Below are 112514 nucleotides of genomic sequence, written 5' to 3'. Positions count from 1 at the left end.
CTTCATGGTGCTCGGCGGGGTGGGCTGCGCGGCGGCCCTCAACGTCATCTGACCGGGGCCGGGGTACGGCGGGCTGCCTACCGGTCCGCCTCCCGGCCGCCCTGCTGCTCCGCGCCGCCGTACCGACGCTCGAACCGGGCGACGCGGCCCTCCGTGTCCACGGTCCGCGCCTTGCCCGTGTAGAAGGGATGGCTCTCGGACGAGATCTCGACGTCCACGACCGGGTACGTCTCTCCGTCGTCCCACTCGATGGTCTCGTCGCTGCTCGCGGTGGATCGCGTGAGAAAGGCGTATCCGGCGGCGCGGTCGCGGAAGACGACGGGGTGGTAGTCGGGGTGCTTGTCCTGCTGCATGGGCTGCTCCCTGGGTGGCGGGGGACCGGCGGTGTCAGCTGAACGAGGTGTCCTCGTCGACGATGTGCACGGCAGCCTCCTCGGCCGACGCCGCCGCACCGTCGATGCCGACGTCGCTCGCGATCAGACCGCTCTCCTCGTCCTCGTGCGCCCCCTCACCGGGAGCGACGAGGCGGCCCGAGCGAACGTCGCCGACCTCGCTGTCCAGAGGTTCCCCGTCGCCGTCCATCCAGTCCCCGATACCGTCGCCGTCGGGGATCGCGATGTCCGGGAGTTCCTCGGAGAGCCGTTCGTCCAGGGTTTCCCCACGGTGCCCCTCGGACGCGGTCACTCCCACGTGATCCACGGCCCAGGGCCGCTCCGGTGGCGACCAGCCCCGGTCGAGAGGGTCGCCGACCCCGTCGGCGAGCAGGGTGTCCTCGGAGTCGAGCAGCCCCGCGTCGTCCTGCACCTCGGATCCGTCGGGCTGGTAGACGTCGTCTCCCCAACCGTCGGTGCTGTCCACGGGTACCTCCAGATATGGGACGGAACCGGGCACCGCCGCGTGCGTCACGGCGGACACGGGTAGCGCCGTGCACGGGCCGTGCCCTTCCGAAGCGGGTGGCCGCGGCACGTCCCCCGCGCCGTTGCCACCTCCAGCCTTCCACTCCGCAACGTCACTGCGCAACGGCAACCGTGGTCGCAGGACGGCACAGGTACGCGGGGGCGGTGGGACACGATCCGGGACGGGCCGCCGGCTCGGAACCGGCGGCCCGACTGTCAGCCGTGCCAGGACCGCCACAGCGCCGCGTACGCGCCGTCCGCGGCGACCAGCTCGTCGTGGCTGCCGAGCTCGCTGATCCGTCCGTTCTCGACCACGGCGATCACATCGGCGTCGTGCGCCGTGTGCAGTCGGTGCGCGATGGCGACGACCGTGCGCCCGTCCAGGACGCGTGCCAGTGAGCGCTCCAGATGGCGGGCCGCGCGGGGATCGAGCAAGGAGGTCGCCTCGTCGAGCACGAGCGTGTGCGGGTCGGCGAGCACCAGCCGGGCCAGTGCGATCTGCTGTGCCTGGGCCGGGGTGAGCGCCAGACCGCCGGAGCCCACCTCGGTGTCCAGACCGTCGTCCAGGGCGCGTGCCCAGCCGTCCGCGTCGACCGCCGCCAGCGCTGCCCACAGCTCGGCGTCGGCGGCGGCCGCGGTCGCCTCCTCGCTCGACTGGTGGCGGGCGTGGGGGAGGGCCAGCAGCAGGTTGTCGCGCAGTGAACCGACGAAGACGTGGTGCTCCTGGTTGACCAGGGCGATGTGCGAGCGCACGCGCTCGGCGGACATGCGGGACAGTTCCGCACCCCCGAGGGTGATCCGGCCGTCCCGGGGCGCGTAGATCCCGGCGAGCAGCCGGCCCAGCGTGGACTTGCCCGCACCGGACGGCCCGACCAGGGCGAGCCGCGTACCGGGCGCCACCTCGAGGGAGACCCGATGCAGCACGTCGACTCCGGCGCGGTAGCCGAAGCGCACCTCGTCGGCCTCGACGTCGCGTCCGTCGGGTGTGAGTGAGGTGTCGCCGGCCTCCGGCTCGATGTCGCGGACCCCGACCAGCCGGGCCAGCGACACCTGGGCGACCTGCAGCTCGTCGTACCAGCGAAGGATCAGGCCCACCGGGTCGACGAGCATCTGCGCGATCAGCGCGCCCGTCGTCAGCTGGCCCACGCCGATCCAGCCGTGCAGGACGAACACCCCGCCGATGAGCAGCACGGAGGCGAGGATCGTGACATGCGTGATGCTCACAACGGGGAAGAGCACCGAGCGCAGCCACAGTGTGTAGCGCTCCCAGGCGGTCCATTCCTTGATCCGCCGGTCGGAGAGAGCGATACGGCGCTCGCCGAGGCGGTGAGCCTCGACGGTGCGTCCCGCATCCACCGTCTCGGCGAGGACGGCGGCCACTGCCGCGTAACCGGCGGCCTCGGAGCGATAGGCCGACGGGGCACGTCGGAAGTACCAGCGGCAGCCGATCACCAGCAGCGGCAGCGCGAGCAGTACGGTCGCGGCGAGCGGCGGAGCGGTGACGGTCAGGCCGCCGAGCAGCAGCAGCGCCCACACCAGGCCGATCGCCAGCTGCGGTACGGCCTCGCGCATCGCGTTGGCGAGCCGGTCGACGTCGGTGGTGATCCGGGAGAGCAGGTCTCCCGTCCCGGCCCGTTCCAGTACGCCCGGGGGCAGCCCCACCGAGCGCACGAGGAAGTCCTCCCGCAGATCCGCGAGCATGCGTTCGCCGAGCACGGCGCCGTTCAGGCGGACCAGCCGCACGAACACGGCCTGGACGACCAGGGCGAGGACGAAGAGTGCGGCGGTGCGCTCCAGGTGGAGCTCCCGGGCGTCGTCCGACACGCGCTCCACAAGGCCGCCCAGCAGGTACGGACCCGCCATGGAGGCGACGACGGAGACCGTGTTCACCGCGACGAGCAGCAGGAAGGCCCGGCGGTGCCGGCGGAACAGTTCGGCCACGTAGGTGCGGACGGTCGTGGGGGCGCCCACGGGCAGCGTGTTCGCCACCGTCGGGGCCGCCGGGTCGTACACCGGTGGCGCCACGCCGATCATGCGGTCTCCTCGATCTCTTCCAGTTCGGCCAGTACACGCTCGGTGAGCCCGTCGTCGGTCGGTGCGCCGTCCCGGGCGGCGGACTCCTCGTCGGTCTCGCGGGTCACGACGGCGCGGTACCGGGGGTCGTCCCGCACCAGCTCCCGGTGCGGGCCCACCGCCGCGACCCGTCCCTCGTGCACCAGCACGACACGATCCGCGCGGTCCAGGACCAGCGGCGACGAGGTGAACACAACCGTCGTCCGGTCCGCCCGCAGCGTCCTGAGGCCTTCGGCGATCCGGGCCTCGGTGTGTGAGTCGACGGCGGAGGTGGGCTCGTCCAGGACGAGGACCTGCGGGTCGGTGATCAGTGACCGGGCCAGGGCGAGCCGCTGGCGCTGGCCGCCCGACAGGGACCGGCCGCGCTCGGTGATCCGGGCGTCCATCGGGTCGTCGGCCGCTGGCGACCCCTGCGTGAGCGCGTCGAGTACGTCGCCGCACTGGGCGGCGGCGAGCGCCGCCTCGGCGCCGACCGCCCCGGAGGCGGGCACGTCGAGGAGCTCACGCAGCGAACCGGACAGCAGCACCGGGTCCTTGTCCTGGACGAGGACGGCCGTCCGTGCCGAGTGGAGCGGGAGCTCGTCCAGCGGGATGCCGCCGAGGAGCACCGAGGTCCCCTCTTCGGCCGGATGTCCGCCCAGCCGCTCGGCGAGCATGCCTGCCGCGTCCGGGTCGCCGCACACCACCGCGGTGAACAGCCCCGCGGGTACCAGGAGCCCGGTCGTCGGGTCGTAGAGGTCTCCGGTCGGCACAGTGGCCTCGCGGGACCCCCGGGAGTCCGTCGCGCGCTCCAGTGACAGCACCCGGGCCGCGCGCCGGGCGGAGGGCCGCGAGAAGGAGTACGCCATGGCGATCTCCTGGAAGTGCTGCAGCGGATAGGTGAGCAGCATGACGGCGCTGTAGACGGTGACCAGCTCGCCGACGGCGATCCGGCCCTCGTGGGCCAGCTGCACACCACGCCAGACCACGGCGATCATCAGCAATCCTGGCATCAGTACCTGGAGTGCCGAGATCACCGACCACATCCGGGCACTGCGCACCGCCGCGGTGCGGACTTCCTGAGAGGCCCTGCGATAGCGGTCGAGGAACAACTCCTCGCCACCGATGCCACGCAGCACCCTGAGGCCCGCGACGGTGTCCGATGCCAGTTCGGTGGCGCGGCCCGCCTTCTCGCGCTGGGTGTCGGCCCGCCGGGTCGCCCGCGGCAGCAGCGGCAGCACCGCGAGGGCCAGCACGGGCACGCCCACCGCGACGATCACACCGAGGGCGGGCTGGTACACGAGCAGGCCCACACAGACCGCCACCACGGTGAGTGCGGCCGCGCTGAAGCGCGAGACGGCCTCCACGAACCAGCCGATCTTCTCCACGTCGCCGGTGGACACCGCGACCACCTCGCCGGCCGCGACCCGGCGCGTCAGGGCCGAGCCGAGCAGCGCCGTACGGCGAGCCAGGAGCTGCTGGACCCGGGCGGCCGCGGTGATCCAGTTGGTGACGGCGGTGCGGTGCAGCATGGCGTCGCCCAGCGCGATGCCGAGCCCGCACAACAGGAGCAGTCCGCCCGTCTGGGCGAGACGAGCCCCCGAGCGCTCGACGACCGCCTGGACCGCGAAACCGACGCAGAAGGGCAGCCCGCAGACGGACAGGAAGTGCAGCAGCCCCCAGGCGAGGGACTTGAGTTGACCGCCGAGCTGATTGCGGCCGAGCCACCACAGGAACCGGGGCCCGGAGCGCGCGTCCGGCACCCCCGGATCGGGGTACGGAAGGTCTTGGATCTGCATGACGTCCCAGTGGCTCGTGTCAGTGATGGACGGGGCCGTGGCGCGTAGCCGCCCCCCAGGGGGAGCGCCTACGGGCGTCCGCGATTGCCCGTAACAAACCGTGAAAGGGTCGCCTCGCGACGTGGTCGGAGGCAAACGGTTTTCCGGCCGGATGGGGCGCGGGGGCTCATCTTCGCGACACGTAGGCGGATTACGCCATATATACCTGATTGCCGGAAAGATAATGTGACGATATGACACATGCGAACAGGTGATGTGAACGGCACGGCGCGCTCACGAGCCCTGGGTGCGGCCTGTGGTGTGCTTCTGATGTTCCTGTCGGCGTGCGGTGGTTCCGGTGCGGAGCCCGGCCGGTCGCCCGGTGCCCGTGCGCCCACCAGGGCGGCGGGTCCCCCTGCCGCCATGTCCGAACCACGCATCGGCAGGCCGGATACGGAAGGTCGCCTTCCAGGGGTCGGTGAACGGCTGTCGCCGGCATCCCCGCGTACACCGGTCAGGCCGTGGTGGTCTACGGCGACGCCGAGGACTCACCGGACTCGGAGGTCGTGTTCTACGAGAGGGAGGGCTCCGTCTGGTACGAGGCCGGACGCTGGTGGGGTCACAACGGGCGAGCGGGCTGGACGACGGACCATCACGAGGGCGATCTGCGCACTCCGGTGGGCGTGTTCACGCTCACCGACGCGGGTGGTGTCCTCGACTACCCGCGCTCCGGGCTCCCGTACGACCACAACACGCTGTCGTACCGGGTGCCGAAGGGCTGGGGCGAGAAGCACCGCAACGACTTCGACCATGTCATCGCGATCGACTACAACCGGATCCCGGGTACGCCGCCGAGCGACCCGACGCGTCCCGAGGGTCAGAAGAAGGGGGGCGGCATCTGGATGCACGTGGACCACGGTGACGGAACGTCGGGCTGTGTCACCCTGCCGGAGGACGGTCTGGACTACCTGTTGCACGCGCTCGACCCGGAACGGCGTCCGGTGGTGGTGATGGGGGACAGGGAGAACCTGGAGTCCTAGCCGTTTCGCGGAACTCCGGGTACGGCGAACGGACGTCTTCGGCCGCTCGTCGCCGGCCGGTGCGGCCCGGGTGGCCGCCGCGCCCGGCAGTCGGCGGTCGATCGGGATCGTGCGGGCGAAATGCCGATCCTGCTGTCGCTCCGGTGGTGATCCGCCGTCAGCAGCGCCGGTCCCGCCCGGACATGGCGGGGGTGTCCCCGCCGTCCATCAAGGTGTCGAGCAGGGTGCCGAGCATCTCGCGTTGCCCGTCCGTCAGCGGAGCCAGGATCTCCCGGGCGGCGGCCCTGCGTGCGCCGTGCAGCTCCCGAAGCGCGGTGTGGCCCTCGTCCGTGATCTCGATCCGGATCACCCGGCGGTTGGTGGGATCGGGTGCCCGGCGCACCCTCCCGCTCGCCTCGAGGCCGTCGACCAGCGTCGTCACCGCTCGCGGCACCACTTCGAGGCGCTCGGCGAGATCCGCCATCCGGGGCGGTGAGCCGAAGTGCGCGAGGGTGCGCAGCAGCCGGGACTGGGCCGGGGTGATGCCCAGTCCGCACTGCTCCAGATGGCGCTTCTGGATGCGGTGCACCCGGCGGGTGAACCGCAGGAGCTGCTCGGCGAGCAGGTCGTCGGGATCTGGGGCGCTCATGCGGGAACAATATCAGGATGCTGTTCATTGTGAGTATAGGTAACAATGAGCGGGGGTCCGTTGGCCCTCACCATGACACCGCTGCGGGTTGCCCGCGGCAGCCAGAGCCCTGTATGTCCCTCTCACCGCCCGTAGGAGCCCATGCATCCCGAGCACACCACCCCGGCCCCCTTGTCCGGCGACGCGCCGGAGCGACCGCGGCAGGTTCGCCGCATCCTGAAGCTGTTCAAGCCGTACCGCGGCCGTCTCGCGATCGTCGGCCTGCTGGTCGGCGCCGCGTCCCTCGTGTCCGTCGCCACGCCGTTCCTGCTCAAGGAGACCCTGGACGTTGCGATCCCGCAGGGTCGCACCGGACTGCTGAGCCTGCTCGCGCTCGGCATGATCCTGAGTGCCGTCGTCAACAGCGTCTTCGGTGTGCTGCAGACCCTGATCTCCACCACGGTCGGCCAGCGTGTCATGCACGACCTGCGCACCGCCGTCTACGGACGGCTGCAGCGCATGTCGCTCGCCTTCTTCACCCGCACCCGCACCGGCGAGGTCCAGTCCCGTATCGCCAATGACATCGGCGGCATGCAGGCGACCGTCACCTCCACCGCGACCTCCCTGGTCTCCAACCTCACGAGCGTGGTGGCCACGATCGTCGCGATGGTCGCCCTGGACTGGCGGCTCACCGTCGTCTCGCTGCTCCTGCTGCCGCTGTTCGTATGGATCAGCCGCCGGGTCGGCAACGAACGCAAGAAGATCGCCACCCGGCGTCAGAAGCAGATGGCCGCCATGGCCGCCACGGTCACCGAGTCGCTGTCCGTCAGCGGCATCCTGCTCGGCCGCACCATGGGGCGTGCCGACTCGCTCACCAAGTCCTTCGAAGACGAGTCCGAAGGGCTCGTCGACCTCGAGGTGAAGTCGAACATGGCGGGCCGCTGGCGCATGGCCGTCATCACGATCGTCATGGCCGCCATGCCGGCCGTCATCTACTGGACCGCCGGTGTCGCGCTTCAACTCGGCGGCCCCTCCATCTCCATCGGCACGCTCGTCGCGTTCGTCTCGCTGCAGCAGGGGCTGTTCCGGCCGACCGTGAGCCTGCTGGCCACCGGTGTCCAGATCCAGACCTCGCTCGCCCTCTTCCAGCGGATCTTCGAGTATCTCGACCTGCCCATCGACATCACCGAGCCCGCCGACCCTGTGCATCTCGACCGGGTCAAGGGCGAGATCCGTTTCGAGGGCGTCGAGTTCCACTACGACGACCAGAGCGGTCCGATCCTCGAGGACATCGACATCACGGTCCCGGCCGGCGGGAGTCTCGCCGTGGTCGGCGCGACCGGCTCCGGGAAGTCGACGCTCAGCTACCTGGTGCCGCGGCTGTACGACGTGACGGGCGGGCGGGTCATGCTCGACGGGGTCGACGTGCGCGACCTGGACTTCGACACGCTCGCCCGCGCGGTCGGCGTGGTGTCCCAGGAGACCTACCTCTTCCACGCCTCGGTCGCCGACAATCTGCGCTTCGCCAAGCCGGACGCCACCGACGAGGAGCTGCACGCGGCCGCGAAGGCGGCCCAGATCCACGACCACATCGCCGCACTGCCCGACGGGTACGACACGATCGTCGGCGAGCGCGGTCACCGCTTCTCGGGCGGTGAGAAGCAGCGGCTCGCCATCGCCCGCACCATCCTGCGCGACCCGCCGGTGCTCATCCTCGACGAGGCGACGAGTGCGCTCGACACGCGCACCGAGCATGCAGTCCAGGAGGCCATCGACGCCCTGTCGGCCAACCGCACCACGCTCACCATCGCCCACCGCCTGTCCACCGTCCGGGGGGCCGACCAGATCGTGGTCCTCGACTCCGGGCGCACGGTCGAACGGGGTACGCACGAGGAACTGTTGGATCTGGGCGGGAGGTACACGGCCCTCGTCCGGCGGGACGCCCGATTGGAGACGACAAGATGAAGATATGCCGGGTTTGTCGGGTTCGGCAGGTTACGGTGCCCGTATGGAGACGAACACCCCGTCAGGGAAGCGGACCCGACTGACCGGCCCCGCCCGGGTCGCCTTCGTCGTGGCCGGGGCGATCGTGGCGGGCGCCGTCGTGGCCGTGCCGCTGCTGATTCTGACGAGCGGTGATGAGCCCCGGCAGGTCAGACTCGTCATCCCGGAGGGCTGGCGTGCCGGCCAGATCTACCGGGCCGTCGACAAGGCACTCCGGCTGCCTCCGGGCTCTACGCGGAAATCCCTGGCCAAGGCCCAGCTGGGACTGCCGCAGGAAGCGCACGGCAACCCCGAGGGATACCTCTTCCCGGCCACGTATCCGCTCCGTGAGAACTCCACCCCCGAGTCCGTGCTGCAGTACATGGTCGACACCGCGAACAAGAGGTTCAAAGGCGGGACGACCACCGCCGGTTCCCCGCGCACCGCGATGGGCGTCTACCGGACCGTCACCATCGCGAGCATCGTGCAGTCCGAGGCGGCGACCAGCCAGGACATGCGCAAGGTGGCCCGGGTCATCTTCAACCGCCTCCAGCGCGGCATGCCGTTGCAGATGGACTCCACCCTGAACTACGCGAAGGACCGCTTCACGCTGGACACCAGCCTGGACGACACGAGGATGGACAGCCCCTACAACTCGTACCGGCACATGGGTCTGCCCCCGACGCCCATCGCGAACCCGGGCAGCGACGCAATGCGCGCGGTGCTGAACCCGACACCGGGCGACTGGCTGTTCTTCGTCACGGTCAAGTCGGGCGACACCCGGTTCACATCGAGCTACGAGGAGCATCTGCGCAACGTCCGGGAGTTCAACCGGCAGCGCGCCGGCGCTGCACCGTCGAAGTGAGGGCGTATCAGGCGCATACTGCCCCGAGCGGTGCGTCCGGCGGCGGCAGGGGTGCTATGCGGCGCTCTCCACCGCGAACCGCTCTCCCGCCAGCAGTCGTCTGATGTCCCGTACGGCGGCACGTCCCGCCCGGTTGGCGCCGATCGTGCTGGCCGACGGGCCGTACCCGACCAGATGGATCCGAGGGTCGGAGACCACCCGGGTGCCGTCGATCCGGATGCCGCCGCTCGCCGCGCGCAGGCGGAGCGGGGCGAGGTGGTCGATCGCGGCGCGGAAGCCGGTGGCCCACAGGATCACATCGGCGTCCACGTGCCTCCCGTCGTCCCATTCCACGCCGTCGGGCACGATGCGGGCGAACATCGGCTGCCGGTCCAGGACCCCGTCGGCGATGGCCCGACGGATCGCGTCGTTGAGCGGCAGGCCGGTCACCGAGACGACACTCCTCGGCGGCAGGCCCTGCCGCACCCGTTCCTCCACGAGCGCCACCGCCGCCCGTCCAACGTCCTCGGTGAACGGCCCCTCGCGGAACACCGGCGGGCGCCGGGTCACCCATGTGGTCGCCGCCGCGTAGGGGGCGATCTCCATCAGATGCTGGGTGCCGGATGCGCCGCCGCCCACGACCACCACCCGCAGGCCGGCGAACTCCCCGGGGCCGGCGTACTGGGCGGTGTGCAGTTGCCGCCCCCGGAACGACTCCTGTCCGGGGTAGCGCGGCCAGAAGGGCCGGTCCCAGGTGCCCGTGGCGTTGATCAGCGCCCGGGCCGACCACGTTCCCGCCGATGTTCTTACAAGCAGTCGGCCGCCCGCGCCCTCACGCACGGCCCGTACGTCCACCGGCCGCCGCACACGCAGATCGAAGGTGCGCTCATAGGCGGCGAAATATTCGCCGACGACCTCGGAGGACGGCCGCTCCGGATCCGCGTCGGTCAGTTCCATGCCCGGTAGCGCGTGCATCCCGTGCACCTTGCCGTACGTCAGCGAGGGCCAGCGGAACTGCCAGGCGCCGCCGGGGCCCGGGGCGTGGTCGAGGACGACGAAGTCGCGCTCCGGCTCGAACCCCGTGCGCCGCAGATGGTAGGCGCTGGACAGTCCTGCCTGACCAGCGCCTATGACCACCACGTCGACTTCGCGTACCCCTGTGTCGTTCACGCTTGCACCAACCGCGCCGGGGCCGGGGATCTTCCCGCGGGAGGGAGCGCACATCACAAGCGACGCGTCGTCCCCGTGGCCCGGGCCCGTCGATCGCCGGGGCCCGTTGTCGGCGCGCCGCTCGCCGCGACGGTGGCGGCGTCCCGCGGCCGGAGGATTCACCGGCCGGATCACGCCCCACCCCGGTGGGCGGCCGGTGAGGTGTGGGCGCCGCCCGATGGGTGAGGATGAAGACATGTCCGATGCCTTCAGCACCCGCGTCCTGAACGTCGCCTCCGGTTCCGGTGAGACGGTGGTCGATCTCACCCGGGAGTGTGAGGCCTTCCTCCGTGACACGGCGGGAGGACGGGACGGTCTTCTGAACGTTTTTGTGCCGCACGCGACAGCCGGCGTGGCCGTCATCGAGACGGGTGCCGGCAGCGACGACGACCTCCTGGCGGTTCTCCACACGCTGCTCCCGGCCGACGACCGCTGGCAGCATCGCCACGGAAGCCCCGGCCACGGGCGCGACCACGTCCTGCCGGCCCTTGTCCCGCCGCACGCGACCCTGCCCGTGATCGGCGGCCGACTGGAGCTCGGAACCTGGCAGTCGGTGTGCCTGGTGGACACGAACAGGGACAATCCCAAGCGGCAGGTCCGTCTGTCGTTCCTCGGGTAGCCCCGGGCGCGGCCGCAGGACGGAATGCACCCGCAGCTGAGGGGCTCCTCAGGAGGGCTTGCGCCACACCGAGATGTGCTTGCCGGACTCCTGGGTGAACGGTGCCCCGTCCCAGTCCCCGACGCGCCGTTCCAGTTCGAGCCCCGCGATACGTGCCATCAGGTCGAGTTCCGCCGGCCAGGCGTAACGGTGGCGCGAGGTGTCGCGGCGATAGCGGCCGTCGCCGTCGCGGGTGAGGTGGTGCGAGACCAGCGTCTGCTCGACCAGGTCGAAGGTGTCGAATCCGAGATGCCTCTCGGAGACGTCGAAGGGCACCGCGACCTGACCGGGCGGCAGGAAGCGCAGTGCCGGAACGCCCAGTTCGATGACGAATCGTCCGCCGGGCGCCAGATGACGTGCCGCATTGAGGAAGCACTCGACCTGCTCCTCCTGCGTCAGCAGGTTGGAGATCGTGTTGTAGACGAGATAGACCAGGGTGAACTCGCCGGAAACGACGGTCGTGGCCATGTCCCCGATGGTGACCGGGAGAGCGTCCTCGCCGATCTTGCTCCGCAGGACCGCCGCCATGTGCTCGGACAGTTCGATGCCCGTCACGGGCACACCGCGCTCGCGCAGCGGGACGCCCACTCGTCCGGTTCCGATGGCGAATTCCAGAGCCCGGCCGTCTCCGGCCAGTTCGGCGAGGAAGGCGAGCGTCGGGCCGAGGACGGTGTCCGAGGACATCTCGGTCTCTTCGGCGTCGTAGCGGTCGGCGGTCGCTCGGGTCCACAGCTCACTACTCGTCATGGGCGGCCACTCTGCCGGGCACGGCGAGGCGCTGTCGACGCATTTTCTCCATCGTTCCGTGGGGTCGGCCCCGGCCTCCGAACGGGTGCCCGGTCCGGTGCACGCGAGTGTTTCACGATGACGCGGTACTCATCCGGCGGCCCCGCGGCAACGCATGCAGGGGAGCGATCGGCGGGAGGGGCGGAGGAGGTGTTCGGTGGACCGGGACCGGTGTGAGGCGCCCGCCGACGACGGCCGAGCGCGATGAGGGCGAGGCGCCGACCGTCCGCCGTGCGGCGGACGACGGGAGAGCATCGACCTGGGGAGAGGCTCGTCGGGGCGCTGGGCGGACGGTTGCCCATGGCGGGCGGCGGTCGGCTGCTGCGCAAGGCCTTCCCCGAGCACTGGTCGTTCCTGCTGGGGGAGATCGCGCTCTACAGCCTGGTCCTGCTGATCCTGACCGGTGTGTGGCTGACGTTCTTCTTCGCACCGGAGATGAGCGAGGTCGTCTATCAGGGGCGGTACGCACCGCTGCGCGGCATCCGCATGTCGCGGGCCTTCGACTCGACCCTGCACATCAGCTTCGACGTGCGCGGTGGCCTCCTCGTCCGCCAGATGCACCACTGGGCCGCACTGGTGTTCGTCGCCGCGATCGGTGTGCACATGCTGCGGATCTTCTTCACCGGTGCCTTCCGCCGTCCCCGGGAGCTGAACTGGGTCATCGGCGTCACGCTCCTCGTGATCGCCATGAGCGAGGGTTTCGCCGGCTATTCGCTCCCCGACGACCTGCTCTCCGGAACGGGGCTGCGCATCGCACAGGGCATCATGCTGTCCCTGCCGGTGGTGGGCACCTACGTCAGCATGTTCGTGTTCGGGGCCCAGTTCCCGGGCGAGGACATCGTGCCCCGGCTGTACGCCATGCACATCCTATTGCTGCCCGGCCTGTTGATCGCCCTGGTCACGGTCCACCTGATGCTGGTGTTCCAGCTGAAACACACCCAGTGGCGCGGGCCCGGCAGATCCAACCGGAACGTCGTCGGCAAGCCGCTCTTCCCGCAGTTCATGGCGTCCTCGACGGGGCTGTCGTTCACGGTGTTCGGGGTGACCGCGCTACTCGGCGGTCTCGCCCAGATCAACCCCGTCTGGGTGTACGGGCCCTATCGGCCGGACCAGGTGTCGACCGGTTCCCAGCCGGACTGGTACGTCGGCTTCCTGGAGGGCGCGCTGCGTCTCGTACCGCCCTGGGAGACGAACGTCGCCGGCCACACCCTGATGTGGAACGTGCTGCTGCCCGCGGTCGTGCTGCCCGGGCTGCTCTTCTCGGTCCTGTACGCCTACCCGTTCGCCGAGCAGAGGCTCACCGGTGAGTGGAGCGGGGAGCGGCACCTGTGCGACCGGCCGCGGGACCGTCCTGTGCGGACCGGACTCGGCGTCGCCGGGACCGTCTTCTACGCCGTCCTGCTCCTGGCCGGCGGCAACGACATCATGGCGTACAGCTTCCGGATCTCACTGAACGCCCTGACCTGGATCTTCCGGATCGCTCTGGTGGTGGCGCCGGTCGTCGCCCTCCTGATCACACGGTGGCTGTGCCGCGCCCTGGCGGAGGCGGAGCAGAAGCGGTTGACGCGGGGACAGGAGAGCGGAGAGGTGCGGCAGACCGTGGAGGGCGGCTACGCGAGTGATCACCGTCCTGTGACGAGTTTCCGGCCGGGTGCGCCGAGGCGACCGATCGGCCCTGGCGAGTCGCACACCGGAACCGCGTCCCAGGAGCCCCCCGCGCCGACCCCACGACGCCGATGAGGAACGGCCGCAGCCGATGGACCACGCCTGGCCCGGCGTTGTGCACAGGGCCCATGACTGCGACCGGGTTCACCGGACCGCGACAGTCGGTGGCCGAACGTCGCTACGGTCGCGCGGGACCCGGAAGGCAGGGCCGGGAGGAACTACCGTCCCGGCTCGTCGGACGAGGCCGCGCGTTCGGCGTCCCGCTTCTTGATCCGTGCCGTCTCCTTGCGGACCTCGGCCTGGGTGGCGCGCTCCTTCTCCAGCCATTCGGGCCGGTCCTGCTTCAGCGCCTCGACCTGCTCGGTCGTGAGAGCGTCGGTGACCCCGGCGCGAGCGAGGCCGGAGATCGACACACCGAGCTTCGCCGCGACCACCGGGCGCGGGTGCGGACCATTGCGTCGCAGTTCCTCCAGCCACGCGGGCGGATCGGCCTGGAGCTCGTTCAGCTCCTGGCGCGTCACGACACCCTCCTGGAACTCGGCGGGGGTGGCGGGCAGGTACACACCCAGCTTCTTCGCCGCGGTGGCGGGCTTCATCGTCTGGGTGGTCTGGTGCGACTTCATGCTGTCCAGACTATCGGCCGCGCACGAGACGTCCGACCACGCCGGGTAACCTGGCGGGGTGACAGGCTCGGAAGCATCCCCCTCGTTCCGGCTCGCGTACGTCCCCGGGGTGACGCCCGCCAAGTGGGTGCGGATCTGGAACGAGCGCCTGCCCGATGTCCCGCTGACCCTGCTCCCGGTGTCGGCCCGTGAGGCATCCGATGTGTTGCGCGACGGCGAGGCGGACGTCGGGCTCCTACGGCTGCCGGTGGACCGCTCGGTCTTCAGCGCGATCCCGCTCTACACCGAGACGACCGTGGTCGTCGTCCCCAAGGACCATCTGATCTCGGCGGTCGACGAGGTGTCCGTCGGCGATCTCGCCGACGAAGTCGTCTTCCACCCCCTCGACGACGTCCTGGGCTGGGAGGAGGTGCCGGGGGAGCCCGCCTTCGAGCGCCCGGCCACCACCGAGGACGCCGTGGAACTGGTCGCGGCCGGTGTGGGCCTCCTCGTCGTGCCGCAGTCCCTGGCGCGGCTGTACCACCGCCGTGACCTCACCTACCGGACCGTCGTGGACGCCCCTCAGTCCGGAGTCGTCCTGTCCTGGCCGGAGGACGCGACCACGGATCTGGTGGAGGACTTCATCGGAATCGTCCGGGGGCGGACGGTCAACAGCACACGGGGGCGTGCCGTCCCCGAGGCGCAGCCCAAGAAGGACAAGAAGCCCGACGCGGTCGCGGCCCGGCAGAAGCCCACGTCGAGGCAGTCCACGGGCCGTGGCCGGCAGGGCGGTGCCTCGGGCCCGAAGGGCGCCAGGCGCGGCAAGCCCCGCCGCCGCTCCTAGGGAGTCGTCCTCGAAGCCGCATCCGCGGTACGAACACGACGCGGCAGCGTGGTCATGAGGAGGCCCGAGCGGAGCCCATGAGCCAGTCGTACGCCGTCCGCGCCGTGAACTCCGACTGGCCGCCGCGCAGCAGCAGCCCCGCCGTGGCGAACGCCGGTTCGTCGGCCTGCGCCGGGACGTAGGGGACGGCGATGCACCGCATTCCGGCGGCGTGCGCGGCGGCGACACCGGGCGCGGCGTCCTCCAGGACCACGCAGTCGGCGGGCGATGCGCCGAGGCGGCGTGCGGCCTCGAGGAAGACGTCCGGGGCGGGCTTGCCGTGCGCGACCTCGTCGGCGGAGACGTAGGTGGTGAACCGGGATGCCAGGCCCGTTCCCGACAGGATCGCCTCGATGGCCAGCAGCGACGAGCCCGAGGCGATGGCCAGCGGAACGCCTTCGCCGGCCAGCAGTTCCACGAGCGCCCGCATCTCCGGGTAGACGGGGGTGCAGGCGCGAGCCAGTTCCATGTAGTGGCGGTTCGTCTCCGCGAGCAGTTCGTCCAGCGGGGAGTCGAGGCCGTGGCGCTCCTGGAACAGCGCCAGCGTCTCCCGTGTGCTGATCCCGACGTACCGCTGGTGGTCCGCCCAGGTGAAGCCAGGGACGCCGCGGTCGGCGAGAAGCCTCCGTGCCGCCTCGAAGTAGTTGGGCTCGCTGTCGACGAGCGTTCCGTCGAGATCGAAGACGACCGCGGTCGTGCCGGGAAGGGCCATGGGGTCCAGCATGCCAAGGGGCCCCTGCGCGCTCCGCACCGGGCGGATCACCGCGCGGTCGTACGGCCGATCGACTCGACCAGCGGCAGCACACGGTGCGGTACACGCTCGCGCAGCGCCACCTCCGTACGGGTGCGCACCACACCGGGCAGGCTGATCAGGGTCTGGATGACGTCTTCCAGGTGCTCGTTGTTCCGCGCCACGACCCGGGTCATCAGATCCCCGCCGCCGGTGATCGAGAACGCCTCGACGATCTCGGGCACGGCCGCGAGGGCGTCACCCACGTCGTCCAGGTGACCCTGGGTGACCTCGACGTGCACGAAGGCGAGCACGGGATGCCCGAGGGCGGCGGGGGACAGGGAGGGCGCCGTACCGGTGATCACCCCGTCGCGCTCCAGACGGTCGAGCCGCGCCACGAGGGTGCCGCGGGCGATGCCGAGGGTGCGTGCGTACTCGCGGACACTGGTGCGCGGCTGTTCGAGCAGCAGCCGCAGGATGCGGGTGTCGAGTTCGTCCACGGCCATGGTCCGTTGGCCTCCTCCGCGTACCCATGCATTTCGCTCGACTGTACCAATGGCCCACTGAAGGACATGTCGCTTGAGTCATCGTCCTCCAGATGTTTTCCTTGTTGGTATCAATGGCGCCGCGCAGCGCAGGACCGGTGACGAAGCCGGAATCCGTGCCCGCGGCGCCTTTCCATGTTCCGGCGCCGGCGTCGACCAGTAGGGGGGCGGACTTCCGACCGTGAAGAAGATGTTCTCGGCTCCCGATCCGGGGCTGTTCCGGTTGCGGATCTCGCTGCGCGCGGTGCTCGGGATCGGCCTGGCCGTGGCCGTGTGCGAGAGCGCCGGGCTATCCCTGCCCGCCTCGATCACCGGCGGGCTTGCCGCACTCCTCGCGCTGTTCACGGTCGCCGATCCCCCCGTGCGGGATCAGGCCCTGACCACCGCGCTGATGCCCGTCGTCGGCCTCCCGGTCCTCGCGCTCGCGTCGTTCCTGCACCGTGTTCCCACGGTGCGGGACGCGGTCTGGCTGGCGGTCGTCTTCGCCGGCGTGTACGCCCGCCGCTGGGGGGCGCGCGGCCATGCGCTCGGCATCTTCGCATTCATGATGTTCTTCGTCGCCCAGTTCCTGCACGCCGTGCCGGACCGGATCCCGCAGTTGTACGCGGCAGTGGGACTGTCGCTCGCCACAGCCTTCGCGGTCCGGTTCGGTGTGTGGTGCATCGAGCGCCGCAGGCCGCTGCCCGCCGCGCCCGCACCGCCGGCAGGACAGGGCCTCGGCCGGCCCGCCACCCGGCAGGCCTTCCAGGCGACGGCCGCCTGCGCCTTCGCCGCCGCCGTCGGCCAGGTGGTCTCGCACGACCGGTGGTACTGGGCGGTCGGCGCCGCATGGTGGATCTTCGTGAACACCGCCTCGCGCGGTGAGACGCTCGTGCGCGGTGTCAGGCGTGTCGTCGGCACGGTGGCCGGTATCGCGGCGGGACTGGTGATCGCCATCCCACTGCACGGTGCGCCGGTTCCGACGGCTGCGCTCATCGCCGTCTGCGTGTTCGGGATCTTCTACACGGCTGCGCCGTCGTACAGCTGGATGATGTTCTTCGTCACCGTGATGGCGGGGCTGCTCTACGGCCTCCTGGGGGTCCTGCACCCGGGGCTCCTCGGGCTGCGTCTCGTGGAGACGGGCGTGGGGGCGCTCGGAGCCGCGCTCGCGGTCGCCCTCGTGCTGCCGGTCACCACCCACACGGTCACCGACCACTGGGTGCGCCGTGCCCTGCACGCGGTGCACGACTGCACCGCGGCGGCTACCCGGCGGCTCGCGGGTGATGCCGCCTCGGAACCGGCGGCCCGCGCGGCGGAGCTCGAAGTGCTTCTGGGGCGTGCGCGCCTCGCCCTGGCGCCGCTGGTGCACCCGCTGAACCCGCTCCGGGCGCGCAAGGCGCGGGCACTTCAGGTGCTCGCCCTGCTGGACGAGTGCGCCCGTCAGACGCGCGGACTCGTCGCCGTCGCCGCCGATCCCGACGCCTCGCACGACGCCAGGCTCACGGCCGCCTGCCGCCGTGTCGAGACGGCGGTGGAGGCACTGCTCGGCGCCGTCCCCGAGCGCGCCGCAAGGCCGTCCCAGAACGGCGCACCCGGCCATCATCCGGGCGCCGAACAGGCCCTCGGCCATCTCCACGACCTGGAGCGCGCGCTCGTGGCCCTGGCCACTCCGCTACGGGGCTCCTCCCTCGCGCAGGCCTGACACCGGCCAGGAGGAGCACGGCGCTCCCTGCACCCACCGCTCCCTTTTGGTCTAGACCTGCTGCTACCTTCTCCCGCAGAGTGTCGGCGAGAGGGGACGTCAGTGGCGGACGACGGCGGGCGGCGGAGGGCGTACATCGGCTCGTTCACGGCGGCGGGAGGGCGGGGTGTCCTCACGGCGGCCGTGGATCCGGACAGCGGGGCGCTGCGCCTTCTGGGCGCCGTGGACGTGGTGCCCGATCCCTCCTACCTCGCACTGTCGGGCACCGTGCTGTACGCCGTCAGCGAGACGGCCGACGGGGCGGTGGCGGCGTACCGCGTCGACGGGGAGGGACCCGTTCTCATGGGCACACCCGTCTCCGTGGCGGGGAGCGAACCCACGCATCTGAGCGTGCACGCCGGACACGTACTGACCGCCAACTACGGTTCCGGCAGCATCACCGCGCTGCCGTTGCGCGGCGACGGCGCCTTCGTGGACGGTGCCGCCGCCGTGCTCCGGCACGAGGGCTCGGGCCCGGTCGTGGACCGGCAGCAGTCGGCGCACGCCCATCAGGTGCAGCCCGATCCGAGCGGCCGGTGGATCGTCAGCGTCGACCTCGGCACGGACTCCGTGCGGGTGTGCGCGTTGCGGGGCGACGCCCTCACGCTGCATCACGAGACCGTGCTGCGTCCCGGATCCGGGCCGCGCCACCTGGCCTTCCATCCGGACGGTGAGCGCGCCTACGTCCTCAACGAACTGGCCCCCACCGTCACCGTCTGCCGCTGGGACGCCGCGGCGGGAACGCTCGAGCCGGCCGGTGAGATGCCCGTGCTGCCGGACGAGCCCGTGGGCGACGCCTACCCGTCCGGGATCGTCGTCTCGCCCGACGGACGCTTTGTGTGGACCGCGACGCGTGGGCAGGACGTACTGTCCGTGCTTACCGTCGAGGGCGAGTCGCTAGGCCGGCCTGACACGGTGCCGTGCGGGGGTGTCTGGCCGCGCGCGATCACCCTGGCGGCGGGTTACCTGTACGTCGCCAACGAACGGTCGGGGGACGTGAGCTGGTTCGCCGTGGACCCCGCGTCGGGCGTGCCGCGACGGCGGGGCTCCGTGGAGGCACCGGCGGCCTCCTGCGTCGTCTTCGGCTAACTCCGCCCGGAACGGTGCGGTCGGGCCGTCCCGGAGCCGCACACGGCGTCGGAGGCGGGGGTGCGCCCCGCCGGCGTGCGCTGTGTGCACGGGCGCGACTCCGGTAGGACGAAGGGCCCGACTTCCTGAGGGGAGCGGGCCCTTGCGTGGGCAACGGACGCGGTCCGACCGGGTTCAGTGGACCGGAGTGCCCTGCGGCTGCTGCGGGGCGATGCCCAGCGCCGACGTGTACTTGGAGAGCGCCAGCTTGCCGATCGCCGGGTACGGGCCGAGCGCCTCCGCCGTGGCGCAGTCCGCCTCCTTCGCCGCAGCGTCCAGCAGCCCGGACTCCAGCTCCGGTCCGATGAGGTACGGCGCGAGCGCCAGCTGCTGAGAGCCGGAGGCGCGCAGCTGCTCCGCCACGGCCGCGATCGAGCCCTCCTCGTCCAGCGCCGCCGCCATCACCGGCACGGCGAGCCGTGCGGCCAGCAGCATGCCCGTGATACCGGCTGCCTGTACGGCCTCGTCGCCCCCGACGGAGGCGAGGATGATGCCGTCCGCAGCGGTCGCCACCGTGAACAGCCGGGCACGGTCGGCACGGGCGAGGCCCGCCTCGGACAGGCGCACGTGCAGCGCCTCGGCTAGCAGCGGGTGCGGGCCGAGGGCGTCGGTCAGGTCGGCCGCGATGCGGCTGTCCATGACGGCCTGGCGGATCCGGCGCAGCAGCGCGCTGTCCGGGCCGGCCAGCAGGGGCACCACCACGGCGACGGGGCCGTCCGGCTCCTTGGCCTCCGCGCCGGCGGCGAGGGCCTGCTCGTAACGAGCGGTGCGCTCCTCGGCGGTCTTCACGAGAACGGACTGCACCGTGGGGAACTCGGAGTCGTCCCCGTCCAGATACCCGATGCGGGCGTCAAGGCCGGGCAGCTCGGAACGCGCGATGCTCACGACCTCCTCGGCGAGGCTGCGCGTGGCGGCGCTGGGCTTGCCGGGCACCGCGAGGACGAGCGCGGGCGCGCCCTCGGGAGCCGCCAGCGGTTCCGGGCGGCGGTGCCGACCCGGCTGGCGGGGTCGCGGCATTCGTACAGGCAGGCCGGATGCGGGGCCAGTGGGGGAGCTCATGGCGCCGCATGCTACTCAATTTGTGGGCTCCCCTGTTCGGGGAGGGTGCAGGTGAGCGGTTTCCGTCCGGTTTTGTCTGATGCGTTACGTACGGAGCAGAAGTGGTCGATACGGCGTGACTTCTCCTCCGTTCATCGGGAACAACTTCCCCGTTACGGCAGGGAGTATCGGTCTCCGCTGTCGTCCGCACCGGAAAGGGGGCTCCTGACGTAGGTGAGTTCGAGTTCACCGGACATGAGTGCGAGTGCGATCGGCGCGGATCAGGGCCGGCGGGTCGCCGTCCGCCGGGACGCGGCCCGAATGCGTCCCGGGAGCGGACCGACCGCCGTCGAGCATGGCGGCCTTCACCTTGGCGGCGCCCGCCGTATCCAAGCCGCCTTCTCCTTCAGGGAGTTGCGTCGCAGGGCAAGCGATGTCCCGGCATCTCGGGTGCAGATCGTACGGATGTCGGTGCTGGGCCCCGTGTGCCGACCGCCCGGTCGTCCAGAGGGGCCGGCCCTGTCATGGCAGACGCCAGTCCACAGGCTGCCCACCCTGTCCGATCAGCAGGTCGTTGGCCCGGCTGAACGGGCGTGAACCGAAGAAGCCCCGGTCCGCCGACATCGGCGACGGGTGCGCCGACTCGATCGACGGCAGATCTCCGAGCAGTGGCCGCAGATTGCGTGCGTCGCGTCCCCACAGAACAGACACCAGCGGCTTTCCGCGCCCGGCCAGCGCTCGTATCGCCTGCTCGGTGACCTCCTCCCAGCCCTTGCCCCGGTGCGCGGCGGGACGGCGCGGGGCAGTGGTGAGCGCCCTGTTGAGCAACAGCACGCCCTGCTGGGTCCAGGGGGTGAGATCGCCGTTGGACGGCTGCGGCAGCCCAAGGTCGGTGTTGAGCTCCCGGAAGATGTTGATCAGGCTGCCGGGGAGCGGCCGTACCTCCGGGGCGACGGAGAACGACAGGCCCACGGCGTGCCCCGGTGTGGGGTACGGATCCTGCCCGACGATCAGGACGCGAACCTCGTCGAAGGGCTGCTGGAAGGCGCGCAGGACATGGGGACCCGCCGGGAGGTAGGTGCGCCCCGCGGCGATCTCGGTACGGAGGAAGTCCCCCATCTCGGCGATTCGTCCGGCGACGGGTTCGAGGGCCTTCGCCCAGCCGGGTTCGACGATCTCATGCAACGGTCGTGGTGCCACGGGCGTCACCCTACTGCCGTGCGGACCGTCGTGATCACCGGGTGGTCCGAGAGTGACCGGGAACGACCGTCCGGTTGACGAACAGGGGTGACCGCGCTCGTACTTGACCGGAAGTCGTCCCTCCCCGGGCCGGGCCTGGTTACCTCCTGCCGAGGCCTCCGCCGGATCAGGAGATCACCGCCGCCCGTACACACAGCACGTCCGGGAGGTGCGATGCCAGCCGCTGCCAGGTGTCACCGTCGTTCGCGGACGCGTACAACTCGCCGTTGCGATTGCCGAAGTAGACGCCCGCCGGGTCCGCGTCGTCCGTGCACAGGGCGTCGCGCAGCACCGTGCCGTAGTGGTCCTCGTCCGGAAGCCCCGCGGACAGCGGCTCCCAGCTCTTGCCCGCGTCCTCCGTACGGAAGACCCGGCACCGCCGTCCGGCCGGAACGCGGTCCGCGTCGGCGGTGATGGGGAAGACGTACGCCGTGTCCCCGCGGTGCGGATGTGCGGCCGCGGCGAACCCGAACGTCGACGGCAGACCCGCGCCGATGTCCGTCCAGTGGGCGCCCGCGTCGTCGCTTCTGTACACCCCCCAGTGGTTCTGCAGATACATCCGGTCCGGGGTCGCGGCATCCTGGGCGACCTTGTGCACGCACTGGCCGAACTCCGGGTTCGGATCCGGCAGGAAAACCGCGGAGACACCGGAGTTGGACGGCTTCCAGCTCGCGCCCCCGTCCCCGCTGCGGAACACCCCGGCCGTCGAGACGGCGACCGTCAGTGCCTTCGGGTCCCGCCGGTCGGTGACCACGGTGTGCAGCCCTTCGCCACCGCCGCCCGGCACCCACTTGTCGCGCGTCGGGTGCTCCCACAGAGGGCGCACGAGGCTGAAGGTCTCGCCGCGGTCCTCGGAGCGGTACAGCGCCGCCGGTTCCGTACCCGCGTAGACCACGTCCGGCTCCGCTGCCGCCGGGTGCAGTTGCCACACCCGCTCCAGTGAGGCGCCGGTGTCCTTCGGGAACTTGACGGCGGGTCGCGTCGGCTCGGTCCAGGTGCGGCCCAGGTCGTCGGAGTGGAAGACGGAGGGCCCCCAGTGCGCGCTGTCCCCGCCGGCCAGCAGACGCGGGGTGTCGCCCCGGGTGTCGATGGCGACCGAGTAGACCGCCTGTGCGTTGAAGTACGGACTCTCGTCGAACTCCCAGGCACCGCCTTGCCGTCGCCCGATGAAGAGTCCCTTGCGCGTGCCTACGGTGAGCAGTACGTCGGCCATGCCGACCACCTCCGAAACGCCGGTGTTCCAGACAGGGGCCAGTCTGCACCCCGGCAGTGACAGACACCCTCGGACCGCTTGTCCTCGCAGGTCGGCGGCCGTGTTGCCGCCTTGTGGAGCGACGTGCGCCGGGGTTCGTGGGGCTGGCCGCGGCGATCCGTGACCGGGTGCCCCGACCGCCGTCGCGCCGCGGACCGGTGGGACGCCGGCTGAGCAGCGGGCGTCCGGCACGCGTATGGAAGTGCGGTCGGGGGGTGTCCGTGCGTGAGGAGGATGCCATCGATGAGGTGGTTGCCATCGATGACGGCGTTCCGCGGTTCCGGGGTGTGGTGGTGGCGGTGGCGCCGCAATCCGCTGCGGCGCCGCAGCGATGCTCTGGAGGCCTGGATCGTGTTGGCGGTCTGGGCCGCGACCGTGACCGGGGGAGTGCTGGCGGGGACTGCGGCGGCGCACACGGTGGAGCGCGGCCTGGCCCGGGAACGGGCCGAGTGGCGTCCGGTGGTGGCCCTGCTCGCCGAGGACGCGCCGAGAGCGGCCGGCGCCGGCCCGGTGTGGGCTGACGTGCGCTGGAGGGGAGAGGACGGGGCGTTCCACCTCGGCCAGGCGCGGGTGGCCGCCGGAAGTTCGACGGGCACCGCCGTCACCGTCTGGTCGGATCGCGACGGCTTCCTGGTGACACAGCCCCCTACGGCGTCCGCGGCGCATGTGCGCGCGGCCATGGTCGGCTTGATGATGGGGGCGGGCGCGGCGGCCGTTCCGATCCTGGGCGGGCGCATCGCCCGCGACGGTCTGGAGCGGCGGCGCATGGCGCAGTGGGACGCGGCCTGGGCGCGGTTCGGGTCGACCTGGGGGCGGAAGACGGGCTGATCCCCGCCGGGGCGAGCCACCGCCGGACTCGCCCCGCGAACACGGCGATCGACGGGTCCCGCGGCGAGTTCGGCGGGCCTCCCGCGCGGCGGCTCGCACCCGCGGTACCTCCTCGAGCGGAGCGCCGCCGCCTTCTCGCGATGCACGGACGGCAGGGCCCGTACTCCGCCGTGTCCCGCGCGTCCCGAACCGGGGGCGCCCGGGACACGGTCACGTGGGCCCTGCCGCTGCCGACGCCGTCAGATCTGCCGCAGCATCCGGTCCGCGCTCAGTGCCTCCCGGCAGGCGCGCAGCAGCCGTTCGTCCTCCAGGACGTCATGGCTGCCGTATCCGCCGGTTCGTGCCCGGTGCCGACGCGGAGCGGCCACCTCCGTGTGCAGCAGATCGTGGACCGGCCGGCCGGCCGGTCCCATTCCGGCGAGGCACTCGGCGATCGTGCCGCGTGTGTACGGATTGTCCTCCCAGGCGGCACGCAACACGGGCAGGACGGGGTCCGGATCGCCCGTGACACGCCACAGGGCGCACGCGGCCGCCGTACGCTGCCACACTTCGTCGGACCTCGTCATGACGCTCAGCTCCGGCACCAGCGACCGAGCCTGAGCGCCCATGCGTCCCAGCGTCTCGACGGCCGCCCGCCGGCGATGCGGACGTCCGGACCGCAACTCCCGGGCCAGCACGGGAAGAACGGCTTCGGGGTCCCCCTCGGCCGACCACAGCGCGGCGGCTGCCGTCACCGCGCACTCTCCGTCCAGCAGTCCGCGCAGCACAGGGATCGCCTCGGGTGCCCCCAGGGCGTCCAGGACACGTATGGCCGATTCCGTGAGCGCCTCGCGCCGCGGCAGGTCGCCGGGCACTTCGTGCAGCAGACGGAGTACCTCCGGCAGCGCGGCCGGATCGCGCAGCAGCGCGAGCGCGTGCAGGGTCGTCCCGGCGTGACCGCACACGTCGGGGGAGTCCAGCGGGACGCGCCTCAGACGGGCGCGCAGGGGACCGGCGAGCCCGGCGGCCTCGGGACCCAGATGCGCCACCACGTACCCCAGGTCGTGCGGAACGGTCTCCTGCCCGAGCACCGCGGCCAGGGCCGGTACCGCGCGAGGATCCCCGGTGCGTGCGAGCGCCTTCAGCGGACCGCCGAGGGTGGGTGCTCCGTGCTCCCAGCGCCGCACCCAGCACTCGGGGTCGGCGGTCACCAGCGCAGCGAGCCGGTCGGCCGCCGGCGCCGCCAGCTCGAAGAGGTCCTCCAGGACGGAGACCGCCGCCTCCCGCAACCGCGCGTCGTCGGCGGCGAGCTGGTCGCCGATCAGCGCGACCGGTTCCTCGTACGTGCCACGCCACTCGCGGAACAGCCCGGCCGACATCCACACCGCATTGCACCGGTCGGCCGCGTCCGGACTCGTCAACTGGCCGCTCAGCAGGGCGATCCGCTCGGCGGTGCGGCCGCCGAGCGCGGCGTGCAGCGTGCGCAGCAGCCGGGAGCCCTCCTCGTCCGCCGGACGCAGCCGCCGGAGCCGGCCGACGAGCGTGTCGGTCTCCGGGCGGTCGTCCGCCCGGAGGGCGCGTGCCACTCGGGGTCTCTCCCGCAGCAGTGCGACGACCGTCGGCACCAGGTCCTTCGGCAGCCGTTCGGGAGCGCGGCCGGCCAGTTGGCCCAGTGCGGCCAGTCGCAGTCCCGGGTCGGTCAGTGTCCCGTACAAATCGTGCAGGAGATCCACGGCGGGCAGCGGCGACGCGGGGTGAAGCCGTGCGAAGCACCCGAGAGCCTCGATCAACGCCGTCTTCACGCTGTCGTCCGCCTCCCGCTCGACGCGCCTGTGCAGCACGGTGAACACCCGTGCCGGGCCGTCGGCGAACCGCACCACCGCGTGTGCCGCCGCCCGCCGCACCTCGGGATCGGCGTCCTCAGTCAGGCCGAAGAAGACCTCGGCGCCCGCTCGCACCGCCGCACGGGCCATCGCGTAGTTGTCCGGCCGGTCCGCGTCCGGGTCGTCGGGGAAGTCCTCGTCCTCGAGGTCAGTCCCGCCGATGCTCGCCAGCAGTTCCACGACGCTTCCGCGATCGGGCAGTCCGGCCTGGCCCACGACGTCGAACAGGAAGGGGATGCAGGCGAGTGTCGAGTCGTACACATCCCCCTGGTGGTGCACGGCGCCGTACATGCCGTCGAGCGCTCTCTCCCGCTCGTCCGGAAGTTCCGAGAGCAGTCCCCGCAGCAGCATGGGCACGTCCTCGGCACTTCCGTAGGCATGTTCCATGGAGGCCCAGTCGACCTCGTCGATTCCGATGAACACGGCGCTCCTCCCCGTAAGTCAGCAGCCGGTCGTGAGTGTGTATCACCCCACTGACAGTCACGCCCGGAATCCGCCGAAGCGAGCCGAGTCCTGCCCCTGTTCGGACACGCGTTGCGACAATCGTGCCGGGAACGGAGCGACAGGTGCCCGCAGCTGCGCGGACGCTCACGAGCGGCGCGGGTGCCGCCCGCCGCTCGGGTTCGATCTGCTCGGTCCGCGGCGTCCCGCCGATCACGTCAGGCGCTCATCCGCTCGGACGTACCGCCGCGGACGGGTGGCGGCGGTGTCCGCCCCACACCGTCCCCGGGTCGGGACGGCCGGAAATCGTCACCGTGCGAGCCCAGGGAACGGCGTGTTCGGCTCCCGGAACGCAACGGCCGCTCGGGCTCGGCCCCCGGACCTCGGGGCGGTGCCACCTAGGGCCGGTCGGCGACTTCGCCGTGTCCCGTGCCCCTGCACGCCTCGGGGGCACCCGAACCCGCTCTCGTAGGACGGTGGTTGAAGAGCAGGTTCAACGCGATCGCCGTCAGGGAGCCTGCGCTGATCCCGCTGTTCATCACCGTCCGGAACCAGTCGGGGAAGCGCTCGTACACCGTCGGCACACCGACCGGCAGCATGCCGACCGCGAGCGAGACTGCCACCACGGTCACGTTGTGGCCGGCCTTCAGGTCCACCTCCGCGAGCGTCCGCAGCCCACTGGCGGCGACCGTTCCGAACATGACCAGACCCGCACCGCCCAGCACCGGTGCCGGAATCGCCGCGACCACCGCGCCGAGCTTGGGCAGCAGCCCCAGCACCACGAGCATGCCGCCGGACGTCGCCACCACCCATCGGCTGCGCACCCGGGTCATGCCGATGAGACCGACGTTCTGGGCGTAGGCCGTGTACGGGAAGGTGTTGAACACGCCGCCCAGAACGGTGGAGAGCCCGTCGGCCCGCAGGCCGTCCGCGAGCGATCGGGGCTCGGTCCTCCGCCCGGTCAGCTCACCGACCGCGATCAGATCGCCGGTCGTCTCCGTCATCGTCACCAGTGCCACCACGAGCATCGACACGATCGCCGAGGCGCGGAAGACAGGCGTGCCGAAGTGGAAGGGCGTGCTGATCCCGACCCAGTCGGCATCGCGGACACCGCCGAAGTCGGTGAACCCCAACGGCACCGCGACCGCGAGCCCCACCGCGATGCCGATCAGCACCGCGATCCGGCTCGGGAACGCCGGTGCGAACCGCTGCACCCCGAGCACCACGACCAGCACGAAGGCCGCCAGAGCCAGGTTCCCCGGTTCCCCGAAGTCCTTCGAGCCCTGACCGCCCGCGACCCAGTTGCCCGCCACGGGCAACAGGGAGAGGCCGATGATCAGGATCACCGTCCCGGTGACGAGCGGCGGGAAGAAGTGCAGCAGCCCGCCGAAGACGGGCGCGAGCAGCATGATCGCGCACCCCGACACGATCACCGAGCCGTAGATCGCGGGCAGCCCACCGCCCGTCGTCCCGATCAGCACCATCGGGGGGACGGCGGCGAAGGTGCAGCCCTGCACGATCGGCAGCCGTGCGCCGAAACGCCGGAAGCCGACGCACTGGATGAGCGTGGCCACTCCGCACACCAGCAGGTCCGCCATGATCAGGTAGGCCAGGTCGGCGGCCGACAGCTTCATCGCGCCGCCCACGATCAGCGGAACCGCGACGGCACCGGCGTACATGGCGAGGACGTGCTGGAAGCCGAAGACGGCGAGTCGGCGCAGGGGCGGGACCTCGTCGACCGGGTGCACGGAGATGGTCATGGGCGGGACCGCGGGCCGCTCGAACCGGTCCTCGACGCCCCAGTGGCGGCCGCCGGGTACCGCCGCTTCAGCGCGCGTCTCCGCGCGCCGCGGCCATCAGGGACCGCCAGTCCGGGAGCTTCACCACGGACCGGCCCAGCGACGCCCCGAGCTCCGCCTCGGCCCGCTCGATCGCCAGCCACCCCGTCCAGTCGACAGGGGCGAGCCCGTCCGCCTTCAGGGCCGGCAGCGCGTCCTCGGGGACCTCGCGCCGCATGAGACCGGGGGCGTCCTCGAGCAGCGACGTCACGGTCTCCTTCGCACACGGCCGGTTCGTTCCGATGACGCCCGTCGGGCCCCGCTTGATCCAGCCGGCCACGTACTCGCCCGGGGAGACCTCGCCGTCACGCAGCACGCGCCCCGCCCGGTGCGGCACCGTGCCCGTCGCCGTCTCGAACGGGAGACCCTCCAACGGCACTCCGCGGTAGCCGACCGAGCGCAGCACCAGCTGGGCCTCGATGTCCTCGTACCGCCCGCTGCCCGTGACGCCTCCCTGTCCGTCGGGCAGTGTCCGCTCGAAGCGCACGGCCCCCACCCGGCCGCCGTCGGCGAGCAGTTCGACCGGACGCAGGAAGAAGCGCAGCCGGATCCGCCGCGGGGCACCCCGCGGCGGTGCGGCGGCCCAGCCGCGCAGCACCTCGACATTGCGCCGCTGGGCCGCCGGCAGTCCGGTGGGGTCGGCGTATGCCGGGTCGAGCGCCAGCTCGGCCTCGTCCACGACCACCTCGGTGTCGGGCAGGGAGCCGAGCTCGCGCAGTTCCTTGGTGGTGAACCGGGCCTGCGAGGGACCGCGCCGCCCCACCATGTGGACCTCTGCCACCTTGCTGTCGCCCAGCGCGGCCAGTGCCGCCTGCGGCATGTCGGTGGGGCTGAGCTCGGGCACCTGGCGGGACAGGATCCGGGTCACGTCGACCGCGACGTTTCCGACGCCGATCACCACCGCCGTGCGCGCGCCGAGCACGAACCCGTCGGTGAGGGAGTCGGGGTGCGCGCTGTACCAGGACACGAATTCGGTCGCCGACCAGCTGCCGGGCAGTTCCTCGCCGGGGATGCCGAGGTGCCGGTCGGTCGCGGCGCCGACGCAGTAGACCACCGCGTGGTAGTGCTCGCGCAGCCGGGCCGGCGACACCCCGCCCGGTCCGACCTGGACGCCGCCGAGGAATCTGACCCGTTCGTGCTCCATGACGGTGCGCAGGTTGTTCTGCAGCGACTTGATCTTCTCGTGGTCCGGTGCCACTCCGTAGCGCACGAGGCCGTACGGGCAGGGCAGCCGGTCCAGGACGTCGACGCGCACCTGCGGATCCTGCTGGACAAGGCTCTGGGCGGTGTAGACCCCGCTCGGCCCGGAGCCGACGACGGCGACATGCAGCACGGCGGAACTCCCTCGCTGAGGAGATCGCTGGTGGCTCCAGCATTGCACCGCGCGCGGCATGAAGGGAGGGGTGAACGGTGCGGCGCTGGGCCGACGGGGTGCGGTGCGCGCTCCTGCCGTGCGTGGCTTTCGCATCGTATGTGATGACGCGCATACGTTGCGTTGTGTGCTCGAAGTGTCCTTTCAGGAATTTTCCGATCACTTCCAGTCGGATGGGGCGGTATCCGTATGTCCCGCGTGGGAAGTGCGGGAGCACGGAGACGTCACGACGTGGTTCGCCGTGCGGCTCGACCTGCCCGACGGAGGGTGGATCGATGTGCTCGCCGTGGCGTCGGGTGGGTGTGTGGGGATCGAGGAGGTGCGGTCCCAGCCGCCGTTGACGTTCGACGACCTGGCGGCCGTCGTCGACTGGATCGAGGAACCGCTGCTCGAGGCCTGCGGGATGGCGCCGGAACGCGAGGACGAACCCGGCGGGACGTCCGCGTGCCGCGACCGGCCGGCCATGCCGCGCGGTGTCGAGGGCTTGCGCTTCGTGGCCGAGGAGTATCTGGCCGCCCGTCGGGAGGGCGTCGACCCGGTGTGCGCGGTGATGCGGGCGACCGGGCGCAGCCGGCGCAGATCGCTCAAGCTGATCGCGGGGGCCAGGGACGCCGGGTTCCTGCCGCCGCGTCATGTGCGCTGCTGACAGGTGCTTTTGCCGCAGTGTGTACAGGAACGTTCATGCCGGGCCGGGCTGCTTGGGGAGTTCGGTCGCCTCCGGGTGCCGGCTCTCCGTCGCGAAGAACCTCGAGAGGCCGGTGTCGTGCCGCCCGTCCGGTCCTTCGGGAGGCGGTGGTGTGCCCATCTCCCAGTCGAGTCCGTACCGCTCGAACAGCTCGGCGCGCAGCACCGGCAGCGGCATCGGAGCGCCCGGTATCAGCGCCGCGTAGACCGCGCCCATGAGCAGTGCGCGCAGCATCGGATAGTCGGTGTCGGTGTTCGCCGAACCGTGCCGGGTGACGGTGTCCCGCAGCAGTTGCGCCAGCCGCTGCTGCTCGGGGCACTGCACGAACCCCTCGGCGTGCAGCATCCCCGCCATGTGCTGGCGCATCAGCACGGCGTGGTGCACGGTGAGGCCGAGGATCGCGTCGACCGCCCGCGCCATCCTCTCCCGGCCGTCGTCGGTGCGCGGCTCGCGCTCCAGCGCCTCCTCCAGGGTGCGGTGCATCACCCGGTGCACCGCCGACTGCAGGAGTTGCCGCTTGCCCGGAAAGTAGTAGGAGACCAGACCCCGGGCGGAACCCGCCCGGTCGGCGATGTCGCCCAACGTCGTCGCCTCGTAGCCGCGCTCGCCGACCAGTTCGATCGCGGCCTGCAGAAGCCGCTCGCGGGAACGTCTCCGCAATTCTTCATTGACCGAGGCGCTGCGCGGCGACATCCTGGACTCCTGCGTTGACTGGTTGTCAGCCAACTATACTCAGCGCATCCCGGACCCGTTTCCGTCGGAAGAGTCCGGGGTCGGCGTCTGCCCTGGGCCACACGGGGGATGGTCCAGGGCGGCGCCGAGGTCACCGTTTGCGCACGGCCTCGCGCCAGATCATCCGCGGCACGCTCGGCTTCACGTCCTTCGTGACGACGCCCATCGCCCCGCGTACGAAGCGCCGGTCGACCACCTCCCGCAGCATGGCCGCCGCAAGGTCGGCCCGGGCCGTGAACACACCGTCCGCGCTGTCCTGCGCGACCCTGTAGCGGGTCGGCTCCGGATGGTCGAAGAGTCCGGACGGCCGGGCGACCGTCCAGTCCAGCGGGCTCTGCCGCAGCACGGCCTCCATGCGGCGCATGTCGTCGTGCGCGGTCCGGGCGAGCACCCGGTTCACATACGGGTCCAGCACATGGTTGAAGAAGAAGGCCCCGCTGGGCCGCCAGTCCGGGTCCAGGGCGCTGGAGGTGACCGCCACCAGCCGCTTCACACCGTGGCGCCCCATCGCCTCGGTGATGGTCCGTGCCGATGCCGAGTAGAGGGTCACCGGTGCCCGTCCCGGCCGGACCCCCAGCGCGGACAGTACGGCGTCGGCGCCCTCCACCACGGCGTCGACCGCGTCCGGGTCGGTGGCGTCGGCGTCTACGACGGTCAGGCCCGCGCGCGGGGCGGTCGGATGCGGCCGGCGGGTCACCGCGGTCACCTCGTTGCCGTCCGCCAGCGCCTGGGCGACCAGTTCACGCCCGGTGGGTCCGCCCGCTCCGAAAACGACGATGTGCATGACGTGTCTCCTCGGGTCGATGGTCTGCTCGTCCCTTGACACTCGCGCTCGGGGCCGGGATATTCAACGCTGATGAATAAAACACGCGGTCGTCCACCCGGCCGCCCCGCCACCAAGGCCCGCATCGCCGGTGCTGCCCGGGACCTGTTCCTGGAGCGCGGCTACCAGGGCACGACGCTGCGCGCGGTCGCGGCCGAGGCCGATGTCGACGTGGCGCTCATCGGCTACCACTTCGGTTCGAAGCAGGGGCTGTTCGGTGAGTCGATGAATTTGCGCTGCGGCCGGTCGAACGCGATCGTCAGCGCCCTGGGCGGCGATCCCGCGGGACTCGCGGATCGGCTTCTGGACGCCGTCACCTCGCTGTGGGAGGACCCGTCGGGTGCCGGGTTCGCCGCCATGGACGGCACGGCTCTGCGGGACGAGGACGTGATGCGGGTGTTCCGCGAGTTCCTCGAGCGGGAGGTCCTCGGCCGGATCGCGGACCATCTCGGCGGCCGCGACGCCACGGACCGCGCCACGGCCGCGGTGGCGGTGATCGGCGGCCTGATCTTCACGCGCTATCTGAATCCGCTGGGCCCCGTGACCGCGCTGGAGGCGGCGGACGTCCGGCGGATCCTGGGACCGCCGCTGCGCGCCGCCCTGCACGGCCGTCCCCGCGCGGCGAGGCCGTCGGCCCAGGTGTCGCAGAGCCACTGATCCGTCCCTAGAGTGGGCACGAGTCCCGAGGAGGCGTAACACACATGGCTGATGAGCAGATCCTGGCCAGGATCACGGCGATGGTGGACGAGGAGCGCGGTCTGCGCGAGGCGGTATCGTCCGGCCGGATCGACAGCGAGACGGAGCACGAACGACTCGCCGAGATCGAACGCGCGTTGGACCAGTGCTGGGATCTGCTGCGCCAGCGCCGCGCGAAGTCCGAGTTCGGCGAGAACCCGGACGACGCCCGCGTCCGCCCGGCGTCGCAGGTCGAGGGCTACCAGGGCTGAGGAAGCGGGAGTCCCGCCTCAGCCGATCAGGCCGAGGACCGGACGGAGCCCGTCCGGTCGTTCGGCCACCGGACGGTGGTCGACGAAGTGGACCGCGCAGCCCAGGTCCGCCGCGCCACCGTCCGCGTGGCGGCTGTCGCCGACCATGAGCGTGTCCTCGGGCGCGACGCCGAGCGCGTCGCAGGCCAGGGCGAACAGCCGGGTGTCGGGTTTCTGCACACCGTGCTCGTACGACAGCACGTATGCGTCGACGTAGTGGTCGACGCCGTGCTCCCGGAAGACCGGCCGCAGATCCCAGCCGATGTTGCTGACCACGCCGATGGCGACACCGCGCTCGCGCAGGGCGGCCAGCACCTCGACCGTGTCGGGGTAGGGCCGCCAGGCCGCGGGCGTCATGTGGCGGTCGTACAGCGCGTCATGGAGGCCCGGGTCGGGCAGCGGCACACGGAGGGAGAGGCCCGTGTAGGCGGCCCGGTGCTCCTCGGCGCTGCGGTCCCGTACCGCCCAGAGCGCGGCGAGGTCGGCCGGCAGGGGATCCTCGGGTGGGGCGCCTCCGGCCAGTGCGCCAGCGGCCTCCAACCGGTCCGCCGCGCGCACGACCTCGGTCTCGGGCAGTGCCGCACCGGCTTCGGCCAGCACCGCACGCAGCCAGGACTCGGTCGACTCGATGCGGAAGAGGGTGCCGGAGAAGTCGAAGAGCACGCCTTTGATCGCCATGGGTGCGATCCTTCGCGACGCGGCCCTCGAGGTCAAGACGGCTCCGCCGGTGCCGCGGGCTCCTCCTCACCCCGGCCCCACCGCTCGTACGACGCCACCGCGAGCGCGACCATCAGGGCCCCGAGCAGCCAGCCGCCGACGACGTCCGAGGGCCAGTGCACGCCCAGCCAGACCCTGCTCAGGCCCACTCCGACGACGGAGACCACCGCCGCCGCCCACGCCATGAGCCGTGTCGCGCCCCCGGTGCCGTACCGGTGCAGGAGCCACAGCAGCAGGCCGCACACCGCGGTCGCCGTCATCGCATGACCGGACGGGAAGGCCGATCCGCGGGCGGAGTCCACCGGATCGGGCCACACGGGACGCGCCCGGCCCACCAGGACCTTGAAGGCGTTCTGCACGAGCGCGGCCAGCACGCAGGTGGCGGCCACCCACAGGGCCGTCCGCGCGTCCCGTAGCCGCCACAGCAGCCAGAGGACCGTGGCCGCGGCCAGGAGGCGCATGGTCGCCGGGTCCCAGACCCAGTCCGTCAGGATGCGGAACGCGCGGGTGGTCCCTTGGTGGGCGACAGCCGAGCGGTGCAGGCTGCGCGAGATGCCGCCGTCCAGCGCCGTCAACGGGTACCAGGAGAGCGCGACCAGCAACAGCAGTGTCAGCGACGCGACGGCCAGGGCCGCGGCGGCGAATACCGCGACCCGGGGGCTCGACCGGTGCGGCGGCGAGTCGACGTGCGCGAGGTGCATGAACCGATCCTCGCCGACATGAGGGGGACCGGGCCAACGCGCAACGGCTATCCCAGCGCCCGCAACCCCGGGACGAAGGCCACCAGCACCGGGATCACGGGCACGAGCGCGGCGGTCGCCGTCAGCCGGAGCCTGTGTGCGGGCGGCAGCCGGTCGGGAGGAGTGAGCAGACGGTGGACGCGCTGCGGCACATGGGCCTGCGGAGTCGGGCAGGGCCCGAACACGCCACGGTCTTCGTTGAGTTCCACCAGTGCCAGAGCGGTGGTGAGGCGGCCGTGGCGGCGGGATGCCATGTCGTCGGCGGCGAGTTCGACGAGCCGGTGCATCTCGTCGCGGAACGCGGCGAACACGGGCACCTGGGGAAACCCGTTGGCCAGTGCGGCGGATGAGTGCAGCAGCCAGTCGTGCCGGGCCCGCGCATGCCCCTGTTCATGGGCGAGCACGGCGTCCAGCTGCCTCCCCTTCAGCCGGCGCAATGCGGCCGTGGTGACGACCAGTCGGGGCGTTGCCCCGGACAGCCACCAGGCATCGGGGCGCTCTCCCTCCAGGACCACCAGCCGGTCGGTGTCGGGTTCCTCGCCGGGCAACAGCGGGGCCCGGACGAGCAGTTCGGCGCGGCTCTGCCGGCGCCGGGCCCGCGCGCGGGCGACCTCCCGGACCAGCATCGCCGCGGTCCACGCCCCGCCACAGGCCAGGGCCACGGCTGTGGTCGCCGCCCATCCGCTCCCGGTGCCCAGCGCATAGGCGTCCACCACCGCGTGCGGCGCCGGGGCGAACACATGGCCCCGTACTGCCTCCCAGGCGGCCGCCGCGCTCAGCGTCATCGACAGCACGCAGCAGGCCAGCACGGCCGCCACCACGCACTGCCACATCCACAGGGCGACCACCGGTTCCCGGTCCGGCCAGTCCGCCCGGGCGAGCAGCCGCGGGGCGAGAACGGCGGTCAGGGCGCCGAGCAGCAGCAGTGCCGCGGGGACCATCATGGGCCGAAGCCTATGAGCCGGGTGTCGCGACGGGATACGTACTGCCGCGGCAAAGTGACGCACGCCACGGTTTGCCGCAGGGCGGCCGGGGCGCCGGCGGCGGTACCCGCCACGGAGCACGATGGAGCCGTCCGGCGCGGTCGCATGCGACCGCGCCGGGGGTCAGAGCGTGAGGAGCATCGCCACCATGGCGAGGGCCATGGACAGCCGGCATACGCGCGCCAACTCCGGCCGGTCTCCCCAGCCGACGGTCCGCGCACCCGCGGCGGCGGCCACGGTGGTGACCGGTACGAGCCGCACCCCGGACCACAGCACGTACCCCGCGAAATAGAGCAGGAGCACGCCGGTGAGCGGCGCAAGACCTCCGTGACCGGCGTGCATGTGGTGCCCGGGAGAGGCGGTCATCGCCGCCGCCATGTAGACCATCGCGAACGCGCCCACCAGATGGTGCAGATGGTGAGTGCTCCTGCGGGCCGTCCACAGCGCCCGCACGGCAGCGCCCGCGAAGACCACCAGATAGGCCGTCCAAGCCCAGCGGGGTGGCGCGACGACCGCCGCGGGTACGGCCATCACCGCCATCCCGAACCCCATCAGCGCCTCGCCGCCCGCGGCACGGCGCTGTTCCTCGACGGAGCTGCGCATGCGCAGCAGACAGTAGGCCCCGGTCGCCGCACACAGCGCGACGAGCAGCCAGCCGGGCGAAGCCGGTCCGTGCACGGCGCACCTCCTGCTCGACGTCTCGGACGGTCGCAGGGGGCATGCCCTTCACCGACGGTGCGCAAGCGAGCGCACAGGGGTACGAGGGGGAGCGCGCGAAAGCCCCAGTGGGCCGGAGCCGCATCGTCCAGATATTTCACGAGTAAAACACCTGCTAAGCTTTATGGATGAGCAGCGAGATCCCCAGAACCACCTCCCGAGTGCACCCCCTGCCTCTCGCCGGGATCCTGCGCCTCGGCAGACCCTCGGACATCTGGTTCAAGCCCGCACTGAGCGTGGTGGCCGCGGTCGCCCCGCCGAATCTCACGCTGCTCGCCGTCGGCCGGCTCGACCTGGCCGTCTACACGATGGCCGGATCCCTGTGCGCCCTCTACGCACACAACCGCCCCTACGCGGCCCGCGCCCGGGTGCTCGCGCTGGTCGTCCTCGGCATGGTCGGCGGCCTCGCCGTGGCCCTGACGGCCGCCTCGCTGACCGCGAACGCGGTGGTGCTGGTGACCGTGGGGGCGCTGCTCGCGGCCTTGCAGAAGGCGCTCTGCGACGCGACGCGCATCGGCCCGCCGGGCAATGTGATCTTCGCCTTCATCACCTCCGCGTCCCTGTTCGCCCCGCAGTCCCCCGGTCAGGTCCCTGCCCACGTCGCCCTCGCCGCCGCGGCGGGCGGCTGGTCCTGGATCGTGGGCATGGCCCCCGGGCTGCTGCGTCCGCACGGCCCCGAGCGCCGTGCCGTCGCCCAGGCGCTGAACGCGGCCGCCGCCTTCGCCGAGAGCGGGGAGGCGCCGGCACGGGCCGGTGCCGCGGCGGCGGTGCACAACGCGTGGCAGTCACTGCTGTCCACCGGTGCCCGCTCCGCGGCCCGGCGCCCTCTCGAACGACTTGTCGTGCGGGCCGAGGTCGCGATGGCGGCGCCCGACGACACCGAGCCGGAGCGGCTGCGCGTCTGGGCCCGCGCCCTGAGGGGCACCGGCCCGCTGCCCCGGCCGGCCGACTCGGGTGGGACGGCCGACCGGCCCCTCGGCGTCGAGGCCGAACTCGACCACCCGCGGCGCCCGTGGCGCCAGACGCTCGGACCGCTCGCTCCCCTCGCCCTGCGCACCGCGCTCGGCTGCGCCCTCGCCGGATACGTCTCGCTCGCGCTCGGCGTCGGCCGTCCGTACTGGGCGCTGGTCACCGCCGCCTCGATCTATCAGGCCAACGTCACGCTCACCTGGCGCCGCGGTGTCCAGCGGATCGTCGGCAACCTCGCCGGTGTCGTGGTCTTCGCGGCCGTCGCCCCGGTCGCCCACGCCGGTCGGTTCGCCCTCGTGGTCTGCTGTCTCGCCCTCAACTTCGGAGCCGAGGCGCTGATCGGGCGCAACTACTGGCTCGGCAGCGTCTGTGTCACCCCGATGGCCCTGTTGATCAGCGAGTTCGCCCGGTACCAGGAGCCCGGCGGCCTCATGGCGGACCGCGTCCTGGACACCCTCATCGGGGCGCTGGTCGGTTTCGTCGCCGCGATCGCCGTCACCAACAGGCGTGCCGGCGACCGTATCGAACACGCCCTCGCCGCCGTGGAGCGGGCCCGTGGCGTTGCGTCCGGTGTGATGGCCGCGGAGCACCCGGAGCCGCGCGCCCTGGAATCCGCGCGCAGAGAACTCGCCTCCGCCGTGACGGACCTGCGCGCCGCGGCCGACGCCGCTGCGGGCGAATGGTGGCAGCGCGCACTGCCGGAGGAACGGGTGCTGCGGGCGGAGCGGGCCGGACACCGTACGCTCGCAGCGGCGGTACGACGCCAGGGACTGCACATCTCGGAAGGCTCACGGGTATGACGGCGGCGAACGGACGGGCGGCCTCTGGGAACCGTGCGGTCGGACGGAGGGACACGGACGACGGCGCGGACGACCGCGGCGGCACCGGGAGGGACGTGCGGGCCGTGGGCAGTGGCGCGGCCGGGCAGGGGGACGACATCGTCGCCGCCGTGGTGCGTCAGTGGCACCTCGTCCGCCCCGACATCGACACCGGGCCGATGGAGATCATCGGCCGTATCAACCGCTGCGCCGCCCTGCTGCAGCAGGCGGAGGACGCGCCACTGCGCCGTGCCGGGCTCACCCGACCGGAGTTCGACGTCCTCGGCACACTGCGGCGCACGGGGCACGAACTGACACCCGGCGAACTCGCCCGCGAGACCTTCTCCTCCGGGGCCGCCGTCACCAAGCGCCTGAAGCAGCTGACCGACCGCGGTCTGGTCGAGCGCCGTGGCGACGACAGGGACCGCCGGGTCGCCCACGTCCGCCTCACCGACGCCGGCCGCGACCTCGTGGACGAGGTCCTGCCCGAGCAACTCTCGTACGAGAGAACCGTCCTGTCCGGTCTCGACGACGGGGGACAGCGCACACTGGCGGCGCTGCTCGGGGAACTGCTGGTCCAGTTGGAGGGCCGGCTGGGCGCGTCGCGGAGCTGACCGTTCCGGCGACCGCGGCCCACCGGTGTGCTCAGCGCTCAGCCCTCGCTGTTCCGCCGCGTGGATGCCGGCGTTCGGGTCCTCCTGCCCGGTCGTCTCCCGGTCCGCGGTCGTGCCGGCGGCCGGTGCCCGCGCCCCGCCGGTCGGCGTCAGATCCCCGGGCGGTACCGCAAGGGGTGATCGGCCGGGACCTCCACGAGCACGATCTCCGTGCCGTCCGGGTCCTCGATCCACATCTCGACCAGGCCCCACGGCTCCCTGACGGGCGGCCGTACGATGCCGACCCCGGCGTCCGCCAGCTCCCGGTGCGCGGCCGCCACGTCCGGCACCTGCAACCAGAGTTTCAGTGCCGGGGAGGGCGGGACCTCGCTGCGCCCCGCCACCTCCAGAAAGCCTCCGCCGAGGAAGTAGACGACCCCGCGCTCCGGGCCCGTGCCGAACTCCCGGTACACCGTGAGCCCGAGTTTCTCGCCGTAGAAGGTACGGGTGCGGTCCGGATCGGTCGGGCGCAGGAGCGTGCGGCTGCTCAGAACGTGGACCATGCAACGGGAGCCTAGTGGGAGGGCTACCCTCGTCGATGCCCACGCCGCGCCACCGATTCGGAGAGACAGCCATGGACAGCGCCGCCCTCGCCACCACCGGCCTGACCTTCCGCGACGCCACCGACGCGGACGTCGACACGCTGGTCGCGCTGATCGAGTCGGCCTACCGCGGTGACTCGAGCCGGGCCGGCTGGACCACCGAGGCGGACATCCTGGAAGGGCAGCGCACCGATCCCGAGGGCGTGCTCGAGGTCGTCAAATCGCCCGACAGCCGGCTGCTCACCGTGGAGCGCGACGGCGCGGTCGTCGCCTGCTGCCAGCTCGAACACCGTGGCGACAGCGCCTACTTCGGCATGTTCGCGGTCAGCCCCGCGCTCCAGGGCGCGGGCCTGGGCAAGGTGATCATCGCCGAGGCCGAGCGGGCGGCGCGCGCGGACTGGGGCGTCACGCAGATGCAGATGACGGTGATCTCCGTCCGCGAGGACCTCATCGCCTGGTACGAGCGCCGCGGCTACCGCCGTACGGGACAGATGAGCCCCTTCCCGTACGGCGACGAGCGCTTCGGTGTTCCGCAGCGCGACGACCTGCAGTTCGAGCTGCTGGTCAAGCCACTGGTCTGACTCCGGGATCGGGGCCCGGCCGGGTGACGCTCACGCGGTGAACCGGCCGGTCCGCTTGATCTCCGGGTAGTCGGTCGTGGCGCCGTCCAGTTCGAGGGCGCGGACCAGACGCAGGTGGTCCAGCGTGTTCACGACCCAGGCGATGATCTTCAGGTCGGCCTTGCGGGCGTGCTCGACGACCTCGAGGGTCAGGCGGCGGATGTTGAGGCAGACCGTGGCGGCGCCGGCCTCGACGGCGCGCTCCACGACGTCGGTCCCGTAGCGGCTGGCGATCAACGCGGTGCGCACGCCGGGTACGAGCCGGGCGATCTCGGCGACCGCCTCGTCGTGGAACGACGACACCTCGACCCGGCCGACGAGGTCCCGGCGGTGCATCACCTCGGCCAGCGCCCGTGCGGCCGCGACGTCCTTGATCTCCGCCTGGAGCGGTGTCCTGACGGCGTCGAGGACCTCCTCGAAGACCGGGACGCGCTCCCCGCGACCGGCGTCGAGTGCGCGCAGTTCCGCGAGGGTCTTCTCGGTGATCGCACCCGAGCCGTCGGTTGTTCGGTCCACTTCGGCGTCGTGCATGACCACGAGAGCGCCGTCCTTGCTCAGATGCAGATCGAGTTCGATCAGGTCCAGGCCCGCGCGCTCGGCGGCGAGGAAGGACCTGAGGGTGTTCTCGGGCTCGACACCCATGACTCCGCGGTGACCGATGGTGAGGAAGTTCAAGGTTCAACTCGCTTCCGTCGACGGCGGCTCGGTTGCCACACGGCGTTCCCGTGACCGGCGTGGCACGGCGGCAGCCTAGTGGCCCGGGTCCGAGGTGAACCCGCTCGTACGCGGGCCAATGGGTGCCGAGCACGGCGTGAATCCTGAGCGAACCGGCGACCATGTGTCACCCCTGGGTGGGCGCGTCACGCCTGTGTTGACGCCTGCGCCGCCGACCGTGTGTGGCCGGTTGTCGCCCTCGCTTTCGTACCGCTCCGCGACGGCCGTCGGACCTGGCCGGCCTGACGGGGTGTGTCGCCGCCACGGCGGGGCGGGCCCGGGCCGCGCTCGTCCGGGCCTCGCAGCATACGGCGAACTCGTCGTCCTCGGCATGGCCGACAGGAAAAAGCGCGGTGAAGTCGGGGGGAGGGCAGGATAATTTCCCGATCGTCTACTTGCTGGGAGAAAGCTTGTACGCATACGGTGTCCTTACGCGAGGTTCTCCCGTGGAGGTCGGGTCATGACGGAAATTCTTGTGCAGGTGGGTCCGGAGGGGCAGGTCGCTCCGGTGAGCAGGGTGGTGGATCACCCGGCTTGGCCCGTGCTCAAGGGTGCCGTGGAACAGATTCGGCCATGGCAGTCCAAGGACGGCTCGATCGACTTCGAGGCGGACGGCGCGCCGACCGTCACGGAGGCCGAGCGCGTCGTGGGCCGGGTGGCCGACGCCGTCGCGGAGCTCTCCCCGCTGCTGCCGCACGACTCCGCCTACCACGAGGCGCTCGTGAAGGACCTGCGCCGGTGGGCCGAGGAGGGCTTCCCGGTGCCCGACTTCCTGGACTCGCTGCTGGCCTTCCAGCCCGCCGCGGACCGCCGGGACGGTCTGCAGCACCTGGTCGTCTTCCCGATGTACACGCAGAACGGCAACCCCGACCGCAATCTCGAGGCGGTCGTACTGCGCATGGTCTGGCCCGAGTGGCTCGCCGATCTGGAGGCCACCCGGTACGACAACCCGCTGTTCTGCGGCATCACCTTCGAGGACTTCACGGCGGGCTACGACACCAACTCGGCCGTCCTCTTCCCCGAGACCATCGCCGTGCGCGAGGCGCCCGAGCGCTTCTCCTGGGGCGGCATCTTCTGCGACCGCGAGGCCGCCCGCTTCCGCCGGGTCACCGCGGCCGCCGTGGACCTTCTCGGTCTCGAGCTGCCGGAGGACATCGCGGCGATGGTGCACGACCAGGACCGCTGCCAGCAGGCGTTCGTGCTCTGGGACATGGTGCACGACCGCACCCACAGCCACGGTGACCTGCCGTTCGACCCGTTCATGATCAAGCAGCGCCAGCCGTTCTGGATGTACGGCCTCGAGGAACTGCGCTGCGACCTCACGGCCTTCAAGGAGGCGGTGAAGCTGGAGGGCGACGGCTTCCCGCAGGGTCGCGACGTGCAGTACGCGGTGCTCTTCGACCGTATGTTCCGCTTCCCGGTCACCGGCGAGCGCGTACGCAACTACGACGGCCTCGGCGGCCAGCTGCTCTTCGCCTACCTGCACAAGCACGATGTCGTCCGCTGGACCGACAACAGGCTGTCCGTAGACTGGCAGCGCGCCCCGCAGGTCACCAACCAGCTGTGCACCGAGATCGAGACGCTGTACCGCGAGGGCATCGACCGCCCCAAGCTGGTCCACTGGTTCAAGGCGTACGAGCTGGTCTCCACCTACCTCGCCCCGCACCCCGGTTCCCGCTGGGCCAAGGGCCCGGATGCCCTCGACCTCACCCTGCCGCCGCGTAAGCTCGTGGACGACGTGCTTCCGGACGAGTTTCCGCTGAGCATGTTCTATGAGGCGCTCCAGAAGAAGCTGAAGAATGTGATCGCCTCCACCAAGGGCATCACCGCGGACGCCGCCGAGCAGGCAGCCGCGTGAGCGCTCGCGCAGTGCGTACGGGTGATGCAGCGGACGCTGCTCGGGAGGCGAGGATCATGCGGAACGGCAACGGGGCACTGAGCGGCGCGGTGATCGCGGTGGCGGGCGCGGGCGGACCCGCCGGCCGGGCGGCGCTGCAGCGGCTGGCCGAGGCGGGCGCGACCGTGGTGGGTTCGGACAACGACCCCGAGCGCCTCGCGGAAGCGGTGGATGCGGCCCGCTACGCGCACGGCGGCGCCACCGTCATCGGGGACACGGTCGACCTGCTCGATCTGAAGTCCACCCGTGACTGGGCCTCCCACATCGAGAAGGACTTCGGGCACGTGGACGGGCTCGTGCACCTCGTCGGAGGCTGGCGCGGCAGCGAGACCTTCACCAAGACCAGCCTCGACGACTGGGACTTCCTGGACCTGCTGCTCATCCGCACCGTGCAGCACACGTCCCTCGCCTTCTTCGACGCCCTCCAGCGCAGCGACCGCGGCCGGTACGTCCTGATCAGCGCCGCGGGTGCGACCAAGCCCACCGCGGGCAACGCCTCGTACGCCGCGGCCAAGGCCGCCGCCGAGGCCTGGACGCTCGCCATGGCCGACGCCTTCCGCAAGACGGGGGGTGCCGAGGGACCGACGTCGGCGGCTGCGATCCTTGTGGTGAAGGCGCTGGTGCACGACGCGATGCGCGCCGACCGCCCCAACGCGAAGTTCGCGGGCTTCACGGACGTCGAGGACCTGGCCGAGGCCATCGCCGAAGTCTGGGAGAAGCCCGCCGCCGAAGTGAACGGAAACCGTCTGTGGCTCACCGAGACGCCGTGAACCCTCCGAAGACCGACGCGCGTCGCCACCACGACCCGGAGGTCCGCGGTTTCGCGAGCGACAACTACGCCGGGGCGCACCCGGAGGTGCTCGCCGCCCTGTCCGTGGCCAACGGCGGGCACCAGGTGGCGTACGGGGAGGACGACTACACGGAGAACCTCCAGGGGATCGTCCGCAGTCACTTCGGGGCGACGGCAGAGGCCTTCCCGGTCTTCAACGGCACCGGTGCGAACGTCGTCGCGCTCCAGGCGGTCACCGACCGCTGGGGTGCGGTGATCTGCGCCGAGAGCGCGCACATCAACGTCGACGAGGGCGGTGCCCCCGAGCGCATGGGCGGCCTCAAGCTGCTCACCGTGCCCACCCCGGACGGCAAGCTCACCCCCGGGCTGATCGACCGGCAGGCCTACGGCTGGGAGGACGAGCACCGCGCGATGCCACAGGTCGTCTCGATCACCCAGAGCACCGAGCTGGGCACCCTCTACACCCCCGACGAGATCCGCGCGATCTGTGAGCACGCCCATGCGCACGGGATGAAGGTGCACCTGGACGGCTCCCGGATAGCCAACGCGGCCGCCTCCCTGGACGTGCCGATGCGGACGTTCACCAACGCAGTCGGCGTCGACATCCTCTCCCTCGGCGGGACGAAGAACGGCGCGCTGTTCGGCGAGGCGGTCGTCGTCATCAACCAGGACGCCGTGAGCCACATGAAGCACCTGCGCAAGCTGTCCATGCAGCTCGCCTCCAAGATGCGCTTCGTGTCCGTGCAGCTGGAGGCCCTGCTCGCGAAGGACCTGTGGCTGCGCAACGCCCGCCATGCCAACGAGATGGCGCAGCGCCTGGCGGAGGGCGTGCGCGCGGTCCACGGCGTCGAGATCCTCTACCCGGTGCAGGCCAACGCCGTGTTCGCCCGTCTGCCGCACGACGTCAGTGAGCGTCTGCAGAAGCGCTTCCGGTTCTATTTCTGGGACGAGGCCGCGGGTGACGTCCGCTGGATGTGCGCCTTCGACACGCGGGAGGACGACGTGGACCGGTTCGTCGCCGCCCTCAAGGAGGAGATGGCGCGCTAGGGGCTGTCGTTCGGATCATGCCGGCGTCGCGGGGCGTGGCTCGCGCCTCTGCCGCGTTGTCGTCGGTTGCCGACGCTCCGTGTCGTCGTCCTCCTCCGCCTTGCAGCTGCACGCACCACGCCTCGCTCGGGTCGGCAGAAAGGCGCGGTCTCTCCCGGCCGACCTGATCCGAACGACAGACCCCGGCCCCCCGCTTCCCATGCATAAATGTGCGGCTGACCGAAAATCAATCGACTGAGGGTCAATCGCATTCCTATGCTCTGCCGGCATGGAGCTGATCCAGCAGACCTCGCACCTTTCCGCCTACTTGGCCGCTGACGAGGCGATCGACCATCGTCATCCGGTGGTGCGCGAGACGGCCGCGCGACTCGCCGAGCGAGCAGCGGATTCGTATGCCTATGCGCACGCGGCGTATGAATTCGTGCGCGACACCATTCCGCACTCCGCCGACAGCGGTGATCCGCGTGTCACCTGGCGCGCCTCCGACGTCATCGAGCAGCGCACCGGCATCTGCCACGCCAAGGCCCATGCCCTGGCCGCACTGCTGCGCGCCGAGGACATTCCGACGGCTCTGTGCTATCAGCGACTCCTGCACGACGGCGGCGGCCATGTCGTGCACGGTCTGGTCGCCGTGCGGTTCGACGGCGCCTGGCACCGGCAGGACCCGCGCGGCAACAAGCCGGGCGTCGACGCCCGCTTCTCCCTCCATGGGGAGCGCCTGGCCTGGGTCCCCGACGAGAAGTCCAGTGAAGCGGACTATCCAGTCTTGTATGCTGTACCTCACCCGGTTGTACTCAGCGCTCTCAAGGCGGCTCCAGACCGGCCGGTCCTCTGGAAGACACTCCCCACCGCACTCTGAGGCAAGGCGATGACCACCACCCTGACCGTGTCCGACGCGGTGCGCGCCCTCGCGCCCGGCTTCACCCATGTGGCCATCGAGGCACACGACCTGGTGAACGGGCCCAGCACCGACGGCACTTCGGCCCTGCTCGACGACTCGGCCCGCCGCCTCGCCGCCCGGCTGGAGGGACGCGCCCCGCACGAGGACCCGCACATGACGGCCTGGCGGGAGGTGTACGCGGCCTTCGGGGCCAAGCCGTCGCGCACCCGCAACTCGGCCGAGGCGCTGGCGAAGCGGGCGCTGTCGGACGCCGGACTGCCCCGGATCAATGTGCTCGTCGACATCTACAACGCGATCAGCGTCGCCCATCTGATCCCGGTCGGAGGCGAGGACCTGGACCTGATCCAGGGCGCCATGCACCTTGTGCGGGCCTCGGGCGAGGAGGACTTCGTGACCGTCGCGGGCGGCGAGGAGACCGTCGAGCACCCCGACGCAGGAGAGGTGGTCTGGTGCGACGGGGCCGGTGTGACCTGCCGCCGCTGGAACTGGCGCCAGGGGCCGCGCACCCGGCTCACCGAGGCTTCGACCTCGGCGCTCTTCCTGCTGGAGAGCCTGGCTCCGATGCCGGTTGCCGACGTCGAGAAGGCCGGCGCGGAACTCGCCGAACTGCTGGAGAAGTTCAGCCCCGGGGCGCGGATCACCGTCCACGCCCCGGCCTGACATCGGTCAGTGCGCCTCGACAGCGCGCAGCTGCTCCGGGGTCGGTGCCGTCCCGCCGAGGTGGGCGGGCATCCACCAGGTGTCGTCCGGCGTCCTGGGCCGCACGGGGTAGGCGCGCTGCGCGGCCTCCAGCAACTCCTGTACCCGCTCGCGCAGCTGGCGGGTGAGCGCCCCGGCGTACGTGTCGCGCGAGGCCTCGACCGCCTCGCCGACCCGGATCGTGATCGGGGTGTGGCTGCGACGGAAGTTTCGCGGGTGTCCCTTGGTCCACAGTCGCTGCGTACCCCACAGAGCCATCGGGATCAGCGGGACGCCGGCCTCCTGGGCCAGGCGTACGGCGCCCGACTTGAAGCTCTTGAGGGTGAAGGACTGCGAGATCGTGGCCTCGGGGAACACCCCGATGACCTCGCCCGACTTCAGCGAGTCCAGTGCTTGGGCGTACGCCGCCTCACCCTGCTTGCGGTCCACCGGGATGTGCTTCATGGCGCGCATCAATGGGCCGGAGAGCTTGTGCCGGAAGACGGACTCCTTGGCCATGAAGCGCACCAGGCGCTTCTGCTGGAGCGCAGCGAGGCCGTTGAAGATGAAGTCCAGATAGCTGATGTGGTTGCTCACGAGCACCGCCCCGCCCGAGCGCGGGATGTTCTCCGCCCCCTTGCAGTCGATCTTCAGGTCCCATGCCTTGAACGTCGTGAGGGCCAGACCGATGACGGGACGATAGACGAGCTCAGCCATGGCTGGGACGGACCCTTCTCTCTGCCTGGGAAGGGACTCCCAGCCGAAGTTACGCAGCCGTAGGTTTACGGCTTGTCGCAGATCGTGCCCGAAGAACGGACGCGGGGCCAGTCCTGGTGCCTGCGGGCGGCGAGATCCTCGTCACGTCACCCGTGTGCACCGCCACGGCTGCCGGCTCCGTCCTACCGACCCCGCACCGCTGTTCGTCGTACGAGCAGATACAACTCGCAGCCGAGGCAGTACCCGAACACCGCGTTGAGGAAGGCGGCGGCGAGCGCGAGCCCCGTCGCGGCCTGCCCGAGCCACTGCGGCCCCACGGTGTAGCCCACGAGTCCGACGGCCGCGAAGGCCAGACCGACCGCCTGGGCGAACTGCGGTGGCTGCGGCGCCTCGAACTGTGTCGGCGGCCCTAGCCGCGGACGGACCAGGGTTCGGAAGAGCAGACCGTAGGGTGACCGGGGCACGCCCCAGGCCGCACCCAGCGCGAACGCCAGGAGCTGCCAGGCCAGCAGCCACCCGCTGCCGGTGATCAGGACGATCACCAGCACCACTGTCGTCAGGGCCGCCCCGAAGCGCGGTCCTCTTGTGTCGATGTCCATGAATCGAGCATTCCGCAGGGAAGACGTTTCGTGGAGGCGGGAATCTTTGCAGTCCTGTGAATGCTGGAGCAGGTGATGACCGGACTTGTGGTGTGTGTGGCCGTGCTCGTGCTGGCGAGTGCCTACGGTGTGCTGCACCGGCGGCGGAGCGGGAGAGTGAGAGTGCGCGGGCGGGACGACGGAAAGCGGCTCGGTGCCGCCGAGTTGGGCGACGGGCTCGGCGAGCGGGCGACGCTGGTGCAGTTCTCCAGTGCCTTCTGCGCACCCTGCCGGGCGACGCGGCGGACCCTCACCGAGGTGGCCGCGATGGTCCCCGGTGTCACCCATGTGGAGATCGACGCCGAACAGCGTCTCGAACTCGTCCGCGCGCTGGACATCCTCAAGACACCGACCGTGCTCGTCCTGGACGCGGACGGCAGGATCGTGCGCCGTGCGACCGGTCAGCCCCGCAAGGCGGATGTGATCGCCGCGCTGGGCGAGGCGGTCTGACGCCGTCTCGGCCGGCCGGCAGGACCGGTGCCGGGCTCCGCGGGACGAGCGGAAGGCGGACGATGAGGTATCTCCCAGTTGTCCGGACGAACTTGACTGCGCCCACCATCTATCGTCAGCCTGACCCCATGCCCCCGGAACTCCTTCTTTTCGAGCGCGTCCACGTGGATCTGGTCCGCACCGCGAGTGCGTGGTGGCCGGACCGCTGAACAGCCACGGATCCGCCTCACGTCGCCCCTCGCAGAAGGACAGTTCCATGACGGCCACACCCGGCCTCGGCACCCCCCGGCTCGCTTCCCCGGCCCTGCTGCGCTCCGTCTTCCGGCGGCATGCGGCGGGAGTCGCCGTGGTCACCGCCCAAGGGAGCGGCAGGCCGGTGGGCTTCACCGCCACTTCCCTCAGCTCCGTCTCCGCCGAGCCCCCGCTGATCTCGTTCGGTGTCGGTGTCGGCGGATCGAGCTGGTCCGTCATGTCCGAGGCCGACCACGTCGGCGTGCACATACTCGGTGAGCACCAGGAAGCCCTGGCCGGCATCTTCGCCACGAGCGGTGCCGACCGCTTCGGCGCCCCGACGGGCTGGCGCGAGGGGCCCGAGGGCGTTCCCGTGCTGGACGGAGTGCTCGCCTGGCTCGTCTGCCGTGTGGTGGCGCGGGTGCCCGCCGGGGACCACTGCATCGTGATCGCCGAGGTCGTGTCCGGCGATCCCTCGGGAGCAGGCCGTCCCCTGCTCTATCACCAGGGGCAGTTCAACAGGCTGCGCGACTGAACCTGCCGACCGGTTACGCAGCGTTGTCAAGGTCACAGTTCAAAGCGCTTGCTTAGCGGGCATGTACTGGGTGTACTGACGAGTAATATTTCGTTCGGAGCGCGGGGTCGCCCCGACCGGGATCGGCCGCTTCAGGCGCCTATGCTGCCTAAAAGAAGGCAGCCCAGAAATGACGATGCAGTAGGAGAGCCGGCGTGAGCTTGAGGATCGTTGTCACTGTGAAGTACGTGCCCGACGCCACTGGCGACCGGCACTTCGCCGATGACCTGACCGTCGACCGGGACGACGTGGACGGTCTGCTCTCCGAGCTCGACGAGTACGCCGTCGAACAGGCGCTGCAGATCGCGGAGAACGCCGACGACGCCGAGGTCACCGTGCTGACGGTGGGCCCCGAGGATGCCAAGGACGCGCTGCGCAAGGCTCTGTCGATGGGTGCGGACAAGGCGATCCACGTGGAGGACGACGACCTGCACGGCACCGACGCCATCGGCACCTCGCTGGTGCTGGCCAAGGCGATCGAGAAGGCCGGCTACGACCTGGTCGTCTCCGGCATGGCCTCCACCGACGGCACCGCCGGTGTGGTTCCCGCGCTGCTGGCCGAGCGTCTGGGCGTCCCGCAGGTCACGCTGCTGTCCGAGGTCTCCGTCGAGGACGGTGTCGTCACGGGCCGCCGTGACGGCGACACCGCCTCCGAGCAGCTCCAGGCGCAGCTCCCGGCCGTCGTCTCGGTCACCGACCAGTCGGGCGAGGCACGTTACCCGTCCTTCAAGGGCATCATGGCCGCCAAGAAGAAGCCGGTCGAGTCCTGGGACCTGTCCGACCTGGAGATCGACGCCGAAGAGGTCGGCCTCGAAGGTGCCTGGACGAAGGTCGAGACCGCGGCCGAGCGTCCGGCGCGCACCGCGGGCACGATCGTCAAGGACGAGGGCGAGGGCGGCAAGCAGCTCGCTGAGTTCCTCGCGAGCCAGAAGTTCATCTAGGGCCCCCCGGCCTGACCGCCCCTCAGACTTCGTAATCCGCAAGGAGATCCATTCCCATGGCTGAAGTTCTCGTCTACGTCGACCACGTGGACGGTGCCGTCCGCAAGCCCACCCTGGAGCTGCTCACGCTCGCCCGCCGCCTCGGCGAGCCGGTCGCCGTCGCCCTCGGTGCGGGTGCGGAGAACACCGCGTCCGCCCTCGCCGAGCACGGCGCGGTGAAGGTCCTCACCCACGACGCGCCCGAGTACGCCGACTACCTGGTCGTGCCCAAGGTGGACGCGCTGCAGGCCGCCTACGAGCAGGTCTCCCCGGCCGCCGTCCTGGTGCCGTCCTCGGCCGAGGGCAAGGAGATCGCGGCCCGTCTCGCGGTCCGCATCGGTTCCGGCATCATCACCGACGCCGTAGACCTGGAGGCCGGCGACGAGGGCCCGGTGGCCACGCAGTCGGCGTTCGCCGCCTCCTTCACCACCAAGTCCCGTGTCAGCAAGGGGACCCCGGTCATCACCGTCAAGCCGAACTCGGCTGCGGTCGAGGCCGCCCCGGCGGCCGGCGCGGTGGAGGCGCTCAACGTGTCCTTCTCGGACAAGGCGACCGGCACCAAGGTCACCGGCCGTACGCCGCGTGAGTCGACGGGCCGTCCGGAGCTGACCGAGGCCGCGATCGTGGTCTCCGGTGGCCGTGGTGTCAACGGCGCGGAGAACTTCGCGATCATCGAGGCGCTGGCCGACTCTCTGGGTGCGGCCGTCGGTGCCTCGCGTGCCGCCGTCGACGCCGGCTGGTACCCGCACACCAACCAGGTCGGCCAGACCGGCAAGAGCGTGTCCCCGCAGCTGTACATCGCCTCCGGTATCTCGGGTGCGATCCAGCACCGGGCCGGTATGCAGACCTCGAAGACGATCGTGGCGATCAACAAGGACTCCGAGGCGCCGATCTTCGACCTGGTCGACTACGGCGTGGTGGGCGACCTCTTCGACGTCGTCCCGCAGCTGACCGAGGAGGTCAAGACCCGCAAGGGCTGAGCGACTTTCGGCCACGAGGCCCCCGCGACCGCACCGGCGGTCGCGGGGGCCTTTGTCATCCCAGGGTCAGCGACGCCTGCACGGGAAGGTGGTCGCTGGGGTACCGCCCCTCCTGCGCGAAGGTGTTGACCGACGCCCGGTGCGCCGTCACGCCCGGGGTGGCGAGGATCCAGTCGATGCGGTCTCCGTCCGGCCTGAGCGGCTTGTAGCCGTGGAAGGTCCCGTACGGCGCGGTGCGCTCGGCGGCCGTGTCCCATGTGTCGACGAGGCCGGCGCCGAGGAGCGTGTCGTAGACGGGGCTCTTGTGCGCGGCGACGTTGAAGTCGCCGGTCAGTACGAGCGGCAGGGAGCGGTCGAGCCCGGCGATCCGATCGGCGATGAGGGAGGCTGCGCGTGTGCGTACGTACTGGCTCTTGTTGTCCAGATGGGTGTTCAGTGCGTAGAACTCCCGCCCGCCGTGCTGCAGATCGCGGAAGCGGACCCAGGTGACCATGCGGATGCAGGCACCGCCCCAGGTGTTCGAGCCGATCACGTCAGGGGTGTCGGAGAGCCAGAAGTGGTCGTACTCCACGGGGTCGAGCCGCCGGGTGTCGTAGAAGACGGACTCGAACTCGTCGCGGCTGCCGCCTCCGCGCCCGGTGCCGATCCAGGCGTAGTCCGTTCCCAGGTCGGCCGCGATGCCACGGACCTGGTGGTACAGACCCTCCTGGGTGCCGATGACATGCGGCCGTTCCCGGTGCAGCAGCGTGCGCATGGCGGGGCGGCGCTCCGTCCAGCTGTGGGGTTCGGCGGTGCTCGCGAAGCGCAGATTGAAGGACATGAAGTCCAGATGGCGCTCGTGCGGGCCCGATGCCGAGGCGTGGTGCGGCGCTGGACATGGGAAGGGTGACCGCGGCCGCCACAACGGTCTTGAGGCCCAGGCGGCGGGTGACTCGGCTGTACAGGGAAGGTGAGGAGTGTCCGGTGCGCAAGAGGTGTTGACCCGCGGCAAGATCCGCGGATAGCTTCATTCAACAGATTGTTGATTCCGGGAAGCGGAAAACGGGAGGACGCGGAATGGGCCAGGGGCATCAGGAGAGGGTGGCGACGAGTCTCGCGGACGCCGTCGTCAACGACATCAGCACCTCTCTGGCCCCGGTCGACCGTGAACTGGAGCGCCGCTACCCGGGTGACCCGGGCACGCGTCAGCCGGTTCACACCGTTTATGTCCCCGGTGACGTCTTCGCCGCCGGCACGGTCCGCTCCTGGGGTGACCAGGCCCTCGCGTCCCTCGACGAACACGCCCCGGACGCAAGGTCGCTGGCCGCCGTGCTCGGTCTCGCCGACGACCTGGCCGAGCCGGTCCACGAGCGGGTGCGCGCGAAGCTGGAACGCGAGCCGATCGAGGACCTGCGCGTCGACTTCGAGGACGGCTACGGCCCGCGTCCCGACGCCGAGGAGGACCGGGCGGCCGCCCGGGTGGCCCGGCTGATCGCGGATGCCCGGGCCGCACGCGCCGCGGGGCCGGAATCCGGGGCGGGAACCACCGCCCCGTACATGGGTATCCGGATGAAGTGCCTGGAAGCCCCGGTACGGGACCGGGGCATCCGCACGCTCGACATCTTTCTGACGGGCCTGATGGAGGCCGGCGGTCTCCCGGACGGTCTTGTGCTCACCCTGCCCAAGGTCACCTACGCCGAGCAGGTCGCCGCCATGGTGCGGCTGCTGGAGGAGTTCGAGAGGGCGCACGGACTCGAGCCCGGCCGGATCGGGTTCGAGATCCAGATCGAGACCAGTCAGGCCATCCTGGCCGCCGACGGCACGGCGACGGTCGCCCGCATGATCGACGCCGCGCGGGGTCGCGCCACCGGCCTGCACTACGGCACCTTCGACTACAGCGCCTGCCTCGGCGTGTCCGCCGCCTACCAGGCGAGCGACCACCCGGTCGCCGACCACGCCAAAGCGATCATGCAGGTCGCGGCGGCGGGCACCGGTGTACGGGTGTGCGACGGCTCCACGAACGTCCTGCCGGTCGGGCCCACCGAGCAGGTCCACGAGGCCTGGAGGCTGCACTACCGGCTCACCCGGCGGGCGTTGGCCCGCGCCTACTACCAGGGCTGGGACATGCACCCCGGCCACCTTCCGACCCGGTACGCGGCCGTCTTCGCCTTCTACCGCGAGGGGTTCGAGCAGGCTGCGGAGCGTCTGGCCCGTTATGCCCGGCGCAGCGGCGGTGATGTGATGGACGAGCCCGCGACCGCCAAGGCCCTGAGCGGCTATCTGCTGCGGGGGCTGGACTGCGGCGCGCTGGACGCCGGCGAGGTCGCCGAGGCCACCGGCCTGACCCGGGCGGATCTGGAGGGCTTCGCGGCACCCGGGCGCGGGGATCTCACGGTCTCGGGCACGTAGGGGCCCCGTTCGGGGTGCGGGGCGGCCGGGCGGGCCGGCCCGCGGAACGGCCTGTGCCGGCGCCGAGCCCCCTCGGGCCGCCGCTCCTCAGTCGGCGGGCGCCAGTTCGCCCGAACCCCGGGCGATCAGGCGGGTGGGGAGTTCGATGCGCTCGGGTGTGATGAGGCTTCCGTCGAGTTGACGGAAGAGGCGTTCGGCGGCCGTACGGCCGAGGGCGGCGGCGTCCTGGGCGATGACCGTTACCCCGGGGTCGAGGAGGTCGGCCAGTTCGAAGTCGTCGAAGCCGACGAGGGCGACCGGCCGGTCGTGCTCGGCGAGGACACGGACGACGGTGACTGTCACACGGTTGTTGCCCGCGAAGATGGCTGTGACAGGGGTGGTACCGGACAGCATCTCCTCGGCGGCCCGCCGCACCCGCTCCGGATCGGTGACCCCGAGGGAGATCCACGACTCCTCCACCGGTATGCCGGCGTCCTCCATCGCGGCCCGGTAGCCGCGCAGTCGCTCGGCCGCGGTGTGGATGCGGGGCATGTCGCCGATGAAGCCGATCCGGCGGTGGCCGTGCGCGATCAGATGGGCGATCCCGTCGCGCGCGCCGCCGAAGCTGTCCGAGAGCACGACGTCGGCATCGATCCGGCCGGCGGGGCGGTCCACGAACACCGTGGCGACCCCCGCCTTGATCTCCGGCTCCAGATAGCGGTGGTCGTCGCCGGCAGGGATGACGACCAGACCGTCGACGCGGCGCGCGCACAGCGCCAGCACCAGTTCCTGCTCGCGGTCCGGGTCCTCCGCGCTGGAGCCGTTGATCAACAGGGCTCCGTGGGCCCGCGCGACCTCCTCGACCGCGCGGCTCAGCGGGCCGTAGAAGGGGTCGGCGAGATCCTCGAGGACGAGGCCGACGCTCGCGGTGCGGCCCTTGCGCAGCACCCGTGCGCTGTCGTTGCGGCGGAAGCCCAGGGCCTCGATGGCCTCCTGGACCCGGCGCTCGGTGTCCGGGGTGACTCCGGACTCCCCGTTGACGACACGCGACACCGTTTTCAGACCGACTCCGGCACGTGCTGCGACGTCCTTCATGGTCGGCCGGTTGCCGTAGCGGTTCTCGGATCGGCGTGCGGTCTCGGGCACGATGCGCTGTCCTGTCCTGTCGTCCACGGTGATGCGTCGGTCCATGGGGTTGTATGAGGATGTGGCGTCGAGCATAGAGCCTGGACAACGTTGTCAGATGCGGGAGACACTGTCCACCGCAATCTCCGGCCTGCGCCTTCCCTCCAGGGTGCCTCCTGCCAGCGCCCGGCCGGGGCATCCGGATCCGCGGCGGCGCCCGCCGTGCGCGGTGCCGGTACGACCGAAGCATTGGGAGATCAGACACTGATGCACACCGACCTCGTGGCCGCGCTCGACATCGGCGGCACCAAGATCGCCGGAGCGCTGGTGGACGGCCACGGCCGGATCCTGCTGCGCGCACAGCGCGCGACACCCGCGCAGGAGGACGGCGAGACCGTGATGGGGGCCGTGGAGGCCGTCGTCGGGGAGCTGACGGCCTCGCCGCTGTGGAGTCGGGCGCAGGCCGTCGGCATCGGCAGCGCGGGTCCGGTGGATGCCTCCGCGGGTACGGTGAGCCCGGTCAACGTGCCCGGCTGGCGCGGCTACCCGCTGGTCGAGCGGGTGCGGGCCGCGACGGGTGGTCTGCCCGTGGAACTCATCGGCGACGGTGTGGCGATCACCGCCGCCGAGCACTGGCAGGGCGCGGCCCGCGGCCACGACAACGCGTTGTGCATGGTGGTGTCGACGGGCGTCGGCGGCGGACTCGTGCTGGGGGGCCGCCTGTACCCGGGGCCGACCGGCAACGCGGGCCACATCGGGCACATCAGCGTCGACCTGGACGGCGACCTCTGCCCGTGCGGGGCGCGCGGCTGCGTGGAGCGCATCGCGAGCGGGCCGAACATCGCCCGCCGCGCCCTGGAGGGCGGCTGGCAGCCGGGGCCCGACGGCGACACCTCGGCTGCCGCGGTGGCCGCCGCCGCCCGCGACGGCGATCCGGTGGCGGTGGCCTCCTTCGAGCGGGCGGCCCGCGCGCTGGCCGCGGGCATCGCCGCGACCGCCACGCTCGTCGAGATCGACATCGCGGTGATCGGCGGGGGGGTGGGCAAGGCGGGCGACGTTCTCTTCACACCCCTGCGCAAGGCCCTGCCCGACTACGCCACGCTGTCCTTCGTGCAGGGGCTGACCGTGGAGCCGGCGCAGATGGGCACGGACGCGGGGCTGGTGGGCGCGGCGGCCGCCGCGCTGCGCGGCCGGGAGGACGCTCCGGCCGCGGGCCTCGCGAGCTGACCGGTCCGTGCGGTCCCGGTGGGACCGCACGAACGGTGGCGCCCCGGCGCGGATGTGCCGGGGCGCCCATGTGTCCGATCAGCAACTCAGCCGCGCGTCCGCCCAGTCCGCGTGGTCGGAGTCGATGCCGTCGCCGCCGTCGGTGACGACCAGGTGGACCACCTGGGCGCCCGTCACATCGGCGGTGATCGGCCGGGCGGCATCCGCGTTGGTCAGCACGCCGGTGGTGAGGACCGTCCCGCCGTCCGCCCTGATCTCGAAGGCGACCGTGCCCTTGCTGCCCTTCTCGTCGTCCACGCCGACGTCCGCCGTGACCGTCGTGCACGCCCCGCCCGTGTAGTAGGCGATGTCGCTCTCGGCGTGTGCGCCGAGTCCCTTGGCGTACACGGCCCCGCCGATCGTGAGGGGATGGCCGTCACCCGCGGCGCTCTCACCGTTGCTCGTGTCGCGCTCGACCGGCCCGTAGCCGTTGGCCGTCGAGAGCCACGGCAGATCACTGAGGTAGGAGACACCGGAGGGCGGCGGCACGACCACGGTCGCCGTGACCGGCACCAGGTTCTCCACCCGCACGCCCGTGGGCGACCGGTAGGCGGTTCTGAGCGTCAGGGCGTACGACCCTGTCGCCGTGCCCGGCGGCGCTGTCACCCGCCACGAGGTGCGCAGCGAGCGCCCCGTGGGCAGGACGTTCGCGGCCGTCCCGGACGTCGGCTTCACCGACCACCCCGCGGGGCCGCTCAGCGACACGGACACGTGCATCGCCGGTGTACGCCCGAGGTCCGTGACCGTCGAGGCCATGACCGCCGGCCTGCCCGCCTGGACCAACGGGCTTCCGCTCAGGCCGAGTTCCACGGCGGGTGGCTGCAGCGCCCAGTGCCGGTCGGCCGCCACGCGTACGAGGACCGTGCCGTGCGCCGGAACCGTCGCCGAGATCGTCCCGGCGGTGTTGTAGCTGCGGTGCTGCCACAGATCGCGGAGTGTGTAGGCGCCCGCGGACGGGAGACCGACGGCCGCGGCGGTCGTACCGATCCGCTGGGCCTCGCCCGTCTCGTTGAACAGGGCGACCGCCCGGCTGCCGTCCTTCATCTCCTTGGAGATCACCCAGCGTCCGCCCTCGGACGAGAGCACCGCGCCCTGCTTGCCGAGCGGGTCCTGGTCGACGGCGATGACCTCCTTGTTGCCGAGGATGTCGAGGGTCTCCGGGGAGGCCTTGCGCAGATCGGAGCCGATGAGCAGCGGGGCGGCCATCACGGACCACAGGGAGAAATGGGAGCGGTACTCCGTGTCGGTCATGCCGCCGTTGCCGACCTCCAGCATGTCCGGGTCGTTCCAGTGCCCGGGTCCCGCGTAGGACGCCAGGGGCAGGTTCTGCTTGAGGATCGAGAGCATCGAACCCCAGTTGTCACTGATGTCGCCGGTGGTACGCCACAGATGCCCGACGTCCGAGGCCCACTCCCACGGCTTGTTCTGGCCCCACTCACAGATGCTGTAGACGATGGGGCGGCCGGTCGCCTTCAGCGCGTCCCGCATCGTCGTGTAGCGCTGCTCGGCGTCCACGCCCTGGTTGTTGCAGTTGTCGTACTTCAGGTAGTCCACACCCCAGTCGGCGAACTGCTGCGCGTCGCTGTACTCGTGGCCGAGCGCGCCCGGGAATCCCGCGCTGTTGCACGTCTTCGTGCCCGCACTGGTGTAGATGCCGAGCTTGAGCCCCTTGGAGTGGACGTAGTCCGCGACGGCCTTGATCCCGTCGGGGAACCGCACCGGGTCGGGCACGAGCTTGCCGTCCGCGTCCCGCGAGGGCAGGGCCCAGCAGTCGTCGAGGTTGACGTACTGGTACCCGGCGGCCTTGAGGCCCTTGTCGACGAACAGGTCCGCGATCCCCTTGACCATCGACTCGTCGAACTCGGCACGGCAGTTCGTGGAGTTCCAGTTGTTGAAGCCCATGGGCGGGGTGAGGGCCAGGCCGTCGGCGAGTGCGGGCCGGGCCGGTGCCGCGGCGGGAGCGGCCAGAGCCGGTGCCGCCAGCCCCGTCGTACACAAAAGGCCCGCGGTGAGCGCACCGACCACTCTTCGGCGCGTTGTGCGGGGGAGAAGGTGACGCATCGTTACGTTCCTCCGTCTCTCGCTAGAGATAGGACGTCTGCATGCTCGCGTCAAACTGTTCGCTTACGGTAGGCCGTGTTGGAGTGTGGTGGAAGAGGGTGGGTGGCGGCTGTTGGGTATGGACCGGAAGCAGCTGACTGTGGCTCAATCCGGCGAAGAGCCGAAGTTCCGCGTTCGGTTGTGTGCAGGGGGTCCTTGAGGGGGAGTGTGTGGAGTCGCCGCTGAACGGCACCTTGTCCCGAAGCTTCCACCCAGGGACATCGGATGTCCTGCCTGAAGTCCCCGCATGTTGTGACCGGTGTGATGGTCGCCCGTCCCGTCGAACGGGTACGGCGGGTGGATGCGTGACTCCTGGCCCGTTTCGCAGTTGAAGAGGGCATGAAGAAGCGCAGCATGCTCGCCATCGCGTCCCTCGCCACCGGATTCGTCGTGGCGGCCATCACCCCTTCACCCGCCGCCGACCACGACGGGCTCGGCGACCTCAACGTGAAGGACACGTTCAGCACCGTCGACCACACCGTCGACCACGACAGCCTGGCGGCGGACGAGGGTGCCCTTGGGCAGAACGGCTGACGGAGAGCCCGCTTCCCGGCGCCGGGCCCCGATGGCAGGGGCACCGGCGCCGCGGCGTGCCGTCCGCCGGATGCACCCTCATCTGCGGCGGGTTTCCGTGGCAGGGTTGAAGGGGCAAGCCACAGGGGGCCAATAGAAGAGGGGGGAACCGTGATCGTCTGGATCAACGGTGCGTTCGGTGCGGGGAAGACAACTACCGCACGGGAACTGATCGAACTGATCCCGAACAGCACGCTCTTCGACCCCGAGGTCATCGGCGGAACTCTCACGTACCTGCTGCCGCCGAAGCGCCTCGCCGAGGTCGGCGACTTCCAGGACCTGGCGATCTGGCGACGGCTCGTGATCGACACGGCGGCCGCGATGGTCGCCGAACTGGGCGGTGTCCTCGTGGTTCCGATGACCCTGCTGCGCCAGGAGTACCGCGACGAGATCTTCGGCGGCCTCGCCGCCCGCCGCATCCCGGTACGCCATGTCCTCCTCGCCCCGGCCGAAACGATCCTGCGGGAGCGGATAGCCGGCCGGGAGGTGCCGCCCGACCTCCCTGACGGAGAGATGCGGGTCCGCCAGTGGTCGTACGACCACATCGAGCCCTATCGCGCCGCCCTCGCCGACTGGCTCACCGCGGACGCGTACCCGGTCGACACCAGCGCCCTCACCCCGTACGAGACCGCCCTGCGGATCGCCGAGGCCGTCCGCACCGACACCGCACCCGTCTGCGACATCGTGCAGACCCCCGAGCCGACCTCCGAGACCCTCGCCGCGGGTGTGCTGCTCTTCGACGAGCAGGACAGAGTGCTGCTCGTCGACCCCACCTACAAGGCCGGATGGGAGTTCCCTGGCGGCGTGGTCGAACCCGGCGAGGCCCCCGCGCGCGCCGGTGTACGCGAGGTGGCGGAAGAGACCGGGCTCACGCTCGACCAGGTCCCCCGGCTCCTGGTCGTCGACTGGGAACCTCCCGTACCGCCCGGATACGGCGGACTGCGGCTCCTCTTCGACGGCGGCCGGCTGGACAGCACGGCGGCCGACCGCCTGCTGCTGCCCGGGCCCGAGTTGCGCGACTGGCGGTTCGTCACGGAGGCGGAAGCGGCCGGTCTGCTTCCGCCCGTCCGTTACGAGAGGCTGCGCTGGGCCCTGCGGGCGCGCGAACGCGGGGCGGCCCACTATCTGGAGGCCGGCGTCCCGGTCGGCTGAACCGGCTTCGCACCGCGCCTGCCGCCGCCGACGGTGTCCAAGGACGGCGACGGAAGGTCGGCAGGCGGCTGTGGAAAGGGTCCCCGCCCAGGGGGCGAGGACCCTTCGCCGGGTGCGGAGTCGCTCAGCCGGCCGCGTAGTTGCGCAGGAACAGGGCCTCGGTCACCGACAGTCGCTCCAACTCGTCCGGAGACACGCTCTCGTTGACCGCGTGGATCTGTGCCTCGGGCTCGCTCAGGCCGATGAGGAGGATCTCCGCCTGCGGATAGAGCGAGGCAAGGGTGTTGCACAGCGGGATGGAGCCGCCCTGGCCCGCGTACTGCATCTCCTGGCCCGGGTAGGCGGCCTCCATCGCTTCGGCCATCGCCGCGTACGCCGGGCTGGAGGTGTCGGCCCGGAACGCCTGTCCCTGGCCGATCTGCTCCGTCCGCACCCGTGCGCCCCACGGCGTGCGCGCCTCCAGGTGCGCCTGGAGCAGCTTCGTGGCGTCGACGGCGTCCACGCCCGGCGGCACCCGCAGGCTGATCAGCGCGCGGGCACGCGCCTGGACGGAGGGGGTGGCGCCCACGACGGGCGGGCAGTCGATGCCGAGCACGGTCACGGACGGGCGCGCCCAGATGCGGTCGGCGACCGAGCCGGAGCCGATCAGTTCCACCCCGTCGAGCACCTTGGCGTCCTTGCGGAACTGCTCTTCCGGGTACTCGACGCCCTCCCAACGGTTCTCGGCGACCAGACCGTCGACGGTGGTCGAGCCGTCCTCGGCCCGCAGCGAGTCCAGTACACGGATCAGAGCGGACAGCGCGTCCGGTGCCGCACCGCCGAACTGACCCGAGTGGAGGTTGCCTTCGAGCGTGTCCACGCTGACCCGGACGAGAGTCATGCCGCGCAGTGTCGAGGTGACCGTCGGCAGTCCGGCGCGGAAGTTGCCCGCGTCCCCGATGACGATGGTGTCGGCAGTGAGAAGGTCCGGGTGCTCCTCGGCGTAGCGCTCGAGGCCACCGGTGCCCTGCTCCTCCGAGCCCTCGGCGATGACCTTGACGTGCACCGGCACGCCGCCGCTGGCCCGCAGGGCGCGCAGCGCGAGCAGATGCATGATGACGCCGCCCTTGCAGTCGGCGGTGCCGCGCCCGTACCAACGGCCCTCGCGCTCCGTCAGTTCGAAGGGCGGCGTGGTCCAGCCGGCCTCGTCGAGGGGCGGCTGCACGTCGTAGTGCGCGTACAGCAGCACCGTCTTGGCGCCCTCCGGGCCGGGCAGGTAGCCGTACACCGACTGCGTGCCGTCCGGGGTGTCGAGCAGCGCCACGTCCTGGAAGCCCTCGGCGGCGAGCGCGTCGGCGATCCACCGCGCGGCGCCCTCGCTCTCGCTCCTGGGGAACTGGTCGAAGTCCGCCACCGATTTGAAGGCGACCAGCTCGGTGAGCTCCTCCTTCGCCCTGGGCATCAGCGAGGCGACGGCCTCGGCGACCGGATTCGACGACATGGGCACGCTCCTTGTAGGTGCGACTTTGTACTGTTGAGCACTTCCTGTGCGGATTTGCGCATGCGCGTACTGGTGTGCAGGGCGCATACGCTGCCGATCCTCCCACAGCGACCTGTGACGACGCCGCCGTAGGATGCGAGGGACAGGTGCGGCAAGCAGCGTGATCGGGAGCAGTAGACCATCGTGAGCAGCGAGAACTCTTCGGCGGACGACGTGCAGCAGGTGTGGGACGTCGTCGTGGTGGGCGCGGGACCGGCGGGGGCGTCGGCCGCCTACGCGGCGGCGGTCGCGGGACGCAGCGTGCTCTTGCTGGAGAAGGCCGAACTGCCGCGCTACAAGACCTGCGGCGGCGGCATCATCGGCCCCTCGCGCGACGCCCTGCCCCCCGGCTTCGAACTGCCGCTGCGCGACCGGGTGCACGCGGTCACCTTCTCGAACAACGGTCGCTTCACCCGTACCCGCCGTTCCAAGAACATGCTGTTCGGGTTGATCAACCGTCCGGAGTTCGACCAGCAGCTCGTCGAGCACGCCCAGAAGGCGGGCGCGGAACTGCGCACCGGCGTCACGGTGTCCCGGGTCGAGCAGCACGGCTCGGCGGTGCCGGACCGGCGCACGGTCGCCGTCGTCCTGCAGGGCGGAGAGACCCTGCTGGCGCGCGCCGTCGTGGGCGCCGACGGCAGCGCCAGCCGTATAGGGGCGCACGTGGGGGTCAAGCTCGACCAGGTGGACCTCGGCCTGGAGGCGGAGATCCCGGTGCCGGAGACCGTCGCCGAGGACTGGAAGGGGCGGGTGCTCATCGACTGGGGGCCGATGCCCGGAAGTTACGGCTGGGTCTTCCCCAAGGGGGACACCCTGACAGTGGGCGTGATCTCCGCGCGCGGTGAAGGCGCCGCGACCAAGCGGTACTTGGAGGACTTCATCGCCCGTCTGGGACTCGCCGGCTTCGAACCGAGCGTCTCCTCGGGGCACTTGACCCGCTGCCGTGCCGATGACTCGCCGCTGTCGCGCGGGCGGGTGCTGGTGTGCGGGGACGCCGCGGGCCTGCTGGAGCCATGGACCCGTGAGGGGATCTCGTTCGCGTTGCGGTCGGGGCGGCTCGCGGGGGAGTGGGCGGTCCGTATCGCCGAGGCGCACGACGCCGTGGACACACGCAGGCAGGCCCTGAACTACGCCTTCGCCATCAAGGCCGGGCTGGGCGTCGAGATGAGCGTCGGCAAGCGGATGCTCGCGGTGTTCGAGCGCCGCCCGGGCCTGGTCCACGCGGCGCTGACCGGCTTCCGGCCCGCCTGGAACGTGTTCAAGGACATCACCCAGGGCGCCACTTCCCTGGGCGAGCTCGTCCGCACCCGCCCGATCGCCCAGCGTGCGCTGACCGCGCTCGACCGGGGCCCCGCGGGCGACGGGGTCAGCTCCTGACCGTGATGCGGAACACCGGGTGGTCCTGGGCGGCCGCGGTGATCTCCTCGTCGCCGGACTTGGCCGTGACCCCCTGGAAGTACTGGTTGACCTCCCAGCCCCACTTCTCCAGGTAGGTACGCAGGATCGGGAGCTTCTCGTCGTCGGGCAGCTCCACCGCGGTGAACTCGCGCACCCTGCGGCCCACGCGCAGCTCCCCGCCACCGGCGGCGCGCATGTTGCGGACCCACTGGGAGTGCCCGCGGGCGGAGACGAGGTACTGGGCGCCCTTGTACACATGGGGATTGACCGGGACGCGCTGCATCCGACCGCTCTTGCGGCCGCGCACGGACATCTCCGCCGTGCCGGCGAGGCTGAACCCGTGCCGGGCCAGCCAGCCGATGACGCTGTTGAAACGCACGGTCATCGCGCTGCCCTTGCGGTAGTACGGCGCGGACGAAGACGACATGGCGACCCCCATCTGTTCGGGAGAGCAGTGCTCTCCTTCGGTTTCGAGAGCAGTGCTCTCGCTCGAGGAACAGTGTGGGAGAGATCGGCGATCCAATGCAAGAGCACCGCTCTCGTTTTTGTGCGGTGCTCTCGCTGGAGTCGCGGGCGAGTGCTGCTCCGAATGGGGCGCGCGGTTCAGAGCGCACGCCCACCCCGGGTGAGCGCCGCTCCAAAGAGTGAGCAGCGCTCTGCAATGTGTGCAGTGCTCTGCAAACGTGGCAGACTCCCCGCATGAGCACCCCACAAGGAGCCCGGGCCCGCGCCCGGATCGAGGTCACCGCCGCCATCAAGGAGGAGGCCCGCAAGCAGCTCGCCGCGGAAGGCGCCGCCCGGCTCTCGCTGCGCGCCGTGGCCCGCGAGCTCGGCATGGTCTCCTCTGCGCTCTACCGCTACTTCCCGAGCCGTGACGATCTGCTCACCGCGCTGATCATCGACGCCTACAACTCCCTCGGCGAGACTGCCGAGGCCGCGGACGCCGGGGCGGAAGACATCGGCCCCGCGCGGCGGTGGGTCGGGGTGTGCGAGGCGGTGCGCGGCTGGGCGCTCGCGCACCCGCACGAGTACGCCCTGATCTACGGCTCGCCGGTGCCCGGCTACTCCGCACCCGAGGCGACCATCCCGCCGGCCTCCCGGGTGGGGCTCCTGCTGATCGGCATCGTCCGCGACGCCTACGGGCGCCATGGTGTGGCCCGCGACCGGCTGCCCGCCGAACTGGAGCCCGAGGCCCGGCGGATGGCAGTCGACCTGGCCCCCGACCTCCCGCCGGAGGTGGTGACGGCCTTGGTGGCCGCCTGGGCGCAGCTGTACGGGCTGGTCGGGTTCGAGCTGTTCGGGCAGTTCAACAACGTGGTGGTGGAGCGCGAGGCGTTCTTCCGTCATGCCGCGGCCCGGCTCGCCCACGGTGTGGGTCTGGTCTTCCCCTAGCTAGTCCTCGGGAACCAGGACCACCTTGCCCGCGACCGTGCCCGACTCGGCCAGCCGCATGGCCTCGGCGGCGTCGGTGAGGGGCAGCCGGGCGGCGATCCGTGCGGTCACCTCGCCGCGGCGGAAGGCGCCGAACACGGAGGTGAGGTCGGAGTGCAGCCGGGCCCGGAAGCGGTCCTTGCTCAGTGCGCGGCCGGCCCAGACGTTGAAGAAGTACGCGTGGCGGCCGTTGGGCAGCGCGTTCCACCACCACACCCGGTCGAGGATCCTCAGGACGGGCCACTGCTTGGAGCCCGTGTCGTCCCTCGTCGAGGCGCTGCCGTACGAGACCAGGGTTCCGCCGGGGGCGAGCAGTCGCCAGGAGTCGAGCACACTTCGGCCCCCGAGGTGGTCGAAGAAGGCGTCCACACCGCCGGGAGCGAGTTCGCGGACCCGGGCGGGCACGTCCTGCGACCGGTAGTCGACGGGGGTGACCCCGAGTTCCCGCAATGAGTCGTGGTGGCGCACGGACGCCGTGCCGATCACCTTGAGGTCCGCCGCCCGTGCGAGCTGCACGAGGACCGTGCCGACGCCGCCGTTGGCGCCGTGCACCAGGATCGTCCCGCCCTCACGGACGCGGGCCTTGCGGTGGAGCATCTGCCATGCGGTGACGCCGTTGACCACCAGGGTCTCCGCTTCGGCCGCGCCGACGCCGGCGGGCACCGCCACCACGTCGGCCGCGTCCAGGAGGACATGGCTGGCCCAGCCCCCGACCTTGACCAGTGCCGCCACCCGCTTGCCGAGGAGTGCGGATGCGACGCCCGGGCCGGCCTCCACAACCGTGCCGACCAGGTCGTAGCCGGGCACGAACGGGAACGGCGGCTGGTCGTAGTACCGGCCGCGGCGCATCTGCTGCTCGGCGAAGGAGACCCCCGTGGCCTCCATGCGGACCACGACCTGACCCGCGCCGGCCGTGGGCACGGCGCCGCGCCGGAACTGAAAGCCCTCCGGTTCGACCTTCCCAGGAAGAACGACCTCGAGCAGTTCCTTGCCTTCCATGACGACCTCCGTCGAGCGGTTAACTTCTTGCTTGCGTTAGAAGCTATAACAAACATGACTGGCAGTCGTGTGAGTGTCAAGTCCTTGCCCGCAAGTCTGTTACGCCCTATCTCGGCGGTGATAGCTTGAAACGGACATACAGAGAGGAGCCCGGGACGATGGCGGCAGGTGCGGCAAGCCCTCGCGAGCGGTATCGCAGCCAGGTGCGCGCGGAGATCAAGGAGCGGGCCTGGCAGCAGATCGCCACGGCTGGGGCGTCGGGGCTGTCCCTGAACGCGATCGCCAAGGAACTGGGCATGAGCGGCCCGGCGCTGTACCGGTACTTCGGCGGGCGGGACGAACTGATCACCGAACTGATCCGCGACGCCTACCGCAGCCTCGCGGACACGTTCCGTGCCGCAGCCGGATCGGGCGGCGGTCTGCCGGGGCTGGCCCGGGCGCTGCGCGGCTGGGCGCTGGAGGACCGCCAGCGGTACTTCCTCGTCTACGGCACGCCCGTCCCCGGCTACCACGCGCCCGAAGACGTCACCCTCATCGCCCGGGAGATCATGTCGGCGCTGCTCGAGGTGTGCGCGGCGGCCGGCACCGGGTCCGCGGCCCCCGACAGCTTCGACGCGCATCTCGCGGACCACGGGCAGTGGGCGGGAGACCACGCGTACCCTCCCGCCGTCCTGCACAGGGCGCTGGTTTTCTGGAGCCGCCTGCACGGGGTCCTGTCGCTGGAGCTCGCCGGCCACTTCACCGGGATGGGCTTCGACCCCGATCTGTTGTTCGCCGCCGAGGTCGAGAGGCTGACGGCCGGGGACTGAGGGGCTGCCCGGGCAGCGGGTGCGGCTGCGGCGTACTTCCCCGGGAGTACGCGTGATCACCTCGCCCGGCCGACGTCGTACCCGGCCGGGGACGTCTAGCGTGAGCTTCATGCAGGAGCAGCGCGCAGACGTTCCCCGGCGGTGGCCCGTACCGCCGTGGTGGAACCACGAGTCCGAGGGGTCCCGTCTTCCCTGGCGCTCCACCGTGCTGTTGACCCTTGTCGTGCTGTTCGGCACGCACTTCGCGGCCCTGAACCAGAAGGGCGAGCGGGTCGGCCTCGGCCCCTTCGCCTATGTGCTTCTGCTGGTGGCCTGTGGAGTGCTGCTGTGGCGCAGGAGCCGTCCCGTGCCCGTGGCGTTCATGACGGCGGCCGCCGCAGTGGTCTACCTGGGCGCCGGGTATCCGTACGGTCCCGTGTTCCTCACCGTCGCCGTCGGGTGCTTCAGCGCTCTCGTCGCCGGTCGCCGCAAGGCCGCGTGGACGGCCGTCGGGGTGTTCTGGGCCGGGCACGTGCTCGTGTCGCACTGGTTGTACCGGTGGTTGCCGCCACCGGACGACTCGCCTCCTTCCTGGGGGCAGGAGTTGGTGATCGCCACCTGGGTGGTGGCGATCGTGGCCCTGGCGGAGCTCATGCGGGTCCGCCGCGAGCAATGGGCGCGCGAGCGGGCCGAACGCGCGCTGGCCGCCCGCCGGCGTGCCGACGAGGAGCGGCTGCGCATCGCCCGCGAACTCCATGACGTCCTCGCCCACAGCATTTCCGTGATCAACGTCCAGGCGGGTGTCGGTCTTGCGCTGCTCGACTCCGACCCCGAGCAGGCGCGCTCGGCGCTCACCACGATCAAGGCCGCCAGCAAGGAGGCGCTCGGGGAGGTGCGCCAGGTGCTCGACACCCTCCGCACACCCGGTGACGCGCCGCGCACGCCGGCGCCCGGCCTCGACCGGCTGCCGGAACTCGTCGAACAGGCCGCGCACGCCGGTCTGGCGGTCACGGTCGAGGGCGCGGTGCCGCGACTGGCTCCGGGTACCGATCTCGCCGCGTTCCGTATCGTCCAGGAGGCCCTGACCAACGTCGTACGGCACTCGGGTTCCCGGCATGCGCGCGTGCACGTGGAGGGGTTGGCGGGCGTACTGCGCCTCCGTGTCGACGACGACGGTCCGCCGAGCGGTACCGACGAGGGCGGCAGTGGCAACGGCCTCGCCGGGATGAGGGAGCGGGCCACCGCCCTCGGCGGCACGATCGAGGCGGGTCCGCGTGACGACGGCGGCTTCCGGGTCCTCGCCCGGCTGCCGCTGGAGGCGGTGGCCCAGAAGTCCGTCGAGCACAAGGAGGACGTGTGATCCGGGTACTGCTCGCCGACGACCAGTCGCTCGTCAGGGCCGGTTTCAAGGCGCTGCTCGACGCGCAGCCGGACATCGAGGTGACCGGGGAGGCCGCCGACGGCGAGGAGGCGCTGCGCGGGGTGCGGGAGACGCGGCCGGACGTGGTGCTGATGGACATCCGCATGCCCGTGCTCGACGGGCTCGCGGCGGCCCGCCGCATCACCGGGGATCCGGACCTGGAAGGGGTGAAGGTGGTCATGCTCACCACCTTCGAACTCGACGAGTACGTCTTCGAGGCGATCCGCTCCGGTGCTTCCGGCTTCCTCGTCAAGGACACCGAGCCGGACGAACTGCTGCGTGCGGTACGGGCGGTGGTCGAGGGTGACGCCCTGCTCTCCCCGGGTGTGACCCGGCGGCTCATCGCCGAGTTCGCGGCCCGCTCCAAGGAGCCGGCCGCCGCCGCTTCGCTCGCGCCGCTCACCGAGCGGGAGCGTGAGGTCATGGCGCTGGTGGGCATCGGCCTGTCCAACGAGGAGATCGCCCGCCGCCTGGTCGTCAGCCCGCTCACGGCGAAGACGCACGTCAGCCGGACCATGGTCAAGCTGGGGGCCCGCGACCGGGCCCAACTGGTGGTCCTCGCCTATGAGTCGGGGCTGGTGCGGCCGGGCTGGCTCGGCTGAGTCGTAGCGCCGGGGCGGAATCGGATCAGCACGGCCACCACGCGCGCCGCGAAGACCAGGCAGGCCAGAATCGTGCCGGCGAGGATGAGCGCACGTCGCGGACCGCCCGACAGACCGAAGGCGAAAACCGGTCCCACCACGGCCGCGCACACCAGCGCCGCCGCGAACGCAGCGCTGCACAGGGCGTACCCGATCTCGACGGTGATCGCGTCCCGATCGGCCTGAGTACGCCGTGTCCGGCCTGTGAACGAACCGCCCCCGTGGTTCTCCATGGACCGATTCAAACAGCCGTGCGCCCGGCGGGGGAAGACCCCGGCCGGGCGCACACCGGGAGGCGTCCCCCTAGTCGCGGACCGCGACGGTCTCCGCGTCCGCCTCCACCGGAAGGGACCTGGCGACCACGACGGACCGTCCGGTCCGGCGTGTGCGCAGTCCCGGGAGGGTGATCAGCAGCCCTGCCAGGGCGATGCCGGTGACGACGATCAGACCGGGCCGGTAACTGTCGAGGACGGCCTGGGGAGAGGCGTGCTCCGGGGTGTGGGCGGTCACCACCGCCGTCACCACGGCGAGGAAGAGCGCGCCGCCCACCTGGACGGAGGTGTTGAGCAGGCCGGAGACCATGCCCTGTTCGTGGTCGTCGACCCCGTTCGTTGCCTGGATGTTGAGCGAAGGGAAGACGAGTGCGCAGGCCGCGCCGATCAGCAGCATGCTCGGCAGGATGGCCGCCGCGTATCCGGGATGAAGGCTGACGCGCAGGAACAGTGCGTAGCCGATGACCATGAGGGCGAAGCCCGTCGCGATGAGCCGCGGGGTGCCGAGGCGGTCCACGATCGCACCCACCTTGGTGGAGGAGACGGCGACCAGTGCGCCCGCGGGCAGGAAGGCGAGCGCCGTGTGCAGCGCGGACCAGCCGAGCAGCGACTGCATGTAGATCGTGACCAGGAACTGGAAGCCGACATAGGACCCGAAGAACGCCATGGCCCCGAGCTGGGCGCGGATCTGGTTGCCGGAGCGGAGCACGCCGAGCCGGATCAGCGGGCCGGCCGAACGCCGCTCGACGAGGACGAAGACGGTGAGCAGCACGGCGACGGCGAGGAAGGACGTCAGCGTGCGGGCCGACGCCCAGCCGGCCTGTGGCGCCTCCACCACGGTGAACACGAGCAGCAGCATCGACGCGGTGCCGACGACGGCGCCGGGGATGTCGTATCCGTTGTGGTCCTTCTCGCGCTCGCTGCGCGGCAGCAGCTTCAGACCGGCGACCAGCGCGATCAGTGCGATCGGCGCGGGCAGCAGCATGGTCAGCCGCCAACTGGCCTCGGTGAGCAGCCCGGACAGCACGAGCCCCATCGAGAAGCCGGTGGCCGCGCAGGTGGTGTAGATCGACAGTGCGCGGTTGCGCAGCGGGCCCTCGGGGAACGTGGTGGTGATGATGGAGAGGCCGGCGGGCGCGGTGAAGGCGGCGCTGAGGCCCTTGACGAAGCGGCTGGCGATCAGCAGCGGACCGGAGTCCACAAGCCCGCCGAGCAGCGAGGCGACCGCGAAGACGCCGAGCGCGATCAGGAAGACCTGACGCCGGCCGAGCAGGTCCGCGGTCCGTCCGCCGAGCAGGAGGAGACCGCCGTATCCCAGGATGTAGCCGCTGACGACCCATTGCAGCGTCGATGTCGTCAGATGGAGATCGGAACCGATGGACGGCAGGGCGACGCCGACCATGGACACGTCCAGTGCGTCCAGGAACATCGCTGCGCAGAGCACCAGCAGGGTGCCCCACAACCGGGGAGTCCAGCGTCCCTCGGACGAAGAGGTGGTGAGCGGAGAGGTCATGGACCAGAGGCTACATGCACATGCATGCAATGCAAGCGCATTTAATTCGGATGCAACAATCTTGGATCCTTGCTAGCGTGCGGGCATGGCGGCCGTGGACAAGACCGAGCAGACGCTCGTGGATCGGTGGCGCGACATCCTGACCCTGCATGCGCGCACCCAGTGCGAACTTGATCGCACCCTGCACGCGCACGGTCTGTGTGCCAGTGACTTCGAAGTCCTCGACGTCCTGTCCGAGGCGGCGGGAGACGGCTCCTGCTCCTACCGCGTCCAGGAGATCTCCGAGCGGGTCCATCTGAGCCAGAGCGCGCTGTCGCGGCTGATCGCGCGTTTGGAGAAGGACGGTCTGCTCGAGCGGGCCCTGTGCCCCGAGGACCGGCGGGGCGTGCGCGTGGCGCTCACCGCGAAGGGGCGCACGCTGCATGGCGAGGTGCTTCCGGTGCAGCGTGCGGTGCTGGCGAGGATGCTCACGGACTGAGGGCCTGGCAGCGCCGGGCGGGACGCCTCCGGCGGGTGTGCCGGCTCAACTCCAGGTGACGGCGGACTTCTCGCGCCACAGCGCAGCGATCGAGGCGTCGCCGGTCACGGCCGGAAACGGCAGCCGGTTCCAGAGCGACAGGTACAACGCCTCGGCCGGCCCGGTCACTTCGCAGTCCGCCCGGCCGGCGTCGGCCCGCACGGTCACGGGCGGCTCGGTCGACAACCGCACGGTCCACACGGTGTCGTCGGCATCCGTGGCCCGCACGCGCAGGACACGCGGCTCCTCGCTGCGGACCCTGCTGCGACGACGGGCGTGGAAGCCGCGCAGCAGCTCGTCGATGCCGTCGATGGCGAGAGCGGGGGTGACGGCTGTGGGCGTGCCGCCGCGTGCCGCCTCCGCGTCGATCCGGTGCACCGTCGTCTCGTGGGCCTGCCGCCGTGCCCAGAACGCGAGTGGCGAGGGCGCCGGCAGGAAGTGCCAGCACCGCACATCGGGCGCGGCGAAGGAGAGGGTGTCCACGAGCCGGCGGTGGCCGTCCCGGAACCAGGCCGCCAGTGCGGAACCGTCGAGATCGGGCAGGCCGCCGTCCGGGTGGGGTGAGGTGTGCCCCTCGGTGACGAAGGACGCGGCCCAGCGGTGCACCATGCCCGTGTGCTGCAGCAGATCCCGCACCTGCCAGCCCGGACAGGTCGGCACCTCGGCGTCGACGCCGGCCCGCTCCGCCGCCGCGGCCAGCAACCCGCCCTCACGGTCCAGGATCTGTACGAACTCGGCAGTCTCCATGGGGTGAGTGTGCCGGACGCGGTGCGCCGAGGGGAGAGCGGCACCGGTGGGCCCGTGTCACGCGTCCGGCGACTGCCCGGGAGCGTCGGCGCACAACCGGACGGGAAGACGCAGCAGATGGAAGCCGTCACCCGGCCAGTGCCCGAACTCGATCTCCCCGCGGTCCACCGCGAGGGCGGTCTCCGGCCGCCGGACGAGCCCCCGGTCGAGGACGACGGAGGTGACGAGACGCCCGAGGGCCGCGCCCAGGCAGTAGTGGGGGCCGTGACCGAACGCCAGATGGCCGTCGCCCCGGCCGAACTCCCGTGCGATGTCGAGACGTTCCGGTCCTTCGCCGTACTCCCGTGGATCGTGGTCGGCGGCGAGCAGGGCGACGGTCACCGTCTCGCCCTTCTTCAGCGGGGTTCCGGCGAACTCGAAGTCCTCGGTGGCGTACATGGACGCGCCGATGCGTACGAGGCTGACGTGGCGCAGGAGTTCGGGGCACCGCGCGGTCCAGCAGGCCTGGCTCACGGCGGAGCCGGGCCAGTTGGTCCGGGCGGTCGAAGAGGGCGAGGACCGCATGGGCCAGGAAGAGGGCGGGGGGTGTGATGCCGGTGCTGATGAGCAGGAAGACCACCGAGATCAGTTCGTCCTCGGTGAGCGGCTCACCGCCGTTGCGGCCCTGCTCGATCAGTGCGGAGATCAGGTCGTCGGTGGGCTCGGCCCGGCGCCGGGCGATCAGTTCCCTGACGTAGTCGACGATGCCGACCAGCCCGTCCACCGTCCGGCTGCCGTCGCCGTACGCGAAGTCGTGGATCCAGGCGCACACGCGGTCCCGGTCGGTGGCGTCGATGCCGACGAGCTCGCAGATGACGACGGTGGTCAGGGGGTAGGCGAACTCGCCCAGCAGGTCCGCCTCGTCCTTGCGCGCGAGGGCGGACAGCAGGTCCTCGGCCACCCGTTCCACGAACGGGCGCAGCGCCGCGATCCGGCGGGCGGTGAACGCCCGGGTGAGCGGGACGCGCAGTCGGGCGTGCTCTTCGCCGTCGAACAGGGCCAGATGCCCGGAGACGTACTTGGCGTAATCGGCGGGGAAGCCGGCGAAGGCCGCCTCCAGCAGTTCCGCCTGCGGGTCGGCGCCGCCGGCCCCGCCGGGGACCTTGGAGCGGTCCCGGATCAGCCGGGGCTCGGTCAGTGCGGCCTTGACGTCGGTATGGCGCGTGACGAGCCGGACCGGGGTCTGCAGACCCGGGAGCACCACCTGAGGGAGCCGCTCCTGGGCGCGGAACTCCGCGTAGGCGCCCACGGGGTCCTCGACGAGTTCGGGAGTCAGGTGGACCGGGCAGGTTCCGGTGGCCGGGGCGGGGGCGTGGTGTGAAGTCATGCCGCACAGCGTGCCGTTGGCCGCCTTCAGCCCGGTTTCACCACGGTTTCACGGACGGCGGTCGCGTGGCGCGTCACATATCCGATCGTGGAGGCGACGGCGGCCAGCACGGCGACACTGGTGAGCGCTGCGGACAGGGAGTACCAGTCGGCCATGAACCCGATCGCGGGCGGGCCGAGGAGCATGCCCCCGTAGCCGAGCGTCGAGGCCACCGCGACCCCCGTCGGGCCGGCGAGGCTGCCGGCGCGCTCGACGGCGACGGGGAAGAGGTTGGCGAGGCCCAGTCCCGTCACCGCGAAACCGAGGAGCGTCGCCCAAACGGACGGGGCGAGTGAGCCGAGCAGCATGCCCGCGGCGGCCGTGGCGCCGCCCGCGACCACGGTGCGGACCGGGCCGAGCCGTTCCAGCAGCGATGTGCCGCCGAGACGGCCGACGGTCATGGCGAGGGCGAAGGACGAATAGCCGGCCGCGGCCACACCCGGGTGCGCATGGAGGTCCTGCTCCAGGTGCAAGGCGCCCCAGTCCGCGAGTGCGCCCTCGCCGTACGCGGTGCACAGGGCGATCAGGCCGAAGACCGTCACCAGGCCGCGGGTCCTGGTGTCGAGACGGCGCGCGGGGTGTTCCGCGCTCCGCACGCGGTCCGGCGGCACCAAGGGCTCGTGGCGCAGGAGTGTGGGCCCGGCGGCCGCCGTCACGAGCAGGCCGATCACGGTGAGCCCCAGGAGGTGCCGGGTGGGGGACAGGGATCCCGCGACCAGTCCGCCGAGACCGGCGCCCACCATGCCGCCCAGACTGAAGGCCGCGTGGAAGCTCGGCATGACCGGCCGCCGGAGCGCGGCGACCAGGTCGACGGCGGCGCTGTTGAACGCGACGTTGATCGCCCCGTACGCCGCCCCGAAGACCAGCAGTACCAGCCCCAGGGCGAGCGCCGAGTGCGTGAGCGGGGGCAGGGCCACGCTCAGCGACAGCAGGACCGCGCAGACCACGGTCACCGGGTGGCTGCCGTAGCGCCGGCAGAGCCGCCCGATGAGCGTCATCGTCACGACCGCGCCGGCGGAGACCCCGAGCAGGGCGAGACCGAGTGTGCCTGCCGAGGCACCCGTCTGCTGCTTGATGGCGGGGATGCGGACCACCCAGCCGGCGAAGATGAAGCCGTCCAGCGCGAAGAAGACGGTGACGGCGATCCGGAGCCGGGTCAGGTCGTTGCCCGGCACGACGCTGTGCGAGCGGGTTTTGTTTATTAGCGGCACAAAATCAGCCTAGAGGGCTCCACCGGGCCGGGGCAAGGGAGCCGCCGGTGGCGCACGGCCGGTCAGCCGAGCGCCCGGTCCAGGTTGAACGCCGCGCTGATCAGCGCGAAGTGGGTGAACGCCTGCGGGAAGTTGCCCTCCTGCTCACCGGTGTGACTGATCTCCTCGGCGTACAGCCCGAGGTGGTTCGCGTAGGTGAGCATCTTCTCGAAGGCGAGCCGCGCCTCGTCCAGGCGGCCGGCCCGGACCAGGGCCTCCACGTACCAGAACGAGCAGATGGAGAATGTTCCCTCGTCGCCCCGCAGACCGTCCGGGCTCGCCTGCGGGTCGTAGCGGTAGACCAGGGAGTCGGACACCAGGTCCTGGGTGAGCGCGTCGAGGGTGGACAGCCACTTGGGGTCGGTGGGCGCGATGAACTTGGCCAGCGGCATCATCAGCACGGCGGCGTCGAGCACGTCGCCGTCCTCGTGCTGGACGAAGGCCTGCCGCGTCTCGGACCAGCCCCGTTGCATGATCCGCCGGTAGATCGTGTCCCGGCACTGACGCCAGCGGGGCAGATCGGCGGGCAGCCCCCGGCGGTTGGCGAGCCGGATGGCACGTTCGATGGCCACCCAGCACATCAGCCGGGAGTAGAGGAAGTTCTTGCGGCCGCCCCTTGTCTCCCAGACACCCTCGTCGGGCTGGTCCCAGTGCTTGCAGACCCAGTCCACCAGGTCGCAGACGTCGTCCCACTGGTCGCTGGAGATGGGCTGCGCCCACTTGTCGTAGAGATAGATGGAGTCGATGAGGGCGCCGTAGATGTCGAGCTGGAGCTGGTCGGCGGCGGCGTTTCCGATTCGCACCGGCGCGGAGCCCTGGTGGCCCTCCAGACGGTCGAGTTCGTACTCGGGCAGGTCGGTGCGCCCGTCGATGCCGTACATGATCTGCAGGGGGCCCGACGGCCCGCCGTCGCCCGGGATGATGTGCCGGGTCACGAACCGCATGAACGCCTCGGCCTCGCCCGTGAAACCCAGGCGCAGCAGGGCGTACACGCAGAAGGCCGCATCGCGCACCCAGACGTACCGGTAGTCCCAGTTGCGCTCGCCGCCGAGCTGCTCGGGCAGGCTCGTCGTGGGCGCGGCCACGATCGCGCCGGTCGGGGCGTAGGTGAGCAGCTTCAGCGTGAGGGCGGAGCGGTGCACCATCTCCCGCCACCGGCCGCGGTAGCGCGACGCGGCCAACCAGTGCCGCCAGTACGCCACCGTGGTGGCGAACTGCCTCTCCGCCTCCGCGCGTGCGCACATGCGCGGCGGGAGGGAATCGCCGACCTGGTCCAGCGAGAAGACCGCCGACTCGCCCTCGCTGAGTTTGAAGTCGGCCCAGACATCGGAGTCGTCGCCTTCGAGCGGCATGGTGGCGGTCAGGGCCAGGGACAGGTCGGCGGATTCGAAGACGGCCACGTCACCGAGGAGGCGGAGGGTGTGCGGCTGGGCGCCGTAGCCGAACCGCGGGGCGATCCGCGCCCGGAACGGGAGGGAGCCGCGCACGCACAGCACCCGCCGGATCAGCCGGTGCCGGTCGGCCTCGACGCACCCCGTGCCGACGGGCATGAAGTCCTGCACCTCGCCGACGCCGTCCTCGGTGAAGAACCTGGTGATGAGGACGTTGGTGTCGGGGAAGTAGAACTGCTTGGTCCGGGCCGGCACGGTGGCCGTCAGCTCGAAGGAGCCGCCCCGCTCCGCGTCCAGGATCGACGCGAAGACGCTCGGGCGGTCGAAGGCCGGGCAGCAGTACCAGTCGATGGTGCCGTTGGTCCCCACCAGGGCGACCGTGCGCAGATCGCCGATGAGGCCGTGGTCGGCGATCGGCAAATACCGCGCCTCTCCGGGTGCGAACCGGTCGCACGGTGTCTCGGCCATCGAAGCCTCCCTGAGCACCAGGTACCGCCCCACCGCAGGTAACAGCTTAGGCGCCCTGGTCAGCGGGGGCACGGGGAGCGGAAGCGCGGAGCCTCGCGGGCCGGGGCCGGTTCGTCCGCGAGCGGGCGGGTGGCCGTGTCTCAGGCCGTGATCACCCGTACGCCCGCCTCCTCGAACGCCCGTACCGCATCGCTCCCCGCCGCGGCGTCCGTGACCAGAGTGTCCACCGACTCCACCCCGCAGATGCGGGCGAACGCGCGCCGGCCCAGCTTGCTGGAGTCCGCCGCCACGACGACGCGCTCGGCGCGCTCGCAGAGCAACCGGTTGATCGCCGCCTCCGCCTCGTCGTTGGCCGCCGCGCCGTGAACGGCGTCGAAGGCCACCACGCCCAGTACGGCGACGTCGAGGGTGATCCGGCCGAGCACGGCGTCCGCGAGCGGGCCGACGAGCTCGTACGACTGCGCGCGCGCCACACCGCCCGTCACCACGATCTTGAACTGGGGGCGCACGGCCAGCTCGTTGGCGATGTTGAGCGCGTTGGTGACGACGGTCAGCGCGGGCGAGCCCGACGCCAGGTCTCCGCGCACCGCCAGGGCACGTGCCACCTCCGTCGTGGTCGTACCGCCGGTGAGGCCCACGGCCTCCCCGGGTGCGATCAGCTCGGCCACCGCCTCGGCGACGCGCTGCTTCTCGGAGGCGTGCCGGGCCGTCTTGTAGCGCAACGGCAGCTCGTAGGAGACACCGTGCGGCACGGCTCCGCCCCGGGTGCGCACCAGCATCTGCTGCTCCGCGAGCAGGTCGAAGTCCCGGCGGATGGTCGCGGCGGACACCTCGAGGTCGGCCGCCGCCTCCTCGACATCCAGCCGGCCCCGCTCGACGAGCAGTTCGAGCAGTGCCTTCCAGCGGGCGTCGCGCGACATCCGCACTCTCCGTTTCCCAGACGTCCCGACGACCCTAACGCACCCCGATCCCGACCTGATGCTTGATTGTGCTCGAAAATAGCCGCTAACTTGCAAGAAAACGCACGGCGGGAGGGGATCGCCATGAGACATGTCGAAGAGGAGCTGGCCGGCCAGCCCGAGTGCTGGGCCCGCGCCGCCGCAGGCGCGGACACATACAAGGACGCGCTTCCGACCGAGGGGGAGCGGGTCGCGATCGTGGGATGCGGGACCTCCTTCTTCATGGCGCAGTCCGCCGCCGTGCTGCGCGAGACGTCCGGGCAGGGGGAGACCGACGCGTTCGCGGCCTCCGAGTTCCCCCACGGCCGCCCGTACGACCGGGTCGTCGCCCTCACCCGGTCCGGCACCACCACCGAGGTACTCGACCTCCTCGACCGGCTCCGCGGAAGGGCCCGGACGACCGCGATCACGGCCGCCCCGCGCACACCGGTGACGGACCTTGCCGGCGACGTGATCGTCCTCGACTACGCCGACGAGCGTTCCGTCGCCCAGACCCGGTTCGCCACCACCGCCCTCACCCTGATCCGCGCCCACCTCGGCAGGCACACCGATGCCGTGGTCGCCGACGCCCGCACGGCGCTCGGCACACCACTGCCCGAAGGGCTCGTCGACTGCACCCAGTTCACCTTCCTCGGCCGCGGGTGGACCGTCGGGCTGGCGAACGAGGCCGGGCTGAAGATGCGCGAGGCGGCTCTGGCCTGGACGGAGGCGTATCCGGCGATGGAGTACCGCCACGGCCCCATCAGCGTCACCACCCGCGGCACGGCCACCTGGATGCTCGGCGAGCCGCCCGAGGGGCTCGCCCTGCAGGTCGCGCAGACCGGGGCGCGGTGGGTGGCCGGCGGACTCGACCCGCTCGCCGAACTCGTCCGCGTCCAGCGTCTCGCCGTCGCCGTCGCCGCCGCCCGGGGGCTCGACCCCGACCGGCCACGGCACCTGACCCGCTCGGTGGTCCTCCCTCCCACCACCGACTGAGAGGAGAGGAGTCGTGCCCCTTGCCACCACCGGTGAGCTGATCACCGACGCGGCCGCGGAGCACCGGGCCGTCGCCGCGTTCAACGTGATCACGCTCGAGCACGTCGAGGCCGTGATAGCGGGCGCGGAGGTGGTCCACGCGCCGGTCGTGCTCCAGGTCAGCGAGAACGCCGTCAGGTTCCGCCACGGACGTCTGCTCCCGATCGCCCGCGCGGCCGGCGCGGCCGCCGAGCGCGCAGCCGTGCCCGTCGCCCTGCATCTCGACCACGTCCGCGACGACGACCTGCTGCGGCAGGCACCCGGTGCCGGGTTCAGCTCCGTGATGTACGACGCGGCCCGGCTGCCGTACGAGGAGAACCTCGCCGCCACACGCGCCGCCACCGACTGGGCCCATGCCCAAGGGCTTTGGGTCGAGGCGGAGTTGGGTGAGGTCGGCGGCAAGAACGGCGAGCCGCCGCCCGACCCGCACGCACCCGGCGCCCGGACCAACCCCGGTCAGGCCGCCGCCTTCGTGGCCGACGCCGGGGTCGACGCGCTTGCCGTCGCCGTCGGCAGCAGCCATGCGATGACCACGCGCACCGCCGCGCTCGACCACGCCCTGCTCAAGCGGCTCAGTGCCGCGCTCGACGTGCCGCTCGTACTGCACGGCTCCTCCGGACTGCCCGACGGCGAACTGATCGCGGCCGTCACCGGCGGCGTCACGAAGGTCAACATCGGCACGGCCCTGAACGTCGCCATGACCGGTGCGATCCGGGAGTTCCTCGTGGCACACCCCGAGGCGGTCGACTCGCGCGCGTATCTCGCCGTGGGCCGGGAGGCCATGGTCCGCAGCGTGGCCCGCCTCGTCACCGTTCTCATGGGCGGCACACCCGAGGAGGCACCCCGGTAGATGCCGCGGTGGGGCATGCCGCTCCGGCTACTTCCGGACGGCCTTCAGGACGACGAACTTGGCGTTGCTCGCGACCAGTTCGCTGTTGCCGAAGATGCGGCGCAGCGTCACGTGGTAACCCAGGTGACGGTTGCCGACCACCCACAGCTCGCCACCGGGCCGCAGGGCACGCCGTGCGCCCGAGAACATCCGCCGGGCGACGGCGTCCGTGGTGGCCTGGTGGGAGTGGAACGGCGGGTTGCTGAGCACGAGGTCGACGCTCGCGTCCGGCAGCCCGGACATGCCGTCGCCCACCAGGAACTCCGCCTTCCCCCCGGCGTTGTCACGGTAGGTCGCCTCCGCCGAGGCCACCGCCTGGTAGGACTCGTCGACGAACACCACCTCCGCCTCGGGTTCGGCCAGGGCGGCGGCCAGCCCGACCACGCCGTTGCCGCAGCCCAGGTCGACGATCCGGCGGGCACCCCCGCCCTGCGGCAGATGACCGAGGAAGAACCGGGTACCGATGTCGAGGTGGTCGGCGCAGAAGACGCCCGCGTGGTTGGTGACGGTCCGTCCGGACAACGCACCGGTGCCGTCGGGGAGTTCGTAGCGGTAGGGCCAGGGGCTGGCGCCTCGTACGAGCGCCGGGTCGGGGGTGCAGAAGACGAGCCGGGCCTTCTGCTCGGCGAGCGAGGTGCGGGTCGGGCCGAGAACGCGCTCGAACAGCTTCAGCGTCGAGGTGTGGATCTCCTTCACCATCCCCGTGCCGACGACGACCGTCCCCTCGTGCACGGCGGGTGCCAGCCGGTGCAACTGGTCCTCCAGCAGGGCAAGGCTTTTCGGCACCCGTACGAGGAGCACGTCGATGCGGTCCGGCGGACCGTCCCGGGTGGTCAGGAGCCTTGCCGTCTCCACCTCGACGCCGTTGCGCGCGAGGTTCGCCCGGGTCGCCTCGCGGGCCAGGAAGGAGTCGGTGATCAGGGTCGGCCGGTGCGCCGCGAGGGCCGTGGTGAGTGCACCCCACCGGTCGCCGAGGACCACGACCGTGCCGTCCAGTCGGGTGCCGTCCGCCGCGAGGTGCCGCAGCAGATATGCGTCGGACGCGTCCCAGGCACGCAGCCGGTCGCGGGGATCCTCGGGGAAGCGGGCCAGCGTGCAGGTGCCCCAGGGCGTGGTCATACGGTCGTTCATCGTGCGTCCAGGCTAGCCGAGCGGCAGGTCCGGCCCTGTTCCCGGCAGTGACGGGCGGTCTTGCGGGTCGCGCGCTGCGTGATGATGAGTCCATGGACGCCGAGCTCTTCCCGCGCAGCCGCACCGAAGTCGTCACCGGCGCGGTCCATGTGCCGGACTGGCTGGACGAGGGCCGTCAGCTGCGGCTTCTGGAGGCCTGCCGCGAGTGGGCCCGGCCGCCCGCCGGACTGCGAGCCGTGCACACCCCCGGGGGCGGCACGATGACCTCACGGCAGGTCTGCCTCGGCCTGCACTGGTATCCCTACGGATACGCCCGCACGGTCGTCGACGGCGACGGCGCTCCCGTGAAACCGCTGCCCGAGTGGCTGGCCGCACTCGGCAGCGAGGCGGTCGGGACGGCACTGGGCACGGCCGCCGTACCCCGCGGGCCGTACGACATCGCGCTGATCAACTTCTATGACGCGGACGCCCATATGGGCATGCACCGCGACAGCGACGAGAAGTCCGGTGCCCCCGTCGTGTCACTGAGCCTCGGCGACTCCTGCGTCTTCCGCTTCGGCAACACCGAGACACGTGCACGCCCGTACACGGACGTGGAACTGCGCAGCGGGGACCTCTTCGTCTTCGGCGGCCCGGCGCGATTCGCCTACCACGGGGTGCCGCGGGTGCGTCCGGGGACCGCGCCGTCCGGACTGGGACTGACGGGGCGGCTCAACATCACCCTGCGGGTCAGCGGGCTCCGGACGGATCCGGAGCGGATCATGGGAGACTCGCCCCCATGACTGGCAAGGCGGCCCCCCGGACGACAGGGGAAGGGAACACCCGGACGCGGCTGGACCGTGGGCGCGGGGCGCTCGGTCCCGCGCTGGAGCTGGTGCACACCGGGCGTGCCCCGACCCGTGCCGTGCTCACCGCCGAACTGGGCGTCACCCGGGCGACCGCGGGAGCGGTGGCCGCCGAGCTGGAGGCGCTCGGCCTGATCCGGGTCGACGCGCATCCGGGTGCCGCGGCCGGCGCGCAAGGCCGTCCCTCGCACCGGCTGGAGGTCGCCGAGGACGGTCCCGTCGCACTCGCCGCCCAGGTGCACGCGGACGGCTTCCGGGCCGCGCTGGTCGGGCTCGGCGGCCGTATCGTCGCGACCGCGCCCGGTTGCGAGACCGTCGACGCCGACCCGGCGAAGGTGCTCGGTTCGGTGGTGGAGGCGGGCAACGAGCTGCTGCGCCGGACCGGACGGCGCTGCGTGGGCGCGGGACTCGCAGTGCCGTCGGCGGTCGCCGAACCCGAAGGCCTCGCCCTCAACCCGCTCCATCTCGCATGGCCTCCGGGCGCCCCCGTGCGGGAGATCTTCGCCGAGTGCGTGCGCGCCGCGGGCATCGCCGGGCCCGCCTTCGCCGCCAACGACGTCAACCTCGCCGCGCTCGCCGAGCACCGCCACGGGGCCGGTCGCGGTTCCCGTGACCTGTTGTGCGTGGCCACCGGGCACCGGGGCGTGGGTGGTGCGCTGGTACTCGACGGGCGGCTGCACACGGGCAGTTCGGGACTCGCGCTCGAAGTGGGACATCTGACCGTCAACCCCGAGGGACGCTCCTGCCACTGCGGCAGCCGCGGCTGCCTCGACGTGGAGGCGGACCCGCTGGCCTTCCTCGAGGAGGCAGGCCACGACGCCGGGCCCGAGGTGTCGCAGCTTGAGCAGGCCAACGAGCTCATCCGCACCCGATACCCGGACGACCCGGCCGTCCGTACCGCCGTGGAGGCGCTGATCGACCGGCTGGGTCTCGGCCTGTCCGGACTGGTCAACATCCTCAATCCGGACCGCATCATCCTCGGCGGACTGCACCGCACCCTGGTGGACACCGACCCCGAGCGGCTGCGGGCCGTCGTCGCGGACCGCAGTCTGTGGGGCCGCAGCGGAGGCGTCCCCATCCTCCCCTGCACCCTGGACCACAACAGCCTGGTGGGCGCGGCGGAACTGGCCTGGCAGCCGGTGCTCGACGATCCGCTGGCGGCGCTCGCCTGATCCGGCGTACCGCAGCGATGCGGCAGGCGGTTGCGAGTGCCGGGGGCGCCGGGAGAAGTGCTCGGGGCACGCCATCCCATGAGCCGTTCGTGTCGCCGGCAACCGGCAGGGGCCGACCACGTCGCCGCGAGGGGCCACGGCGTGGGTATTCGTCAACATGCCCGACCCGGCCCCCGCCTGAGCGGGGACCGGCAGATGTGACCCGTGACCGCCCTGCCGTAGGGGCAGTCGGGAGCATAAACAAAGCCGTATCGAACCGAGTCAACAAGCTCGGTCGTTCACGGCCGAGTAGCTGACAGTTCCGTCGCTGCCTCCCGCAGGTACATCTCCAGCCGCCTGATCGATGCGGTGACGCCTCTCGTATCGAGCCGGCAGGTGTAGAGACGACGGACGAGTGTGGGTTGCCGCATGGGCAGAGCCACGACGCTCGGCGGGGCGTCCAACAGCAACAATCGCGGCAGCAGCGCGACGCCGAGACCCGCCGCGACGAGATTGAGCGCAGTGCGGAAGTCCATGCCGTGGAAGTCCAGACGATGTCCGCTTCCCCGGTCGCCGTCGAGAGGTGACGCTGCCAAGTCGCGGGCGTCGACCGCGGTGTTGATCCATGCGTCCGACGGCAGGTCGGCCGGGGTGACACCGTCGGTCCCGGCCAGAGGATGACCGACGGGAAGGACGACCATGATCGGATCGTCCATGAGGTGCTCTTGTGTGAGCCCGGTGGGCACCGGTCCGGGAGCGTGTTCGTAGTCGAAGGTGATGGCCAGGTCGATCTCTCCCCGGAACAGCAGCGCATGCGTTTCGCGCTGCTCAAGTTCACGGAGTGTGATGTGAACTGCCGGATGGGTCGAACGCAGGCGTGCGAGCGCGGGAGGGACGATGGAGGCTGCCGCCGAGATGAACGCGCCGAGCCGCACCTCGCCGCCGGTTCCGTCCGCGAGCGCCGCGAGCTCGGTGGCGGCGCGACTCATCGACACGCTGATCGCGGCCTCGGTGTCGAGGAGGACCTGCCCGGCCTCGGTCGCACTGACGGGCCGCCGGACCACGACTCGCGCACCGACCCGCCGTTCCAGTTCCGCGACCTGCTGCGAGACCGCGGACTGGGTGTAGCCCAGCTCCTCTGCGGCAGCGGCGAACGAGCGGTGCCGCACGACAGCCGCAAGGGTCACCAGATGCCGCGGGTCGAACAACCAAGACATGAATGCGGCCGCCCGCACACGTACTCCCGCGGGGGTACACACAGTGCCGCTGGCCGTACGACGACCCGGACCCCCGTCCGGCGCCAGTCTCGAGGCATCCCGCAGCAATACACCGAGGAGATGACCCGAGATGCAGACCCTGGCCCACTGGGACGGCGGCCCCGGCCCCTGGATCCTGTTCTTCCCGCTGATCTGGGCGGCCGTCGTGATCGGCGTCGTGACGGTCCTGCGCCGCACCGCATGGCGCGGGCGTGGCGCACCCTGGCGCGCCGTGGACGGCCGTCCGGCGGGCGACTCGCCGATCGCGGTGCTCGGCCGGCGCTTCGCCTCCGGAGAGATCGACGAGGACGAGTACTGGCGCCGCCTCTCCGTCCTCGACGACCAGTTCGGCCGCACGGGCAAGGGCGGTGCCGCATGAGTTCCGGCCCGACGCCCACCACTGTCCCGGACGAGATCCCCGCGGAGGGAAACGCCTCGCGGGGATCGCATCGGACCGCTCCCACGGCCACCGCCGCACGGACGGCCGCGCAGGTCGTCGACGCCGTCAAGGTGTACGGGAGCGGCGACACCGCGGTCCGGGCCCTGGACGGGGTGAGCGTCGCCTTTCCGGCGGGCCGCTTCACCGCCATCATGGGGCCCTCGGGATCCGGCAAGTCGACGCTGATGCACTGCGCCGCCGGACTCGACACCCTCACCTCCGGTTCCGCCCTCATCGGTGACACCGATCTGAGCAGCCTGGACGACCGCCGGCTGACGCTCCTGCGCCGTGACCGGATCGGCTTCGTCTTCCAGGCCTTCAACCTGGTGCCGACGCTCACCGTCGCGGAGAACATCACACTCCCCCTCGACCTGGCCGGCGGCAGGGGCGACCGGGAGTGGATCGACGCCCTCGTCGATGTCGTCGGACTGCGCGACCGGTTGCACCACCGTCCGGCCGAACTCTCCGGTGGCCAGCAGCAACGCGTCGCCGTGGCACGGGCGTTCGCGGGGCGGCCCGATGTGGTCTTCGCCGACGAACCCACCGGCAACCTCGACTCCCGCTCCGGCGAGGAGGTGCTCGGGCTGCTCGGCCGCGCCGTGCGCGAGACCGAGCGCACGGTCGTCATGGTCACCCATGATCCCGTCGCCGCCGCCCACGCCGACGAGGTCGTCTTCCTCGCCGACGGACGCCTGGTGGACCGTATGGATGCGCCGACGCCCGAGAAGGTCCTCGACCGATTGAAGGCGTTCGAGGTGAAGTCGTGAACGCCTCCCTGCGCCTGAGCGTGTCCTCGCTGCGCGCGCACAAGAGGCGCTTCGCCGGTACCTTCCTCGCGGTGTTCCTCGGCGTGGCCTTCCTGGCGGGCACGCTCGTCATGGGCGACACACTGCGGGCGAGCTTCAGCAGCATGTTCGGCGATGCGACCGCCGGCACCGACGCCGTCGTGCGCAGCGCCGACACCATCACCACGCCCGGCGAGAGCCAGGGCGTCCGGCAGCCCGTGGACACCTCGCTCGTCCCCACGATCGAGAAGGTCCCCGGGGTCGCCGCCGCGGTGCCCCGGATCGAGGGCCGGGGCCAGCTCGTGGGCGCCGACGGCAAGCCCGTCGGCGGCCAGGGCCCGCCCACCCTCGCGGGCAACTGGATCACCGACTCCCGGCTCAACCCTTACCGGATCGCGGAGGGCAGGGCCCCGGCGAGGAGCGGTGAGGTCGTCGTCAACCGGGGCGCCGCCGAAAAGGGCGGTCTGAGGATCGGGGACACGACGACCCTGCGCACACCCGACCCCGTCGAGGTGACCGTGGTCGGGCTCGCGACCTTCGGCGGCCAGGACGGCATGGCGCAGGTGACCTTCACCGGCATGACCCGTGCCGACGCCGAGAAGTACCTCACCGCCGAGCCCGGTCAGGCCGCGAGCATCCAGGTGCGGGCCGGTCCCGGGGTGAGCCAGGCACGGCTCGTCTCCGAGCTGACCTCCGTGCTGCCCAAGGGGGTCGAGGCCATCACCGGTCAGGAGTCGGCGCGGGAGAACACGGAGATGATCTCCAGCCAGTTCCTCACCCTGTTCACCACTTTCCTCCTGGTGTTCTCCGGGGTCGCGCTGCTCGTGGCGACCTTCTCCATCCACAACACGTTCGCGATCGTCGTCGCCCAGCGCACGCGGGACAACGCCCTGTTGCGTGCGCTCGGCGCCTCGCGCCGACAGGTGGCCGTCGCCACGCTCGTCGAGGCCGGTGCCGTCGCCGTCGTGGCGTCGGCCGCCGGGCTGCTGGGCGGCCTCGGTATCGCGGCCGGGCTCCAGGCCCTCTTCCCGGCCATCGGATTCCCCTTCCCCGAGGGCGGTCTGGTGGTCGGGGCCCTGTCCCTGCTGCTGCCGCTCGCGGTCGGCATCCTGGTCTGCCTCGGCTCCGCCCTGCTGCCCGCCGTACGGGCCGGACGCACCGCACCGCTCGCCGCGCTGCGGGAGAGCGCCGTCGACCGGTCCGCGGGCAGCCGCACGCGCACGGTCGTCGGTGGCGCGTGCGCGGCGGCGGCCCTCGCGAGCACCCTCGTCGGAGTACTGGTGAGTCCCTCTCTGTGGTCGGCCGGTCTCGGTGCCGTCCTCGCCCTCGTCGCGTTCGTGGTGCTCGGCCCGGCCGCGTCGCGGGTCGCGGTGCGTGCGCTCGGTGTCCCGGTCGACCGGCTGCGCGGTGTCACCGGCGGCCTCGCCCGCCGCAACGCCCTGCGCAGTCCCAAGCGGACCGCGGCGACCGCGAGCGCCCTGATGATCGGTGTCGCCGTGGTGTCGCTGTTCACCGTGTTCGGTGCGTCCCTGAAGGCCACGATGGACCGGACCGTGTCGCGCTCGTTCGCCGGTGACGTCGCCGTCAGCAACCCCTCGTTCGGCGCGGGCGGCAGCGGGCTGAGCCCGAAACTGGCCCCCGCGATCGCACGGCAGCCCGCCGTCGCGGACGCCGTAGGCCTGGGCCGCGGGGTGGCGAAGGTGGACGGCGGCGGCCGGGCCCTGACCGTGACCGATCCCGGCGCACTGGGACGGGTCTTCGACCTCGGCACCGTACGCGGCTCCCTGGACCACCTCGGCAGCGACGGCATCGCGATCACCGAGGAGGAGGCCGGCCGGCAGCATCTGGCGGTCGGCGGCACGGCCAGGCTCACCTTCACCGACGGGACCACGCAGCCCTTCACGGTCCGTGCGGTCTACGGCCGGTCGGAACTCGCGGGCGACTACGTCATCACCCGTGCCGCCTGGGCCCCGCACCGCACCCAGGACTCCGACACGCTCGTCGCCGTCGCCTTCAGGCCCGGTGTGGACCCGGCCGACGGGAAGGCGGCGGTGCAGCGGGTGGCGGAGCGGTTCGGCAACCCGTCGGTGCAGACCCGGGACGAGTACGCGCAGTCGTCGGCGGGCGGTATCGACATGATGCTGAGCCTCGTCTACGCGCTCCTGGCACTGGCGGTGCTCATCGCCCTGCTCGGCATCGCCAACACCCTGACGCTGGCGATCCACGAGCGCACCCGCGAGCTCGGGTTGCTCAGGGCCGTGGGGCAGACACGGTCCCAACTGCGGGCGACGGTCCGTTGGGAGTCGGTCCTCGTGGCCGCCTTCGGTACGACCGGCGGGCTGGTCCTCGGTGCCTTCCTCGGCTGGGTCCTGGTGGAGGCCTCCGGCGGCGCGTCCGACACCGCGTTCGCTTTCGCGCTGCCTCCCGTGCGGCTCGCGGTGGTGGCGCTGGTGGGTCTCGCGGCCGGTGCGCTCGCGGGCCTGCGCCCGGCCCGGCGAGCCGCACGCCTGGACGTCCTGCGCGCCATCGCCGCGGAGTGATCCGCGCGAGCCCGCGCCCGGGCCGCACCCGGGGGCGGGCTCACCGCCCGGTCAGCCGGCAACGGCGGACCGGGCGGGAGAAACGTGTTCCGTCCTGCGCTCGTCGACCGCGAGCGAGCGAGCCGACGTCTCGAGCGCGGCCTCGTACGGCGTGAGGGTGCGCACCGGACGGGACGGTGCCGAGGACGGGGCGGGCAGCGTGAACCAGACGACTTTGCCCGAGTCGCCGTCCGGGCGCGCACCCCAGCTGTCGGCCACCGCGGCGACCATCGCGAGTCCGCGCCCGCTGGTGGCGGAGACGTCCGCGTGGCACAACTGCGGCAGTCGCGGATCGTGGTCGTGCACCGAGACGGTGAGCCGGTCGAGCAGCAGTTCCATCTCCACGGTGCAGGTCTTGTCGGGCTGGGCGTGCAGGTGGACGTTGGTCAACAGCTCCGTCACACCGAGCGCCGCCCGGTCTATCAAGGGATCGAGGTGCCAGTAGCGCAACTGCGCCGATACGATTCTGCGGACTTGTCCGATCCGCGACGGCAGGGCTTGGAGCTCCACCGTGCAGTGCCTGCTTGGCTGGCTGATCACGGCTGCGACTCCCCGAATTGAGGTCCGGAAGAAGACGGAGATCGGATCCAGCAGGAGGGCTGGGCGTACCCGCCGCCTGCTGTGCGGCTGAGTACTCCGGCCGCTTGGTGCGAACGGCTTGGTACGGGGGCCGCCCGCTGACGTGACCGGCGGGCTGGTTCTTCAGCGTTATCGCCGGTAAACCCAGAGTGAGGTGAGACCAGCGTGACGCAAGGGGTGAAGTCCTGCAACTCGCGCCGCGCTCAGCCGCGGGCGGCCCTGCGGACCGCCTCGATGAACCGGCGCGCAGACGGCCCCGGCCGGCCCGGAGCGGCGTCCTGCTCGCCGAGGATCAGTGAGTAGCGGGTGCCGTTGAGATCCGCCGACGCCCGGTCCTCCGGCGCGTACCAGGGCTTCGACGCGCGCACCGCCTGCACCGGCGCGCTGTCGATCTCGCTGCCGTAGCTGGTCAGCAGCCGCAGCCTGCCGTCGCTGATCCGGACCTCTCCGGCCCGCGTGAGCGACCGCAGTCCCCTTCCGATCCGCACACCTGTGGCCGTGAAGTCCGGCTCCGCCATGCTGCCCCGCCCCCTTGTGCGCTCGGCTGTGTCCGGTCCGGATCGCCCATGGGCCGCGATCCGGGGTGGTCGTGTCGAGTCCGCTCATGGTCCCGCGTGCTGCCCCTACGGGCGCGGCGCGCACGGTCCGCCCGCACCGGTCGGCCTCCCACGCCGTGCAGTCTGCCCGCACCCGGCGCCTTCCACCAGTGTGCACGGCAGGGTCGCAGGGGGTATCCGGCGCACTCGCGCGGATGCGCCCCCACCGTTTTCCGCCGACTTCCCCAGCGGTGCCTTTGAGCAGCTCAAAGGCGTGTTTATGCAGGTGGGAAGCGCTGCCGAAGGTGTCTATGATCGAGGCGTCCGACCGTGTGAACCGGGCGTCGGACACCCCGGTAAGGAGTCCCGTGGTGAGTACCCCGCAGATCACCCGCCCCGGCGGGACGTACGACGTCGACCGCAGCGACGCGGAGTACCGCTCCTGGCTCAAAGAGGCCGTCCGCAAGGTCCAGGCGGATGCCAACCGCTCGGCCGACACGCATCTGCTGCGCTTCCCGCTGCCGGAGCAGTGGGGCATCGATCTGTATCTGAAGGACGAGTCGACCCACCCCACCGGCAGCCTGAAGCACCGCCTCGCCCGGTCCCTGTTCCTGTACGGGCTGTGCAACGGCTGGATCAGGCCCGGCCGTCCGGTGATCGAGGCGTCCAGCGGTTCGACCGCGGTCTCCGAGGCGTACTTCGCCAAGCTCATCGGTGTGCCCTTCATCGCGGTCATGCCGCGCACAACGAGCCCCGAGAAGTGCCGTCTCATCGAATTCCACGGCGGGCGCTGCCACTTCGTGGACGACTCGCGCAAGATGTACGAGGCCTCGGCCGCCCTGGCGGCGGAGACCGGCGGCCACTACATGGACCAGTTCACCTACGCGGAACGGGCGACGGACTGGCGGGGCAACAACAACATTGCCGAGTCCATCTTCCGTCAGCTGGAACTGGAGCGGTTCCCGGAGCCCGCGTGGATCGTCGCCACCGCCGGTACCGGAGGCACCTCGGCGACCCTCGCCCGGTACGTGCACTACATGCAGTACGACACCCGCATCTGTGTGGCCGACCCGGAGAACTCCTGCTTCTTCGACGGGTGGACGACGAGAGACCCGGACGTCACGTGCGACCGGGGATCGCGGATCGAGGGCATCGGCCGGCCGCGGATGGAGCCAAGTTTCGTACCCGGCGCCATCGACCGGATGATGAAGGTGCCGGACGCGGCGACGGTCGCGGCCGTGCGGGCCCTGGAAGCGGCCATCGGCCGCAGGGCGGGCGGCTCCACCGGCACGGGCCTGTGGAGCGCGCTGAAGATCGTCGCCGAGATGGTGGCCGAAGGACGCACGGGCAGCGTGGTGACCTTGCTGTGCGACCCGGGCGACCGCTACCTGGACAAGTACTACTCGGACGCATGGCTCGCCGAGCAGGGGCTCGACATCGCCCCGTACACCGCGGCGATCGGGTCACTCCTGGAGACCGGGGTGTGGCCGGACTGACTCCGGCCCGGCGCCCTGCGCCGCCAGCCTACGGTCCAGTGCCCGCACCGCGCCGCGGAAGGCGTGTCCCAGACCCGCGCGCCCACCCTTCAGGGCGAGCCGGAAGACTGTCGACCCGTCAGCCGCGAAGGTCCACTGCACCCGGGTGCCCGTACCGGCAGGGGTGAGCCGCCACTCCTCGAGGAGCGCACGCATTCCGGGCACGCCCGTCTCGTCGACGCGGTACGCGTAGACCTCGTTCGGCTCGGCCGCCACCACGCTCTCCCGGAAGCGAAGGCCGCCCGCCAGGCGCACCTCGCGCCGGGTGCCGTCGTCGAGAGGACGGGCGAGGGTCACGGCGGGGAACCACTCGCTCCAGCCCGGGACATCGTGGGCCAGAGCGCGGAAGACCGCCGCCGGGGATGCCGTGATCTCCCGGGCGAAGACCAGTCGCACGGGTGCGGTCTTCGTGAAGTCGAGTCCCACCGGGCGCAACAGGCGTGCCATGGACGGAACCTCCTCGCGGGAACACCGGCGTCCCCGAACGGAAGCGGTGGTGCGGGTCGGCGCCCACCATAACTGGCGGCCCGTCAGATGTCAGTATCGTCTTCGGTCTCCCCGGCCACCACCAGCCGCCTGAGGTGCTCCGAGATCTCCGCACGCGCCTCGGCGGGCAGCCCCGCGTCCGTGACGAGGGTGTCGACCTGCTCCAGCGCGGCGAACGAACTCAGGCCCACCGTGCCCCACTTGGTGTGGTCGGCGACCACCACCACACGCCGCGCGGACTGCACGAGCCGCCGGTTGGTCTCGGCCTCCGCCAGATTCGGCGTCGACAGACCCGCCTCCACCGATATCCCGTGCACGCCGAGGAACAGCACATCGAAGTGGAGGGACCCGATGGCCTGATCGGCGACGGGGCCCACGAGCGAGTCGGACGGGGTTCGCACCCCGCCGGTCAGCACGACCGTGGCGCCGCCCTGGCGCTGGCCGGAGGTGCGCTGTGCGGAGTGGAAGACGTCCGCAACGCGCACCGAGTTGGTGACGACGGTCAACTCCGGCACATCGAGGAGGTGGTGGGCCAGCGCGTATGTCGTCGTCCCGCCGGACAGCGCGATCGCGGTACCCGGCGCGACCAGTTCCGCGGCGGTCCGGGCGATGTCCTCCTTGGCCGTCAGCTCCAGGCCGGACTTGGCCTCGAACCCCGGCTCGTGCGTGCTCGCCTCCACCACCGGGACCGCGCCGCCGTGGACCTTCTCCAGTACGCCCTGACGAGCGAGTGCGTCGAGATCGCGGCGGACCGTCATGTCGGAGACGCCCAGCTTCCGGGTGAGCTCGTTCACCCGGACACCGCCGCGTCGTCGTACCTCGTCGAGGATCAGGGCGCGGCGCTGCTCCGCGAGGAGGTTCTGATTCTCGCTCACGTCCGCTTTGCTCCCTTTCGCCTGATCCATCACGGCATGGCATCCATACCGGCTCCGACAAGGCCATTCTCCTGCCGTCAAAGCCGAGGCCGCCCCATCCTCGCACGGCTTGCCCTGGATGGAGCCACCCCCCGTGCCTCGTGAATCACCTTCCGCAGTTCATCACGTCACCCGTATCGGGGAGATTCCGTGAGAACGGGTGTGCACACCTGGGGCACCGGAGACCATCTGCCTGCGCATGACACACGGTACGCAACGCGGGGGATGTGCTGAGCAGTGGAGCGTGCACGGGAACACGACGGGGAACACGGCGACACCGGGCAGCGGCCGCCGGAGAGCGGGACGGACCTGGAACTTCTGGTCCACGGTGTCGGTGGCACCACACCCGAGGAGATGCTGGGCGATCCGCGCACGGTGCGTGTCTCCGGTGACGAGACGGCCGCCGTCTACCGCCGCGAGGCCGACGCCGGCGCCGAGCGGAACCCGCGGGACCGCGGAACAGGTCCGGTGCCCGAGGCGTACGTCTGGTGCAACCTCACCTCGGGGAACGCCGCCCGTGCCCTGTGGCTGTTGCTGCTGCCCTTCATGGTGGTCAATCTCGCGCACTGGATGCGCCCCACGACGACCGGGCGGCCGCGGACCGTCCGACTGTACGGACTGATCGTCCGTCTCCTCGGGCTCACCCTGACCGTGCTGCTGGTCGCCGCCGCCTGCGAGGTCGCCCTCGACCTCGGTGCCTGGCAGTGCGCCGGTACGCGCGCGTGTGCCGAGCGCCACTCCTGGCTCGGCTTTCTCTCACCCGCGGCCTCCGACCAGGGCTGGTGGAGCGAGCCGGGACGGCGTCTGGCCCTGGCGTCGCTGGTGCCCGCGGCGCTGACCGGGCTGCTCTGGTACCTGTCGCACCGCACCTGGAGCGCGTACGAGTCCCAGCAGCCGATCTCCCGCCCGGCCGAGCCCGACGAGGAGCCGCACCGCACCGCACTCGACAGCCCCGGGTTCTGGTACGGACGGCGCCTGGTGGCCCGGTTGCGCGCCGCCCACACCGCCGCGGGGTTTCTGACGGTCGCCGCGGCACTGGCCACCGCCGCCGCCCGGTACGACAGCCGGCACGGCTCCGTCGAACTCGAAGTCCTCGGCCGGCTCCTGTGCGCAACTCTCCTCACCGGCGGTTTCGTTGTGGTGGGGGTGGTGTGCCGACGGGGCCGCACCGAGAACCGGCTGGACAGGACTCTCGACCGGGCACTGGTACGCCGACTGCCCGCGGGTGCGCTGGTGCTGCTCGCCGTGACCGCGGTGTACGCCGGCTGGTCGCGCCCGGGCTGGCGGTCCGCGGACCGGTTGCCGGGTGACACCACGTTCGGCGGGCTCGCCCTGGCGCAGGGGGTGCTCGTCGTCGTGCTGGGCGTCGTCGCCCATGTCCTCCACCGCACCCACCCCGACACACGCACCGCGATGTGCGGACTGGCCGGACCCGCGGTCGCGATGCTGGCCTGCGCGCTCGGCGGGGTGATGTCCGGCGGGGTGGCCCAGCGCGTCGCCGACTGGCTGGACGGGACCCGGCACATCATGGCCGGTCCACCCGTCCTGCTCACCTGGCAGGCGTCCACGATCCCGCCCCTGCTGCTCGTTCTGCTCGTCGTCGTGGGCCGGCTGGCACGGCGAACCGCGGTGCTGCGCCGTGCCGGGACCGCCGCGGTGGAACTCGCCCATCAAGGCGAGCCCGAGGACGAGGCCCGCACCCGCCGTATCGCGGGCACCCGAGCCATGGCCGCCCTCACCGACCGGGCGCCGCTCGTCGTCGCCGTCATGTCCGCCTCGACCCTGCTCCTGGGCGCGCTGGCCCTGGTGGGAGCGTTTGCCGGCCATGACACCCCGGAAGGGGCCGCCCGGGGCAGCCACGCCTTCGTGCGCGGAGCCGCCGAGACCGCTCAGGCGCTCGGCTCCTGGCTGATCGGCATCGGCTTCCTCCTCTTCGTGACCTGGGGACGCCGTGCCTACAAGGACGCCTCGGCACGGCGCACGATCGGCATCCTGTGGGACGTCGGCACCTTCTGGCCGCGTGCCGCGCACCCCTTCGCCCCGCCCTGCTACGCCGAGCGCGCCGTGCCCGACCTCTCCTGGCGTATGGCCACCTGGACCGAGGCCACAGGCGGACGGCTCGTGCTCTCCGGTCACTCCCAGGGCAGTGTGCTCGCGGCGGCCGCGGCCTGGCAGCTCGAACCCTCGGTGCGCCGCAGGGTGGCCCTCCTGACCTACGGCTCGCCGCTCGAGCGGCTGTACGGGCGCTGGTTCCCCGCCTATTTCGGGCCCGCCGCGCTCAGTTCCCTGCACCGCGAGGTGGCCTGCTGGCGCAACCTCTACCGCCTCACGGACCCGATCGGCGGACCGATCCGGCTGCCCGGTGACTGCGGCCCGCAGGTGGACCGCGCACCCCTCAGGGATCCGCTCGCCTACGGCCGCACCGCTGAGCACCCGCTGCCTGCGCCGATCCTCGGGCACGGCGACTACCAGGCGGACCCGGCGTTCGCCGAGGAGCGCGAGCGGCTGCTGAGCCGGCTGCGGCCGGGGCTGCCTGCACCCCGTCCCGCGGGGCCGGGCACGCAGGCGGGGGGCGCCGGTCAGGGGAGCTCCGGCAAGTCCTCCGGGTAGAGCAGGGTCAGCTCGTCCGTGCTCGGCTCCGCCAACTGGGCGACCCGGCCCGCGTGCCGCTCCACCATCGCCTCGAAGGTCTGGCGTGCGGTGCGCCCGTTGCCGAACGCCGGTCCCTTCGGAATCGCCGTGAAGTACTTCAGGAGCGCTTCACCCGTGCCGGGGCCGAGCCGGTACTCGTGCTCCTCGGACTGCTGCTCCACGATCCTCAACAGCTCGTCGGGGCCGTAGTCGCCGAACCTGATGGTTCGTGAGAAGCGCGACGCCACACCGGGGTTGACCGAAAGGAAGCGCTCCATCTCGGCCGTGTAGCCCGCGACGATGACCACGACCGCGTCACGGTGGTCCTCCATCAGCTTCACGAGCGTGTCGATGGCCTCACGGCCGAAGTCGCGCCCGGAGTCCTCTGGGGACAGGGCGTACGCCTCGTCGATGAACAGCACCCCGCCGCGTGCCCGTTCGAAGGCCTCCTGGGTGCGGATGGCGGTGGAGCCGATGTGCTCGCCCACCAGGTCGACCCGGGACACCTCCACGAGGTGGCCCTTCTCCAGGACGCCGAGCGAGGCCAGGATCTCGCCGTACAGCCGGGCGACCGTCGTCTTGCCGGTGCCGGGGGAGCCCGTGAACACCAAGTGCCGCCGTACGGAAGCCGCCTTGAGGCCCGCCTGCTGCCTGCGGCGTCCGACCTCGATCATGTCGGTCAGGGCCCGCACCTCGCGCTTGACGCTCTCCAGCCCGACCAGCGCGTCGAGTTCCCCGAGCACGGCCGCCGAGGTGCGGGCGGGCTTCTCGGGATCGGGGACCGCCGTGACGAGATGGTCCTGCTCCGTGGTGCGCTGGCCGGGGATGGCGCCCAGCAGACCGGTGGACATGGCCGTCGTCTGTACGGCGGTCTCCTGGGGCGGTTCGGGCAGCCGGAGCCCGGCGCTCTCGTCGCTGGTGCAGTCCTCCACCACCGGGCCGTCGCCGGAGGTGCCCGGGCCGCCGTCCGCGAACTCGTAACCCCCGCGCGCGCACCGCTCGGTGCGGCACTTCCTCAAGGTGGCCCGGCAGCCGTCTATCACATGGAAGCCGTAGCCACCGCTGCCCGTGACCCGGCAGTTCAGGAAGCTGCCCCGGCCGTCCGCCGAGACGTAGAAGCCGGCCTCCGCCGGTGAGGTCACCGTGCACCGGTCGATGGTGGGATCGGCGCCCTTGGTGACGATCACGCCGGTCTGGGTGCCGTCGATGGTGCAGCCGGACAGTGTGCCGCCGCTGCCGTGGTCCCGGAACCAGGCGCCCGTCGCGGCATCCCGGATCCGGCAGTCGTCGAGCTGTGCGGTGGCGCCGTCGCTCACCGACACGGCCGTGTTGCGCACCTGCGTCAGATCGCTGTCCACGACGTCCGCGCGCGAGCCGCGGTCGAGGACGAACAGGGCGTCCGGTACGTCGTGCACCCGGCAGGACTCGAGCACCGCGGTGGCGCCGTCGCTGACCCACACCGCCGGATAGTCGCCCGTGCTGTCGAAGATCTCGCACTGGTTGGCGTCCACCCGGGTGCCCGGATCCCACACCGAAAGGCCGTTGCGGCCGAACTGACGCACCGACGTGCGGGTCAGCGTGAGCACCGAACGGGAGCGCAGGTCGACCGCGTTCTCGGGGATGTCGTGGATGCGGCAGTCGGCCAGCGTGAGCACGGCGTCGGTGTCGAGCGTGACACCGTCGGCGGTCGTGCGGTGCACATCGCAGTCCGTCAGATGTGCCGTGGCCCGGGCGGTCACCTGCACACCGGAGCCCCGGATCTCGTACACCTCGCAACCGACCGCCTCCAGCGAGGAGTTCTCACCCGTCACCGACAGACCGGCGCCCGAGGCGTGGTGCACGCGGCAGTGTTCGAGACGCGGCCGGGCACCGCCGCGGACCGCGACACCCGACTGGGCCGCGGCCACGACCTCGCACTCCTCGAACACGCCGCCGCCACCGTCTACGACGGCGATGCCGACGCCCGCCGGATTGTCGACGGTGCACCGCCGGACGGTGGGGCGGGCGCCGCGGCGGACCTCGATGCCGGCCGCCGAGCGCGTCGTGATCCGTACGTCCACCAGCTCCGGGGCTCCCTCCTCGACGAGCAGCGCGGGCGCGGCCGCGTCCTGCCCCTCGATGTGGAGGTCCTGCACCACGGCGGAGGCCCGCACGGTGAGCGGGACCCCGTCCACCGGGGCGATGCGCACGGAACCGGGGGAGCCCTCGGGCCCGCGCAGCGTCACCGCCCGCTGGAGGACGAGGTTCTCCCGATAGGTGCCGGGTGCGACGGTGAGTACGTCTCCGTCGCCCGCGGCCTCCAGGGCGGCGGCGAGCGACGCGTACTCACCTGTGCGGCGCCGCCACCGCGATGTGCCGGTGTGCGTCACCTGGACCGTGCCCTGTGCCATGGCGCTGCTGTGCCCCCACCTCGTACTCACGCGGGTTCTCGCGAAGATGCCGGACAGCGGACCAGCCGACCGGTCCACCGTAGCGTGCGCGGACGTACCCGGTTGACCGGAGGCCGAAGGCGGTCAACTGCCCGTTCCTGTGCGGCCCCAGTCCGGTCCCGCCCTGTCCCATGCTTGGTCCCATCGTGTGTAACGGCGGCGGATCATGCGCCAGACGATCAGCCGGCGGCCGCCTTCTATGAGCGCTCCGGTCAGTCCGGCTGCGCCGGCGCCCGCGAGCACCGCGTGTGTCGTCGCGGTGGCCCGGTCCAGCGGGCGGGTCACGAGGTCGCCGTGGGCGTCGGTCCAGACGCTGAACTGGTTGCCCGGGTGCGGGGACTCGAGCTCGGCGAGGACCGCCGCGTGGCGTCTGGTGCCGTCCGGCGCGGTCCAGTCGGCGAGTACCCGGCTGTGCGCGTTCCCCGTCGTCGACGACTCCGGATCCGGGTCCAGCGCCACGCGGTTGAGCTTCTTGACGACGGTCGCCACCACCAGGTGGCGGCTGTGCTGCTGGTCCCGCACGGCATTCTGCAGGGACCCCTGGGCGACCGAACCGATCACGACCCCGGCCAGGGGCGCCACGACAAGAACCAGGAGCAGGGCGGCCAGCGCCGTCCACGCCTCGGCCAGATCGGTTCCACGGCACAGAGGATTGCCCCGCCAGCGCCACAGACCGCTGATTGCTCGCACCGTCCCGCACCCCCTTACGCGTCCGTGATAACCCCGGAACCCGGACGTCCACCGCCGAGCCGGAAAAGAGAGAGCCACATCACCTCTCCCGGGCCGACGCGCCTTTCATGAATTTCTCACGTCGGCTCAACGACCGTGCCGGGTTCCGCGGTTCCCCCGTCCGACACCCGATCGAGGTGTTCCCGGGGCGAGATACGGAGGGATCGATCCCGTAACGGGTGTGCGGGACCTGACGCGGGACGGCGAGCGGCGACATCGGGAAGCGGCGGCGGGCGGCGCCGGGGCGACGGTCCGAACTCGCCCCGGCGGTTCTCAGTCGAGGATGGTGACGGGGTCGCCGAGGCGGATGGTGCCCGGCGACTGCGGCACCAGGTTCTGCCCGAAGGCCAGCTTGCCGCCGACCCGCCGATGGCGGGCGAGGGTGCGCAGCGGTTCCTTGCCCCGCTCGGCGGTGGCCTGGTCCGTGGTGGTCACGACGCAGCGCCCGCACAGCTTGGCGACCCGGAAGACGACCTCTCCGACGGCGATCCGCGTCCAGTCGTCCTCGGCCCAGGGCCGCGTTCCGGCCACGACGACGTTCGGCCGGAAACGGTTCATGGGCAGCGGGCCCTCTGCGGCGTGGTCGCCCTGCGCGATCAGGGAGTTCAGGGCGTCCAGGGACGAGAGCGTCGTGAGCAGCAGCGGGTAGCCGTCGGCCAGGCTGACGGTCTCACCGGGGCGCCCGAAGGGCGGGTCGTGGATGGGCCGGCGGACGGCCGGATCGTCCAGGTGGACGAGGCGCACGCCCTCGCCGACGTACGTGCTGAACCAGTCGTCCGCGGCGCGGCCGACGGCGATCGTCTCGATCTTGTCTCCCGCCCACTTGGCCGTCGTCGTACCGCCGGACGGGTCGGGGACGGCCACGGTCAGCGGGTCCAGGCCGGGTGCGGACACACGGATCGCGCCGCCGGCCAGCAGCTCGGCGGCGGCCAACGCCAGGTGGGGGTGTTCGCGTTGTGTGACGACCCGGCCGGACTCGTCGATCAGTGCCCAGCGCCGGTCCCCGGCCAGCCCCCAAGGCTCCACCACGGCCTCGTGGGGTGCCTGGCCCCGCAGTGCCTTGACCGGGTGGACATGAAGGGAGTGCAGTACTGGATTCGGCATGAGGCCATCGTCCCATCGAGGGCCGACGGCCTCATCCCGTGAAGTGGATCAGTATCCGCGGTACTGCCCGTTGTTGTACGGGTCCTGGTACGGCGCCGGGGCCGGTCGGGGTGCGGCGGGGCGGGGTGCGGCGGGGCGCATCGCCTCGTAGCCCGTGCCCATGGGGCGCGGAGGCTGCATCTGCTGCTGGGCAGGGTAGCCACGGGGGCCGGCCGCCTGCTGCGGGATGTACGCGGTGGGGGCCTGCTGCAGGGGCGCAGGATGCGGGGCCGCCTGCGGGTAGCCGTAGGAGGGGACCTGGGGGGAGGGGGCGGCCGGCAGCGCGGGAAGCGCCGACGGCAGCGCGGGCAGATTGCTGCCCGGGATGTCGTACGCGGAGGGGACCCGGATCGGGGCGATCTGCGGGGTTCCCCGCTCGGCGACGAGCCTGTCGTAGATCGGAGTGTCCGGGAAGGGCGACGCGGAGTAGTAGCCGCCGCCATAGGTGGAGCGGGGGGAGGTCATGGCACATAAGTTAAGCCCACGATGTGCTGGTTGGGGAGACCGATAAGAGGGTTGTTTTCCGTGTCCGGGGTGACGCGGGATCCCCAATGCGAGCGAACTTGGCAAAAAAGGGCAATGAGCGGGGTTGAGAACGTGTAAAGGCCGAGTTCCCGGTGGGTTACCGGGGGTTGGCCGGTGGTCCCGCGGTCGGGGTCATGGGAGTTCGGGCTCCGGGGGAATAGGTTGACCGCGACGGTTGCAACGGACCGTTCCGGGCCTCGGTCCCGGTGCGGCACCACGTGATGGGGGCGGACATGTCAATGTCGAAAGGATCCAACCTTCAAGTGCCGACGGCGGCACTGCGCGTCGAACTGGGCTGGCGCCCAGGACCCGGCGTGCCCGACGTGGACGCCTCGGCACTGCTGCTGATCTCCGGGAAGGTCCGGACCGACGGGGACTTCGTCTTCTACAACCAGCCCACGCACTCCTCGGGTGCGGTGCGCCACGAAGGCAAGCGGAACGCCGGCGGGCAGGTGACGGACACGCTCGTGGTCGATCTCGCGCGCGTGGAGCCTGCGATCGAGACCGTGGTGCTCGCCGCCTCCGCCGACGGGGGCACGTTCGGGCAGGTGCCCGGGCTCGCCATCCGTGTGCTGGACGCGCAGCAGGGCACGGAGATCGCACGCTTCGACCCCGCGGCGGGCGTAGAGACCGCCTTCGTGCTGGGGGAGTTCTACCGTCGCCAGGGCGCCTGGAAGTTCCGTGCCGTCGGGCAGGGCTACAGCAGTGGGCTCGAGGGGCTGGCCACGGACTACGGCATCACGGTGGACGAGCCGCAGCGCGCGGCGCCGCCTTCTCCGCCCGCCCCGCGTACCGACCGGCCGGCTGCGCCGGTCACGGTGCCCCCGCCGCCGATGCCGCCCGTGGCGGTGCCTGCGCCCCCGGTGACCGCGGTGCCGCCCACCTCCCCGTACGGGCCGCCGCCACCCGCTCCGACGGGGCCCTACGGTGCGCCCGCGCCCGTGCCGGCCGCCGCTGCTCCGGTGCCCCCGGCCCCCGTCCGCCTCACCAAGGTCACGCTCACCAAGCAGGCCCCCTCGGTCTCGCTCAGCAAACAGGGCGGAACGTCCGGTTTCATGCGCGTGAACCTCAACTGGCAGGTGCATAAACAGTTTTCCGGCTGGGGCAGCAAGCGCGGCCGGGCCGTGGCCCGGCACTCGGACCTCGATCTTGACCTGTGCGCCCTGTTCGAACTGTCCGACGGCAGCAAGGGAGTCGTCCAGGCGCTCGGCAACGCCTTCGGCTCGCTGCACCATCCGCCGTACATCCACCTCGACGGCGACGACCGCACCGGAGCGGTGGAGACCGGCGAGAACCTCACCGTCAACCTCGACCGCACGCAGAGCTTCAGGCGCATTCTCATCTTCGTGACCATCTACGAAGGCGCCCGCTCCTTCGCCGACCTGCACGCCACGGTCACGCTCCAGCCGCAGCACGGCGCACCCGTCGAGTTCTCCCTCGACGAGTGCACGGTGCCCTCGACCGTGTGCGCCCTCGCCCTCATCACCAACTCCGGCGGCGACCTGATCGTCCAGCGCGAGGCCCGCTACCTCGTTCCGGAGCGCGGGGTCAGCCCACAGCGCACGATCGACCGCGCCTACGGGTGGGGCATGAACTGGACCCCGGGCAGAAAATGACGCGACCGGTCGGCCCTGCGACCGGCCCGTTTCACCGCTCCTCGAACGCCGCGTCCGGGCGCGCGTAGGTGCGGCCCTTCCAGGCCGCACCTCGCCCCCGGTAGTGTTGCACCGCCGAGTCGACCGTCATGAACAGATACAGCAACGCCGTGACCGGCAGCGACAGCGCGAGCAGCGGCGGCTGGCGGTAGTAGCGCAGCATCGGGAGGTACGTCGCCGTCATCACCAGTTTCGCCAGCCCGCCGATCACCACCGCCGCAAGGTTCCCGGTGACGATCCCGGCGATCAGGGCGGCCGACGGAACCAGATAGACGAGGGCCAGTCCGAGCACCGTGCCGGCCAGGAGCAGCGGATTGTGGCGCAGTTGGGCGTAGGCGCTGCGGGAGACCATCCGCCACAGGTCGTGCAGCCGCGGATACGGCCGCACGCTCTCGACGCGGTCGGCGAGCCCCAGCCAGATGCGGCCGCCGCCGTTCTTGACCGCTCGTGCGAGCGCCACGTCGTCGATGACCGCCTGCCGGATGGCATCGGGGATACGCGCACGCCCGGCCGCCTCGGTGCGCAGCAGCACGCAACCGCCTGCCGCGGCCGCCGTTCGGCTCCCGGGCACCGCGATCCGGCGGAAGGGGTACAGCTGGGCGAAGAAGTACACGAACGCGGGGACGACGAGTCGCTCCCACACGCTCTCCACCCGGAGCCGGGCCATCTGTGAGACGAGGTCGAAGCCGCCGGTGCGCGCGGACGCCACCAGCTCCCGCAGACTGTCGGGGGCATGAGCGATATCGGCATCCGTGAGCAGGAGATACTCGGGTTCACGCACACGTGCGAGGGCGATCCCGTGGCGCACGGCCCACAGTTTTCCGGTCCAGCCGGCCGGCGGTTCGCCGGGCGAGTCGACGGTCAGCGGCAGCCCGCCGTGCCGCTCGGCGAGGTCGCGGGCCAGCTCCCCGGTGCCGTCCGAACTGCCGTCGTCGATCAGGAAGACCTCGGCACGTCCGGGATAGTCCTGCGCGAGCAGCGAGGGCAGGCTCCGCTCCAGTACCGCTGCCTCGTCGCGTGCGGGCACGACGATGCAGACGGACGGCCAGTCGCCGGGGTTCCGGCGGGCCGGCAGTCGCACGTCCGTACGCCAGAAGAAGCCCTGGCACAGCAGCAACCACAACCAGGCCGCGAGTGATAGCGCGGCAGTCCACACGATGGCGCTCACGCGCGCAGTCTGCCCCACCACGATGGCCGACCGTGGCACATCGTCTATCGTGGCCGGGTGAAGATCGCGCTCATGGACTCCGGACTCGGCCTCCTTCCGGCCGCCGCAGCGGTACGCAGACTGCGGCCCGACGCGGATCTCGTCCTCTCCTGGGACCCCGACGGGATGCCCTGGGGCCCGCGCACCCCCGAGGACATCACCGCCCGCGCCCTGGCCGTCGCCGAGGCGGCCGCCGCACACCGTCCCGATGTGCTGATCGTCGCCTGCAACACAGCATCCGTGCACTCCCTGCCCGCGCTGCGTGCCCGTTTCGAGCCCGATCTCCCCGTCATCGGCACGGTGCCGGCGATCAAGCCGGCCGCAGCGGGCGGCGGACCCGTCGCGATCTGGGCCACGCCCGCCACCACGGGGAGTGCCTACCAGCGCGGACTCATCCGGGACTTCGCCGACGGGGTGACCGTGGCCGAGGTGCCGTGCCCCGGGCTCGCCGACGCCGTGCACCATGTCGACCGCCCGGCCGTCGAGGCCGCCGTCGCCAGGGCCGCGGCACTGACCCCCGAGGACGTCACGACCGTCGTCCTCGGCTGCACCAATTACGAACTGGTGGCCGAACCCATCCGTACGGCTCTCCAGAGGCCGGGCCGCGCCCCGCTGATCCTGCACGGGACCGCCGGAGCGGTGGCCGCGCAGGCGCTGCGCCGCCTCGGGGAGACCGCGGCGCCGGACGCCCCCGCCGTGGGCGGTCTCGCGGTGCTCCTGAGCGGTCGTGAGGGCGTGCTGCCCGCCGAGGCGCTGACGTATCCCGAAGGCAGGCTTCTCCAGGCGGTCAGCCCCGCACGCTGAGGGGCGCACTGCTCCCCTTTACAGAACCGGCGCCGGACTCAGTGACTCTGCGCGACCTGGTGCCCGCGTTCCGGAAGCTGGGTACTCTCGATGCATGAGGGACCTTCCCCAGGGCGACCCCGATATCTGGACGGGGCGTGCGACCAATCGTGCCCAGTGGCTGCTGGCGCTCGGCGGTGCCGCCTGTATGGCGCTCGGCATCGCGCTGGCGGTCGAATCGGCGTGGACGTCCGGCATCGTCCCCCTGGTGATGTCCGTCGTCGGCTGTATCGCGGCCGGGCTGCTGGTCCTGTTCGGAACGCTCGCGTTCGTGCACGTGGCGGTGAAGGTCGACAAGGACTGCCTCGAGGTCAGATGCGGCCACATCGGCGTCCCCCGCCGCCGCATCCCCCTCTCGCTCGTGGCCGGGGCCGAGTTCGCGCCCAGGGTCACTCCCCGGCAGTGGGGCGGTTGGGGCTACCGCTGGCGTCCCGAGAAGGGCACGGCCGTCGTGGTCCGGCGCGGTGAGGGCGTGGTCCTGCGGCTGTGGGACGGTCACACGTTCACGATCACCGTCGACAACGCCGAGACGGCGGTACGGGTCATCCGCGCCCGGCTGCACCCGAGCCTGCCGGGCGCCACGCACTGACCCGTGCGGCCGGACGGTCCGCCGTTTCTTGCCTCACCTCGGGCACCCGGTGTGTCCACCCCGGCGGAGCACCCCTCAAGTCTGCGTCCGCGCACCTCCCTCGTCCGCCAGAGGGTGTGCCGTCGCGATGCCGGCGAGCAGACCTGTTCCCGCCGTCACCGCGGTGAAGCTCAACGCGTTGCCCACCGACGCGATCACGGCGAGCGCGGTCAGCGTGGCGCCCCCCGTCAGCGCGACGGGAGTGGGGCGCCCGGTGCGCCGCAGTGCGTACAGCACCCAGCAGAAGACCGCCGCGAGCAGTGCCACTCCGGTCACTCCCTGTTCGGCGGCCAGTTGCAGCGGCGCGGAGTGGGGCTTGCCGTCGGGCAGGAGGGACTGCGCGGCTGTGGGACTCAGCTCCCCGAAGCGCCCGGGGCCTGCGCCGAGCGCGGGGTCGCGGTGAGCGAGCGTGAGCGCGTCCCGCCAGAGCAGGACCCGGTGCGGGCCGAGCTGGTCCTCGAGATAGGAGCCGAGCCCGTCGGGCAGTACGTTCCCGGCGACCGCCCAGGTCGTCCCCGTCACCAGGACCGCCACGAGTGCGAGACCCGACAGCGCGAGGGCGCGATGCCGCATCCGGTCGGCGGCGAGCGAGCACAGCAGGACCCCGGCGGAGGCGACCAGGCCCGTTGTCGAGCCGAGCGCCGCCGCCACCACCGCGATTCCCAGGGCCGCCGACCGGAGCGCCAGCCGCTGCGCCGGGAACCGGGCCGCCCAGGCGGCGCAGCAGGCGGCCCCCGTGGACAGCGCGAGCAGCGCGGCGATCGCACCGGTGTCCCCGGGGGGCGTCACGACCTGCGGTCCTGCCGTGGCATGTGGTGCGGCGAGGGCCAGCCCCAGGCCGGCCAGGGCCCCCGCGGCAGGAGCGGCGAACGGCAGAAGAGCTCCCAGTATCCGTCCGGCCGCATAACCCGCGGCGACCGCGAGCACGGCGAGCAGAAAACCCTCGGGCCTGCCGCCGTGTGCGCCCGCCGTGATCAGCGACCATGCGGCGCAGGCGCCGAGCACCAGGACGCCCGCCGTATCAGAAACGTTTCGTCTGTCGTCTTCCGCGTCCGCGGCCCCGGTCGCGGACTCCGTCCCCATGGATTCCACCCCGCCACCCCCCTGTGCCGGGCCCGACCGTCCGGCCGCATCCGGCCGCACCTCACAGGCTCGGGCACACGGTAACGGGTGATGCGCCGGTTTGTGGATGAGTTGCGCAGGAACGATGCACCGGATGGAGGGGAGCCAACGCCCCGAACGGGGACGGGGTGGCCCGGATGCGCCCGAACCGAGCTGTCGGGGGTTCGGTCACGCGCCGTAGACTCCCCGGGTGACCGTCACCGCTACTTCCGTGGGCGGGCCGGAGCGGCTCGAACCGCGGTCCGCAGGGGCACCCCGTGCCGTGCGCCGGGTTCGCCGCCTCGTTCCTGCCGCAGCCGCGGCGCTCTCCGGAGTGCTGCTGTACGTCAGCTTTCCGCCCCGGACGCTGTGGTGGCTGGCGCTGCCGGCCTTCGCCGTGTTCGGCTGGAGTCTGCGCGGCCGCACCTGGAAGGCGGGCCTCGGCCTCGGCTATCTGTTCGGTCTCGGTTTTCTGCTTCCGCTGCTCGTCTGGACCGGCGTCGAGGTCGGTTCCGGTCCATGGCTCGCGCTGGTCGCGGTGGAGGCCCTGTTCGTCGCGCTCGTCGGCGCGGGCGTCGTGCTGGTCTCGCGGCTGCCCGCCTGGCCGGTGTGGGCGGCCGCGGTGTGGATCGCGGGAGAGGCCGCACGGGCCCGTGCGCCGTTCGGCGGCTTTCCCTGGGGGAAGATCGCCTTCGGTCAGGCCGACGGCGTCTTTCTGCCCCTCGCCGCCGTCGGCGGCACCCCGGTGCTGGGCTTCGCGGTCGTGCTGTGCGGATTCGGTCTCTACGAGATCGTGCGCGTCGCCGTGGACGGGCGCCGCGGCGCGGGGCCCTGGCGCGGGGCGGCCGTCGTCGCACTGATCAGTGTCGCCGCTCCCGTGCTCGGCGCCGTGGCCGCGCGTTCCCTGGTCAGCGACAAGGCCGAGAACGGGACCGCCACCGTCGCCGTCGTCCAGGGCAACGTGCCGCGCGCCGGGCTCGAGTTCAACGCGCAGCGGCGTGCCGTCCTCGACTACCACGCGCGGGAGACCGAGCGTCTGGCCGAGCAGGTCAGGGAGGGCAAGGTACCGAAGCCCGATCTGGTGCTGTGGCCCGAGAACTCCTCGGATGTCGACCCCTTCGCCAATCCCGACGCCGCCGCCGTGATCGAAGGCGCCGCGAAGGCGATCGGCGTGCCCATCTCCGTGGGCGGAGTGGTCGAGCGCGGGGGCAAGCTCTACAACGAGCAGATCCTGTGGGATCCCGACAAGGGCCCGGTGGACACCTACGACAAGCGGCAGGTGCAGCCCTTCGGCGAGTATCTGCCGCTGCGCTCGCTGCTCGGTGTCATCAACAAGAACTGGACGTCGATGGTGCGCCAGGACTTCAGCCGGGGGCACAAGCCGGGCGTCTTCACCATGGCGGACGCCAAGGTCGGCCTGGTGACCTGCTACGAAGCGGCCTTCGACTGGACCGTGCGCAGCACCGTCCTCGACGGGGCGCAACTGATCTCGGTCCCGAGCAACAACGCGACCTTCGACCGCAGCGAGATGACCTACCAGCAGCTCGCCATGTCCCGGGTGCGGGCGGTGGAGCACAGTCGCACCGTCACCGTGCCCGTGACCAGCGGTGTCAGCGCCGTGATCATGCCGGACGGGAAGATCACCCAGCGGACCGGGATGTTCGTCGCCGCCTCACTCGTCCAGAAGGTGCCGCTGCGCTCCTCCGAGACGCCGGCCACCCGGCTCGGCATCCTGCCGGAGATGCTGCTGGTGCTGGTCGCTGCCGCCGGGCTCGGCTGGGGGGCGGTGTCGGTGATCCGCGGCCGCCGCGGGCGCGCCGCGCAGGACGTACGTGTCGATGAGCCGGGGGTGCCGGAGTCGGCCCGTTAGGCTCTGGCCATGGCCACTCCCGACTTCATCCGGACCATCCGCGCTTCGGCCGGACATCAGCTGCTGTGGCTCCCCGGTGTCACGGCCGTCGTCTTCGACGACGACGGCAGAGTGCTGCTGGGGCGCCGTGCCGACAACGGGCGGTGGTCGGTGATCGGGGGCATCCCCGACCCGGGGGAGCAGCCCGCGGCCTGTGCGGTGCGCGAGGTGTACGAGGAGACGGCGGTGCGATGCGTCCCCGAACGGGTCGTCCTCGTGCAGGCACTGGAACAGGTGACCTACATGAACGGCGACATCTGCCAGTACATGGACATCACGTTCCGCTGCCGGGCCGTCGGCGGTGAGGCACGTGTGAACGACGACGAGTCGCTCGAGGTCGGCTGGTTCACGGTGGACGCCCTGCCCGAACTGAACGAGTTCGGCCTGCTCCGGATCAAGCAGGCACTGTCCGACGTACCCACATGGTTCGACCCCACCAATCCGCTCTGAAGTATGTGCGATGAACATATGGGGTGGGGCTGGGCCACTGCCTAGGGTCGAGCCATGACGCCTGCCCCGCACACCTCGCCCGACCTCGGCGGACGCACCGCCCTCGTCACCGGTGCCGCCGGCGGCATCGGCCGCGCCTGCTCGCTGCGGCTGGCCGCCGCCGGGGCCAAGGTGAGAGCGGTCGACCGGGACGCCGCGGGTCTCGACGACCTGGTCGGCGCCGCCCGCGGTCTCGAGGGCACCCTCGAGCCGCACGTCCTCGACCTCACCGACCTCGACGCCGCCGAGGAGATCGCCGCGGGCACCGACGTCCTGGTCAACAACGCGGGTCTGCAACTGGTCAGCCCGCTGCACGAGTTCCCGCCCGACGTCTTCCACACCGTACTGACGGTGATGCTCGAGGCACCGTTCCGGCTCGTGCGCGGGGCGCTGCCCCATATGTACGGACAGGGCTGGGGCCGCATCGTCAACATCTCGTCGGTGCACGGGCTGCGTGCCTCGGCGTTCAAGGCGGCGTACGTCAGCGCCAAACACGGACTCGAAGGGCTCTCGAAGGCCGCCGCCCTGGAAGGCGCCCCCCATGGCGTCACCTCCAACTGCGTGAACCCGGCCTACGTGCGCACGCCCCTCGTCGAGAAGCAACTCGCGGACCAGGCACGGGTGCACGGGATCCCCGAGGAGCGTGTGCTGTCGGAGGTGCTTCTCCAGGACAGTGCCGTCAAGCGATTGATCGAACCCGAGGAGGTCGCCGAGGCGGTGGCCTATCTGTGCAGCCCGCAGGCGTCCTTCATCACCGGTACGTCGCTGGTGCTAGACGGCGGCTGGACGGCGCACTGAGCCGCGCATGTCAAAGGTTGTCCACAGGTCGGGTGGACCCGGCCCCACCGTGGGCCATTCTGGGGGCATGGCTCGCGATCACGTACAGTCCGCGGAGCGCCTCGGCACCGGAGCCGAGGCGCCGTTCCTGGAGCTCCTGGCCCGGCGCGCGTCGGCCGACGCGTACGAACAGCCGGTGCTGCTCGCCCGCGCCGAAGGCCTGTCGGCGGAGCGCGTCGAAGCGCTGGAACGGGCCAAGGTGCTCGCCCTGCGCGTGCGCGCGGAGATGGAGGGCCGGCGGCGGCGCGAGGCCGAGCTGTCCGCCCTCTTCGAGACCGCCCACGACCTGGCCGGGCTGCGCGACGTCGACGCCGTGCTGCAGGCGATCGTGCAGCGTGCCAGATCCCTGCTGAGCACGGACGTCGCCTATCTGACCCTGCACGACGAGGCGGCCGGGGACACCTATATGAGGGTCACCGAGGGCTCGGTCGCGGCTCGCTTCCAGCAACTGAGGCTCGGCATGGGGGAGGGGCTCGGCGGACTCGTCGCCCAGACCGCCCGGCCCTATGTCACACCGGACTACTTCGACGACGACCGCTTCCAGCACACCCGCACGATCGACACCGGGGTGAGCGACGAGGGTCTCGTGGCGATCCTCGGCGTACCGCTGATGATCGGCCCTCAGGTGATCGGGGTGCTCTTCGCCGCCGACCGGCGGGCCCGGGTCTTCGAGCGGGAGGAGATCGCGCTCCTGGGTTCGTTCGCCGCGCTGGCCGCCGCCGCCATCGACACCGCGAACCTGCTCACCGAGACGCGTTCGGCCCTGGACCGGCTCGCACGCGCCAACGAGATCATCCGCGACCGCAGCGGGGCCGTCGAGCGGGCCTCCGACGTCCACGACCGCCTCGCCGAACTCGTCTTGCGCGGCGGTGGCGTCCACGATGTGGCGGCGGCGGTCTCACAGGTCCTCGACGGCACGGTCGAGTTCGCCGAGGCGTCCACCGCCCGCACCGCGCCCTTGGAGGCGTCCCGCGCGGAGGGCCATGCCGTGCGCCACGGGCAGGACTGGATCGCCGCGGTGTCGGCCGGCGACGAGTTGTTCGGCGCGCTGGTACTGCGGGGCCACCCGGGGCTCGACCCCGTCGATCAGCGCACCCTGGAGCGGGCGGCCATGGTCACCTCGCTGCTTCTGCTGGCCCGCCGCTCGGCCGTCGAGGCGGAGCAGCGCGTCCGGGGCGAGTTGCTGGACGATCTGCTCGACGGCCGTGACCGCGACCCGCGCGTGCTGCGCGAACGTGCCGCGCGCCTGCGCGCCGACCTGGACGCCACCCATGTGGTGCTCGCCGCCCGTCTCGAGGGCACATCGGGCGACGCCGACCAGGATGCGGCCGCTCGCCGTCGTCTGTGGTCCGCCGCGTCCCATCTCGCGTCCACCCGCCGTGGGCTCGCCGCCACCCGCGCCGGCGGTACGGTCCTGCTGCTCCCCCTCGAACCGGGTGACAGCGCTACGGATCTCGCCCGCCGCACCGCCGGAGAGCTGGGCACGGCCGTCCATGAACGCGTCACCGTCGGAGCGTCCGGGCCCGTCTCGGACCTCGCAGCCCGTCCCGACGCGGTGGCGGCGGCCCATGCGGAGGGGCGGCGCTGCCTCGACGCGCTGCGCCTGCTGGGCCGGACCGGGGACGGCGCCGCCGCCGACGACTTCGGATTCCTCGGGCTGCTGCTCGCCGGGGACCGGGACATCGCCGGCTATGTCGAGCGCACGATCGGCGAGGTCGTCACTTACGACGAACGCCGCGGTACCGACCTCGTCCGCACCCTCGACGCGTACTTCGACTGCGGGATGAGCCCGGCGCGCACCAAGGACGAACTGCACGTGCATGTGAACACGGTGGCGCAGCGTCTGGAACGGGTGGGCAGGCTCCTCGGCGCCGACTGGCAGAGCCCGGCCCGCACGCTGGAGATACAACTGGCGCTGCGACTGCACCGGTTGTCCTCCTCCCCCGTTTCCCGATGACCCGGCACCGCCCTCCGTACCAGGGCGGCGGCGCGTCCTGGAGGCGAACGGCGAGCGGCCCCGCACGCGGTGGCGCACGGGGTCGCTCGGTGCCGGTCCGTCAGATGATGGGTGCGTCAGCCGTGCGCGTCCCGGCGGGTTCCGTCTCCACGGAGGAGTCGACCCGGGCCAGGTCGCGGTGGCGTGTCTCCTTCGCGACGCCCACCGCGATGAGGGTCAGAACGGACGCCCCGATGACGTACAGGGTGATCGGCGTGGAGCTGTCGTACTCGGAGAGCAGCGCGGTCGCGATGAGCGGAGCCGGGGCACCTGCCGCCACCGAGGCGAACTGGGCGCCGATGGACGCACCCGAGTAGCGCATCCGGGTCGCGAACATCTCCGAGAAGAAGGCCGCCTGAGGTGCGTACATCGCCCCGTGCAGCACCAGTCCGACGGTCACGGCGAGCACGAGGTTGCCGAACCCACCCGTGTCGGTGAGCGCGAAGAACGGGAACATCCACAGCCCCACCCCGGCCGCGCCCAGCAGATAGACCGGCCGGCGGCCGATCCGGTCCGAGAGCGCGCCCCAGCCCGGGATGACGGCGAAGTGCACGGCGGAGGCGATGAGTACGGCGTTGAGCGCGGTCTGCTTGGAGACCCCGGCCGATGTGGTGGCGTAGACGAGGATGAAGGCGGTGATCACGTAGTAGCTGATGTTCTCCGCCATGCGGGCGCCCATGGCGATCAGCACGTCCCGCCAGTGGTGGCGCAGAACGGACACCAGCGGGAGCTTCTCGGAGCCGGCCCCCGGCGCCGAGCTGCGGGCCTCGGCCTGCGCCAACGCCTGCTGGAACACGGGCGATTCATCGACAGACAGACGAATCCACAAACCGACGATCACCAGCACTCCGGACAGGAGGAACGGGATGCGCCATCCCCAGGAGCCGAAGGCGCTGTCGGACAGGACGGCGGTCAGCAGCGACAGCACGCCCGTGGCGAGGAGTTGCCCGGCCGGTGCACCGGTCTGCGGCCAGGAGGCCCAGAAGCCGCGCCGCCGTGCGTCACCGTGCTCCGACACGAGCAGGACGGCGCCGCCCCACTCACCGCCGAGCGCGAAGCCCTGCACCAGACGCAGCACCGTGAGCAGGACGGGCGCGGCGGCGCCGACCGTGGCGTGCGTGGGCAGCAGACCGATGGCGAAGGTCGCGCCGCCCATCAGCAGCAGGCTCAGCACCAGCAGCTTCTTGCGGCCGAGCCGGTCGCCGTAGTGGCCGAAGACCAGGGCGCCGAGCGGACGGGCGGCGAAGCCGACGGCATATGTCAGGAAGGACAGCAGGGTGCCGACGAGCGGGTCGGAGTCGGGGAAGAACAGCTTGTTGAAGACGAGCGCGGCGGCGGACCCGTAGAGGAAGAAGTCGTACCACTCGATGGTGGTGCCGATGAGGCTGGCGGCGACGATACGGGGGAGACGGGACGGCGCTGGTGGAGCGGTCGCGGAGGAGGACATCGGAACCACTTCCTGGCGTTCGACGGGGACGATTGTGTGTCGCCACACCGTAGGAACGGGCAAGTGGGAGGCGTATGTGGTGGGACACCACAGTTCTGGGTGGTGAAGTGCGTGCTTCCACCATGAAGGGTGTACCGAGGTCCCGTGTCGGTGTCGGTGGGGCTGTGCGCACCGGCCCGATCCGCGAGCCGAGCCGAGTCGGACCAAGACGGCCGGCCCGGGGACGGGGAGGGGGAGTGGCTGTGTGCGAACTGCCCCTCCCCGGGCGGCGTTCGAGGGCGGCTCAGCCAAGTTCGGCCCCTTTGGCCGCCGCCTCCTCCGTCCGCGCCAGGCCGGTGGCGAGCGTGTCACCCGCCCTTTCCAGATGTGCCGGCGCGGCCGCTCCGCCCGGTCGGCCACGGATTCCGTTGCGTTCGGTGTTTCGGCAGGGCTTTCCCCGGCGAAGCGGTCGTAGATGTCTCCGAGCGGAATTTCTGGTCGAAGGACGGCTCGCGCGTGGTACTGGTTGTGCACCCGGACGGTGCAGCCACAGACCGTGCAGTGCGGGCGTGGTACCCACCCGGGTACTGAGCATGCGGGGAGAGGCGGGTATGGCAGACCGGCTGGACGAGGAGTACGAGGGCCGGTGTCCCGGGAGTCAGGACGCCGATGAGCCGGAGACGACGATCGCATTGTCGGGTGACGGCGGGTGCATAGCCGAAGCGCGCCGTCTGGCTGCCGCCTTTCTCACCCAGGACTCCACGGGGCACGGTCGCGGCATCCCCGAACGGGTCGTGGACCTCACCCAGTTGGTGGTCAGCGAGCTGGTCACCAATGCGCGCAAGTACGCTCCGGGCCCCATTCTGCTGCGGTTGCGAGTGGCCCGATCGACGGTGCAGGTCGAGGTGTGGGACAGCGATACCGTTCTGCCGACGGCTCGAGCCGCCGACCCCGAGCGGGTGGGCCAGCACGGACTGGAGATCGTGAAGGCCGTCGCCGCCCACCTCAGCATGCGGGCGGAGACGGTCGGCAAGCGCATCACCGCGTGGCTGCCGCTGGACTCCGGACCTGCGTAGGACGTCCGTCGGGCGTCGTACGGAGCCCATGCCGAAGCCTGCGGCGGACGACCGCGGCCCCGAGCGCTTTGCGGCGTGCGCCGACGGGACTCGTGGCGGTCGCAGGCCCATCGGAAGTACGGGTGAACACCATGGGCCGCCGGGGTGGAGGGTGCAGCCGGAGGAATGCCGGTCGGCAGCCGGGGTATGCGCCTGCTTGCCGGACGGCGGACCGGTGAGACCAGGCCGATCGACAGGGAGGGCGCATCGTGGCGACGAAGACCGTGCAGACGACCGAGCAGACGGTGGACGTGCCGGAGATCGCGGACCCGTCCAAGGTCGCACCCAGGGACGCGCGGGAGTTGTCGAAGCTGTTCTTCGAGCAGCTGGCGGTGCTGGAGGAGGGCACGTCCGACTACCAGCACGTCCGCAACACTCTGATCGAGATGAACACGTCCCTGGTCCGCTTCGCGGCCGGCCGGTTCCGCAGTCGTGGACCGGAGGAGATGGAGGACATCGTCCAGGTCGGTGTGATCGGACTGATCAAGGCCATCGACCGGTTCGAGATCTCCCGCGAGGTCGAGTTCACCTCGTTCGCCGTCCCGTACATCGTGGGGGAGATCAAGCGGTTCTTCCGTGACACGTCCTGGGCCGTGCATGTGCCCCGGCGGCTGCAAGAGGCCCGTGTGCAACTGGCGCGCGCGAACGAGGAGCTGCGCAGCCGGCTGGGCCGGACGCCGACCACCGGGGAACTGTCCGAACTGATGAGCCTGCCCGAGGACGAGGTCGTCGAGGCGCAACTGGCCTCCAACGGCTACACGTCGGCCTCTTTGGACGCGGCGATCGGCGGCAGTGAGGACGGGGAGTCCGTGCTGGCCGACTTCATCGGGGACGAGGACACGGCTCTGGAACTGGTCGAGGACTTCCACGCCCTGGCGCCGATGATCGCCGAACTCGACGAACGCGACCGCCGGATCATCCACTGGCGGTTCGTCGAAGAGCTCACCCAGGCCGAGATCGGCGAACGCCTGGGCGTCTCCCAGATGCACGTCTCACGCCTGATCTCCCGCCTGCTGGCCCGACTGCGCGAAGGGCATGCTCTGCGGTGACTGACGGCCGGGGATCCGCCGGCACGGAGAACGCCCGGCAAGCCCCGTCATGTCGTCGCGCCCGCGACGGCCGTACTCCGCCCCGGCGACTGCCGGACCCACCGGGGCTCCGCGGACCGGCCGCCGCCGGACGTCACTTCTTGGGGGGCTTGACGGCGACGTCGAGGTAGAAGGCGTCGATGCTGTGGACCGCCGCCTCGAACTCCTCGAGATTGACCGGCTTGGTGATGTAGGCGTTGGCATGGTGGTGGTAGGCGCCGGTGACGTCGTCGGGAGCGGCTGACGTGGTCAGTACGACGACCGGGATGGTGCGCAGGTCGGCGTCCTCCTTCACCACGGCAAGGAACTCGCGGCCGTTCATGCGGGGCATGTTGAGGTCGAGCACGATCAGGTCGGGCCGCTCCTTGGACGGGTCGCGGAGGTAGTCCAGGGCGGCGATGCCGTCGGAGACCTGGGTGAGGTTTCGGGTACCGCGCTCGGCGAGTGCGTCCTGGATGAGCATCGCGTCGGCGACGTCGTCCTCGACCAGCAGCACGTCATAGGGGCGGATTGCGGCGGCAGCCATGATTCACGAGCTCCGGGGGGTTGGGTGAGGGGTGCTGTTGCTGATCAGCCCGGGCCAGTGGCGCCGGGCTCCTTGACGGCTCATGCCGACGGCCTGGCCGATCTCCGGGTAACCGGCTCCGCTCGCGGCCGCGGTGTGGGCGGCCTCGTCCTCGAGATGCCGGACGGCCTGTTTGACATCGGCGAGGACACGCAGGCGTACGAGGGCCCGCCGGCGCGACTCGTCGGTCATGTCGAGGGGCTCTGCGGGCGGGTGGGCGGCTTCCTGCGCGAGTCGCCGGGCGAGTTCGTCCACCAGCTGGGTCACCAGCGCGGCCGTCTCCCCGTCCGTCGGACGAAAAGTGGAAGGTGGACCAGGCATGGCACCACCCTAGGGCGTTGATCTCGGATGTGACAACAGGCGTTGTCGGGCCGCGGGTACAGTGTGCCTGTCGCGCCACGGCGCGTGTGACCGGTCGGTCGGGGGAGAGATGCAGGGCGCGATGACAAGCAAGCGGACGGACACCGCGGGTGTGTTCGCCGGCTGGACCACCCGTCGCTGGCTGCGGGTTGGGGTGGCCACCACCCTGATCCTCCTTGCGGTGCTGGGGTCGTTGGGAGGCTGGGCCATGTGGCGCACCTCGCAGATCACCTCCTCGTTGGTCGACCGGCGCTCTCCGGCCCTGATCGAGTCGATGCGGGTGGAGGAGGCCCTGGTCAACCAGGAGACCGGCATCCGCGGCTACGGCCTGTCCGGCCGGAAGGACTTCCTGCAGCCGTACGCACAGGGCGTGGCCGACGAGAAGGCGGCGCTGAAGCGGCTGCGGTCCCTGCTCGGCCACGACGGCCGGGCTCTCGACGACCTGGCCGATGTGGAGAAGCTGGCCGGCACCTGGCGTGAGCGCATAGCCCAGCCCGTATCGGTGGCCGGCCCCGCAGAGGCTTCGAAGATCACCACGGCACGGGCCGACGAGGGCAAGGCCGTGTTCGACTCGCTGCGCCGTGCGATGGCACGTCAGCAGTCCCATCTGCAGGACGAGCGGGTGGTGGCCACGCGGGATTTGCGTCGTGCGACGGCGCTGCGGAACTGGATGTTCGCCATCATCGGCCTTGTCATCGCCCTGGTGGCCGGTCTCGTCTTTGAGGGACTGCGCCGCGGTATCACCGATCCTCTCAGCCGGCTCGGCACGGCTGCCCGCGAGGTGGCGCGGGGCCGTTTCGACCACCCCATCGACGTAGTC

109 protein-coding genes (1 of these 109 running past the window's edge) are annotated in these 112514 nt (G+C 71.5%); 55 read left to right on the top strand and 54 right to left on the bottom strand.

All coding sequences use genetic code 11. The features are described 5' to 3' along the window. Positions 1-52, top strand: the end of a protein-coding gene (locus ADL25_RS11255) for a metal-dependent hydrolase (protein WP_059127528.1). It extends 743 nt beyond the left edge of the window; only the last 52 of its 795 coding nucleotides appear in the window; the start codon falls outside the window, past its left edge; its stop codon occupies positions 50-52. Between the two features lie 25 nt (positions 53-77). Here ADL25_RS11255 and ADL25_RS11250 read toward each other — a convergent pair whose 3' ends face one another. The 4 genes from ADL25_RS11250 to ADL25_RS11235 all read right to left on the bottom strand — a co-directional run bounded on the left by ADL25_RS11250 (position 78) and on the right by ADL25_RS11235 (position 4747). Continuing rightward, positions 78-353 (bottom strand): type B 50S ribosomal protein L31, encoded by a 276-nt coding sequence (locus ADL25_RS11250; RefSeq protein WP_059127527.1) that lies wholly within the window; start codon positions 351-353, stop codon positions 78-80. Between the two features lie 34 nt (positions 354-387). After that, positions 388-858 (bottom strand): DUF5709 domain-containing protein, encoded by a 471-nt coding sequence (locus ADL25_RS11245; protein WP_059127606.1) that lies wholly within the window; start codon positions 856-858, stop codon positions 388-390. 254 nt (positions 859-1112) lie between these two features. Beyond that, positions 1113-2930 carry an ABC transporter ATP-binding protein gene (locus ADL25_RS11240; protein ID WP_059127526.1) on the bottom strand — a complete coding sequence of 606 codons (1818 nt, stop codon included), beginning with the start codon at positions 2928-2930 and terminating at the stop codon, positions 1113-1115. After that, positions 2927-4747 (bottom strand): ABC transporter transmembrane domain-containing protein, encoded by a 1821-nt coding sequence (locus ADL25_RS11235; protein ID WP_059127525.1) that lies wholly within the window; start codon positions 4745-4747, stop codon positions 2927-2929. The genes ADL25_RS11240 and ADL25_RS11235 overlap by 4 nt, the downstream gene beginning before the upstream one ends. Positions 4748-5247: 500 nt before the next feature. Between ADL25_RS11235 and ADL25_RS11230 the strand changes: the two genes are divergently transcribed. Continuing rightward, a complete protein-coding gene (locus tag ADL25_RS11230) occupies positions 5248-5766 on the top strand; it encodes a L,D-transpeptidase family protein (RefSeq protein ID WP_234380874.1) in 519 nt (172 codons plus the stop codon). 157 nt (positions 5767-5923) lie between these two features. Here ADL25_RS11230 and ADL25_RS11225 read toward each other — a convergent pair whose 3' ends face one another. Next, positions 5924-6394 carry a MarR family winged helix-turn-helix transcriptional regulator gene (locus ADL25_RS11225; protein WP_059127524.1) on the bottom strand — a complete coding sequence of 157 codons (471 nt, stop codon included), beginning with the start codon at positions 6392-6394 and terminating at the stop codon, positions 5924-5926. Between the two features lie 141 nt (positions 6395-6535). Between ADL25_RS11225 and ADL25_RS11220 the strand changes: the two genes are divergently transcribed. Then, on the top strand, positions 6536-8338 hold the full coding sequence (locus ADL25_RS11220; RefSeq protein ID WP_059127523.1) for an ABC transporter ATP-binding protein: 1803 nt from the start codon (positions 6536-6538) through the stop codon (positions 8336-8338). A 43-nt stretch (positions 8339-8381) separates the two neighbouring features. After that, the gene (gene mltG / locus ADL25_RS11215) at positions 8382-9221 is read left to right on the top strand and encodes an endolytic transglycosylase MltG (RefSeq protein WP_059127522.1); all 840 of its coding nucleotides are present in this window, start codon (positions 8382-8384) and stop codon (positions 9219-9221) included. A gap of 54 nt (positions 9222-9275) precedes the next feature. On the opposite strand, the gene ADL25_RS11210 is transcribed toward mltG, so the two are convergent. Beyond that, on the bottom strand, positions 9276-10370 hold the full coding sequence (locus ADL25_RS11210) for an NAD(P)-binding domain-containing protein (RefSeq protein ID WP_059127521.1): 1095 nt from the start codon (positions 10368-10370) through the stop codon (positions 9276-9278). A 235-nt stretch (positions 10371-10605) separates the two neighbouring features. Here ADL25_RS11210 and ADL25_RS11205 point away from each other — a divergent pair, with 235 nt between their 5' ends. Then, on the top strand, positions 10606-11028 hold the full coding sequence (locus ADL25_RS11205; protein WP_059127520.1) for a secondary thiamine-phosphate synthase enzyme YjbQ: 423 nt from the start codon (positions 10606-10608) through the stop codon (positions 11026-11028). 48 nt (positions 11029-11076) lie between these two features. Here the strand turns inward: ADL25_RS11205 and ADL25_RS11200 are convergent, their stop codons facing one another. After that, on the bottom strand, positions 11077-11814 hold the full coding sequence (locus ADL25_RS11200) for a class I SAM-dependent DNA methyltransferase (RefSeq protein WP_059127519.1): 738 nt from the start codon (positions 11812-11814) through the stop codon (positions 11077-11079). 243 nt (positions 11815-12057) lie between these two features. On the opposite strand from ADL25_RS11200, the gene ADL25_RS11195 reads away from it, so the two are divergent. Next, on the top strand, positions 12058-13593 hold the full coding sequence (locus tag ADL25_RS11195; RefSeq protein WP_079050299.1) for a cytochrome b: 1536 nt from the start codon (positions 12058-12060) through the stop codon (positions 13591-13593). A gap of 143 nt (positions 13594-13736) precedes the next feature. Here ADL25_RS11195 and ADL25_RS11190 read toward each other — a convergent pair whose 3' ends face one another. Next, positions 13737-14141, bottom strand: coding sequence for a DUF5997 family protein (locus ADL25_RS11190; RefSeq protein ID WP_059127518.1), 405 nt, complete (start codon positions 14139-14141; stop codon positions 13737-13739). Positions 14142-14199: 58 nt separating this feature from the next. On the opposite strand from ADL25_RS11190, the gene ADL25_RS11185 reads away from it, so the two are divergent. Beyond that, positions 14200-14964: a LysR family substrate-binding domain-containing protein gene (locus tag ADL25_RS11185; protein WP_059127517.1), complete on the top strand. Its 765-nt coding sequence runs from the start codon at positions 14200-14202 to the stop codon at positions 14962-14964. 52 nt (positions 14965-15016) lie between these two features. On the opposite strand, the gene ADL25_RS11180 is transcribed toward ADL25_RS11185, so the two are convergent. Both ADL25_RS11180 and ADL25_RS11175 read right to left on the bottom strand, forming a co-directional pair. Further along, the gene (locus tag ADL25_RS11180; protein WP_059127605.1) at positions 15017-15715 is read right to left on the bottom strand and encodes an HAD family hydrolase; all 699 of its coding nucleotides are present in this window, start codon (positions 15713-15715) and stop codon (positions 15017-15019) included. A 47-nt stretch (positions 15716-15762) separates the two neighbouring features. Then, complete coding sequence (locus tag ADL25_RS11175) at positions 15763-16239, bottom strand: Lrp/AsnC family transcriptional regulator (protein WP_059127516.1); 477 nt, start codon at positions 16237-16239, stop codon at positions 15763-15765. 229 nt (positions 16240-16468) lie between these two features. On the opposite strand from ADL25_RS11175, the gene ADL25_RS11170 reads away from it, so the two are divergent. Both ADL25_RS11170 and ADL25_RS11165 read left to right on the top strand, forming a co-directional pair. Beyond that, a complete protein-coding gene (locus ADL25_RS11170) occupies positions 16469-17959 on the top strand; it encodes an FUSC family protein (RefSeq protein ID WP_059127604.1) in 1491 nt (496 codons plus the stop codon). A gap of 102 nt (positions 17960-18061) precedes the next feature. Further along, the gene (locus ADL25_RS11165) at positions 18062-19087 is read left to right on the top strand and encodes a lactonase family protein (RefSeq protein WP_059127515.1); all 1026 of its coding nucleotides are present in this window, start codon (positions 18062-18064) and stop codon (positions 19085-19087) included. 174 nt (positions 19088-19261) lie between these two features. Here the strand turns inward: ADL25_RS11165 and ADL25_RS11160 are convergent, their stop codons facing one another. From ADL25_RS11160 to ADL25_RS11150, 3 genes are all read right to left on the bottom strand, one after another. Then, positions 19262-20185: a sirohydrochlorin chelatase gene (locus ADL25_RS11160; protein WP_107116570.1), complete on the bottom strand. Its 924-nt coding sequence runs from the start codon at positions 20183-20185 to the stop codon at positions 19262-19264. Between the two features lie 501 nt (positions 20186-20686). Beyond that, positions 20687-21364, bottom strand: coding sequence for a uracil-DNA glycosylase (locus ADL25_RS11155; RefSeq protein ID WP_059127513.1), 678 nt, complete (start codon positions 21362-21364; stop codon positions 20687-20689). A 166-nt stretch (positions 21365-21530) separates the two neighbouring features. Then, positions 21531-22616 (bottom strand): WD40/YVTN/BNR-like repeat-containing protein, encoded by a 1086-nt coding sequence (locus ADL25_RS11150; protein ID WP_059127603.1) that lies wholly within the window; start codon positions 22614-22616, stop codon positions 21531-21533. A 282-nt stretch (positions 22617-22898) separates the two neighbouring features. On the opposite strand from ADL25_RS11150, the gene ADL25_RS11145 reads away from it, so the two are divergent. Beyond that, positions 22899-23483 carry a hypothetical protein gene (locus ADL25_RS11145; RefSeq protein WP_234380873.1) on the top strand — a complete coding sequence of 195 codons (585 nt, stop codon included), beginning with the start codon at positions 22899-22901 and terminating at the stop codon, positions 23481-23483. Positions 23484-23722: 239 nt separating this feature from the next. Here the strand turns inward: ADL25_RS11145 and ADL25_RS11140 are convergent, their stop codons facing one another. From ADL25_RS11140 to ADL25_RS11130, 3 genes are all read right to left on the bottom strand, one after another. Next, on the bottom strand, positions 23723-25768 hold the full coding sequence (locus tag ADL25_RS11140; protein ID WP_059127512.1) for a HEAT repeat domain-containing protein: 2046 nt from the start codon (positions 25766-25768) through the stop codon (positions 23723-23725). A 416-nt stretch (positions 25769-26184) separates the two neighbouring features. Further along, positions 26185-27546 (bottom strand): nucleobase:cation symporter-2 family protein, encoded by a 1362-nt coding sequence (locus tag ADL25_RS11135; RefSeq protein WP_059127511.1) that lies wholly within the window; start codon positions 27544-27546, stop codon positions 26185-26187. A 67-nt stretch (positions 27547-27613) separates the two neighbouring features. Further along, positions 27614-28957 carry an FAD-dependent oxidoreductase gene (locus tag ADL25_RS11130; RefSeq protein ID WP_059127510.1) on the bottom strand — a complete coding sequence of 448 codons (1344 nt, stop codon included), beginning with the start codon at positions 28955-28957 and terminating at the stop codon, positions 27614-27616. 70 nt (positions 28958-29027) lie between these two features. Here ADL25_RS11130 and ADL25_RS11125 point away from each other — a divergent pair, with 70 nt between their 5' ends. Continuing rightward, the gene (locus ADL25_RS11125; protein ID WP_319114638.1) at positions 29028-29642 is read left to right on the top strand and encodes a DUF6214 family protein; all 615 of its coding nucleotides are present in this window, start codon (positions 29028-29030) and stop codon (positions 29640-29642) included. 33 nt (positions 29643-29675) lie between these two features. Here ADL25_RS11125 and ADL25_RS11120 read toward each other — a convergent pair whose 3' ends face one another. Then, positions 29676-30374 (bottom strand): TetR/AcrR family transcriptional regulator, encoded by a 699-nt coding sequence (locus ADL25_RS11120; RefSeq protein ID WP_059127508.1) that lies wholly within the window; start codon positions 30372-30374, stop codon positions 29676-29678. A gap of 130 nt (positions 30375-30504) precedes the next feature. Continuing rightward, a complete protein-coding gene (locus ADL25_RS11115) occupies positions 30505-31197 on the bottom strand; it encodes an NAD(P)-dependent oxidoreductase (RefSeq protein WP_059127507.1) in 693 nt (230 codons plus the stop codon). 72 nt (positions 31198-31269) lie between these two features. Between ADL25_RS11115 and ADL25_RS11110 the strand changes: the two genes are divergently transcribed. Together ADL25_RS11110 and ADL25_RS11105 are read left to right on the top strand one after the other, a co-directional pair. Further along, positions 31270-31893 (top strand): TetR family transcriptional regulator, encoded by a 624-nt coding sequence (locus ADL25_RS11110; protein ID WP_059127506.1) that lies wholly within the window; start codon positions 31270-31272, stop codon positions 31891-31893. A gap of 44 nt (positions 31894-31937) precedes the next feature. Continuing rightward, positions 31938-32183, top strand: a complete 246-nt coding sequence (locus ADL25_RS11105; RefSeq protein WP_059127505.1) for a DUF2630 family protein — start codon at positions 31938-31940, stop codon at positions 32181-32183. Between the two features lie 18 nt (positions 32184-32201). Here the strand turns inward: ADL25_RS11105 and ADL25_RS11100 are convergent, their stop codons facing one another. From ADL25_RS11100 to ADL25_RS11085, 4 genes are all read right to left on the bottom strand, one after another. Continuing rightward, positions 32202-32900, bottom strand: a complete 699-nt coding sequence (locus ADL25_RS11100) for an HAD family hydrolase (protein WP_059127504.1) — start codon at positions 32898-32900, stop codon at positions 32202-32204. A gap of 32 nt (positions 32901-32932) precedes the next feature. After that, a complete protein-coding gene (locus tag ADL25_RS11095) occupies positions 32933-33640 on the bottom strand; it encodes a phosphatase PAP2 family protein (protein ID WP_059127503.1) in 708 nt (235 codons plus the stop codon). Between the two features lie 47 nt (positions 33641-33687). Beyond that, positions 33688-34623 (bottom strand): M56 family metallopeptidase, encoded by a 936-nt coding sequence (locus tag ADL25_RS11090; protein ID WP_059127502.1) that lies wholly within the window; start codon positions 34621-34623, stop codon positions 33688-33690. Positions 34624-34785: 162 nt separating this feature from the next. Then, a complete protein-coding gene (locus ADL25_RS11085; RefSeq protein WP_059127501.1) occupies positions 34786-35340 on the bottom strand; it encodes a DUF5134 domain-containing protein in 555 nt (184 codons plus the stop codon). A 167-nt stretch (positions 35341-35507) separates the two neighbouring features. Here ADL25_RS11085 and ADL25_RS11080 point away from each other — a divergent pair, with 167 nt between their 5' ends. After that, a complete protein-coding gene (locus ADL25_RS11080; protein ID WP_059127500.1) occupies positions 35508-37148 on the top strand; it encodes an FUSC family protein in 1641 nt (546 codons plus the stop codon). After that, positions 37145-37780: a MarR family winged helix-turn-helix transcriptional regulator gene (locus ADL25_RS11075; RefSeq protein WP_059127499.1), complete on the top strand. Its 636-nt coding sequence runs from the start codon at positions 37145-37147 to the stop codon at positions 37778-37780. Before ADL25_RS11080 ends, ADL25_RS11075 begins: the two co-directional genes overlap by 4 nt. A 149-nt stretch (positions 37781-37929) precedes the next feature. Here the strand turns inward: ADL25_RS11075 and ADL25_RS11070 are convergent, their stop codons facing one another. Further along, entirely contained in the window at positions 37930-38322 is a 393-nt protein-coding gene (locus ADL25_RS11070; RefSeq protein ID WP_059127498.1) for a VOC family protein, read from the bottom strand. A 71-nt stretch (positions 38323-38393) separates the two neighbouring features. Here ADL25_RS11070 and ADL25_RS11065 point away from each other — a divergent pair, with 71 nt between their 5' ends. After that, positions 38394-38942 (top strand): GNAT family N-acetyltransferase, encoded by a 549-nt coding sequence (locus ADL25_RS11065; RefSeq protein ID WP_059127497.1) that lies wholly within the window; start codon positions 38394-38396, stop codon positions 38940-38942. A gap of 30 nt (positions 38943-38972) precedes the next feature. On the opposite strand, the gene ADL25_RS11060 is transcribed toward ADL25_RS11065, so the two are convergent. Then, a complete protein-coding gene (locus ADL25_RS11060; RefSeq protein ID WP_059127496.1) occupies positions 38973-39656 on the bottom strand; it encodes a glycerophosphodiester phosphodiesterase in 684 nt (227 codons plus the stop codon). Between the two features lie 499 nt (positions 39657-40155). Here ADL25_RS11060 and ADL25_RS11055 point away from each other — a divergent pair, with 499 nt between their 5' ends. The 5 genes from ADL25_RS11055 to ADL25_RS11035 all read left to right on the top strand — a co-directional run bounded on the left by ADL25_RS11055 (position 40156) and on the right by ADL25_RS11035 (position 44990). Beyond that, on the top strand, positions 40156-41553 hold the full coding sequence (locus ADL25_RS11055; RefSeq protein WP_059127495.1) for a DUF6421 family protein: 1398 nt from the start codon (positions 40156-40158) through the stop codon (positions 41551-41553). 56 nt (positions 41554-41609) lie between these two features. After that, positions 41610-42362 carry an SDR family NAD(P)-dependent oxidoreductase gene (locus tag ADL25_RS11050; protein ID WP_059127494.1) on the top strand — a complete coding sequence of 251 codons (753 nt, stop codon included), beginning with the start codon at positions 41610-41612 and terminating at the stop codon, positions 42360-42362. Next, on the top strand, positions 42359-43429 hold the full coding sequence (locus ADL25_RS11045) for a threonine aldolase family protein (RefSeq protein ID WP_059127601.1): 1071 nt from the start codon (positions 42359-42361) through the stop codon (positions 43427-43429). The genes ADL25_RS11050 and ADL25_RS11045 overlap by 4 nt, the downstream gene beginning before the upstream one ends. 268 nt (positions 43430-43697) lie before the next feature. Then, positions 43698-44288: a transglutaminase-like domain-containing protein gene (locus ADL25_RS11040; protein ID WP_059127493.1), complete on the top strand. Its 591-nt coding sequence runs from the start codon at positions 43698-43700 to the stop codon at positions 44286-44288. A 9-nt stretch (positions 44289-44297) separates the two neighbouring features. Next, on the top strand, positions 44298-44990 hold the full coding sequence (locus ADL25_RS11035) for a B3/4 domain-containing protein (RefSeq protein ID WP_059127492.1): 693 nt from the start codon (positions 44298-44300) through the stop codon (positions 44988-44990). A gap of 6 nt (positions 44991-44996) precedes the next feature. Here ADL25_RS11035 and ADL25_RS11030 read toward each other — a convergent pair whose 3' ends face one another. Both ADL25_RS11030 and ADL25_RS11025 read right to left on the bottom strand, forming a co-directional pair. Continuing rightward, positions 44997-45725: a lysophospholipid acyltransferase family protein gene (locus ADL25_RS11030; RefSeq protein WP_059127491.1), complete on the bottom strand. Its 729-nt coding sequence runs from the start codon at positions 45723-45725 to the stop codon at positions 44997-44999. A 182-nt stretch (positions 45726-45907) separates the two neighbouring features. Beyond that, positions 45908-46324, bottom strand: coding sequence for a DUF4395 domain-containing protein (locus ADL25_RS11025; RefSeq protein ID WP_059127490.1), 417 nt, complete (start codon positions 46322-46324; stop codon positions 45908-45910). A 75-nt stretch (positions 46325-46399) separates the two neighbouring features. Between ADL25_RS11025 and ADL25_RS11020 the strand changes: the two genes are divergently transcribed. The 4 genes from ADL25_RS11020 (at position 46400) to ADL25_RS11005 (ending at position 49578) form a co-directional block, all read left to right on the top strand. Continuing rightward, positions 46400-46813: a TlpA family protein disulfide reductase gene (locus ADL25_RS11020; protein WP_059127600.1), complete on the top strand. Its 414-nt coding sequence runs from the start codon at positions 46400-46402 to the stop codon at positions 46811-46813. 256 nt (positions 46814-47069) lie between these two features. After that, positions 47070-47579: a flavin reductase family protein gene (locus ADL25_RS11015; protein ID WP_059127489.1), complete on the top strand. Its 510-nt coding sequence runs from the start codon at positions 47070-47072 to the stop codon at positions 47577-47579. A 194-nt stretch (positions 47580-47773) separates the two neighbouring features. Beyond that, positions 47774-48559 carry an electron transfer flavoprotein subunit beta/FixA family protein gene (locus ADL25_RS11010; RefSeq protein WP_059127488.1) on the top strand — a complete coding sequence of 262 codons (786 nt, stop codon included), beginning with the start codon at positions 47774-47776 and terminating at the stop codon, positions 48557-48559. A 56-nt stretch (positions 48560-48615) separates the two neighbouring features. Beyond that, entirely contained in the window at positions 48616-49578 is a 963-nt protein-coding gene (locus ADL25_RS11005; protein ID WP_059127487.1) for an electron transfer flavoprotein subunit alpha/FixB family protein, read from the top strand. A gap of 55 nt (positions 49579-49633) precedes the next feature. Here ADL25_RS11005 and ADL25_RS11000 read toward each other — a convergent pair whose 3' ends face one another. After that, positions 49634-50398, bottom strand: a complete 765-nt coding sequence (locus ADL25_RS11000) for an endonuclease/exonuclease/phosphatase family protein (RefSeq protein WP_319114640.1) — start codon at positions 50396-50398, stop codon at positions 49634-49636. 236 nt (positions 50399-50634) lie between these two features. Here ADL25_RS11000 and ADL25_RS10995 point away from each other — a divergent pair, with 236 nt between their 5' ends. Next, complete coding sequence (locus ADL25_RS10995; RefSeq protein WP_059127486.1) at positions 50635-51966, top strand: DUF6986 family protein; 1332 nt, start codon at positions 50635-50637, stop codon at positions 51964-51966. Positions 51967-52053: 87 nt separating this feature from the next. Here ADL25_RS10995 and ADL25_RS10990 read toward each other — a convergent pair whose 3' ends face one another. Further along, positions 52054-53136, bottom strand: coding sequence for a LacI family DNA-binding transcriptional regulator (locus ADL25_RS10990; protein WP_181923216.1), 1083 nt, complete (start codon positions 53134-53136; stop codon positions 52054-52056). 201 nt (positions 53137-53337) lie between these two features. Here ADL25_RS10990 and ADL25_RS10985 point away from each other — a divergent pair, with 201 nt between their 5' ends. Then, positions 53338-54297, top strand: coding sequence for an ROK family protein (locus ADL25_RS10985; RefSeq protein ID WP_059127485.1), 960 nt, complete (start codon positions 53338-53340; stop codon positions 54295-54297). Between the two features lie 78 nt (positions 54298-54375). Here the strand turns inward: ADL25_RS10985 and ADL25_RS10980 are convergent, their stop codons facing one another. After that, positions 54376-56397, bottom strand: a complete 2022-nt coding sequence (locus tag ADL25_RS10980; RefSeq protein WP_199839139.1) for an NPCBM/NEW2 domain-containing protein — start codon at positions 56395-56397, stop codon at positions 54376-54378. Positions 56398-56775: 378 nt separating this feature from the next. Between ADL25_RS10980 and ADL25_RS10975 the strand changes: the two genes are divergently transcribed. Together ADL25_RS10975 and ADL25_RS10970 are read left to right on the top strand one after the other, a co-directional pair. Continuing rightward, positions 56776-56970 (top strand): hypothetical protein, encoded by a 195-nt coding sequence (locus tag ADL25_RS10975; protein ID WP_181923218.1) that lies wholly within the window; start codon positions 56776-56778, stop codon positions 56968-56970. 150 nt (positions 56971-57120) lie between these two features. Next, positions 57121-58161, top strand: coding sequence for an NUDIX hydrolase (locus ADL25_RS10970; RefSeq protein WP_059127483.1), 1041 nt, complete (start codon positions 57121-57123; stop codon positions 58159-58161). 124 nt (positions 58162-58285) lie between these two features. On the opposite strand, the gene ADL25_RS10965 is transcribed toward ADL25_RS10970, so the two are convergent. Further along, positions 58286-59641 carry a dipeptidase gene (locus tag ADL25_RS10965; RefSeq protein ID WP_059127482.1) on the bottom strand — a complete coding sequence of 452 codons (1356 nt, stop codon included), beginning with the start codon at positions 59639-59641 and terminating at the stop codon, positions 58286-58288. Between the two features lie 183 nt (positions 59642-59824). Between ADL25_RS10965 and ADL25_RS10960 the strand changes: the two genes are divergently transcribed. Further along, a complete protein-coding gene (locus ADL25_RS10960) occupies positions 59825-61057 on the top strand; it encodes a geranylgeranyl reductase family protein (protein WP_059127481.1) in 1233 nt (410 codons plus the stop codon). Here ADL25_RS10960 and ADL25_RS10955 read toward each other — a convergent pair. Beyond that, positions 61047-61505 carry a nitroreductase family deazaflavin-dependent oxidoreductase gene (locus ADL25_RS10955; protein ID WP_234380872.1) on the bottom strand — a complete coding sequence of 153 codons (459 nt, stop codon included), beginning with the start codon at positions 61503-61505 and terminating at the stop codon, positions 61047-61049. The two genes, ADL25_RS10960 and ADL25_RS10955, sit on opposite strands and share 11 nt — an antisense overlap. A gap of 272 nt (positions 61506-61777) precedes the next feature. Between ADL25_RS10955 and ADL25_RS10950 the strand changes: the two genes are divergently transcribed. Next, positions 61778-62470: a TetR/AcrR family transcriptional regulator gene (locus ADL25_RS10950; protein WP_059127479.1), complete on the top strand. Its 693-nt coding sequence runs from the start codon at positions 61778-61780 to the stop codon at positions 62468-62470. Here ADL25_RS10950 and ADL25_RS10945 read toward each other — a convergent pair whose 3' ends face one another. Further along, the gene (locus tag ADL25_RS10945) at positions 62471-63508 is read right to left on the bottom strand and encodes a medium chain dehydrogenase/reductase family protein (RefSeq protein ID WP_059127478.1); all 1038 of its coding nucleotides are present in this window, start codon (positions 63506-63508) and stop codon (positions 62471-62473) included. It lies immediately after the preceding gene. Between the two features lie 158 nt (positions 63509-63666). Here ADL25_RS10945 and ADL25_RS10940 point away from each other — a divergent pair, with 158 nt between their 5' ends. The 3 genes from ADL25_RS10940 to ADL25_RS10930 all read left to right on the top strand — a co-directional run bounded on the left by ADL25_RS10940 (position 63667) and on the right by ADL25_RS10930 (position 66318). Then, positions 63667-64317, top strand: coding sequence for a TetR/AcrR family transcriptional regulator (locus ADL25_RS10940; RefSeq protein WP_059127477.1), 651 nt, complete (start codon positions 63667-63669; stop codon positions 64315-64317). Between the two features lie 109 nt (positions 64318-64426). Next, positions 64427-65656 (top strand): sensor histidine kinase, encoded by a 1230-nt coding sequence (locus tag ADL25_RS10935; RefSeq protein WP_059127597.1) that lies wholly within the window; start codon positions 64427-64429, stop codon positions 65654-65656. Next, a complete protein-coding gene (locus tag ADL25_RS10930) occupies positions 65653-66318 on the top strand; it encodes a response regulator transcription factor (protein WP_059127476.1) in 666 nt (221 codons plus the stop codon). Before ADL25_RS10935 ends, ADL25_RS10930 begins: the two co-directional genes overlap by 4 nt. On the opposite strand, the gene ADL25_RS10925 is transcribed toward ADL25_RS10930, so the two are convergent. Then, on the bottom strand, positions 66279-66590 hold the full coding sequence (locus ADL25_RS10925) for a DUF6332 family protein (protein ID WP_059127475.1): 312 nt from the start codon (positions 66588-66590) through the stop codon (positions 66279-66281). The genes ADL25_RS10930 and ADL25_RS10925 overlap by 40 nt on opposite strands. Before the next feature lie 70 nt (positions 66591-66660). Then, positions 66661-68142: an MFS transporter gene (locus ADL25_RS10920; RefSeq protein WP_059127474.1), complete on the bottom strand. Its 1482-nt coding sequence runs from the start codon at positions 68140-68142 to the stop codon at positions 66661-66663. An 85-nt stretch (positions 68143-68227) separates the two neighbouring features. On the opposite strand from ADL25_RS10920, the gene ADL25_RS10915 reads away from it, so the two are divergent. Continuing rightward, entirely contained in the window at positions 68228-68620 is a 393-nt protein-coding gene (locus ADL25_RS10915; RefSeq protein WP_059127473.1) for a MarR family winged helix-turn-helix transcriptional regulator, read from the top strand. A 45-nt stretch (positions 68621-68665) separates the two neighbouring features. On the opposite strand, the gene ADL25_RS10910 is transcribed toward ADL25_RS10915, so the two are convergent. Together ADL25_RS10910 and ADL25_RS50405 are read right to left on the bottom strand one after the other, a co-directional pair. Beyond that, positions 68666-69406, bottom strand: a complete 741-nt coding sequence (locus ADL25_RS10910) for a maleylpyruvate isomerase family mycothiol-dependent enzyme (protein ID WP_059127472.1) — start codon at positions 69404-69406, stop codon at positions 68666-68668. Between the two features lie 57 nt (positions 69407-69463). Further along, positions 69464-69844: a cytochrome P450 gene (locus ADL25_RS50405; RefSeq protein ID WP_234380871.1), complete on the bottom strand. Its 381-nt coding sequence runs from the start codon at positions 69842-69844 to the stop codon at positions 69464-69466. 10 nt (positions 69845-69854) lie between these two features. Between ADL25_RS50405 and ADL25_RS50400 the strand changes: the two genes are divergently transcribed. Then, positions 69855-70766, top strand: coding sequence for a hypothetical protein (locus ADL25_RS50400; protein ID WP_234380870.1), 912 nt, complete (start codon positions 69855-69857; stop codon positions 70764-70766). Positions 70767-70798: 32 nt separating this feature from the next. Here ADL25_RS50400 and ADL25_RS10900 read toward each other — a convergent pair whose 3' ends face one another. The 3 genes from ADL25_RS10900 to ADL25_RS10890 form a co-directional block, all read right to left on the bottom strand. Beyond that, on the bottom strand, positions 70799-71986 hold the full coding sequence (locus ADL25_RS10900) for an MFS transporter (protein ID WP_059127471.1): 1188 nt from the start codon (positions 71984-71986) through the stop codon (positions 70799-70801). A 98-nt stretch (positions 71987-72084) separates the two neighbouring features. Next, a complete protein-coding gene (locus ADL25_RS10895) occupies positions 72085-73920 on the bottom strand; it encodes a glycoside hydrolase family 15 protein (protein WP_059127470.1) in 1836 nt (611 codons plus the stop codon). 140 nt (positions 73921-74060) lie between these two features. Then, positions 74061-74840, bottom strand: coding sequence for a DeoR/GlpR family DNA-binding transcription regulator (locus tag ADL25_RS10890; RefSeq protein ID WP_059127469.1), 780 nt, complete (start codon positions 74838-74840; stop codon positions 74061-74063). A gap of 123 nt (positions 74841-74963) precedes the next feature. Between ADL25_RS10890 and ADL25_RS10885 the strand changes: the two genes are divergently transcribed. Then, the gene (locus tag ADL25_RS10885; RefSeq protein WP_059127468.1) at positions 74964-75854 is read left to right on the top strand and encodes an SIS domain-containing protein; all 891 of its coding nucleotides are present in this window, start codon (positions 74964-74966) and stop codon (positions 75852-75854) included. Between the two features lie 13 nt (positions 75855-75867). After that, positions 75868-76743 (top strand): class II fructose-bisphosphate aldolase, encoded by an 876-nt coding sequence (locus ADL25_RS10880; RefSeq protein ID WP_059127467.1) that lies wholly within the window; start codon positions 75868-75870, stop codon positions 76741-76743. A gap of 27 nt (positions 76744-76770) precedes the next feature. On the opposite strand, the gene ADL25_RS10875 is transcribed toward ADL25_RS10880, so the two are convergent. Then, a complete protein-coding gene (locus ADL25_RS10875; RefSeq protein ID WP_181923219.1) occupies positions 76771-77913 on the bottom strand; it encodes a methyltransferase in 1143 nt (380 codons plus the stop codon). A gap of 92 nt (positions 77914-78005) precedes the next feature. On the opposite strand from ADL25_RS10875, the gene ADL25_RS10870 reads away from it, so the two are divergent. After that, on the top strand, positions 78006-78695 hold the full coding sequence (locus ADL25_RS10870; RefSeq protein WP_059127465.1) for an alpha-ketoglutarate-dependent dioxygenase AlkB family protein: 690 nt from the start codon (positions 78006-78008) through the stop codon (positions 78693-78695). Next, positions 78692-79930, top strand: a complete 1239-nt coding sequence (locus tag ADL25_RS10865) for an ROK family protein (protein ID WP_059127464.1) — start codon at positions 78692-78694, stop codon at positions 79928-79930. Before ADL25_RS10870 ends, ADL25_RS10865 begins: the two co-directional genes overlap by 4 nt. A 278-nt stretch (positions 79931-80208) precedes the next feature. On the opposite strand, the gene ADL25_RS10860 is transcribed toward ADL25_RS10865, so the two are convergent. Next, positions 80209-81126, bottom strand: coding sequence for a LysR family transcriptional regulator (locus ADL25_RS10860; protein WP_159044911.1), 918 nt, complete (start codon positions 81124-81126; stop codon positions 80209-80211). 130 nt (positions 81127-81256) lie between these two features. Here ADL25_RS10860 and ADL25_RS10855 point away from each other — a divergent pair, with 130 nt between their 5' ends. The 3 genes from ADL25_RS10855 to ADL25_RS10845 are packed head-to-tail and all read left to right on the top strand — an operon-like array spanning position 81257 to position 84929. Beyond that, a complete protein-coding gene (locus tag ADL25_RS10855; RefSeq protein ID WP_059127462.1) occupies positions 81257-81544 on the top strand; it encodes an SHOCT domain-containing protein in 288 nt (95 codons plus the stop codon). After that, positions 81541-82371, top strand: a complete 831-nt coding sequence (locus tag ADL25_RS10850; protein ID WP_234380869.1) for an ABC transporter ATP-binding protein — start codon at positions 81541-81543, stop codon at positions 82369-82371. Before ADL25_RS10855 ends, ADL25_RS10850 begins: the two co-directional genes overlap by 4 nt. Continuing rightward, positions 82368-84929, top strand: a complete 2562-nt coding sequence (locus ADL25_RS10845) for an ABC transporter permease (RefSeq protein ID WP_059127461.1) — start codon at positions 82368-82370, stop codon at positions 84927-84929. The genes ADL25_RS10850 and ADL25_RS10845 overlap by 4 nt, the downstream gene beginning before the upstream one ends. Before the next feature lie 51 nt (positions 84930-84980). Here ADL25_RS10845 and ADL25_RS10840 read toward each other — a convergent pair whose 3' ends face one another. Together ADL25_RS10840 and ADL25_RS10835 are read right to left on the bottom strand one after the other, a co-directional pair. Then, on the bottom strand, positions 84981-85508 hold the full coding sequence (locus ADL25_RS10840) for an ATP-binding protein (protein WP_079050298.1): 528 nt from the start codon (positions 85506-85508) through the stop codon (positions 84981-84983). Between the two features lie 242 nt (positions 85509-85750). Continuing rightward, positions 85751-86065, bottom strand: coding sequence for a hypothetical protein (locus ADL25_RS10835; RefSeq protein ID WP_059127459.1), 315 nt, complete (start codon positions 86063-86065; stop codon positions 85751-85753). 389 nt (positions 86066-86454) lie between these two features. Here ADL25_RS10835 and ADL25_RS10830 point away from each other — a divergent pair, with 389 nt between their 5' ends. Then, positions 86455-87579, top strand: coding sequence for a PLP-dependent cysteine synthase family protein (locus ADL25_RS10830; RefSeq protein WP_059127595.1), 1125 nt, complete (start codon positions 86455-86457; stop codon positions 87577-87579). Here the strand turns inward: ADL25_RS10830 and ADL25_RS10825 are convergent. Both ADL25_RS10825 and ADL25_RS10820 read right to left on the bottom strand, forming a co-directional pair. Next, a complete protein-coding gene (locus ADL25_RS10825; RefSeq protein WP_059127458.1) occupies positions 87547-88065 on the bottom strand; it encodes an SRPBCC family protein in 519 nt (172 codons plus the stop codon). The two genes, ADL25_RS10830 and ADL25_RS10825, sit on opposite strands and share 33 nt — an antisense overlap. Positions 88066-88148: 83 nt before the next feature. Next, a complete protein-coding gene (locus ADL25_RS10820) occupies positions 88149-88979 on the bottom strand; it encodes a DeoR/GlpR family DNA-binding transcription regulator (RefSeq protein ID WP_059127594.1) in 831 nt (276 codons plus the stop codon). A 276-nt stretch (positions 88980-89255) separates the two neighbouring features. On the opposite strand from ADL25_RS10820, the gene ADL25_RS10815 reads away from it, so the two are divergent. Beyond that, positions 89256-91628: a hypothetical protein gene (locus ADL25_RS10815; protein WP_059127457.1), complete on the top strand. Its 2373-nt coding sequence runs from the start codon at positions 89256-89258 to the stop codon at positions 91626-91628. Here the strand turns inward: ADL25_RS10815 and ADL25_RS10810 are convergent. The 4 genes from ADL25_RS10810 to ADL25_RS10795 all read right to left on the bottom strand — a co-directional run bounded on the left by ADL25_RS10810 (position 91598) and on the right by ADL25_RS10795 (position 96415). Continuing rightward, positions 91598-94039 (bottom strand): right-handed parallel beta-helix repeat-containing protein, encoded by a 2442-nt coding sequence (locus ADL25_RS10810; protein ID WP_059127456.1) that lies wholly within the window; start codon positions 94037-94039, stop codon positions 91598-91600. The two genes, ADL25_RS10815 and ADL25_RS10810, sit on opposite strands and share 31 nt — an antisense overlap. 123 nt (positions 94040-94162) lie before the next feature. Next, positions 94163-94768, bottom strand: coding sequence for a hypothetical protein (locus tag ADL25_RS10805; protein ID WP_059127455.1), 606 nt, complete (start codon positions 94766-94768; stop codon positions 94163-94165). A gap of 312 nt (positions 94769-95080) precedes the next feature. After that, the gene (locus ADL25_RS10800; protein WP_059127454.1) at positions 95081-95911 is read right to left on the bottom strand and encodes an MOSC domain-containing protein; all 831 of its coding nucleotides are present in this window, start codon (positions 95909-95911) and stop codon (positions 95081-95083) included. 48 nt (positions 95912-95959) lie between these two features. Continuing rightward, entirely contained in the window at positions 95960-96415 is a 456-nt protein-coding gene (locus ADL25_RS10795; protein WP_059127453.1) for a DUF6643 family protein, read from the bottom strand. Positions 96416-96708: 293 nt separating this feature from the next. Here ADL25_RS10795 and ADL25_RS10790 point away from each other — a divergent pair, with 293 nt between their 5' ends. Then, on the top strand, positions 96709-98091 hold the full coding sequence (locus tag ADL25_RS10790; protein ID WP_059127593.1) for a TerD family protein: 1383 nt from the start codon (positions 96709-96711) through the stop codon (positions 98089-98091). A gap of 31 nt (positions 98092-98122) precedes the next feature. Here the strand turns inward: ADL25_RS10790 and ADL25_RS10785 are convergent, their stop codons facing one another. Next, positions 98123-99298 (bottom strand): glycosyltransferase, encoded by a 1176-nt coding sequence (locus ADL25_RS10785; protein ID WP_181923221.1) that lies wholly within the window; start codon positions 99296-99298, stop codon positions 98123-98125. 57 nt (positions 99299-99355) lie between these two features. Here ADL25_RS10785 and ADL25_RS10780 point away from each other — a divergent pair, with 57 nt between their 5' ends. Both ADL25_RS10780 and ADL25_RS10775 read left to right on the top strand, forming a co-directional pair. Continuing rightward, positions 99356-100141, top strand: coding sequence for a glutamate racemase (locus ADL25_RS10780; RefSeq protein ID WP_059127452.1), 786 nt, complete (start codon positions 99356-99358; stop codon positions 100139-100141). Positions 100142-100235: 94 nt separating this feature from the next. Continuing rightward, positions 100236-100769, top strand: coding sequence for a hypothetical protein (locus tag ADL25_RS10775; RefSeq protein ID WP_059127451.1), 534 nt, complete (start codon positions 100236-100238; stop codon positions 100767-100769). A 75-nt stretch (positions 100770-100844) separates the two neighbouring features. Here the strand turns inward: ADL25_RS10775 and ADL25_RS10770 are convergent, their stop codons facing one another. Next, the gene (locus ADL25_RS10770; RefSeq protein ID WP_079050297.1) at positions 100845-101891 is read right to left on the bottom strand and encodes an O-antigen ligase family protein; all 1047 of its coding nucleotides are present in this window, start codon (positions 101889-101891) and stop codon (positions 100845-100847) included. A 229-nt stretch (positions 101892-102120) separates the two neighbouring features. Here ADL25_RS10770 and lnt point away from each other — a divergent pair, with 229 nt between their 5' ends. The 4 genes from lnt (at position 102121) to ADL25_RS10750 (ending at position 107101) form a co-directional block, all read left to right on the top strand. Further along, positions 102121-103779, top strand: coding sequence for an apolipoprotein N-acyltransferase (lnt, locus tag ADL25_RS10765; RefSeq protein ID WP_059127449.1), 1659 nt, complete (start codon positions 102121-102123; stop codon positions 103777-103779). Between the two features lie 9 nt (positions 103780-103788). Next, entirely contained in the window at positions 103789-104268 is a 480-nt protein-coding gene (locus ADL25_RS10760) for an NUDIX hydrolase (protein ID WP_059127448.1), read from the top strand. Positions 104269-104322: 54 nt separating this feature from the next. Further along, positions 104323-105105 carry a 3-hydroxybutyrate dehydrogenase gene (locus ADL25_RS10755; protein WP_059127447.1) on the top strand — a complete coding sequence of 261 codons (783 nt, stop codon included), beginning with the start codon at positions 104323-104325 and terminating at the stop codon, positions 105103-105105. Positions 105106-105172: 67 nt separating this feature from the next. Then, positions 105173-107101, top strand: coding sequence for a helix-turn-helix domain-containing protein (locus ADL25_RS10750; protein ID WP_059127446.1), 1929 nt, complete (start codon positions 105173-105175; stop codon positions 107099-107101). A 100-nt stretch (positions 107102-107201) separates the two neighbouring features. On the opposite strand, the gene ADL25_RS10745 is transcribed toward ADL25_RS10750, so the two are convergent. After that, the gene (locus ADL25_RS10745) at positions 107202-108587 is read right to left on the bottom strand and encodes an MFS transporter (protein ID WP_059127445.1); all 1386 of its coding nucleotides are present in this window, start codon (positions 108585-108587) and stop codon (positions 107202-107204) included. 590 nt (positions 108588-109177) lie between these two features. Here ADL25_RS10745 and ADL25_RS10740 point away from each other — a divergent pair. Together ADL25_RS10740 and ADL25_RS10735 are read left to right on the top strand one after the other, a co-directional pair. After that, positions 109178-109642 carry an ATP-binding protein gene (locus tag ADL25_RS10740; RefSeq protein ID WP_234380868.1) on the top strand — a complete coding sequence of 155 codons (465 nt, stop codon included), beginning with the start codon at positions 109178-109180 and terminating at the stop codon, positions 109640-109642. A gap of 245 nt (positions 109643-109887) precedes the next feature. Further along, positions 109888-110730, top strand: a complete 843-nt coding sequence (locus ADL25_RS10735) for an RNA polymerase sigma factor SigF (RefSeq protein WP_059127444.1) — start codon at positions 109888-109890, stop codon at positions 110728-110730. Between the two features lie 133 nt (positions 110731-110863). Here the strand turns inward: ADL25_RS10735 and ADL25_RS10730 are convergent, their stop codons facing one another. Next, positions 110864-111295: a response regulator gene (locus ADL25_RS10730; protein WP_059127443.1), complete on the bottom strand. Its 432-nt coding sequence runs from the start codon at positions 111293-111295 to the stop codon at positions 110864-110866. A 3-nt stretch (positions 111296-111298) separates the two neighbouring features. After that, entirely contained in the window at positions 111299-111655 is a 357-nt protein-coding gene (locus ADL25_RS10725) for a hypothetical protein (protein WP_234380867.1), read from the bottom strand. Positions 111656-111776: 121 nt separating this feature from the next. Between ADL25_RS10725 and ADL25_RS10720 the strand changes: the two genes are divergently transcribed. Further along, the coding region (locus ADL25_RS10720; protein WP_199839137.1) for a CHASE3 domain-containing protein at positions 111777-112514 on the top strand (738 nt) is incomplete at its 3' end.

It is taken from the genome of Streptomyces sp. NRRL F-5122 (genome assembly GCF_001507435.1).
Classification (GTDB): Bacteria; Actinomycetota; Actinomycetes; order Streptomycetales; family Streptomycetaceae; genus Streptomyces; species Streptomyces lannensis.
The sequence above is the reverse complement of the archived record's forward strand: the minus strand, read 5'-3'. Positions and strand labels throughout refer to the sequence as shown.

Coding starts and splice junctions, on each gene's coding strand:
- ADL25_RS11120 (WP_059127508.1), bottom strand. CDS start 30,374: ATGTCGCCGCGCAGCGCCTCGGTCAATGAAGAATTGCGGAGACGTTCC.
- ADL25_RS11055 (WP_059127495.1), top strand. CDS start 40,156: ATGACGGAAATTCTTGTGCAGGTGGGTCCGGAGGGGCAGGTCGCTCCG.
- ADL25_RS11225 (WP_059127524.1), bottom strand. CDS start 6,394: ATGAGCGCCCCAGATCCCGACGACCTGCTCGCCGAGCAGCTCCTGCGG.
- ADL25_RS10775 (WP_059127451.1), top strand. CDS start 100,236: ATGAGGGACCTTCCCCAGGGCGACCCCGATATCTGGACGGGGCGTGCG.
- ADL25_RS10920 (WP_059127474.1), bottom strand. CDS start 68,142: ATGACCTCTCCGCTCACCACCTCTTCGTCCGAGGGACGCTGGACTCCC.
- ADL25_RS11250 (WP_059127527.1), bottom strand. CDS start 353: ATGCAGCAGGACAAGCACCCCGACTACCACCCCGTCGTCTTCCGCGAC.
- ADL25_RS11005 (WP_059127487.1), top strand. CDS start 48,616: ATGGCTGAAGTTCTCGTCTACGTCGACCACGTGGACGGTGCCGTCCGC.
- ADL25_RS10760 (WP_059127448.1), top strand. CDS start 103,789: ATGGCCACTCCCGACTTCATCCGGACCATCCGCGCTTCGGCCGGACAT.
- ADL25_RS11040 (WP_059127493.1), top strand. CDS start 43,698: ATGGAGCTGATCCAGCAGACCTCGCACCTTTCCGCCTACTTGGCCGCT.
- ADL25_RS10935 (WP_059127597.1), top strand. CDS start 64,427: ATGCAGGAGCAGCGCGCAGACGTTCCCCGGCGGTGGCCCGTACCGCCG.
- ADL25_RS10940 (WP_059127477.1), top strand. CDS start 63,667: ATGGCGGCAGGTGCGGCAAGCCCTCGCGAGCGGTATCGCAGCCAGGTG.
- ADL25_RS11075 (WP_059127499.1), top strand. CDS start 37,145: ATGACGGCGGCGAACGGACGGGCGGCCTCTGGGAACCGTGCGGTCGGA.
- ADL25_RS10870 (WP_059127465.1), top strand. CDS start 78,006: ATGGACGCCGAGCTCTTCCCGCGCAGCCGCACCGAAGTCGTCACCGGC.
- ADL25_RS10915 (WP_059127473.1), top strand. CDS start 68,228: ATGGCGGCCGTGGACAAGACCGAGCAGACGCTCGTGGATCGGTGGCGC.
- ADL25_RS10980 (WP_199839139.1), bottom strand. CDS start 56,397: ATGCGTCACCTTCTCCCCCGCACAACGCGCCGAAGAGTGGTCGGTGCG.
- ADL25_RS10795 (WP_059127453.1), bottom strand. CDS start 96,415: ATGACCTCCCCCCGCTCCACCTATGGCGGCGGCTACTACTCCGCGTCG.
- ADL25_RS11170 (WP_059127604.1), top strand. CDS start 16,469: ATGTTCTCGGCTCCCGATCCGGGGCTGTTCCGGTTGCGGATCTCGCTG.
- ADL25_RS11050 (WP_059127494.1), top strand. CDS start 41,610: ATGCGGAACGGCAACGGGGCACTGAGCGGCGCGGTGATCGCGGTGGCG.
- ADL25_RS11035 (WP_059127492.1), top strand. CDS start 44,298: ATGACCACCACCCTGACCGTGTCCGACGCGGTGCGCGCCCTCGCGCCC.
- ADL25_RS11195 (WP_079050299.1), top strand. CDS start 12,058: ATGAGGGCGAGGCGCCGACCGTCCGCCGTGCGGCGGACGACGGGAGAG.
- ADL25_RS10985 (WP_059127485.1), top strand. CDS start 53,338: ATGCACACCGACCTCGTGGCCGCGCTCGACATCGGCGGCACCAAGATC.
- ADL25_RS11110 (WP_059127506.1), top strand. CDS start 31,270: ATGAATAAAACACGCGGTCGTCCACCCGGCCGCCCCGCCACCAAGGCC.
- ADL25_RS11175 (WP_059127516.1), bottom strand. CDS start 16,239: ATGGCCGTGGACGAACTCGACACCCGCATCCTGCGGCTGCTGCTCGAA.
- ADL25_RS11115 (WP_059127507.1), bottom strand. CDS start 31,197: ATGCACATCGTCGTTTTCGGAGCGGGCGGACCCACCGGGCGTGAACTG.
- ADL25_RS11015 (WP_059127489.1), top strand. CDS start 47,070: ATGACGGCCACACCCGGCCTCGGCACCCCCCGGCTCGCTTCCCCGGCC.
- ADL25_RS10990 (WP_181923216.1), bottom strand. CDS start 53,136: ATGGACCGACGCATCACCGTGGACGACAGGACAGGACAGCGCATCGTG.
- ADL25_RS11150 (WP_059127603.1), bottom strand. CDS start 22,616: ATGGCCGACGTACTGCTCACCGTAGGCACGCGCAAGGGACTCTTCATC.
- ADL25_RS11145 (WP_234380873.1), top strand. CDS start 22,899: ATGAGGTGGTTGCCATCGATGACGGCGTTCCGCGGTTCCGGGGTGTGG.
- ADL25_RS10740 (WP_234380868.1), top strand. CDS start 109,178: ATGGCAGACCGGCTGGACGAGGAGTACGAGGGCCGGTGTCCCGGGAGT.
- ADL25_RS10745 (WP_059127445.1), bottom strand. CDS start 108,587: ATGTCCTCCTCCGCGACCGCTCCACCAGCGCCGTCCCGTCTCCCCCGT.
- ADL25_RS11205 (WP_059127520.1), top strand. CDS start 10,606: ATGTCCGATGCCTTCAGCACCCGCGTCCTGAACGTCGCCTCCGGTTCC.
- ADL25_RS11080 (WP_059127500.1), top strand. CDS start 35,508: ATGAGCAGCGAGATCCCCAGAACCACCTCCCGAGTGCACCCCCTGCCT.
- ADL25_RS10865 (WP_059127464.1), top strand. CDS start 78,692: ATGACTGGCAAGGCGGCCCCCCGGACGACAGGGGAAGGGAACACCCGG.
- ADL25_RS10910 (WP_059127472.1), bottom strand. CDS start 69,406: ATGGAGACTGCCGAGTTCGTACAGATCCTGGACCGTGAGGGCGGGTTG.
- ADL25_RS11095 (WP_059127503.1), bottom strand. CDS start 33,640: ATGCACCTCGCGCACGTCGACTCGCCGCCGCACCGGTCGAGCCCCCGG.
- ADL25_RS10875 (WP_181923219.1), bottom strand. CDS start 77,913: ATGAACGACCGTATGACCACGCCCTGGGGCACCTGCACGCTGGCCCGC.
- ADL25_RS10850 (WP_234380869.1), top strand. CDS start 81,541: ATGAGTTCCGGCCCGACGCCCACCACTGTCCCGGACGAGATCCCCGCG.
- ADL25_RS10810 (WP_059127456.1), bottom strand. CDS start 94,039: ATGGCACAGGGCACGGTCCAGGTGACGCACACCGGCACATCGCGGTGG.
- ADL25_RS11090 (WP_059127502.1), bottom strand. CDS start 34,623: ATGATGGTCCCCGCGGCACTGCTGCTGCTCGGCGCCCTGACCGCCGTT.
- ADL25_RS10800 (WP_059127454.1), bottom strand. CDS start 95,911: ATGCCGAATCCAGTACTGCACTCCCTTCATGTCCACCCGGTCAAGGCA.
- ADL25_RS50400 (WP_234380870.1), top strand. CDS start 69,855: ATGCGTACGAGGCTGACGTGGCGCAGGAGTTCGGGGCACCGCGCGGTC.
- ADL25_RS10890 (WP_059127469.1), bottom strand. CDS start 74,840: ATGTCGCGCGACGCCCGCTGGAAGGCACTGCTCGAACTGCTCGTCGAG.
- ADL25_RS11025 (WP_059127490.1), bottom strand. CDS start 46,324: ATGGACATCGACACAAGAGGACCGCGCTTCGGGGCGGCCCTGACGACA.
- ADL25_RS11190 (WP_059127518.1), bottom strand. CDS start 14,141: ATGAAGTCGCACCAGACCACCCAGACGATGAAGCCCGCCACCGCGGCG.
- ADL25_RS11200 (WP_059127519.1), bottom strand. CDS start 11,814: ATGACGAGTAGTGAGCTGTGGACCCGAGCGACCGCCGACCGCTACGAC.
- ADL25_RS10725 (WP_234380867.1), bottom strand. CDS start 111,655: ATGCCTGGTCCACCTTCCACTTTTCGTCCGACGGACGGGGAGACGGCC.
- ADL25_RS11235 (WP_059127525.1), bottom strand. CDS start 4,747: ATGCAGATCCAAGACCTTCCGTACCCCGATCCGGGGGTGCCGGACGCG.
- ADL25_RS11105 (WP_059127505.1), top strand. CDS start 31,938: ATGGCTGATGAGCAGATCCTGGCCAGGATCACGGCGATGGTGGACGAG.
- ADL25_RS10885 (WP_059127468.1), top strand. CDS start 74,964: ATGAGACATGTCGAAGAGGAGCTGGCCGGCCAGCCCGAGTGCTGGGCC.
- ADL25_RS10955 (WP_234380872.1), bottom strand. CDS start 61,505: ATGTCGTCTTCGTCCGCGCCGTACTACCGCAAGGGCAGCGCGATGACC.
- mltG (WP_059127522.1), top strand. CDS start 8,382: ATGGAGACGAACACCCCGTCAGGGAAGCGGACCCGACTGACCGGCCCC.
- ADL25_RS11070 (WP_059127498.1), bottom strand. CDS start 38,322: ATGGTCCACGTTCTGAGCAGCCGCACGCTCCTGCGCCCGACCGATCCG.
- ADL25_RS10925 (WP_059127475.1), bottom strand. CDS start 66,590: ATGGAGAACCACGGGGGCGGTTCGTTCACAGGCCGGACACGGCGTACT.
- ADL25_RS10755 (WP_059127447.1), top strand. CDS start 104,323: ATGACGCCTGCCCCGCACACCTCGCCCGACCTCGGCGGACGCACCGCC.
- ADL25_RS10860 (WP_159044911.1), bottom strand. CDS start 81,126: ATGTCTTGGTTGTTCGACCCGCGGCATCTGGTGACCCTTGCGGCTGTC.
- ADL25_RS10965 (WP_059127482.1), bottom strand. CDS start 59,641: ATGTCGTCGAATCCGGTCGCCGAGGCCGTCGCCTCGCTGATGCCCAGG.
- ADL25_RS11135 (WP_059127511.1), bottom strand. CDS start 27,546: ATGACCATCTCCGTGCACCCGGTCGACGAGGTCCCGCCCCTGCGCCGA.
- ADL25_RS10975 (WP_181923218.1), top strand. CDS start 56,776: ATGAAGAAGCGCAGCATGCTCGCCATCGCGTCCCTCGCCACCGGATTC.
- ADL25_RS10950 (WP_059127479.1), top strand. CDS start 61,778: ATGAGCACCCCACAAGGAGCCCGGGCCCGCGCCCGGATCGAGGTCACC.
- ADL25_RS10770 (WP_079050297.1), bottom strand. CDS start 101,891: ATGGGGACGGAGTCCGCGACCGGGGCCGCGGACGCGGAAGACGACAGA.
- ADL25_RS11100 (WP_059127504.1), bottom strand. CDS start 32,900: ATGGCGATCAAAGGCGTGCTCTTCGACTTCTCCGGCACCCTCTTCCGC.
- ADL25_RS11180 (WP_059127605.1), bottom strand. CDS start 15,715: ATGGCCCTTCCCGGCACGACCGCGGTCGTCTTCGATCTCGACGGAACG.
- ADL25_RS11240 (WP_059127526.1), bottom strand. CDS start 2,930: ATGATCGGCGTGGCGCCACCGGTGTACGACCCGGCGGCCCCGACGGTG.
- ADL25_RS10835 (WP_059127459.1), bottom strand. CDS start 86,065: ATGGCGGAGCCGGACTTCACGGCCACAGGTGTGCGGATCGGAAGGGGA.
- ADL25_RS11220 (WP_059127523.1), top strand. CDS start 6,536: ATGCATCCCGAGCACACCACCCCGGCCCCCTTGTCCGGCGACGCGCCG.
- ADL25_RS10945 (WP_059127478.1), bottom strand. CDS start 63,508: ATGGAAGGCAAGGAACTGCTCGAGGTCGTTCTTCCTGGGAAGGTCGAA.
- ADL25_RS11065 (WP_059127497.1), top strand. CDS start 38,394: ATGGACAGCGCCGCCCTCGCCACCACCGGCCTGACCTTCCGCGACGCC.
- ADL25_RS10855 (WP_059127462.1), top strand. CDS start 81,257: ATGCAGACCCTGGCCCACTGGGACGGCGGCCCCGGCCCCTGGATCCTG.
- ADL25_RS10995 (WP_059127486.1), top strand. CDS start 50,635: ATGGGCCAGGGGCATCAGGAGAGGGTGGCGACGAGTCTCGCGGACGCC.
- ADL25_RS10895 (WP_059127470.1), bottom strand. CDS start 73,920: ATGGCCGAGACACCGTGCGACCGGTTCGCACCCGGAGAGGCGCGGTAT.
- ADL25_RS10730 (WP_059127443.1), bottom strand. CDS start 111,295: ATGGCTGCCGCCGCAATCCGCCCCTATGACGTGCTGCTGGTCGAGGAC.
- ADL25_RS10790 (WP_059127593.1), top strand. CDS start 96,709: ATGTCAATGTCGAAAGGATCCAACCTTCAAGTGCCGACGGCGGCACTG.
- ADL25_RS11020 (WP_059127600.1), top strand. CDS start 46,400: ATGACCGGACTTGTGGTGTGTGTGGCCGTGCTCGTGCTGGCGAGTGCC.
- ADL25_RS10825 (WP_059127458.1), bottom strand. CDS start 88,065: ATGGCACGCCTGTTGCGCCCGGTGGGACTCGACTTCACGAAGACCGCA.
- ADL25_RS11160 (WP_107116570.1), bottom strand. CDS start 20,185: ATGAGCTCCCCCACTGGCCCCGCATCCGGCCTGCCTGTACGAATGCCG.
- ADL25_RS50405 (WP_234380871.1), bottom strand. CDS start 69,844: ATGTACGCCACCGAGGACTTCGAGTTCGCCGGAACCCCGCTGAAGAAG.
- ADL25_RS11030 (WP_059127491.1), bottom strand. CDS start 45,725: ATGGCTGAGCTCGTCTATCGTCCCGTCATCGGTCTGGCCCTCACGACG.
- ADL25_RS10750 (WP_059127446.1), top strand. CDS start 105,173: ATGGCTCGCGATCACGTACAGTCCGCGGAGCGCCTCGGCACCGGAGCC.
- ADL25_RS11000 (WP_319114640.1), bottom strand. CDS start 50,398: ATGTCCTTCAATCTGCGCTTCGCGAGCACCGCCGAACCCCACAGCTGG.